Source organism: Bifidobacterium sp. UMB1197 (assembly GCF_030217745.1).
In the GTDB taxonomy this organism is placed as follows: domain Bacteria; phylum Actinomycetota; class Actinomycetes; order Actinomycetales; family Bifidobacteriaceae; genus Bifidobacterium; species Bifidobacterium vaginale_B.
In genome coordinates this window covers 57,672-152,185 of sequence record NZ_JASOOL010000004.1, presented here as the reverse complement: position 1 = coordinate 152,185, position 94,514 = coordinate 57,672, and the positions used below count along the sequence as shown (strand labels likewise).

Genomic DNA, 94,514 nt, shown 5'->3' with positions numbered 1-94,514 from the left:
TTTTGAACAACATTCTCGGGAAAAATCTCCCGACTTTGTAGCTAATTTTGCCATTTTGAACAACATTCTCGGGAAAAATCTCCCGACTTTGTAGCTAATTTTGCCATTTTGAACAACATTCTCGGGAAAATCGAAGTAGATTCGCGCGGCGAAGACGTGAGTACGGCGAACGAGGCTAAAGATTAGTCAGCTCTGCCATCATCTTATTAACGCCAACGTAAGTGTAGTTAACGTCTCCAGGCGGATTAACAACAACCGCAAAGGTTAGCGCGCCTCCCGACTTTCTAGAAACGTTGCCAACCATAGACGAAACATCGCCCAAATACCCCGTTTTAACGCGCATTAATCCCGCAGCAGACTTATCAGCAAGACGCTTTCTAGCCGAAGTACACCAAACGCCTGGCAAAGCCAAGCCTTCTGCGGCAGCCGCACCAAGCCCCTCCTTAAGATTCTGCGCTTGAACCTGAATCAAAGTAACCGCGCGAACAGAGGATTTAGGTGAAAGTCCCGAGCAATCCGACATGTGCAATCCGTTTATATCAATACCTAAATTGCGCAAAACTTCTTGCACAGCCAAAGTTGCACCCTTTGGAGAATTTGACTTGCGCATAGCGAGCGCAGTTAAGCGCCCAAACTCTTCGGCAAGGGAATTGTCGGAATGCCTAAGCATATACGCCATTATCTCGCCTAGCGGCGCGGAACAAACGCGCGCAATCGGGCTAAAATCGGCGGAAATCAGCGGTTTTTTGTAGCTAACATACATGGAATCTGCGCTAGACACCTTAGCTGCCTTAGTAATTTTTGCAGAATCACCATTCCATGCGCGAACATCAATGCCGGCCTTTTGCAGCAGATTTGCAAAAATCAAACCCGCGCTAACTGCTGGATGCCTGTCTAAAAGCGGATAGTCGTCGGTATCGTCTGCGTCGTTTCCGTACGAAACCCACGCCGCAAAATCGCGGTTGCGCCCCTCGTCTACCGCAACAGACGAAGTTGGAGCGTAGAATCTACCTTCTTCATCGTTCTCGTTAATAAGCTCAGGGTATCTTTTTGCACCAAACAGCGAATCGTCAACAGCAAACTGAACAATCTTAACGCCCCGCTTTTTAAGAGCTGCAGCCGTTTTATTTGCAAGAGTTTCTAAACCAGCTCTACCGTTTACGTGATTCGGATCGCTTTGCCCAGCCCCAAGCAGCATGTCTCCGCCGCCGCGCAAAACAATTCGTGCAAAACTCCCACTATCGTCGCAGCTTGCATAAACCAGCGTGTCTAGCGTTGAAGCCATGTCTAAAGTATGCGATGCAGCTAGTGCTGTAAGCGTTTTCATTGTAGACGCTGGCTGCAAAGCAAGGTCTGGGTTTTTGGCAGCAATAATTTTCCCGTTTGCATCCGCTATAACAGCCGCCACATTTGGCCCAAGAGCTGGGTAATCAAGGAATGTTTGCAAAACCTTTTCCGCAGCAGCTTTGTCAACTGGCTTGTTTTTATCTAATTGCTTTATTAAAGACGCGTAATGCGCTATTTTCTTAGGTTTTGGACTGCTTAGCTCTTGCAAAGATTTATTGTTTTTAATTGCCATTCGCGACTGAATAAAATCGCGATTTTGCAAAAGATCTTTGCTATCAAACAGAATATAACCGCACATTAAAGAGACAACGCTTGCAGCTGCGATTAAGCACACAACAGCGCGATTATGTGACTTTGGCGGCTTTTGCGCGCCTAAGCTAGACGTAAATCCAGCTTTTTCTCTTGATTCTTTAGACGTAAAAGCATCTTCGGGAATCTCGATTATATTATCTGGATTCTTAACGTTTTCATCGTCTTGCATGCGCACGCCGCCTGTTTTACCGATTAATTGCAACTCTGTATAACTATACAAGCCATGTAGACTATATAAGAACTACATAAAGGCTACATAAGCTATACGCTTGCACACATAAATCGCAGCTCTTACGTGCGCATTAATACTCAAGCAGTAATCGAGGCAAATCTGCGCAAGTTTTCTACAATACGAATCATGCGCTTATCCATCACTTTGCCACCAATAATTACGCCAACAACCAACACAACAAATCCGTTTACTACAAACAGAATGCATGCAATCCACAGCAGTTGCGGCGCAAGAATAATAAACGCAATCACAGCCGCAACCGAAGGAATCATGCAAACTACAGAAAGAAGCATAAAGCCAATAGCTGCAAAACTTCGCCCGCCAGCACTTCCTTGCGGCCTAGAGAATGGCTTTTCGATTGACGCTACAGGGTACATTGCAATGCACGAAGAAATTAAGCCAATGCCTATGGTCGCAAAAGCTATTCCGATTGGAGAAAGAGTTTGGAACATAACTGCATTCATATTTTGCTGAACATTTGCTACAAAGAAAAGGAAAGCGTAAACCCCTATTCCAAGAATTGCAAAGTACACAGCGCAAATCACGGACCAAACTATTGCGTGCGCTAAACGATCGTGCAAACCTTTTACGCCAATAATCGCATGCATAGTAAAAGCTGTTCCATCGTATGCAATATTGTTTCCAACAACCATTCCCATAAGCATCGCAGCATATATCATCCATCCAGAAACGCCTATGTCCTGTGCTATAGAACCAAATCCTTTAGCATTAAAACTAGTTCCTCCTGCAACTATCAGCATAAAAAGAGGCGCAATAAGCAAAAACAGTTGACGCATATCTCTTCTCATAACGCTAATAATTCGCGCAATAATTGCACCAACTATGTTGTCTGGAACTGCTGCAAAGAAGCCGATTCCCTTAGTTTTAACAACTGTTTTTTGCTCACCGCGAAGTAGCTTAGGCTCTAATTTTGCGCAAAATACAGAGATTGCAAAGCAAGCAGCAATCGTTACAACGCAAATAAGGAAGCGAATAACAAGCGCAAGCCAATTGCCATTAATGACGTCAAGAGGCAAAGCCATAGCAGCGCTTAATGGAGTAAAAGCGGAAACAGCGCAGAAACTTGTACCTAGCGAAATTACAATTGACGAGGGGCTATGCGTATTCATTGACGCAACAAAAAGCATATACGCCACAAAAATAACAAAGTAAAAAATGTTTCTTGAACGCTTGTTTATTAAAATAGTGTCCAAAAGCTCAATAAGCATTTTGCTTAAAGACACGATTGTGGCAACGTAAAGCGGAGCTGCAATTACGCTTACTAAAACCGGCACAATTCCAAAGTTTCTGTACGCTAAAGACCACAAAGCAAGCGCGATTGTGCAACTTACAGAAATCGCTCCAAAAAGGGAGCCAAGAAGCATGCCAGCTTGCTGCTTTACGTAAGGAATGCCGTAAAGCGCAAAACTACGCGATTTTAGTGTTGTGTCGCTGCCTAACATAAACAGGTTTATAAACAGCGTAAAAATTGACACAATCGACGCAATCATTATTGGAATCAATTGGAATTCCTGCCAATCTTTAGCGTCTGCAAGCATTCCTGGATTAAGATACTTTCCTGCTTCCCAGCCTGCAAAACCAAGAGCGCATATAATCGCAAGTCCAAAAACAATTGATATACCAAAGCCGATTTTTTGCCAAATTGACTTTCGCATAACAGAAAAAGTAAGCGCCCAGCGAAGGCGAACCATTGTAAAAATCATAGACATGATTACTTACCGCCTTTCGCTCACGCGTTGTGGTTGCTTGCGATTGGCGTTGCGTTATAAGACTCGCCGCCATTAAGCCAATCAATGCGCGCAGCAGAATGACGTCCACCAACAAGCTCCATAAAGCGATCTTCAAGATCTTTGCCTTGAGCAACTTCTTCAAGAGTGCCAGAAGCTGCAACATGACCTTCATTAATAATCGCCACGTGCGAGCACATTTTTTCAACCAATTCCATAACGTGCGAAGAAATAATCACAGTTCCGCCAGTGGAAACATACTCGGCTAAAATATCTTTCAAATTTGCGCTAGAAACAGGGTCCACCGCCTCAAAAGGCTCGTCCAACACAAGCACGCGCGGGCTGTGAATCATTGCTGTTGCAAGGCAAATCTTCTTAGTCATACCAGTTGAATAGTCCGAAACCATAGTGTTTGCAGCTTCTGTTAAGTCGAAAGCAGAAAGCAAGTCGTTTGCGCGCTTTACGGATTCCGCGCGACTCATATCGCGAAGCATGCCAGCGTAAGTTAAAAGCTGCAAACCAGTAATTGTCTTAAAAATCTCATCTGCTTGAGGCATTAAACCGATTGCGCGCTTAGCACTATTTACATCGCTCCAAACGTCGTTGCCAAAAATTGAAGCAGAACCAGCATCTGGCATAAGCAAGCCCGTAAGCATTTTAATCGTAGTGGTTTTGCCAGCACCATTAGGGCCTACTAATCCGTAGAAAGAGCCTGCTGGAATATCTAGCGAAAGATTATCTACAGCAACTTTCTTGCCAAAAGTCTTAACAAATCCGCGAATAGAAACCGCTGGAACTTCTGCATTGCCATCACTCGCATTGCTCGAATAAGCGTTTGCACCAAAGACTGGAACAGAATCCACCATAGAAACCTCGCAACATACAGATAAACGCACGTATTGCGCCACATTATGCGCAATCGCACGTTTACACCCAGAGCTCTATTATCTCATATCTTGCGTATAAACACACTACGAGATTACATAAATTACACCAAGCACTGTAGAGATTCGAGATTTTTCGCCCTGAATGAGATGAACCTCAGCATCTTTGATGGTGATTCATCGAATGAAGAAGAAAAATCGAGAATCTCGGTGATGAAAGCTACGCAAAAGTTCTAGATATCCAGAAGGTTTGATGTATTTCTCTACGAGCAATAAATAGCGCCATACTGAGGCCTTGGAATATTAACGTTCATAAGACCCCCATAAAGGGGCGCGTCACTTGCGAGGAGAGAAATACTCAAACCTCGCGCAACAGCAAGTAAGTGGTTTTCAGGCAGGTATATCGATTGCTCGCGCAGAACGCAGCAAAACTACCGCCCCGTGTGATGAATCGGCTTCCACTCGCTCTTAGAGAACACAGCCTGGAAGGCAATCGGTACATACGAAAGCATAAAAATCGGGAAGCTGAGCGCGTACGCAAAAAGCTCTTTGTTGGTGGCTCCAAGCTTATCGTGCTCTACAAGAATGGTAAGCGAAACAAACACCATCATGCCCAAAACGCTTGTAACAGTAGTGGTTATAAAGTTAAGCGTTGAATAAATCTGACTTGCCCACGTAACAAATCCAAATGCTGCAAAGATAAATCCAAGTATAAGGCGAATAATCGCAAGCACCATAAACGGGCAAAGCATAAGCGTAAAATCAACCGACGAAAAATCGCGCTCGCGAATTCCGTGGCGTATAAGAGCCGCCCCGTAATATCTAAACACTTGCAAGAAGCCCTTGCTCCAGCGCAGCCTTTGCCTCCAGCTTTGCCTAAACGAAACAGGCTGCTCGTCGTAAAGAACCGCCGACCCGCAATAACCCACTTTGTCGCCGTGCAAAATCGAGTCCATTGTAAACTCAAGATCTTCGGTAAGCAGATGGAACTTCCACCCACGATTTCTGTGCATAATTTCGCGCGAAAACATGAATCCCGTTCCGCCTGCGTGGCAGCTGGAGCCAAAAAGCATGCGCGAATTGTTGGTAAATCGCGATTCGCGTATAAACCACAATGCCGACCCCGAAGACACCCAATTATCCGATAGGTTAACGGAGTTTCTGTAGCTTGTTAAAATCTGGTACCCAGCATGGAATCCATTGTTCATCTCTTCAAAATAGTGCAAATCCAGCTTATTGTCTGCGTCAAAAACAAAGTACGCGTCGTAATCTTCGTCTTTTCCAAGCTCCATTATGTGGTCCAAAAGGTAGCTAAGCGCGTAGCCTTTGCCAATGTGCTGCTTATCGAAACGCTCTATAACATTGCACCCGTACTTTCTTCCAACTTGCGCCGTGCTATCCGTGCAATTATCGGCAACCAGCCAAATATCTATTAGCTGTTGGTTATAAGTTTGATGCTGTATGCACTCTATAAGATTCCCGATTACAGCTTCCTCGTTTCGTGCAGATATTAAAACCGCGTAATGCTTGTCCATTGGAGCATTCGGAAACACAACTGGCTTTGCAACAAGCGACGCAACTGCGCAAACGCCTTGGTAAATAACGCTGCTCACGCCGATTATGATTACTAAAACGTCGAAAATAGACAAAAGAATCATTTATTCCACCCGCTTCGTGGATTTGTGTTTGTGTTCGATTTTTTAATATCGCGATTAACCGCGTCTAGAACATCGCGCGAAATCGCCATTGTTTCAATGTATCCAGAATCTTCTTTAGAATTTTGACTTTCGCCAGAATCACTAGAAGAATCACTAGAAGCAGCACCAGAATCACTAGAAGAAACATAGGCCTGCTTATACCAGTACATAATATCTTCATTAATCGAGACCCTAGAAGACGAGCCCTTCATAACTCGAAGAACCTTGTCTTTAACAGGCTTTACAAAACTATTGCCAATTGCTTCAACACTTGTAACCATAATCGACTTGCGATTAGGCTTTGGATCGTTCATTAATGGAGAATCAACAAGCTTGTATTGCTTTGTACAAACCTTAAGAATGGCCTGCAAGCTGGCTGTAACAGGAAGCGCCAAAAATGCGCCGAGCGCCCCAAAAACAGCACCCATTACCAACACCGACAAAAATGCTACAGCAGGATTTAAATCCATTGTTTTTTCGGAAATCTTAGGAGAAATCACCATGTTTTCAATCTGCTGATAGATGGTAACAAAAATCAACACAGCTAATGCCGCCGCAAAACCGTTGGACCCCCAGGCAAACACGATTGGCAAAGCTCCGCCCAAATACGTACCAATCGTTGGCACAAATTGCGAAACAATTCCGCAGAACAGCGCAAGCGGAAGCCAGTACGGAACCTTCATAAATATTAGGAAAATCGCAGTACCCGTGGCGTTAATCGCAGCCAAAATTGTGCGCGAGAATAAGAAGCTCGATATCTGCTCTTGAACAACCGACCATATAAACAAAAATCGCCTTTGCGACTTAGGATTTAGCAAACGGCAAACACTTCTACGCATTGCAGGACCTGCAGCCGAAATATAATAAGTAACCATCAAAATGGTAAGCAAATCAAGCAAAGCAGCCATCAAACCCCAGGTTGTGTTAAGTGCAAAACCGCCAAAATCCACAACCCACGATGTTTGAATGTTGCGCAAAATCTCCATTCCAAGCTGCTCAATATTCGGCATCTTAAATCCAGTGGAATTTAGCACAAAATGCGCAAACTGATTGTATAAATCTGGCAAACCAAGAACCATGGAAACGGCCTGTTGCACAAAAAGATTGCCAAAAAGAACAAGCAGCAAAATAATAACCGCAAGCAGCCCAACCAAGCTTGCCAAAGACGCAAAAGCCCTACTCCAGCCGTGTTTTATAAGGCGCACAACAAGTGGCTCTATTGCCAACGCTATAAAAATGGAGATTACAACGTCAAAAACTATAAAGGCTATACTTCCCCAAGCAAACCAAACAAAAATCGCAACAAACGTTGCGATTACCGCATACATAAGCGCGCGGCTAAGCCAATCAGGAGGCCTGCGATTATCTCCCTTAGCTGGAAAAATCGAAGCTAAGTCGATTTTGGCGCTTGTGCCGTTGCTGTCCGTACGGCTTTCGTAGTTTTCTTTATTCGTCATAAACTCTATTGTACTTTACAAAGCGTGTAACACAATCAACAAAGCGTGTAACACAATCGTAACCAGATAGTCGAGTCGCTGAAATCCAAAATCATATACAACAATCTAAACTATTTACTGAGATTTTCATGAAAGGATTGTGGCATGACCACTTTGCAAACTAAAGAAGATGCCGAGGCTTTGATTAAGCAAGAAGGCATTGAGTACGTATCTGTTCGATTTACCGATTTGATTGGCGTTCAGCAGCATTTTACTGTGCCTGCAAGCGAGTTCTTAAACAGCGCGTTTACGGATGGAATGGCCTTCGACGGCTCTTCTATGCAAGGATTCCAGGCTATTAACGAATCCGACATGAAGCTTATTCCAGACGTAGACACCGCCTACATTGACCCATTCCGCAAGCACAAGACTTTGAACGTTGCTTTTTCGATTGTGGATCCTGTAACAGACGAGCCTTATTCTAGGGATCCTCGCCAAGTTGCGATTAAAGCCGAAGCCTACTTAAAGGCCACTGGCATTGCCGATACCGCAAGCTTTGCTCCAGAAGCCGAGTTCTTTATTTTCGACAAGGTGCGTTTTGCAAACGACATGCAGCGCTCCTTCTACGAGGTGGATTCTAACGAAGCTCCATGGAATTCTGGCATCGACACCGAAGACGATGGCAGCAACAACATTGGTTTTAAGAATCGCGTAAAGCACGGCTACTTCCCTGTTCCACCTGTTGACCACAACCAAGACTTGCGCGACGACATGGTTTACAATCTTCAAAAGGTTGGTTTGATTCTTGAGCGTTCCCACCACGAGGTTGGCGGCGCAGGCCAGCAGGAGATTAACTACCGTTACAATACCCTTGTTCACGCTGGCGACGACTTAATGAAGTACAAGTACGTTGTTCACGAGACTGCTGCTTTGGCTGGCAAGGCTGCAACGTTTATGCCAAAGCCAATTGCTGGAGATAACGGCACTGGTATGCACTGCCATCAGTCGCTTTGGAAGGATGGCAAGCCATTGTTCTATGCGGAAACTGGTTATGCTCAGCTTTCCGATATTGCGCGTTGGTATATTGGCGGTTTGATTAAGCACGCGTCTTCTGTGCTTGCTTTTACAAATCCTTCGCTTAACTCTTACCACCGCCTTGTTCCAGGATACGAGGCTCCAGTCAACTTGGTTTACTCGGCTCGTAACCGTTCTGCAGCTATTCGTATTCCTCTTGCTGGCGATGCTCCTTCTGCTAAGCGTATTGAGTTCCGCGCGCCAGATCCTTCGTGCAACCCGTTCTTGGCGTTCTCTGCTCAGCTTATGGCTGGCTTAGACGGCATTATGAACCACATTGAGCCTCCTGCTCCTGTTGACAAGGATTTGTACGAGCTTCCTCCAGAAGAGCACGACGGCATTAAGCAGGTTCCTTCTTCGCTTGGTGAAGCTTTGCAAGCTTTGGAAGAAGATCACGACTTCCTTATGCAAGGAGATGTTTTTACTAGCGATTTGATTGAAACTTGGCTTAATCTAAAGCACGAAGAGATGGATATGGCTCGTTTGGCTCCAACGCCACTTGAGTACGAGCTTTACTTCCATATCTGATATTTGTGATTAATAAAATCCCCCGCAAGAAAACTTGTGGGGGATTTTATTTTGCATTCGTCTTTTATTTTAAATCGCAAAGCCTAGTGTTCTAGCAGCGTTTACAGGAACTGCCTCATCTGCCCAATAATCCTCAAGATTTTCGTCGCTAGAAAGCGAGCGCATTTCTGCGCGATCAATGTAAAGCTCACCGCGTAAATGATCTGTCTCGTGCTGGAAGATTCGCGCTGGCCAACCGTGCAAACGCTGCGAATGCTGCTTTCCATCCTCGTCTTGCCAAGTGGCTTGAATGTCTAGCCAGCGCTGACGAACAGCTTGATACCCTGCAACGCTTAAGCAGCCCTCGTAGAAGCTGCGCGTTTGCGTGCCAATTGGCTCATAGTGTGGGTTAATAATCGCCCTAAATGGCAATTCTGCAATATCTCTAGGGTCGTCTTCGTCATCCCTAACGTGGTCTTCTACAACCGCAATCGCTAAGCCAAGCCCGATTTGCGGAGCGGCCAAACCAACCCCTGGAGCGTCTAGCATAGTGCTGTGCATAAGCGAAATAAGCTTGTTAAGCGTTGCGCGCGTAAGCTGACCATCGTAAGCAACCGTGCGCTGCCTTAAAACAGGCTCCCCTGCTTGAACAATCGACAAAACGCCATCTTCTGTAGCGGAATCCAAAAGGCGCTCTACTGCGCGGCTAAGCTTAGTGTCGACACTTGCGTGATGCGTAAACATAGGACTCCTTTACCAGGCGATTCTGCAAAACTCTAACTCTATAAGTCTAACTTTGACTATTGTTGATAAAACACGTACATCAACAACAATACCAAAAGAATCAGTATATCAAGATTATCCGCGTTTTGTAGCTGTAATCAGCGTGTCGAACAACATTCTCGGGAAAAACTGACGCATTTTGTACCAAATTCGACCCAAATCACGTACATTCTCGGGAAAAACTGACGCACTTTGTACCAAATTCGACCCAAATCACGTACAAAAAGCGGAAAAGATTGACGGATTTTGTACCAAATTCGACCCAAATCACGTACATTCTCGGGAAAAACTGACGCATTTTGTACCAAATTTGACCTAAATCACGTACAAAGTCGGTAAATCTACAACTTAAGATTATCCGTTACAACTTGTGCAAGTCGTGCGCAAACCTCATCTGCCTGCTCCTGCGTTGCAGCTTCGCACATAACGCGCACAAGTGGCTCCGTTCCGCTTGGTCTAAGAAGAACGCGACCCGTGTCTCCCAAAAGCGCGCTCTCTTTTTCTACGGCATTAAGAACGGCAGCATTTGTCTTAGCAGCCATCTTATCTACGTTTGGCACATTTACCAGGCATTGCGGAAGTTGCGGGAAGTCGGCAGCCATTTGCGAAAGCTTCTTGCCCTCTCGCACAACCTCTCGGCACAACGTAAGCGCTGTAAGAGTGCCGTCTCCCGTGGTTGCAAACTCGCGATTAATCACATGCCCAGACTGCTCGCCGCCAAGAGAATAATCGCCTCTAAGCATCTCTTCTAGAACGTAACGGTCTCCAACGCTTGTTTGAACGGTAGAAATGCCCATGTCTTTTAGCGCAAGCTTTAATCCAAGATTGCTCATTACAGTAACAACAAGAGTATTATGATTCAGCTTGCCTTCGGCCTTCTTAGAACGCGCAAGAATACCCATAATTTGGTCGCCATTAACCATGTTTCCATTTTCGTCTACGGCAAGGCAGCGATCCGCATCTCCGTCGAAAGCCACTCCTAAATCGGCCTTAGACGCCTTAACCATGGCTTGCAACTGCTCTGGATGCGTGGAACCCGCGTGATCGTTAATGTTGTAGCCGTCTGGAGACGCGTTAATAACAATCACTTCTGCGCCAGCCCTGCGCAATGCCTCTGGAGCCACTACAGACGTTGCACCGTTTGCGCAATCCGCCACTACTCTAAGGCCAGCAAGAGGCTTAGGGCGAGTAGAAGACTCACTACTTAAAGGCGCTACAGAAGAAACAAGATGATCAATATAAAGATTTGTAGCTGTAGTAGTATCGTGGCTGATTCGCCCAACACCGCTTCCCGTAGGACGCTGCCAATCCTTGCCTAAAACCGCCTCAATCTCGTCTTCTTTACTATCTGGAAGCTTAAAACCGCCGCGCGCAAAGAACTTGATTCCATTATCTGGCATTGGATTATGCGAGGCAGATATTACGGCACCCATTTCCACGTTGAGCACAGAAGTTAAAAAGGCCACGCCAGGAGTTGGGATTATGCCAGCGTCTATAACGTCAAAGCCGCCTGCACTCATGCCTGCCGCCAAAGCGGACGCTAGAAAATCGCCAGAAACGCGAGTATCGCGACCAACCAGCGCCCTTCGTCTAGCGTGCATCTTTTTCCCTGCATCTTCGCTATTTGACTCGCTGCTATGCGTTGCTTCTCCTAAAACACGAACGGCAGCATCGCCTAAATCTAACGCTAATTGCGCGGTTAAATCGCGATTGGCCAATCCCCTAACACCATCGGTACCGAACATATTTGGCATAATCAGCCTCTTTCGCTTAGATTTCTAAAAACACACTATTCTCTATTTTACTCTGCAATGCGCTAGACGCGCCACACTAGCAAACTACGACTTGCGCATAACAATTAAGCCCGCCTAAAAAGACGGGCTCAATGCTTAATGCTTATTAAATCGCCTAAATCAAATTTAAAGCGATAAAACTAAAATCAGGCTTCTACTGGAGCATTAACATCTGCTGGCAAAGCAGCCTTAGCAGCTTCAACGATTGCCTTAAAGGTCTCAACGTCGCTAACAGCAAGCTCGGCCAAAGCACGGCGATCCAATTCGATGCCAGCTAAGCGCAAGCCCTGAATAAAGCGATTGTAGGTGATTCCTTCTGCGCGAACAGCAGCGTTAATACGCTGAATCCACAACTTGCGGAAGTCGCCCTTGCGAGCCTTGCGGTCGCGGAAGTTATAAGTAAATGAGTGAAGCAGCTGTTCCTTTGCCTTGCGATAAAGGCGGGAGCGCTGGCCGCGATAACCCGAAGCCCTATCAAGAACAACGCGACGCTTCTTGTGAGCATTAACTGCGCGTTTTACTCGTGCCATAAGTATTCCTCAGCTTTCTTAAAAATTTTAATTGCGTCTTTGTTTTACTGCACTTACTTAGCCAGCAAGCCCTTTAAATTCTTGCTCTGAGCTGTAGCCAAAACCTTATCTGCAGACAAAGCACGACGCTTACGAGCAGACTTATGCTCCAAGTTGTGGCGCATTGCGCTTCCATCGTGCATTACCTTACCGGTGCCGGTGAGGCGAACGCGCTTGGACGCTGCGGAATTAGTTTTCATCTTCGGCATTGCTGCCCTCCTTATGATTCTGATCAGATTCTACAGAAGCTTTTGCGGACACATCGGCCGCTGCCTGAGCTCCTTGCTTTGCCGCAAGTCGCGCTGCCTGACGAGCTTGACGCTCTGCACGCGATTCAGCGCCTCTACGACGCTGCTCAGACTGAGTATGAATCTTTTTACCCTTAGGCGCGAGAGTCATTATTATGTTACGACCCTCTTGCTTAGGGGCAAACTCCACGGTTCCACTTTCGGAAACCTCATCTGCAAGCCTACGCAATAACTCAACTCCGCCTACAGGCCTCGACTGTTCGCGGCCGCGCAGCATAATGGTGACTTTTACTTTGTCTCCACCATTTAGGAATCGAAGAACATGACCCTTCTTAACGTCGAAATCGTGATCGTCAATCTTGAGTCGGAAACGAATTTCCTTAATCTCAGCTGTGCTTTGATTACGACGCGCTTCACGAGCCTTAATCTTCTCGTTGTACTTGTACTTACCGTAGTCAATAAGCTTGGCTACAGGAGGCTTAGCAGTAGGTGCCACCTCTACAAGATCGAGGTTCGCTTCCTTTGCAAGGTTCAACGCTACCGAGGTTGCAATAACCCCCACTTGCTCGCCTTTTGGACCGATAAGGCGCACTTGGGAGACGCGAATCTCTTCGTTAATGCGTGGTTCGTCGCTAATGATGACTCCAATCCTTGTTAAAACAGTGGAACAGCGCACCAAAAGGTCAAAGATAAATTCAAGTTCAAACATCAATCAAATGCGCTTAAGAACAGCGCTGTAGCAAGCATATTGCTACGTGACCGAAGTCATGAACCCGAAACCCTTTAGGCTTCCAGGTGGGATATACCACTTTCTTGATTACTCAAGCCAAACGTCTATTATACTTGGCGCCTTGACAATGCGTTATATCAAATTCCACATATTAAATTCCACGCGCGCGATATTATATGTTTATGGAGCCTTTAAAGCGCTGCGTTGTTTTAGCAGCTGGAGATTATTACGACCATACGCGCGAACATGTTCCTGATCGCGCTTTAACTATTGCAGCCGATGGCGGCTGGGATCATGCGTGCAAGCTTGGTTTGCACGTTGATGCGCTTATTGGCGACTTTGACTCTGTGCGATTAAAACTCCCAACAGACGCTGCGATTACGCGACTTCCCGCAGAAAAAGACGACCCCGATTTGCTTTCTGCACTTAAAGTTGGATGGGCTAAAGGCTCTAGAGAATTCCATATTTTTGGCGGCTTAGGCGGCCGCGTGGATCACACTATTTCCAATATTCAGCTTATGGTTCGACTTGCCATTAGAGGCGGAATTGGATTCTTGTATGGAGACGGCACGATTGTTACCGCAATTCACAACGGTTCCCTTGACTTTCCAGCGTCTAATGGCCCCGAAGGCCGCATGGTTTCCGTATTCTCGCACACGCCTGTTTCTAACGATGTAAACGAGATTGGGCTTAAATATCAACTTCAGCACGCAACTATGTACGGCGATGCTGTTCAAGGCCTAAGCAACGAGCTATTAAACAACACTCCTGCGCATATTGATGTTCACGAAGGCACTCTTGTAATCACATTCCCTATAGACGCTCCACTGCCGCAAGTTAGCTGGTTTAAGCGGCCAGTTGGCGATTTGGGAGAAGTAAACGCTAGCGTCTCTAGCGCTCTCGCCGTTTCGCCAAAGTAGCTTTTGGCTTACATTTTATTGGACTGCATCTCAATTCCAGGAATCATACTGCTGTTTTCCGATATGCTTTTGGCTAATTTTTCTACAGTATTTTCTAAAACGTGATTAATCTTATTGCTATTAACAGTTGTAATAGTTTTTATTAAATCGTTGTAAAAATCTTTATCTCCAGTAAAAGATTCCCAAAATTCTTGGCCAATTTTTACGGTATAACCTTCGGATTCAATCCTCTTATAATTCGCCGATAAATCTTCCCTAGAACCATACAAAATACCAACTACACAATCAGTTAATGGATTTATGTCTTTAGACCCATTCGTTTTAGCCAATCTTGCTAAATCTTTAAAATGGTCGCATATTGTTTTTACATCATCTTTATTAATTGTTTCTGGACCAGATTTTAGCTGACAATAAATATGACGATTTGTAAAACTATCTTTATATTCAATATCTATTCCAGATGTTGTAGACGCAAATCCACTCAAAACTTGAGAACTTAACTTTTGTATTGCAGAACCAAAAGATGTAGAAATAGAAGTTCCAAGAACTCTAGGATATAAAATTGCCTTAGCAATTGAACGCGGCGAGGCATCGCCAAAAGCAAATCTAGAAAGATATGCTATTAAGAATGGATTAAAGCTAATCTTTTTTATATCAACAAGTTTTTCGGTGTTTTTTATATGATTTTCTATTACTTGCTTATCAAAAAAAGATGAAATCTGGCTTAAAATATTCTCTCTTTCAATATCTGAAAACATAAAATCTCCCTTGACTATTCCTAAAACAAAAAGGCTAACATACCGAATTTTGTATTAGAGAATTATAACATAGATAAGGCCTGAGATTTTAATTCATCGGTAGTTATATTCGATAAATCAACAGGCTTAATATCTCTAAACAACTCTCTATTTTCGCCACTTAGCATAGCGATTATTGCTCTGCCAACATGATAAGCAAGATTGCAAGGAACAGCATTTCCTATCTGCTTGTATTTGCTTGCCATACTGCCTTCAAATTTCCAACTATCTGGAAAAGATTGAATGCGAGCATATTCTCTTACCGTTAATGGTCGAGTTTCTTCTGGATGACATCTTTCTGTTTGTCTTTGTGCTGGAGAACATGTGAGAGTTAGCGACGGCTCATTCCAAGAAAGTCGCCTTGCCATCCCAGTTTTTCCGCCTGGCAAATTAAACGAACCCTTCATGTAATCTTTTTGAACATCCAAAGGAAGATCACGCCAATAGCCTCCAGGAGGTACTAGGTCTAAAACCTTCTTCTTGCTTTCTGGATACGTTGCACCCTCGGATTTTGGGCACTCTCCTATTGCATCCCATAATGTAAGAACATCACTGTTTTCTTTAGGGAATAAAATCGGAATATCTAAATCTTTTCTAACTCCGATTATGACTAATCGTTCGCGCTTTTGAGCAACGTCAAGGAATTGAGCACGCAAAACTTTTAAAGCAACTTTATAGCCCAAGCTATCCAAAGTATTTAGCATAACCATAATGGTTTTTCCAGAATCGTGAGTAAGCAATCCTCGAACATTTTCCATCATCAATACTTTTGGCTTAACTTGTTTAATAGCCCGCGCAAACTCAAAGAAAAGTGTTCCTCTTGAATCTTCAAATCCTTTAGATAAACCTGCATACGAAAACGCTTGGCAAGGAACACCACCTTGCAACAAGTCAACTTTGCCGCTGTATTTAGAAAAATCAATATTGTGAATATCGTCTTCTACAACATTCCATTCAGGCTTATTTTGGCGCAAAGTCGCACACGCATATTTGTCTACCTCATTTAACATTAAATGATTAAAACCAGCATTACTCATTCCGAGTGCAGTTCCACCAGCGCCAGCAAATAATTCAATTGATGTAAACTGAGTTTTATTGTTTTTTAACACAAAAAAATGCGATTTTTTATTTTCAGCATGATTTTCGTAACGATTTTTAATACGTTCCAAATCTGAAATTTTGAAAAGTCGTTTGTTGTTTGAATCCCTAACACATATTAAAAGCCCCAATTTTGCCCAACGTCGTATAGTATCTATAGAAACTCCGATAATACGCGATGCTTGCCCAGCGGTTACATTTGAATCTTTGCTAGGGATAGTATTGGCAGTGACTTTAGCTTTATGCTCTAGACCTTCTAAAACTTGCGTACTTTTCTTCATAAAAACAGCATATCACAATTCTTGTAACCTTTGCATATGCAATGGTTATGATTCTATAAAATACAAAATACACATAGTTAGACACACATAAGTAGTTTAGAAACACAAAAAGGCAGCAAAGAAGGCCAAAATGCTACGCAAACGTAGTACAAAATGATGCACTAGCGTAGTACATACCGCACATTAAAATGGACACGTTAGTTTAATAACGAAGACCAAAAACGTATTGTTAAGAATCGCGAAAAATCGCAAAAACCGTGCGTTAAGGTTTCACTCAAGGGAGATCCCAAATGACAGTCAAGATTGGTATTAACGGCTTTGGACGTATCGGCCGTTTGGCATTCCGTCGTATTTTTGAGCTTCAGGCTCGTGGCGGTCAAGCTGGCGATATCGAAGTCGCAGCCATCAACGATTTGACCACTCCTTCAATGCTTGCTTACTTGCTTAAGTACGACAGCACTCATGGCACTTTCCGCCACGACGATGGCACTCCAGTCGAGGTTACCTCCACCGAAGACGCAATCGTTGTAGACGGCAAGACTTACAAGGTTTACGCCGAAAAAGACGCAAACAACATTCCATGGGTTAAGAACGATGGCGTTGAGTTCGTGCTCGAATGCACCGGCTTCTACACTTCTGCAGAAAAGTCCCAGGCTCACTTGAACGCTGGCGCTAAGAAGGTTCTTATCTCCGCTCCTGCTAAAGATGAAACCACTCCAACCGTTGTGTTCGGTGTAAACCAAGAGATCTTAAAGCCAACCGATAACATTGTTTCCGCTGGCTCCTGCACCACCAACTCCATGGCTGCAATGGTTAAGCTTTTGCAAGATAACTGGGGAATTAAGTCTGGCTTTATGACCACTATCCACGCTTACACTGGCACCCAGATGATTCTTGACGGCCCACGCGGCTCCAAGCCACGTAACAACCGTTCTGCTGCTTGCAACACAATCGAGCACTCCACTGGTGCTGCTAAGGCAATCGGCAAGGTTGTTCCAGAGGTTAACGGCAAGCTTCAGGGTCACGCTCAGCGTATTCAGGTTCCAGATGGATCTGTTACCGAGTTGACCACCGTTCTCGAGAAGCCAGCAACCACCGAAGAAATCAACGAAGCCTTTAAGAAGGCATTCGAAAACTGCGATTACTTTGGCTACAACGCCGATAGCATTGTGTCTTCCGACATTATTGGCGACACCCACGGTGGCGTTTTCGATCCAACTCAGACCGATGTTAACACTGTTGACGGCGTAACCTTGGCTCGTACCGTTACCTTCTACGACAACGAGTACGGCTTTACCGCTAACATGATTCGTACCTTGCTCTACTTTGCTGAAATTGCTGAGTAAAGTTAGCGAGATACAATAAAGCTAATAGCTAATAGCTAAATAAAGCGAAATAAGCCTAAAAGGCTACAAACCCCTTGCGGTGATTCATCGCAGGGGGTTTTCGCAAAGCATTTGCATAGGGGATTTAGATGAGTAAAAAGCATGCTGCAACAGGAAAAGCAACGCCAGCAATAGCACAGTTAGAAAACGCTGGAATCACATTCCGCGTTGTTGACTACGAGCACGATGCAGACCACATGGATGACGGCTACGGCATGGAAGCAGCGCAAAAATTAGGCGTAAACGCAGAGCAAGTTTGCAAAACGCTTATGGTAGACACAGGCGAAAAGCGCGTAGTTGGGATTGTGCCAGTAAATGGCCGCTTAAGCATGAAGGCAATTGCAAGCGCAGTAAATGCAAAGAAAGCCAGCATGACAAGCCCAGACGTAGCTCAACGCGAAAGCGGATACGTGGTTGGCGGAATCAGCCCATTTGGCCAGCGCACGCACCACGAAACCGTGCTAGATGTCAGCGTTATGCACTTTGATGAAATCCTTGTTTCTGGCGGAAAACGCGGTCTTGACGTTGTTTTAAATCCAAATGACCTTGTTAACTTGCTTAATGCAACTGTGGCAAACATTCTAGCCTAAAGCTAGTAAACGTCGCGGCAACGTGCGATAATCCCTAAGGTTGTTCATTTTAATTGTTAGGAGTTTATTATGGGTATGCGTGGACGCAAGCGCAAGGCTCGCCGCAAAAAGGCAGCAAATCACGGCAAAAGGCCAAATGCTTAATGCAGACGCTTAATGCGAACGCTTAATGCAAATGCTTAATACGTTTGATTTGCGTATAAATTTGTAACTAAAAACCCACGGATTTATTGCCGTGGGTTTTGTTTTATCAACACTTAAATAACATCAAATATAAATAACATCAAATAACTCTTAAGGGGTCTGCGCTGCATTCTAGGATTATTGCATGGCAAAGAACATAGATGAGTTGCTAGAAGCACTAGAAAAAGCACCGCAGCAAGATTCAAACACAACACTGTGCAAATCAATGCTGCTTGGTTTCGACACAGAAACAACGGGCGCGATTGTTGGCAGCGATTCGATCTGCTCCGCAACGCTTGTTCTTAGAGACCCAGCGCTCGGGCATAACAATGACGTTATTGCAACGTGGCTTGTAAACCCGCATAGGCCAATCAACCCTAAAGCAAGCGAGGTAAACGGCTTTACAGACGAGTTTTTGCAAGAAAACGGAGGAGATCCAACGCAAGAGATTGAGTTGCTTGGAAGTGCCATTAGCCTTGCGCAAAGCAAAAATATTCCACTTCTTGCATACAACGCTCCTTTTGACGTTAAAATGTTAAGTCATGATTTACAAAGATGGAGTCTTGAGCCTTTGCAAAATCGCCAAAAAAGCACGGTTAACGGCGGCGAAATGCTTGTTGTAGACCCGCTTGTTATAGACCGCGCTGTTTCTAAGCGCACAGGTAAACGCACTCTTACGTACACAACGCAGTTTTACGCAGTGGAGCCGATTGGCGATTTTCACGACGCTACAGCCGACACTGTTGCTGCCGTGGATCTAATTAAACCAATAAGCGAGCTGCACGAAAACGTTGCAAATCTTAAGCTATGCGAGATTATGGCCTGGCAGCGGGAAGCTTACGCAAAATGGAAAATAAGCTTTGATAACTGGCTTAAGTCTAAAGGAAGACCAGCTGGCGAAGGAAGCTGGCTGTAATTACTAGCGATACGCGACTAAACAACATCACTAAACAACACGGAAAATCAACACGGAAAATCAAAATGTCTTTACAAAAATTATCTCTAGACGAAGCATGCAATATTTTATTGAATCAAAATCTTTTGCGAGAAATAATACAAAATAAAAGCACACAAAAACATGACGATTTAACGCACGAACACGACCAAACTTGGTCAATAGATGCTAGAGATTTTGATAACCACACAAATCCGTACAGCCACATAACGTACGATTCGCGCGATATTAAGCCAAACACGCTGCTTTTTATTAAGGGCAATTTTAAGCCAGAATATCTTAAAGACGCGGATAAAAACGGCTTAACTGCTTATGTTTCACAAGATTGCTACTCGGATTACACCAATGCAGTTGGGCTGATTGTAACAGACGTTCGAAAAGCAATGAGCGTGCTTTCGGCAGCGTTCTTTGGCAACCCGCAAGAAAAGCTTACGACTATTGGAATTACGGGAACAAAAGGCAAAACAACCACAGCATACTTTACTCATGCTATTTTGAACGCACATTCTAATGGCAAAGCGGCGCTATTCTCTTCGGTAGATAATTGCTTAGACGGTAAAACATATGTTGAGTCGGACTTGACTACGCCAGAAAGCCTAGACGCGTTTAGAATGATGAGCCAGGCCGTAGAAAATGGCATGAAATACCTTGTTATGGAAGTTTCTTCGCAGGCGTACAAAGTGAACCGCATTTATGGACTACACTTTAATGTTGCGGCATTTTTGAACATTAGCCCAGACCACATAAGCCCAATCGAACACCCAACTTTTGAAGATTATTTGTATTGCAAGCGTCAAATCGTAAAAAATACGGATGCACTTGTGCTTAATGCGGATTGCGCACATGCGGATTTGATTATTCAAGATGCAGATCAAAATGGCGTAAAAGTCACAACTTTTTCAAGAATCCACAGAGAAGAAATAGACGAAAACACTTGCGATTGCCCAGAATGCAGCAATCATTGCGATATTCACCCTTACGAAAACAGCGCAAAGTACCCTGAGCTTGTTTTGCCAAAGTATATAGCGGTACCAGAATTGCAAGAATCGCAAGAATCGCAAGGTGCGCAAAGTACGTCAGAACATTGCATTGCGGTTTTGGGAGGCGATATTACCAATTTCAAAGATCAAGATATTCCTGAATACAACACAATAGACAGATTCAACCTAAAAATCGCAGGCGACTTTAACTACGAAAATGCACTTGCGGCAATTGCAATCGCACAAAACGCGCAACCAGATTTAATCAACAATGTTGAAGCTTTGCACGCGATTGAAAACGTTGAAATTCCAGGACGCATGGAGATTTTTGAGGATCCAAAATCCAACACAATCGCAATAGTTGACTACGCGCATAATTACGTTTCTGTAAAGGCGCTGCTGGACTTTGTTGAAGAAAAATACGCAAGCCAGAGTTTATACACTACTCTTGTTACGGGGTCTGCTGGAAACAAAGCGTACGATAGACGCAAAGAGATTGTTCAAGCTGCGCAAAATCGAATCGACGAGTTTGTGTTTACAATCGAAGACACAAACACCGAAGATCCAATGGATATTTGCAACGACATGAAATCTTGCATAACAAACCCAGGCGTTAAATCGCAAATAATAATCGATAGAACGCAGGCGATTGAGCACAGCGTAAACGAAGCTAGAAAGCGCGGCGAGCAAAGCAAACGCGATGAAGATAGCGATTTATTAAACGTAATCCTCATTATTGGAAAGGGCGATGAGCGCTGGATTAAGCACAACAACAAGCACGTTCCTTACGAAAGCGATTCGCTTGTTATTAAGCGCCTCTTTAGCTAACGCCTCTTTGGCTAAAGTCAATTTGTGCTAAAGTCAATCCGCAGCTAAAGTCTAAAGTCATTCCGCAAGATTTGGATGAATGTTAGCGCGTTGATCTTTTGGCTTCTTTAAGTCTGGATTAACGCGCTCAATCAGCATGGTGCGCGCATCTCCTGCGGTAACAAAGCTGCCGCAAATCAGCACTCCGTGACCATACCCCACTCCAAGCTCATCGTCTTCGTCAACAAGATTCACTGCCGTTTGAATAGCGTCTGGAAGATCGTCAACGCGAATCACGCGATCTTTACCAAACACGCCAATCGCAATCTTCTCTAGGTCTTTAGGGTCCATAACGCGGTCTCGCCAAGAGTTACGCGTAACAATAATCTTAGTTAAAATCGGCTCAAGCACACCCAAGTATTCTTCAACTTGCTTATCTGCCATCATTGCCACAACGCCAATAAGCTGCTCAAAATTATAGTTTTCTTCGATTGTTTTACGGAGCGACTCGGCAGCGTTAACATTGTGACCGCCGTCAATAATAATCGTTGGAGAAGTACGAACTTGCTCAATGCGGCCCGGAACCTTAACTTGACTCAAAGCCTCGGCAACCAAATCGCCGTCTAAAGCGCCATTTACAGGCAGAACAACCTCCGCAGCAGCAAGCGCCGCCAACGCATTATGCGACTGATGTACACCAAACTTGTCAATCGGAACATCCGTATAAACGCCATTTGGAGTTCGCAAAGTGGCCACTTGCCCGCCAACAGCTGGCATGCGCGAAACAACCTCTAACTCGCCACTACCGTCACTAAAGTCGCGTAAAAGCTTGGCATTATTGCGATTTGCCACCTCTTGAATAATCGGCAAAACTTGCGATTCGTGTGGCTGCGGCCCCAAAATCACAGTGCAATTTGGCTTAATAATACCCGCTTTTGTGCGCGCAATCTCTTCAACCGTGTTTCCAAGCCATTGCATGTGGTCCATGTCTACAGGGCCAATAATCGCAGCATCTGCGTTCATAACATTAGTTGCGTCCCATTCGCCACCCATGCCAACTTCCATCACGGCAACATCTACAGGAGCGTCAGCAAAAGCCCAAATCGCCATAGCCGTAAGCACTTCAAAAAAGCTCATGCGCGGCTTGCCATCGGCGTCCATGCGCGCATCAACCATGTTTATAATGTCTTTCATTTGATCAAACACATCAACAAACTGGTCATCGCTAATTTCTTGGCCGTCAATCATAATTCGCTCGTTTACGCGCTGCAAATGCGGCGAAGTGTAAAGACCTGTGCGCAAACCGTACGCGCGGCAAATCGCCTCCGCCATGCGCGCCGTGGAACCTTTGCCGTTAGTGCCAGTAATGTGAATCACATGCATCGACTGCTCTGGATGCCCCAAAATATCAAGGATTAAGCGCATTCTGTCTAAATCAAGATTCGTTTTATTATGCTCTGGAGCGCGGCTCATAATATCTCGCTCAACGTCAACAATTCGCTCATTGCTGCGATTTGGATGTTCCATCGACATTTTGGCTCCCCTATTTTTGATTTACGTTTTCGGATTTACGTTTTCGCTCATTTTTCCAACTATCTAGATTAATAACCGTAGTGTTTTGTACCTGATTTACGGCGTGTCGTGGTACAAAACGCGGAAAACAACTCCGCACTTTGTACCACATTCCACCCAAATCACGTACAAACTCGGGAAATATCGCTCGCGCGCTATGCTTCTCAAGCGAAAAGGCAGGTCGTCGCGTAAACATTGTTCACTTGCGTTGAATAATCGGTTTTATAGCGCGTTATAAATTTCTGCAATAGTCAAAAATGTTACAAATCACACAAAATTTGCGCAAAAAAGGCGTGTTTATGGCTCTTAGATGGTAAAGTACACGTTGGCGTTTCTGCCCAGGCTGCGTAGGTCGAGGAACGCTTAAAGAAATTACAATGCGCAGCAATCAACAGTTAGGAACACTAATGAGTGATATTCTAGACAACGAGTCCGAAAGCAATACAACAACCCCAATAACCGATAAGGCCCGCGAAAACGCGGATCCTGCCCCAACAACAATCGCAAGCCTTAAATGGCGCGTTGCAGACATATCTCTCGGCGCTGCTCTGGCTGCCTTGTTTGGCGTAATCTACTGGGGCTTTACAATCATATTCTTCTCTCAAATCTCCCCTATTTTGCGCACAATTTTGCCTGGTTTTGGCAGCATTTTGCACGGCGTTTGGTACCTTTCTGGCCCACTTGCACTGCTTTTAATCCGCAAGCCTGGTGCTGCGATTTACGTAAACGTTGTTGGCGCCGTGTTTGAGAACATTCTTGGCCAGCAATTCTCTGCGTTTATGGTTTTGGCTTCTGCTGCATTGCAAGCCGTGTTTAGCGAGATTCCTTTTGCCATCGCTCGCTACAAAAAGTACAATCTTACTTTAAGCGTAATTTCTGGCACACTTACCGCGCTGGAATATGGTATTTACCTAATGTTTGTGGTTTACCAGGGCAAGAGCGCAAACTATCTTACAATTCACATGATTTGCGAGCTTATAAGCGGCTTTGTGATTGCAGGCATTGTTCCTTGGCTTTTGTTCGTTGCTGTTCGTAAGACTGGAGTTTTGAGCAATTTTGCCTCTGGAAGAGACCAAGAAGTAGTGGCGTAAGTTTTGCTCTAAAGCTGCTTGCGACTTGCCTTGCATACACCCATGCACTTTGCGCGCTAAACATAGCACTAAACATCTAGCTAATCGTAGCGTGTTAAACGTTTATGGGTGTGTGCTAATCTGGTCGTTGCTAACTTTGTTAGCGTGGGGCTTTAGCTCAGTCGGTTAGAGCAACGGACTCATAATCCGTCGGTCCAGGGTTCAAGCCCCTGAGGCCCCACCAAATAATCGCCTTAATGGCGTATAAAAAAGCTTCAACTCGTTTGATTCTAGGAATTACCTAATTCATCTTACAAGTTGAAGCTTTTTGTTTATATTCTTACAGACTACAGTCCTGCTTTAGAAAGATAGTCTGGGATTTCGCTCGGGTACTCTGGCCACGCGCCCGCCTGAGTGCAAACGTACGCAGCAGTGTTGATTGCAGCACGATGCGCGTCTTTAAGCGAATCGCCAGCCAAAATCCTTGCAGCAAAAGTGCCAGAGAACGAATCGCCAGCGCCAACCGTGTCGTTAACTTCCACATGAGGAGTTGGGTAGGTAGAGCTTTCGCCATTCTTGGTAAAGATTGCGCTAAAAGTAGATCCGCCAGTCAAAATCACGTAATCCAAACCGTAGCGCGCCTGGAACCATTTGCAAGCCTCATTGTCGGAAGTTTCGCGAATATTAAACATATCTCTAAGAAGAAGCAGCTCGGAATCGTTAAGCTTAAAAACAGTTGCCTCTTTAAGAAGAGCGTCAATCAAATCCTTTGAATAATGATCGCTACGAATGTTAATATCGAAGAACTTCATGGCGTTTGGCTTGGTGTGCTTTAAAAGCTCCAAAACAGTATCGTGCGTTTCTTGCGATCTTAAGCTAAGCGTGCCAAAGCAAATGGCGTCTGCTTTGCTAACAAGGTCCACAAGTTCACGCGTATAAACAATATGATCCCACGCAATGTTTCGCACAATCGTGTACTCTGGAATGCCATTTCTAAGCGAAACATCTACCGTACTAGTTGGCCAAGCATTGCGCTGAATAACGTGCTCAATCCCTGCTTTTTCAACTTCTTCAACAAGTTCATTGCCAAGAGAATCTTCTCCAACAGCACTAATAACGTAGCTTTCTGCACCATTGCACTGCGCATGGTACGCAAAGTTTGCTGGAGCACCTCCAACTCGTTTTCCTTGGGGAAGCAAATCCCACAGTAGTTCTCCAAGTGAAAGAACGATTGGCTTAGTCATTGTATTCCTTTCGAGAGTATCGATGATTTTGGCTGCGACTCGTTAATCAACATCTTTATTGCAACAAGTCACATAAATGCATAAAACACATAAATGTATAAAACGCATGAAACATATAGAGCATATGTAGCACATAAGCCACATAAACCGCAATAAAGTAATGTTGTTATAACAACTAAGTGCTATAACAACATTATTGCGTAAAGATTAGATAATTAATTTAGATAGTCTTAGATGATTCTAAATAATCCTAAATAATCCGTTTAGATAGCAGCACACTACTTAGCAGCGCGCTGAGCCATCCAAGCTTCAACATCTTCGATTTGCTTAGGAATATCAATAGAAAGCCATTCAGGACCATTCTCCGTCATCAAAACATCGTCTTCAATGCGGATTCCAATTCCGCGCATTTCTGGCGGAAGCATAAGATCATTGGCAGCAAAGTACAAGCCAGGCTCGATTGTAAAAATCATTCCTGGAGTAATCTTCGCACCTTGATACGCCTCGTAGCGAGCTTGAGCGCAATCGTGAACATCTAGACCCAAGTGGTGAGCAACACCGCAAGCATGCCAACGGCGATGCTGCTGACCTTGCGGCGAAAGCGATTCCTCAACGCTAACCTTTAGAATGCCCCACTCGTGCAAATGCTCCGCAAGCACGCGCATGCAAGCGTGATGAATGTCGCTGTAAGTGGCGCCCGGCTTAGCCGCCTCAAAACCAGCCTGCTGAGCATCGAGAACGCACTGGTAAAGCTTCTTTTGCAAATCCGTAAACTTGCCATTGGTTGGGAAAGTTCGCGTAATATCTGCCGTGTAAAGGCTGTTGACTTCTACGCCTGCATCAATCAAAAGAAGATCACCGCTAGAAACCACGCCCGTGTTGCGCATCCAATGCAAAATTGGAGCGTGCTTGCCAGAAGCAACAATTGTATCGTAGCCAACTTCGTTGCCAACTTCACGCGCAACGGAATTAAAAGCGCCTTCAATCATGCGCTCAGAATGCTCCTTGCCCAAAGCTTGAGGCAAACGCGTGAGCATGCGGTCAAAGCCTAACTTTGTAGCAGCAATAGCCTTGCGCATTTCGCCAATCTCGTAAGCGTCTTTAAGCATTCGCGCTTCGGCGGCCACTTCGTGCAACTTATCGTCTGCAGCAATGTTTGCATCTTCGTCGCTAAATCCGCTTGCTTCCCTTAGCGCATCTACGCGCGCTGTTAAATCAGCATCCGACTCGCGCACAATTCGCACGCGCACGCTTTCGGCAGCGCTATTATCGTCGCTAACGTTTTTTGCAAGCGCGTCGTCAAGCTCCGCAATGTCTCGCGTTTCAATGCCAGTCATAGCCTTAAGCTCTTTAAGTCCTGCGCGAGGGCCAACCCAATATTCGCCGTAGTGCGGATCTTTGTAGAACGCAGCAGTGCTATTGTCTGCGCGAGGTGCCACAAAAAGCTGCGGAACATGTGTTTTGCCAGCCGCTTCCTCGTCGCTGCCTGGTTGCACTGGCTCAAGCACAAGCACCGCGCCAGCCTCGTAATCCTGGCCCAATCCAGTGCAATATGCGAAAGTCGTATCTGGCCTAAAAGCGTAGTCGCAATCGTTATTGCGCACTTTTGGCTGGCCTGCTGGAATAACAAGGCGTTCGCCTGGGAATCGCTTGCCAAGCGCCTCTAGACGCGCTGGTGTGTATTTTGAAGATTCAAGCGGTTCGATTTGAGGCTCCTGATTATCCCAGCCGCTAGTCATAAACTCTTTAAAGGAATCGCTGTTTGGACGCAAAGATCGATTGTTTACGCGGTCTTGCGCTTTTTGCGTGCCATCCGCGTTTAGTTGCTCACCATGTGTTGTTGGCGTTGATTGATGCATATCTTCTGCCATCTTGCGACTCCTTGATTTTAATCTTTAATCAACTTAATCTTAATCAACCTAGATTCAGTTTACATTTCCCTATTTTCTTATTAGGAATGTACATTAAAAATCGCTATTGAATTTCTACGCTGCACATGGTTTTAGTATTTTTTAAAATAAACACGCTGCATAAAAAATTAATCCATAGTTATTTGGTAAGATTGCTAAAAAACTTGATACCCCCCCCCCGTAGCAGATTATAATAATCCGAAGAAGCAAGGTTAAAGAGAAAATCGCAATGATAGCGAGACGCTTAATCGCAAAACATTGCGGTATTCAACAATTCTTGCAAACACTAAAAAACTGCGATTCACCACCAACAAGAGGAGAAGCTAATCATGAACGCTAAACTCGCAGCAGCAATATCTTTAGGCGCAAGTTCCCTTGCATTATTCGCAATGGCGGGCGTTGCAAACGCGCAAACCACTGAGACAACGCCAGCGCAGCCAACGACGACGCCTGTTGTGGCTCCAACTGGCAGTCAAGGCAGCGGCTCTACTGGCGGCCATGGCGGGACTGGTGATCAGGGCGGCGCTTCTCAGTCGACTCCAGCAGATGATAAGATTGACGACAGCAACTTCACCGATGAACAAAAAACTGCAAATAATAACGCTAAGCAAGAGCTTGAAAATGCTACTCAACAAGCTGACGAGGCAGATACAACTGTAAAAAAGGCTGGAGAAGGTGTAACCGAAGCAAAAGCGGAAGCAACAGAAGCGGAACAGGCTGCAACAGAAGCAAATAATGAGTATAAGAACGCTAAAGATAACGAACAGCAGGATCAAACCGCTAAAGACCAGGCAGATCAATACGTTAAAGACAAGGAAGGCGAACTAGATAAAGCCAACAAAGATGTTGAAAAAAAGCAAGCTGCTTTAGAAAAAGAACAAGCCGATAAGCAAGCTGCCGACGACGCCAAGGAGAAGGCCACAAACGATAAAACTCAGGCTGAGAAAGATAAAGCGGCTGCTCAAGGCGAAGTTGAAAAAGATAAGCAAACTCTAAAAGATGCCGAAAATAAAGTAAAAACAGAAACTGACAATCAAAAAGCCGCCGAAGAAAAGCTAAAAGCCAAACAGGGCAAGCTTGCACAAGCTGAGATTGATAAAAAACAGCTAGAAGAACAAGCAAAACAAGCCGAGCAGGCTCAGACACAGGCAAATGAAGCTGTACAAAAGAAGCAGGACGAAATAAAGCAAAAGGAAGCCGATAAAAAGGCTCTTGAACAACCAGGAACTGCTGCAACAAACAAGCAACTGCAGGCACTTAAAGAGGCTGCAACTAAGGCTAAAGATGCTGCAGATCAAGCCAAGATTGAGTCAGATAATGCAGCTGCTGAAGCTAGCTCCAAAAACACTGTTGCAACGAATAAGGAGAAGGCGTTAACAGCAGCAGAAGACGCTCTTCATAATAACGAGTCTTATAAAAAGAACATTAAATTGCTTGACGACGCTGCTGGAAACGCAAGCAGAAATTACGAGAAAGCACACACAGACGGACTCGACCCAGATGTTGAGAGGGGCTTTGAAGGCTTCTTGGAGTATGTAATTGAAACAGAAACCGCAAAAGGAAATGAAGGTAACGCCGACCTTATTGCAGACGCCAAGCGCGCTCAAGATATAATTAAGGGTAAAACTTTTACGCCTACAGAAATAACATTTAAAATCGGTAAGACGAAATATAGTTCAGGAACAGAACCAGCAAAGGCTCCTATTTGGGCGGCTTACTTAAAGAAGCTGCATCGAGTTGGTGGGCCTGATTCCTTGCAAAATCTTAAAGAAGCGGCTACATATTATGCAGCTCTTAATAGGGTTCGCTCAGAAGAAAATGCTGGTCTTCCTACTGTTGGAGTTCGCTTGAGCCTTATTGCAGAGAGCATAATTCACTCCTTCTATTCTTCTACGATTCAAGATCACGCGGCTAATTTTGATTGGGAGCATGGCGTAGACAAGAACTCTAAAGATCAGCTAAAGTCTCACGCATATTCTGATTCAGACGAGAATCTTGCGTGGGGCGAATTCGACGGAGATGATCCTAATAGAGCAAAAAATATTAACGGAAGCTTTTATTTCGATAGTAACGCAGATCCTAATAAACCAGTACACGCTACAAGTAAGTTTAACGCTATGGATGGCTGGTATGACAGGGAAAAGAAGATTTATGACGATGCTTTAAGTACTGGAAAGTGGTCTGATGGCAGCACTACTTACACTCTTACAAAAGCTGGTAAAACGTTCTTGCAGGAGCACAGGTATGATTTTACTAATTACACTAGCACTGGGAATGCTCCTCAATTATTCGAAAATGATTCTGCTAAAAAAGAGGCTCAGGATGCATTTGGCGAAGCAGTTGGGCATTATTTGAATTTTATTGCTAGAAACAATACGGCTGCAGGCTTTGCAGAAGCTGACACAGCCATAGATTATACAAAAGATGGAAAAGAGCTTATTTACGATGTTGCTGTGTGGCATGGCAACTCCGAAAAGAGCATTAGTGCAGATGACTATAACAAGCTTCTAACCGATTACATAGCTAAGGTTACGAATAATGGCGAAAAGAAACTGGAGCCAAGCAATGCTCGCGATTTAGCCGATTTAGCAGCCGCAGAGAACAAAGCAGATAAAGCTTTATTCCAAAAAACTTACGAGGTTATTACGGAAGAAAGCAAGGCTGATTCTCTTGCAGAAAACAGCGTAACCAAGTTAAGCCAAAAGGTTCTTAAAGCTCAGATGGAGTTTAACGATGCTAAAGATGAACTTCGAAAAGCAAACAAGACTAAGCATGAGGCTCTAGAAAAATACAATAAGTTAAAGGCCGAGGAGGATACAGCTGAGCAGAAGTACAATCAGGAGAACGCTAAGGTTCAGCAGGCACAGAGCCAGAGCGATGAACAAAAGCAAGCAAAGATTGCTCAGCTTAAGGGCGAGCTGAAGACACTTCAAACTGAGTTGACCGGTCTTAAGGATGCCGCGCAGAAGAAGCAGACCGAAGCTCAGCAGGCGCGCCAGAAGGTTACTGGGCAGCAAACCAAGATTGATGGTTTGACTGAGGCTGTTAATACTGCCCAAGGCAATGTAGATAAAGCACAGCAGGCGGTTAAAGATGCAGAAGCAGCTAAGAAACAAGCAGATGAAGCGCTTAAGGCTGCAAATCAGAAGGTTAAGGATTTGAACAAGCAAATCCAAACCTTGGATGCAACAATCAATTCTGAAGCTCAAAAGTCTAAAGATGCTCAAGGTAGGATTGACACTGCTCAAGGCAAGCTTGATAAGGCAATCGAAGAGCAGACCCAAATTAGCAATGCTCTTGACGCAGCTAATCAAACAGCATCTGAAAAGGCTACTGCATTAACTCAAGCTACTAATGCTGTTGCCAAGGCAAAAGATAAGGTTGTTGCAGCTAAAAAGACTGTTAAGGCTGCTCAGGATAGGGTTGTGCAAGCTCAGCAGACTCTTAAAGCCGCCAAAGCTAAGGTTGAAGCAGTACAAAAGACTGTTAAGGCTGCTGAAACTAAGTTTAAAGCAATAATCGATAAGCTGCCTGAAAAGGCTAAAGCAAAGTACACTGCTAAGTTTGCTGCTGCAATTGGGCAATTCACGCAGATGCAACAAGATTTGACGGACTACACTTCAAAGCTTGAAACGTTGACAACTACGTTGAACGATAACGCCAAGGCGCTCAATGATAACGTAAAAGACCCAGAACCTACGCCATCTCCAGAGCCACCTGCACCATCCCCTGTCCCATCCCCAAGCATCGAAGACATAACGCCTGGCTCTGGCTCTGCGTCTGTTGAAGAGCCTGGTGAAGAGCCTGGCGGCGATTATGCTGGAGGCTCTGGCTACAGCAGCAGCAACTGGTACAGCAAGTATCTTGCAGGATACGCAAACAACTTGTTCGGCAGCGAGCAACTCGGATTCCACGCTGCTGTTCCAGCCGCACAATCGCAGAGTGCAAACGGCGCAAACGGCGCTAACACTCAGGGCGCTAATGGTGTTGCAGCGAATAATGTTGCAGGCGCAGAGCACGCTAACACTCTTAGCGCATCCAGCGCCAATCGCATCGCAGCCGCACTAGTGGCTGGAGCTAAGGCTGCAGCCAAGAACGCTGCCAAGGCAGACGAGGCTAAGAAGGATGATGCTAAGAGCGAGTCCGCAAAAGATGCTGCTAAAGATTCTGCAAAGAGCAAGTCTAAGAGCGATTCCAAGAATGATTCCAAGAGCGAGTCTAAGGATGAGTCTAAGAACGCTCAGGCGGCAGGCGGCGCTCAAGACGGTGCGCAAAGCGCGTCCAACAGCACTACGCTTAAGGTTGTTGCAGCTCTAGCTGCTGTTGTTGCAGGAATCGCAGCAATCGGAGGCGGCACCTACTTAGCTCGCCATCGTCGCGCGTAATCAAAACTAAATAACAAATAAAAACCGCGGTTGACCAGTCTTCACCGACTCGTCTGCCGCGGTTTTTTGTTGCAGATTTTCCCGATTCGAACAACATTCTCGGTAAAATCGCTCGCGCGGATTAGCCGCGCTCACGTCTTCGCAGCGCAGAAGCAGTGCTTCTGCCTTGAGCTGCTCAGCGCTCCAAATTGCCTTCTCGCGCTACGCTTTAAGCTCGAAGGCAGGTCGTCGCGCCCGCGCATTTTGTACCAAATTACACCTAAATCACGTACAAAAAGCGGAACACAACTCCGCACTTTGTACCAAATTTGAGCCAAATCACGTACAAAACCCGTCAATCTTTTCCGCACTTTGTAGCTAAACACGACGATTAGAGCTACAAACGCGGCTAATCCGCGCGAACGCAGAATTACCCAGCCCTATAGCAACACCAAGCAAGGAAAACCGCTTGCGTTATATTTGTCTCATCAAAGATGCAAATGTAACGAAAATCAGCCAAAAACAACAAAAACCGCGGTAAGGCAAAATCCAAACCGCGGTTTTTAACTCTTTACTTCAAACAGTAACAAGCAAAAAACTAAAGCGAAGCGTTGTAATGCTGCACTTTAAGCGTGCGGCGAGAAGAATCCAGCTTGCCAAGCACCATGCGGCGCAAAGCCTGATCCGCATCCTTATGCTCATCAAGCCAGCGCTGCCCACTCTCAACCAACTCGTCTACATCTGCATAATTTGGATACAAGCCTTCAATCAAAGTTTCTGCCATGTGGAATGTGCGATTCTTCCAAATCCACTCAACTTCCGCAAAGTAGCGCTTAACGTAAGGCTTAACCAAATCGCCTTTAGCGGTGCTTGCAAATCCAGCAACAACAGCACCCATCTGCATATTAGTCAAATCGAGATTACGCAAAGCCTGTTCAAAAGCCCAATCCTTAGCTTCTGCAGTTGCACGAGCCGCGCGAGCCTGGTAAGCGTATTCGCGATTCTCGGTAGTGTCTCGCTTAGCGAGTTCCGCATCGATTCCAGCTTCGTCCAAAGCATTTACGCCTGCGAGCGCAATAAGAATGCTCCAACGCAAGTCGTTGTCGATTTCCAAGCCTTCTAAGCGCACAGAACCGTCAAGAAGTCCGTTAGCGATTTGCACAAACTCGCTATCTCCAACTTCGCCGTAACCAAGATAAGCCTTTAGCAGCTGGAACTGTTCGTCCGAGCCAGCGTTAGCCGCCAAAGCCAACTGCCAGAGTTCGTGAGCCACATGCTTTGCAACTTGCGCTTGGCGCTCAGGAACCACGTAGTGGCTTGCAGTCACCTTTACTTGACCAAGAGCATAGCGGAAAGTCGTAGATTCGCGCTCTGTTGCCAAGGCCTTAAGGCTAAGTTCCACAAAGCGTTCTGCTGGGAATTCTGCGTCGCGAGTCATGTCCCACAATGCAAGCCAAATAAGCGAGCGAGTCAAAGAATCCTTAAAGCGGTAAAGATTTTCGGCAGCAAACTCAAGCGACTTTGCGTCAAATCGCAGCTTTGTGTAGGTTAAATCGTCGTCGTTTACAAGAATAAGCGCAGGCATTTGCAATCCGCGCGCTTCCGCAACTTCCGTCACTTCGCCGTCAACATCAAGTTCGATTCGCTTTGTACGCACAATTTCGCCAGTTGCTTCGTCCACATTGTAGAAACCAACAGCCAAGCGATGTGCGCGCAAAACAGGATGCTCTTCTGGGGCGCTTTGACGCAAGCGCAAAGAAGCAATCGTACCAGTGCCGTCGCCAGCCTCTTCGACTTCTGTGCTAATCGTGTTAATTCCAGCTTTTTCAAGCCACTGAGCGCTCCAAGCCTTAAGATCGCGACCGCTTGTAAGCTCTAACTCGTGCAACAAATCGGCCAAAGTTGCGTTGCTATAAGCGTGCTTGCTCAAGTAGTTGTGAATTCCTTCAAAGAACTTTTCTCGGCCAACATACGCCACAAGTTGCTTCAAAACGGAAGCGCCCTTTGCGTAGGTAATGCCGTCGAAGTTGACGGAGGTGTCGTTCAAATCGTTGATTGGAGCCACGATTGGGTGCGTTGTTGGAAGCTGATCTTGATTAAGCGCCCAGCTTTTTTCGCCAGAGTTGAAAGTGCTCCAAGCGTCGTGCCATTCGGTTGCTTCAGCCGTTGCAAGCGTAGACGTAAACTCAGCAAAAGACTCGTTAAGCCACAAGTCGTTCCACCACTTCATGGTTACGTAGTCGCCAAACCACATGTGCGCAAGCTCGTGCAAAACTGTTACAACGCGGCGCTCAGCGTATGCGTCCGTAACTTTGGATTCAAACACGTACTGGTCTCGAATTGTAACCATACCAATGTTTTCCATAGCTCCAGCGTTGTATTCTGGCACGTAAATCTGATCGTACTTTGCGTACGGATATGGCACTCCCCAAGTCTTAGCGTAGAAGGCAAAACCCTTCTTTGTAATATCGAACAAGTAGTCAACGTCTTTTGCAAACGCGTCTTTAAGTGCCTGGCGGCAGTACATTGCCATTGGCACTACGCGGCCGTCTTCGTTGTTGTAAGACGTGTGCCACTCGGCGTAAGGGCCTGCGCAAATCGCAGTTAAGTAGGAGCTCATTTTTGGAGTTGACTCAAACACCCAGCGCTTCATGCCTTCTACAGCGCCATTTTCCAAAGTGCCATCTTCCGTCTTGCGGCCTTCAATCGCAGTTTCGCTGACTACTGGCATGTTGGAAGTTACAATCCAACTTTCTGGAGCGTCTACACTAAAGTCAAAAACAGCCTTCAAATCTGGCTGGTCAAACACTGCGTAAACACGGCGAGCATCTGGCACCTCAAATTGCGTGTAAAGGTAAACGTTGCCGTCGGAAGGATCCACGCTTCTGTGCAAGCCTTCGCCCGTGTTGGAATACTGGCAATTTGCTACGACTTCTACTGTGTTTTGCGCGTTTAAATTGGCAAGCTCGATGCGACTATCTGCAAAAACCTTAGAAACATCAAGAGATACGCCATTAAGCACCACGGATTCAACGCTGTTTGCAATCAAATCGAGGAAGCTTGTTCCACCAGCTTTTGCACCAAACTCAATCTTTGTGTGCGACTTAAAATCACGGCCGCCCTTGCCTAAATCAAGTGCAACAGTGTAGTGAATTGGCATTTGGATAGCGCTAAAACGCTCCGCAGCTTCTACGCGAGTCAGATTTGCTCCTGGCATATTAACTTCCTTAATCTTCTTATATTTTTTCTTATATTTTTTTATATTTTTTCTTATATTTTGACTATTTTGCTGATTCTTGATTAGTTTTGACTAATCGCAGACTAATCGCAGACTAATCGCAGACTAATCGCTTGACTAATCCTTTTGCGCAAGATCCGCAACAACTGGCACAATCATTGGCTTCCTACGCAGCGCACGCGCAATCCAGCTTCCAAGCGTTCTGCGCATAATCTGCTGAAGCTTGTGCGTGTCTTTCTCGCCGTGCATCATGGCATCTTGAAGCTGGAAAACAATCTGAGATCGAACTTTTTCAAAATCAGACTCGTCTTCTGCAACAGCATTCAAGTAAATCTTTGGCCCCGTTACAACGTCTGCGCTATCGGTATTTACCACTACAAAGCTAGACACAAAGCCTTCCGTGCCAAGGATTCTGCGCTTTTCCAGCTCTTCGTCGGTAAGCTCGCCAACAGAATCGCCGTCAACATACACGTATCCGCATGGAACAGAGCCAACAACAGCGGCATTTCCGTGGTACAAGTCCACAACATCGCCATCTTCTGCCAAAACAACATTCTTAGGGTCTACGCCCGTTTTAACAGCAATCAAACCGTTTGCAACAAGATGCCTGTGTTCACCGTGAATTGGCATAGCGCACTTTGGCTTAACAATGTTGTACAAGTAAAGCAACTCGCCCTCGTTGCAATGACCAGATACGTGAATAGCAGCATTGTCTTTGTTGATTACGCGAGCGCCCATCTGCACAAGCTTGTTAATAACCTTGTAAACCTCATGCTCATTTCCAGGTATTAGGGAGCTTGCAAGAATAACGGTATCAAACTCGTTTACCGTAATATCTTTGTGTATTCCGTCTGCGATTCGCCCAAGTGCTGCCATCGGCTCGCCTTGAGATCCTGTGCACATATACACAAGCTTGTCGTCTTGAATATCTTTTGCTTGCTTTAAATCTGCAACAGTATTTTCTGGAATATGCAAGTAGCCAAGATCGGCCGCAATAGACATATTCCTAACCATTGAGCGCCCAACAAACACCACTTTTCTGCCATACTTGTGTGCAGCATCCACCACTTGCTGAACGCGGTGAACGTGGCTGGAGAAGCTTGCTACGATTATCTTGCGAGATGCGTTAGCAAACGCCTGATCCAAAGCTGGGCCAATCGAAGTTTCTGGCTTAACAAAACCTGGAACCTCGGCGTTAGTAGAATCTGCCATTAATAGGTCAATCCCCTGCTCGCCAAGCTTTCCAAATTCAACCAAGTCTGTGATTCTATGGTCTAATGGAAGCTGATCTAGCTTAATATCTCCCGTGTCTATAATCGTTCCAGCTGGCGTTTTTACACACACTGCAAGAGCGTCTGGAATTGAGTGAGTTACGCTAATAAACTCCAGATTGTACGGGCCAACTTTTAGCTTTGCGCGGCCTTCTACCTGAATTGTTTTTGGCTTAATCTTGTGTTCTTCGCACTTTGCTTCAACAAACGCAAGAGTAAGCTTAGAGCCGATTAGCGGAATATCTGGGCGCATTTTAAGCAAATATGGCACGCCGCCAATGTGGTCTTCGTGGCCGTGAGTTAAAACTAGCGCATCTACTTTGTCTAGTCTGTTTTGAATGTAGTGGAAGTCTGGAAGAATCAGGTCTACGCCTGGCTGCTCTTCTTCTGGGAACAAAACACCACAATCTATAAGCAAAATATGACCATTATATTCAATAACGTTCATATTTCGGCCAATTTCGCCCAAACCACCAAGCGGAACGATTCGCATTGACCCCTTGCGATACTTTGGAGGCGCAACAAGCGCGCCCTCTCGCTGATCATTTACCACTGGCGGAAGCGCATTGTAAGTAGTCTTAGAACTTTTAACCGCTTTAAACCCCTTAGATGCCCTACTCACCTTATGCAATTCAGCGTCTTTAGTTTTTTTAGTTTTTGTATTTTTATTCGTAGTTTTATTTTCTTTTTTCACAGTTTTTGTTGACTTTTTATTGTTTATCTCTGCGGATTGAGGAATTTTTACAGAGTCTACAATCTCTGCAAGAATCTCATCCGTCAATTGCGTCGTTGTATCACTCATCTACTTTATTGTATCGTTAAGCCTCAACGGAATCACACAAAAACTGCGACTTGCGCGCGTGCAATAAAAATTTAATGACGAATAATTAACAGCTAATGTTTAACAGCAAACATTTATCTGTAACGGCAAATATTTATCTTTTATCTGCAAATATCTAACAGAAAATATCTAGCAGAAAGTGTCTAACAGAAAGTGCTAGTGAAAAATATTAGTGAAATATTAGTGGAAATATTAGGCTGATTTTAGTGCTTGCCGTATTTTTTCCAAATTTTAATTCCAAGACCAATAAGAACTACCACGATTGCAAAAATCAAGGAGCCGACTATTGCAGAACCAGATTGAATACTCGCCAATCCCGAAGCTGAATAAATAAGTGAACCAAACATTGATTTGCCTTCCCGTTTTATTTGAAATCTATAAATCAATTCTACAATACTTTTTGTCAAAAGATAATCACAATAATCGCGATAATCGCGAACGATTTTCCTGCGTTTGTTCCCAAAACCACCAAAAACGGAAACAAACACGGGCAAAAAGAAACAAACATACGAAAGTATTCCCGCGTTTGTTCCCTATTTGACCCAAAATGTAAACAAACACGGGCGAATCGACGATTTCGAGCTGCGTAATGCGCGAGAAATCACCTCGATTCGCTGAGCCGCTCAGGTGTAAAGTCCAGTGGACTTTACACGCGGCGAAGACGTGAGCGCGCTGTAACGCGCGAACGATGTGACGCACTTTGTACCAAATTTGACCTAATTTACGTACATTTCCGGGAAAAACAAAACAACATCGGCAAACTTTGACGCCATACTGTAAACTGGAAAGACACTCAAAAACAATCATATTAAAAACGTTAAACGGTATAAATTTTAAGGGAAGTGAATATGTCATCGCAATCGGCGCAGCCAAAGTCTTCGCCTATGTCAAACTACGTAAGATTGTTCTCATTTGAAGGAACACGAGCGTTTTGCATATCTGGAGCAATAGCAAGGCTGCCTATTTCGATGATGGGCCTAGGAATTGTTCTAGCTTTAAACCACATTTACAACAATTGGACGATTGCGGGCACAATGAGCGCCGCATACGTGCTATCGCAAGCAGCCGTAACGCCATTATACGCAAAGCTTTTTGACAGATTCGGCCAGCGAAAAGTGGGTGTAATCGCCCTAAGTGCGCAAGTTATATGCATGCTGTCTTTTGCAACCGCAGCGCTTTTTCACATACCACTGCCAATACTGTTTGCGCTTGCAATTTTAATGGGCGTTACGCAGTTTGCATTCGGCGCGCTTGTTAGAACACGCTGGGCATACACGCTTAAAAATCAAAGCGACGACACGCTGCTAAATGTTGCGTACGCGCTGGAATCTGGAATCGACGAGATTGTGTTTATTTTCGGGCCAATTCTTGCGGCATGGCTTGCCACTAGCGTTCACCCTGTATCGCAGCTTTTTGTGCCAGTTCTAGCAAGCGGACTAGGCGGAGCATGGTTCTTGTCGCTTAAAAACACACAACCTGCGGTTGTTAAAATTGTGCAAGTAGAAACAGCTCCCGCAAGCGATGAAGATGTGCAAAATGCAATAAGCAATCAAAGCGAAGATGTACAGAAAAGCAGTAACGCAACAAAGCTTATCGACAAACTTTCGCTAAAACAGCTAAGGAACACAAATCGCAAAAACAAGCCAAAAAACGTGCTTCTTTACCGCGGAATCATACCGCTTGTTATTATGTTCCTTGTTTTTAACATGAGTTTTAGCGCTTTTGACGTATCCGTTACGGCAGCAATGCGCGCGCAAGGATTAGACAAACTCATAGGCTTGCAACTTGCTCTGTTTGCGTGCGGGTCTTTAGTTGGAGCCGTGATTTTTGGCTCTCATAAATTCCGCGGATCTAACTGGTCGCACCTAATCGTGTTTCTAAGCCTGCTTACTGTTGGCTTTATTCTTATGAACATTAACATAGATAGACTTGTGCTTCTAAGCATTTTTGAGCTTTTGAGTGGATTGTGCGTTTCGCCGATTTTTGCAACTGGAAACCTTATTGTTAAAGACACAATTCCCGAGCATTCGCTTACCGAAGGATTATCTTGGCTGCCAACAGCATCAGCTACTGGCGCCTCTCTTGGATCCATGGTTGCGGGATTTGCGATTGACGCGTGGAGTTCGCATGGCGGAATGATGGTTCCGTGGATTTCTACGCTTGTGGCGATCCCGATTGCATCAATTGGGTGGATTATTGTAACGCGCAAGCGCAGTTAATAGCGCAAGCTAGGTAGAGATTCGAGATTTTTCGCAGCTATCGAAGCGAGCCTCAGCGTCGCTAGATGGTGACTCGCCGAGAGAGCAAGAAAAATCGAGAATCTCAGGCGACTAGCGATACGAAATTGTTCAAGCATGCAAGAGGGCTGGGTGATTCTTGGTCGAACAGTATAAGAGCGGCAGCCGATACCAAACAACCCAATGACACACGCCTACAAACAAACTTAAACCAAAAACAAAATCAAAGCCAAATCGGAACAACCGCAACAACAAACTACACGTAAGAGGCGAAGCGTTGTGAGACAAGAATTAGCCAGCCCTCCTACACACCAAGCAAGGAAATAGGAAATATCACTCGCGTGGTCTAAGCGCAGTTAATCAACGCGACTGATGCGTGCGTCTGGTGCGGTTTACAAACGGCTCGCCCGAGTATATGTACAAGTCCTCAACAAGGTCTTTTACGCGATCTGCATACTTTTCGTGATCTTTTTTAGCCCACGTAGCATCTCGCCTAAGCCCGTGATAATCGTAGAAACTAACATCGCAAGCTGTATCTGTGTGCAAAAAGTAGCGGTTCACTCCGCGGCTGCGCAAATGTTGCATTGTGCGCTTCCACAATCCGCCCCCAACTCCGTGCCCGCGAGCATCTGGAGAAACAATAAAAAGCTCCAACTCTGCCTGAGTTAAGTCGTTTATATGGCTCATCGCCTCTAACTTGCGCTCAATCTGGCCCATGCCAATCGCAGAATCCAACGCTTTTGCGTGCAAAGAATCGCCTTTGCTAGACATCTTTGCCTCTTGCTCTTCTAGCATCTTCTGCACTTGCTTAAACAGCACTTTATCTCCATGCACGCGCGCAAGCAGCAGCCCCATAAATTTGCCGTTTATTGTTGCAACAGTTCCAAACGTGGAAGGCTCCAAATAGTGAAGCACAAATCGCCTAGAAAGATTGCGCGAAGCGTCTGCTCCAACAGCATGCGCAATCCCCCATGTGCGCTCGTATTCTTCTACGATTGCGTCAATGTCGTTAATTTTAACTGGCCGAAACTCAACCGTCATTTTGTCCTTCTTTTACTTTTACCAATTACCAACTTAAATCGGCTATGTTCTACTTTTAGATTACCAAAAATGTTGATTTTAAAAAGACGCCTCACTCAAAATCTCGTCGCGCGTTTTACACAACGCGTGTATCTCGCGATTTTCCGCACGCGCCTCACTAACGTAGTAAAGAGTGGCATCAATGCAGCTTAAATCAACGTTTGTTGCGCGCGCAAGCAGCAGCCTATACCAGTCAAGCTGCTCCAATTTTAGCTGAATATCTTCCGCGCTTTTTGGCCGCTTGCCCGTCTTCCAATCAACGATTGTGTAGAGTTTCGATTCGTCGTTAGCGTCTAATCCTCCTGCAAAAACAGCATCCAAAGTTCCGTTGATTATTCTATTTTCAAACTGCGTATTATCGATATTATCGATATTATCGATTTGCATTAAAATCGGCATTTCTGCAGCCAATGGAACCCTACTCGCCCAACGCGATTCTATAAGCCGTTGCTTCCATTCATCTAGTTGAGCGTCTTGAGATTTAACCAAACCCTTAGCAAAGTCCGAATCTTTGCGACTTTGATTAAACTCGTAAAGCAAATCTTTGCGATCTTGAGGAACAAATTGCTCATCTAACAAAGTTCCGTTTTTTACAATTGACTGCCAATTAGCACACTCGGATGCACTAGAAGGTACTGCAGAGTCTACAAATTGTTGCGCCCAAGCGTGGAACATGGTTCCTAAGGATGCATCAATCGATTGCGTTGAAGGGATTGGGCGAATGCACGCCAATAGATTGTTGTAAACTCGATTGTTTGCGCTTGAATTTTGCTCAACTCTACTTATTTTTTGCAGAGACGTTACGTTAAGCCTAGATCCGTTGGAAATCTTTTCCACCTTTTTGGCCAAATCTTCTAGGGAATAATCGCCAGCGGTTTGCGCGGTTAAATCAGCATCTTGAACAAATGCTTTTGCGCGGTAGTAAAGGGATTTTTGATGTGATATTAATGAAGATTCGCCACTAAAATCGCCATTTAAATCGCCAGAATCACCTGCAAAATCGCCATTAAGCACTTCGCTTTCAACAAGTTTGGCAGATTCTCTAAGAGCGTTCTGCACATTTTCGCTCGAGGCACAAGGCCATTCAAGCACGGGTTCTTTAGCGCACGAATCGCCTGGAACGGCGACTTTTCCAAACTCCCCCGCAAAATCGCCTGCAAAATCGCCTGCAATAAAGCCAAAAGCGTCTTCATCAGAATCACCAGAATCCGCAGAATCCGCAGAATCACCAGCATTTTCCGCCTTGCATCTTTTAACTTCAATCGCACCGTTAAGAGACTTTACAGCCTCCATCGACTCCTTAAGAAACACCGAAGCCGCGCGCTTTCGCCCATTTTCGCCCGAATCTCCCGAAGTTGCCGAGCCAGTTAAAAGCGCTGCAAACTTTGCGCGCGTAAGAGCCACGTACATAAGGTGGCGCTCGTCCATGTGAAGCTGGATTCCGCGCTCCTCGCTTTGCGAAAACGGCATAGAATCAACGCTTTGCTGGGATTTATACGTATTATACACACGGCGCGTTTCTTCGCTCAAAAAATCGCCAGCATCCGCCTCTTGAACAGCCTGCGCAAAATCGCGCAAAGCCTTGATTCTATTGGGCTTAACCTCGTCAAAGATCTTTTGCACACTATCTAAATCTTGCATTGCTTTTGCTGGGTGCATTGCCTCGCCGCGCGTTACTGTATGCGGAAAATGCGGCAAAATGTTGGCATCCACGCGCAAAGCCGTAGGCACGCTTGCTGCAAACTCAATCGGTATGCGAGCGCTGGCCTGCCCATTATCATCAATCTTTAGCGAATCTCCTTGATTGCTTGGAAAAGCACCCTCGTTTAGCCCAACTACAGCAACGGCTGGCCACTGCAAACCCTTTGATTGATGAACCGTCATTAAAACAACTTGCGCGCTATCGGCATCCGCCCCCAATCCAGATGCTACAGAGCCAGAGCCCGCCTGCGAATCCAGATTTTTTGCCGAATCAATCCAGCTGATTAGTCCACGCAAGCTAACGTCTTGCCAGTCGCCCATTTCTTGCACATACGTTTCTACAATCGTGTTTAGCGAATCAAGTACGCTATGCATATCGTTAAGCATTGTTTGATTGCTAAAATCCTTGTATTTTAAGGCCGCACCAACAGCAGTGTCAATGTCTACGTTAAGAGCCTCCACAGCCGTTTGCATAACGCTTGTTAGCGAATTTCTTTGCACGCGATCAACTTTATTTAGGATTTTGCTAAGACGACTTACGGCGGCAAATGCGGGAGCGCTCAGCTTTTCGCGCATCTGACGAACCCAATAATCGCCAGAATCGCCAGCAGCCGAAGAATCGCCAGCAGCCGCGCCAGACGAATCGCCACTCGCGCCAAAATCGCGCATAATCAAATCCGCTAAATAAAATCCGCCATAAATATTTATAACCTGCCCAGATATTTCCCCACTATTTGCCTTGTTTCTAAGATTTCGAACGGCCAAATCCCACTGGCTTCTAGGCAATCCCGCCTCAACTAGACCAGCCGCCGCATAAACGTTGTAAAGATATTCCGTATTCGCACTATTTGCGATTGCTGCCAACGCGCCCAAATCCGCAGTAGATAGCGCAAAACGCGCAGTGGCAAGAAGGCGCATAAGCGAATTGGAATCACTGTGGTCTTGAACCACTCTTAGCAAGCTCAAAACATCTTTAACGGCAGGCTTTTCAATAAGCGAAGAGTAGCCCACTATGCTTGTGCGAATCCCTGCAGCCTCTAGTTTTTCCGCATATTTTGGCATGTTTGCTTTACTTCTAAACAGAATTGCAAGCTGCGGTTCGAGCGGATTTTCGCCATATTTTTCAACGATTTTTTTAGCAAATCGCACAACGGCGTCAATCTCTTCGCCCTGACTTGGCATAAACAAAGCCGCAACCGTGCCATTTGACGCATCATCTTTTGGCTTTAAAGTTTCCACTTGTACTTCGTGGTCGTCAATGCTGCTAAATCGCTGACTTGCGATTTGCGTTGAATTATCGCCATTTTCCGCACGCATCGGCTCAGTTAGCGCGTTTGCAACTTTTAGTATAAACAGCGAATTTCTGCGCGTAACAGTTAGCGAATACTTGTTTTGCGCGCTTATGTTAAAGTCTTGTTCAAACTTACAAAAAGCTCCAGTTGAAGCGCCTCTAAACGAGTAGATTGCTTGGAACGGGTCGCCCACTGCCATAACGCGCGTGCGCTTTGCCGCTATCGAAGCATCGCCATAAAACAGCGTATTTATAAGCATTGCTTGCGTTGTGGAAGTATCTTGATACTCGTCTAAAAGAACTTGCGAATATTGATTCCTGTATTGCGCGCAAATCGAAGGAAAATGCGTAACCAAATAGTAAGCTGCAATCGTAAAATCGCTAAATTGCGCCATGTTTACGCGCTTTTTTTCGGCGTCAAATTGCAAAACAAGGTCTAGCAGAATGTCTCGTTTTAGGCACGCGTTGTATAGATTTATGCAAAATTGCAAGCACGAATCATCCCAATATTTTTCGTAATTTTTACACGCAGTCTTAAACTTTTCCGCAGACGCTTTCAATGCATCTTCTTCGCTCATTGCAGCCGTTTTTTTGACTTTTTTGTATTTTGGAATCGCTGGAGCCTTTGCGCTTAATGGCGATTCTACTTTTCTATCTGCAATAACGTTTTTTAAGTGTTTTGCAAACTCGTTATTCCACTCGCGTATTTTTTGAACAGCTTGAGGCACGCTTGAGCACGTTGCGCCTTCGCTATCTACTCCAATCATCGAGCACGATATTTCGGCACAAAGATTAATAACATCAGCACACAAAGTGTCAAAATCATACAACTTGCTTAAATTTTTAGCGTGATTTTGAGGATTATCCAAATATTTTCCGATTATACTTTTTATGATTTCCATCGCGCCAGCGTCGCTTAATGGCATTGTGCTTTGATTAAAGCCAACCAAAAGCCCGTATCTTCTTACGATTGATTGAAAGAACGCGTCGTACGTCATAACTTCTGGCTTTAAGAATGACTTTGCACCGCTTGCGCCATTTGCGCCGCTTGCGCTAACCTCCGCCGAAACGCGACTTAGCAATTCCGCCGCAGCCTTGTTTGTAAAAGTTAATCCCAGTATGGATTCTGGCGGAACTTTGCTTTTAATTAAGTGTATTACGCGGCGAGTCATGGTGTATGTTTTGCCGCTGCCAGCACCCGCAACTATAAGCACGTCTTGATTAATCGGAGCTTCTATAACGTTTTTTTGCTCTAAACTTGGAGCGCTGCTAGACGCAGATTTTACGGCCGCTGTGTTCTTATTGCTCATTTTTACCCTCAATCATCTCGTAAACCGTATCAACCTTTCCAGCGCAGCCAGGGCAAATGTTTAAACACCTGCAATAGCTCTTATGATCCGCCTTTGGCTCAACAGCAAAACTGGTTGACTTAACAGCAGCTGCAGCAAAAAACACGCGTGAAATCATCATAAGTGACCATTTTGCACGCATTGGCAAGCTTACAAAATCCTCCCACGCAGACTGACTTACGCCTTGCGCAGGATTTTGAGCATCAATATTTGGAAGATCGTAAAGGCGATTATTGCTGGCATACTTGTAACGGCTTGTAATCTCACTAGCGCTTAGCGCCCCATTAGCTTCGAATAGCGAAGGCTGGCAAATGTTTTCCGCAACACCGTTATCTTGCGCAGGAGAATCCTTGTAAACAACGTGGAACAGCGCGCTTCGCGCGATTTTTGTGTGCTTAAACTTTAGAAGCTGCTTAACTTCTTCAGCGTTTTCGGAGCAAAAAACAATTCCAAGCTGATAGCAAATAAGCTGCAAATCATTAAAAACTTGCTGCGTTTTAGGAACTTTTCCTGTTTTATAGTCAATTAGGCGAATTTGTTGCGTGTTGTCGTTTAACTTTCTAACTTCCATTCGGTCGATTCGCCCCTGGATTCTAACGCGCAAATCGCATGAGCCGCCATTAGGCCATCCGCCTACCAAAAATCCCATTATTGAATAAAGATCTTCCATGCTTATTTGCGATTTAGACGCGCGATTGTAAGCATCTAGAATATCGCTAAAACCAAACGTGGCGTTTATTGGGCACTCGCAATAAGCTTCCTCGAGGCTTCCCAAATGAACGTCTGCAATAGTCGTCTTTGCCGTTTTTGACTTTTCTGGCGCAGGCAGAATCTTTGTTACAACACCATCTTCATTTTTTTGCGCCAAAATCGGGTAATTTTGGCCAGTCAGCGATCCTACAAAATATTGAGCAATCGTGTAAAGCGCGCGGCGAACATTTAGATCGTTTTTTATAAAACGATAGCGGTCTTTTACGCTAGAAATACTAGAGTCGCTTGGGCAAATCGAATAATAATGCTCAATCATCTTATCTGCAACGTCTTCAATCGCATTTTTTTGCAAAGCGCTAAAGGAGTCAAACGAAAAGTCAAAGTCCTTAAATTCCGCTGTGTGGGCGCTAGCAAATCCACTAACAAACGCCTGAAGCTGTGGGTATTTTTTGCGCAAATACTCGTTGTCTAGATGCTCATCTTGACTTGCCCATCTGGCGGTTTCGTGAATAAGCGTTCCAAATTTCGCCGCCGTGCTGCCTACGGTAGGGCCAGCAAATTTGCGTTCCAAAAGGCAGCATACTGGGCAGGACCAAAGGCTATCCACCATTGATGGAGATAGCGTTACAAGGTTTTGATTAGTGAGGTTTTGATTAGTGGAGGATTTTCTGGAAGATTGCGCGGTTGCTTGCGATTCGTCTGGCGATTCTTTGGTTGCTTGCGATTCGTCTGGCGAGGCTGAATCAGCCACAGAATCAGCCACAGAATCAGCCACAGAATCGTAATTTTTCCGCATAAAATCCCAATTATCTGGATTTGCTGCATCAACTCCGTTGCTTTTTAAAAGATTCAACGCCGCTAATGCATCTTTAACCGCAGGATTTTCCGCCAAATTACCGCTGTTTTGCAATCCGCACACAGCCTGAGCAAGCGTGATTCTAGATGCACAAACAAGACCTCTTGCGTCTGCATCAACCGCTGCAAAATCGCCAGAAGCCTCGCCAGCAGCCTCGCCACAAAAATCGGTGTAATCACAGCTTCCGTCTTGATTTCTCCAATAAATCTCTGGCAAATAATAGTACAAAAAGTCCGAAGGAACGCAATCTTCGCTATTCACCGCGCTAATGCAAAGATGCTTTCTAGCGCGCGTAATGGCCATTAACAGGCTTCGCTGTTCGCCAGCAAAAATCGCCTGCTTATCGCTTACGCAAATACCATTAGGATTTTTAGCAGAAGAATCTAAAACGTACGCTATATCGCTAATATCGCAGCTTTCAGATTTACCTCTGCTATCGCCAGCATCACCACTTCCGCTACTATCGCCACTTAGAATCCTGCTATTTAACACAATGTCAACCAGTGTTTCCGCACCAAACATAGTGCTTCTAGCGGCCGTATTTGGCCAAACTCGCTGCTGAACCGCAGGAATCCACACGTAATCCCAAAGTCTTCCAACCGAGCCAGAAGGTGTTGTAAGAGTAACGGCATCTGGAAGAGGAGCCACGCTTGCAAGCGAATCCGCTTCGATTTCCATTTGACGAACCTGATCAATAAACTCGGCAATCGTCGGAGCGGCCGAGACTCCATTAGGCGTCTGCTGGCCTTGCGCGCTTGTAGACAAAAACGAGTTCGCATACTCAAAAAGCCTCATTGCAGCATCTAGCCTATCGTTTGCAGCGCGGCCCTCGTCATTGTTGCTAAGCGCTTGAATTTGCCACTTTTTAGCGCAATTGCAAAGATTCCAAGCCTTGCCTAAAACGTAGCTAGCCTGATTTTCTCCACTATTTTTAACTTTTGCAAGGTTACGTTTTAGGTCTTTAGAAAGTCTTAGCACAATATTAAACACGCGCATCAACGCACGCATATGAACACTGTTTGGCGTCATTTTTTGCAAAACAGAAAAAATTTCTGCAGATTTTGCGACTTGATTCTCTTCGCTTTCTAAATCGCCAGAATCCGCAGAATCGCCAGAATCCGCACAGCAACCGTCAATAAGCGCCTTAAGAATCAAAATGTAGCACGACTCAACGCTAAATTGCGTACTGTTTGCGTTTGGTTGCGCGTTAAAAACGCGATTATCAACCGTAAAATCGGCTCCAGCCTTCCCAGCCTTTTCGCCGCTGGCACTTAAAAGTCGATTACTAAGTGCTTGCCACTGCTCTATAAGACCGCGTAATGGCGAATTTGCGCCATTTGCGTTTTCGCCTAAAATCACTTCACTAAGAGAGCAGATTGAGCGCATAAGAGAATCAATAGCCGCCAAATCCGCGCAATTGTAATCGCCAGAATCCACAAGCGGGCTTTCCATTACGGTTTTTATTCTAGAGCGAACAAAATGCGCAATCGAGTAAAGCGTATAATCCCCCAAAATCACGCTTTTTGCTAAGTCGTCAACGCTTTTTTGGCTAAATTGCGCCAACTCAATAATCGCAAATAGCGCTTTTACAAACGGCTCATCTCTAAGCGCGCGCGTAACGGATGAATATTTAACTGGCACGCCGTCTTTTCTAAGCCGCTCGCCAAATGCGCGAACTGTTGCGTTATCGTGCGCAATTACGGCCATATTTTTCCAAGGAATTTTGTTGTCTAGATGAGCGCGTTTTATTTGCCAAATAACGCAATCCATCTCTTGGCTAGGAGTTCTGTACAAATCGCCAGAAACCGAAGAATTTTCTGTTTTTTGCGAATTTAATTCGATTTTTTCTATAGGAAAAGCCCCTTGAATATTGGCCATTTTCCAAGCCCTGCGGGTCATTGGTGTTTGCGTTGGCATAAGCGAAGCAATCGAAAGCGAAACGCGTGCAGAAAAAAGATTTAGCGCAATTGAGCGATTAGAATGGTTTAGAAAATCAGGGAGATTGTGCGATTCTTGGCACTTTACATCTTGCGACGCCTGTTTTGCAAAATCTTCGCCAAATCCTTCGACTTTATAATCGCAAATTTTAGAAACAGCAGCTTGCATAACGCCATTTTGCGCTGATTCAACAACGTAATCTGGGTACGATCCGCGGAAGGATTGCACGGATTCGTCGGGATTTGCCGTTAGAACAATCCGCACGCCCAAGCGCGCTAGCGACTCAAGAAAAGCCAAGCCAGCAAGCGTTACGTCGTGAAAATCGTCAACAACCAGCATGTGCGGAAGGAAGAGTTTAAGAGCATAAAACTCAAGGGAAGAATCGCAAGCCGCCGAAGATTCATTAGCACTATTGCAATGTAAATTATTAAAAATATTGTTTAAAATTTGAACGCCACTTGCCAAAAGCCTAGAAGAATCAAGCCTAAAAGCGTTTGGATACTTTTTGTGTACACAATCGGCGTACTCGCGGCGAAGAGCAAAAGCCAAATTCCATTGAGTTCTAAGGCGGGCCACAATGCTGGAAGATACAAAATCCGACTGAACATTAAGACGCGAGTCCAAGCTGTTCAGCATATTTGATTCTGCAGAATCGCTTACAATGCCCATCTCGTCTAAGCGCGCAAGCATATCTCGAAGTTGGTGGATAAAAGCGCTATTTACCAAAAAATCGTTAGAATTAGGCGATTCCTCTCTATTTTGCGCGTCTTGTAATTTAGAAATTGTGTAAATCCAAGAATCTTTGGATGCAGAATCCAGTGAAGAATCTTTAGAAGAATCTCTAGATAGAGAATCTTTAGATAGCGAATCTTTAGAATAGTCGCTAGCAAAATACTCGCTAAAAAGAGCGCAAACTCGGCAATTGCCACTATCGCCTTGCAAAACGTGATTAACGTGTACACGCACAACTTCGCGAAGAAGCGCGTCTTGCTCAGCGCCATTAAGCAACTTAGGCAAAGGCATGCCAAAAAGCTTGTTCCGCGCGGAAATCAAACTAAACGCAAGCGCAGAAAGTGTGCCGACTGGGCGTGACTGATGCGAAACACCCAAGTTCTGAATCACGTAATCCGACATACGCGCGGCGGTGGTGCGATTTTGGGCGGCGGCAACGGCAAGATCACTGCGAATGGCGTTTTTTAGCAAAAGCTGCGCAGCGCGATTATTGAGCGAGCAAGGCGAACCGGCTGCCGCGCTCCAATCAAAACGCAAACCCAAAAGCAATGCGCTAAGCGCGAAGCTTGACTTGCCAGCGTTTGGCGCTCCAAAAACAAGCAAAACATTAGTGTTGCGTCCATGCGCGTTTTTAAGAGTGCCATTTAGCAACGACTGAACGGCAGCCAGCGCAGATTCTTCCGTACACATAAACACAATTCTATCAACTGGCGCGAGTTATTCCCGCGTTTGTTTATTTTTGCCCACGTTTGTTTCTTTTCCCCCGCATTTGTTCCCATTTCGGCCAATTTTGGGAACAAAAGCAAGAACACTCCCCCGAGTTTGTTTATTTTTGCCCACGTTTGTTTACGTTTTGGCCAATTTTGGGAACAAATGCGGGAACACTCCCCCGCGTTTGTTTATTTTTTCCCGCGTTTGTTTACGTTTTGGCCAATTTTGGGAACAAATGCGGGAAAGTCGTTCGCGCGTTACAGCGCGCTCATGATTGTTGATTGGAAAGTCGCTTAGCGCGAGCGTTTTTAATCGCAAGAAACGCCATTCCAATGCCAATAAAAATCAGCGTAAAAATCACAAGCAAATAAACAACACCCACTCCAAGCGTTGTGGAATTAAATGTGTTTGGCGCAAATCCAAACCACCCAGCAGGAGCCTTGTAATTCAAAAAGTTGTACGGCGCTGCCATAGCATGATCACCCCAACGCAATCCCAAAAACTCGCTTAGCGCAACAGCATACGCAACGTAGCTAAGCGGCGGAATCGTAGCAAAATAAACGTGCGCGCGGCTGGACTTGTACTTGTAATCAAAAAGAATAAAGTCAAAAATCGCAAGCAACGGCGTTATAAAATGCACGCATAAGCTTGAGCAGCCATTGTTCATGTATGCGCCAACAAATCCGAGCTTATTTGTAGGAGCCAAAAAGCAAAGATACAGCGTAAAAGTGACGGCAATCGAAATCGTCATCATAAACTTAAAAACGTACCATGCGTTTGGCTTTGAATCTACCCAGCCGCCAGTGCGCTCAGCATGCACACCCTGCTCATCGCTTTTAGACTTAAGAGCACTTCGCGTGTCTAAAATCAGCGAGCCAAGCAGCGCCGCACAAATCATCAAGTTAGAAAGATTCGTAAAATACGTTAGCGCCATTGAATCCCAAGACATTGCCATTCCGTAAATGGACGAAACTATTGCAATAACTCGAATTATGGTTCTTGTAACGTAATCTTTGCGCGTTAGGACTAGTGTTTCGCTCATTCTTATCTCGCTTTCAAATAAGTTGTAATTCTTATTTATGTTTTTCGATTATTTTTGTTTTTACATAAACACATTTCGTTTTACATAAATAAGATTTACTATACTTGACTCCGATCTAGGAATAGCAAAACGTGCAAAATTCAATGGCGATTTTTGTACATATTGTCAAACAATCTACTAATGTCAAACAATCTGCCGCCGCCAAACAATCTGCCGCATCGCAAGGATTCAGCCGAAACGTTGCAATGCTTGCTGTATGTTAGCTCGCCACTAAATCCGTTGCCGCTTAGCAAAGATGTTAGCCATCCGCGCCTGCCAAACGCGCCAGATGCTATAAACATTGCAAGTAGCACGCCGAACATAAACGTGTATATAACAGCAGCTTGTCCACCAGTAAATGGCAGAGGAATTGGCGACACGTTGATGCCAGTAATCTTTATGTAGCCGATGATTGCCGTCTTATCATCTTTTCCAGCATTATAGTGTTCGCTCTCATTGTCTGATTTATCTTTTGTCTGCGCGTATACTGCGTAAACAGCCGTATTGCCACGAGAGATAAGCATCTGCTGCAGTTTGTCAGCATCTACACTTGCGTTGCCGTTGGTATCGCGCTTCAAAATAGGCGTGCAATCTGTATCTTGAGGCATGTTATTGTTCATCCAACGCACGCATACTTGAAGATTCTTGTCAACTACATCTTTAGAATCAAAATCATCGCTAGCGTCTACTAACAGCTCTTTGCCTTTCACTTTACCGTTAGGGTCTGGATTACCCGTGAAAGTGAACTTAATATCGTTAGCAGTAACCTCGTAAGGCTTATCCATAGTCGAAGATTTAAGTGGACCTTTAGAGATCGCTTCAGGCTTCACATTATCTACAGGCACAACATACACTGGAATAATCGACTGCGCTCCAGCAATATCACTAAAGTCAGATTTTGCTTCATACCCGTATAAGTCCACTAAACTGTTTCTAGCGTATTTATTGGAAAGCGAAAGTACGTAACGCGGCGAAGAATGATTTGTATCGTTTACAAATTTTATTCCATCAACACCACCCAAAGCATTATCGATCGTAAATGCAGATGAGTACACATTTTTATTACCCCATTTTTCAAACTCTGCTGGTTTAGGAGCCATTTTTGCATACTTATCTCCAAGCACAGTACTACTCATTCCATTACCTGTGTAGCCTATTTGCCTGCTATTTCCACCACCATAATTTCCGTTTGCTGCAACCAAATCTGGCACATTCGTAAACTCATCTTTTAGAGTAAAACAATCAGAAAGCTTAAAATCATTTCTTCTACTTTCTGCATCTTCCTTATCTGTACCCTTAATTTCGCGCAACGTTGGCTGCTTTTCGCGGAAAGCCTTTTCCACAGCAGCAAGACTTTCTCCGCTCTTGTTTTTAGACTCTTTTTTAAGATCTACTGGAACAAAACTTAAAGCATTTTGCAAAGCTCCAAGCCCAATTGTTCCCTTGCTGCTAGCATTGTATCGGTACACAAGCGATTGATGACCAGGCTCGCCAACAAGCGCAAATCCTGGGTCGTCTTTTCTATTAAGAACGTATGGCTTAGCTGTATCCCATGTAATCTCGTAGTCCGCTTTAACGTCAATACTCTTACCAGCTTTATTCTTGGCTTTAGCTTCACGAAGAGCAGCAAACCTTGTTACATGATAATACCTTGGAGCTGGAGTTACTTTTCGGCTTCTCCATCCTCGCGTTAGAACAAACGAATCCTGCTTATTCCCCGCTTTGTAATCAGGTTTTTTATCTTCTGGATTTGCACTAGAAAGATATGCAGATCTAATCCACGTAACTTTGGCTTGATTGTAGCCCAATCGTTCTAGATTGTCTTCGTTTGAAACATCCTCATCTTGCTGCGTTCTGGCGAACAAAACATTATTTTCTTCCGACTCTATGGAATCTTCGCTGCTAGACTCGTCGTTCCATATTGGTATAGAGTTTGCTTCGCGAAGAACTTTTCGCACAGCACTTTTTTCTGGATTTGTTAGCAAAAGTGGATGTGCTTGCACTACCTTGCGATTAACGTTTACTGAGAAGAATACGCAATCCGAAGGAGCGTTCCTTCTTGTGTCTCCGCTCTTTTCACCGCATACAGTAGAACGATCAACTTTTGGATCACTGATTACAGAAATAACGTTTTGCAAGTCGTCTTCTTTTAATACATCAGCTTCTGTTTTTGCACTTGGACTAATCGCATTAGCAGCCTGCGCGCCATTTTTTACAAAATATTTTCCAAATTCAGTGTCTTTATCTTCTGGGAAGCTATCAAAATCAAACTCTTTATTGTTATTTTGACTATTATTATTTTGACTATTATTTGCAGATCCACCAGAATTTCCGCCATTACTAGCCGCACCACGATTAGATCTAAATGAAGCATCTACGTTAATAATTCCAGGCATAGTAGTCCACTCGCCATACTTGTAACGACTGCGAGCGCGAACCACACTTCCCGGCGCTAATTGATTCTGCTTAAATTTAACTTCACCTGTTTTAGCGTCTATTTTTTCAACTTCTTTAGGCAAATTGGAATTACGCTCACCCGATTCGTAGCCTTCACAAACCTTCCACGATCCATTATTTTTTCCACCTGCACTCTTGCATATAGCAAAAACATGACCGAACTGCTTAACTTTTGCGTTAGGCTTTAAATCATCTAAAGTATTGTAGTAAATTGCAGTACGAGACGCGGATGGATCCGTTTTAACAACAACCGAATTATTGTAATTATTGTTAGAATCTGTAACCGCGCTCGCGCTATCGTGCAGCCACACGTTTTCACCAGATACTCTATTTTCATGATTTCCGTCGTATGCTATAACTTTCGGAGCTACAGCAGGCTGCCATTTAATCTTAAAGCAGCCCACAGCAGTTTCGTCACTTTTATTACCAGACTCGTCTTCGATTTGCGCAATCAGTTTAAATGTTGTTGCAGTCGCAGCATTTTTGCCACGATACTTTTGAATAAATTGCATAAGTAAGTTATTCTTAACAACGCCATTTTTTACAAACTGCGCACGAATTGGCTTATTATTACTATCTTTTAGCCCTTCTGCCTCAACATATATAGACAGTGTTCTTTTAAGAACATCGTTGTTTTCGCCGTTAGACTTATTAAAATCGTCGTCAAACTTCAACAATTCAGCAATATTAAATAAGCCATTACTATTTTTAAAATCTTTACCATCTTCATCGAGTGTTACTGGATTAGCGCATGAAGAGCCATTGCATTTACCAAGCCACGTTTTGTTAGACTTTGGTGAAATGGTTGGCTTATTCAAATCCACTGGTACGAAGATAACGTTAATAACGTTTCGAGTGTTGTTTTTATCACCCTCGCCACGTATTTCAAGATCCTTGTTGATTTCGCCATTTACAACGTATATCTGCGATTCAAATGGGTATTGAATATACTTATTATCTTTAGTTTTACTTACGATTCCAGAATAGTGCTTCTTCTTATCTAAGCTAATGTTTACATCTTCTCCAGCTATTCGATCATTATATCCTTCGCCGCCAGCAATAAGATAAGACTGTTTTTGCACAGAATAATCTTTACTTGTAATTGGTTCATCTGGCGAAACTCGCTGTCCACCGCCTAAATCAACTAAACGAACAAGATCTGCTATATTTACCCATTCGCCATTTTTTAGCTTATATCCTTTGCCATCTCCACGATTAGGCAAACTACCGTAGCCACCATTATCGCGTTCTACGTTAGTCTTCAAAATCGCTTCTTGCCCTAAATTATTGCCTAATGGTCTAATAGAAGGCTGCGGATTATTGGCATCTACACCTTTTGGCTTTCCTTGCAATAAGTCAAGAGCCTTATTTAAATGAACATTTTGATTATTAGCAGAATTAATATTCCAACGATAAACAAAATATTGATTTCCTTGTTCAGCACTGCCTCGCATTTCGAAACCAGGATCCATATTTCTGTCTTGTAGCTTATTACTAGACCACTTCCAGTCATAATCCCTACGTATATCTACAAAACGCGTAATTTTCTTCTGTTTAGGGTCTAGTACTGTTGTAAGCGTTTGATCATCACTTGTATCTGCACCAGTTCCTGTTTTCTTTATGGCTGTAAGCTGTTTTTCTGTGCTCTTTCCATCCGCGTTATTTTTTCCATACGGATTTAGAGTTAAGCAAATCTTGTATTGCTTGTCTGAATCTTGATTGCAAGAATATTTGCCATTAGGGTCGTTTTTGCCATCCGTATAGCCATTATTCTTACCATCATTTACGAAACCAATCTCATCGCCTCGCCACTTTAAACGCTCATTTGCCAAGCGAATCCTTTGTACTAAAGCATGACGTTCGGAAGGATTAAGCTCATACGGGTTTGCTTGCACCAATCCATTTGGCCATTTTATTTCTAATGGCAGAGGGTCTGATTTTGTTCCATCTTGCGTTAAAGAACCCGTTGAGGAGCCATTTGCAATATCAACATATATTCTTGAGCCGATTTCCGCCAAATTTTCTGGTATTGTTATTTCCAAACCGCCATTCTTTTCTTCAAAACTTATGCCGCTTAATGGCGCAATCATATTTTTAAAGAATGGATTCCCATCGTTATTAACTTGCTTCCATAATTTACCTTTAGCATCTGGAACATCATTTTTAGCTAAAATAATGCCGTTGCAGAATCCAGATGTTGGGCATTTTGTATTAATGGCACTGTACTTATTGCCACTATCGTCAACAGGCTTTTTATCTCCGCGCTTCCAAATGCGCACAAACACCATCTTTACGCTTTTTGCAGAAGGCAAAAGCCTGACTTTACCATCATAGTGACCATTATCTTGTTTTTGCCACCAAACAGTTGGTTTATCGAAGCCGTCTCGAGTAACCTTTAGTTTAATTGTTTTTGACACTTCATTACCAGCATCATCCCAAGCATGGAATGTAAATTCGGGAGTTTTGCCAACGTCAGCAAGCCCTAAAGTTGCGTTTGCAGGCGTTGTATTTATATAACCCGACTGATCTGTGCGAGTGTTTTTATGATTTGTTTGGTCAAAATCACTGCTAAAGCTTATTGTTGTAAAAGCTTTGTTTAATTCTGCTATATCGTCATATTTACTACCTATACGGCCGTTTTGCTTTTTAACACCCAAAGAAACATGACGATCATCGTGACCTTGTACAAAAAACTTAATATTGCTTCCAAAAGGAACGTTTAATCCTTTTTCTGGAACGCTTTGCGCGCTACCATTGTCAATACTAACCTTAACGTCAATAGTTGGCTTTTCATCATCAATCCTAGTAAAAACAACTGGCATTAATGCTTTAGAATCATCGTAATAGATTATTTTCGCGTATTTAACGCCAACAACCATAGGCAAAACTTGAATACTATTTTCTCCACCCCTTTGAAGCATCATATACTCAACGTTGTGGTCTCCCTTACGTTCAAACGTCTTATAGCGTACAATTCCGTTTGACACAGAATCAACATAGTCATTTTTTGCTCGTTGCAAAAATCGGCTTTTTTCAACCTCTGTTAAATCGTCACCAATTCGTTTGCTATTAGAAGGAACATCGTAGAATCGCCATATATATCGCTCTGTTCCTTCAACTGGGTACGAAGAACATAGATTACTGCTATTCCCATTATTATTACTATTACTATTTCTAGTGTTCTTGCTTTTACGATCATGATTACAAGCGTTGTATGCGTCTACAACTGGCAATCTAACAGCGATTTTTGCTACAGCATCTCGCAATGTTTTAGAAGCAACGCTACCATCTTCTTTTGCCCAAGAAACATCGTATATTGCTCTAGTTTTAATGTCGTTATTAACAGCACCATTATTATCTTTAAACTTCTCAGACAATGGGTAGTAATTGTTTTTTACAGAACCATAGTCTTTTTTATTTGGGTCTGGCATCCACAATCGCGGAAAACGAGCTTTAGCTTGCTTATAAATAATGGACTTTTTGTCTGGAAAATTCACAAAATCAAAAGCTTTAAACTCTTTGCTAGTGGAATAATATTTATCAACTTGATTTGGCTGCCACTCTTGTGTTTCAAGAGGCTTAAAAACGTCTGACTGACCAATAATCTGGTAAGGAACAGGAACAGACTGACCCATTTGAAGCTTATTATTAAAATATTCCAAATTAGCGGATTGATCACCAAAAGCCGAATCTTCTGTATTAACTTTGTCTAAACCTTGATTATTGCGCCACCATAAGTTACCACGCTTATTACCGCCATTTTTGCCAATCGCAGGAGTAATAGACAGCTCAGTTCTAGCATGTATATTTGAATCAGTAGGACAATCTGTATTGTGATATTCAGAACACACTTTTTGCTCAATTGGATTTAGCAACAAGCTTCTAACTCGCAAACCATTTTTAGCTAATTCTTGACCATTATCACTGTTGAATGGGCCAGTTCCAGTTCCACGTAAGAATGAATATTTTGTCATGAACATATCAATAATGTTCGAAACGCCATACCACTGGTTGTTTAACATTCGATATCTTCGAATACCTCTAACATTTAGATTTGTTTTGTTGTATGGATCCGCTGGGCTAGCTTGGCCAGAATTATAACGATTGCCAAAATATGATCCTGCTCCATAAAATGGGTTTTTATTTTCTGAATTAGTCACATTAGATGTTGTAAAGTGAATATGATACCCGTATGGAATTCGCGTATTGCTATACACATTGTTATAAAAAGCAAATATAAGACTAGATCTATCTCTTACGGAATTTTTAAGATTGTTTATTAAAAGTGCATACGCATTATTTATACCTGGAACATCAAAATTAGGTATTTGAGGGCCATTAGTACGCTGAAAATCATTAAGAGCGCCCCATCTTGTGCTATTAACGCAATCAAAACCGTACTCTCCAGAGCAACTCGCAAAATTAATATTAGATCTTGTTTGCGCACCACCCTTATATACGCCTGTATACGAATCTCGTCCTAAGAAAAACCCTTTATCTCTTTTTGCAAAGCTAGACCACTCATTTTCAAGAGTTTGACCATCACTAATAGATCTAGTTTCAACGTTTGCACAGAAACCATTAGGATTAACCCAATCAGCTTTGCAACCTTTTATACTTTTATCATTAAATTGATAACGTCTTATATATTGATTGTATTCTCCAGTAACGGGATCTTTTTTAGAAACATCGAGTTTTTGCGTATCTGGTACCGTAAAGTAATTCCAAGCGTCTGCAGCGCCATGAATTCTAGCACCCATATTAAAAAGAACATCCCAGATGTATCCACTTCCATCTGGCTTTGGTTCTTTGCGCATAAAAACATAATCATGAACTTCGTCTACAGGAAGCGTATTAGGGCTTTGACCTTTGGCACCTACCCAGCTTCCGTTATAAGTTCCGTGGATTAAACCATCCATTGAACGCATTAAATAAGTGCCTTTAGGGTAGGGAGTAAAGTTATTGTTGTTTTCGTAATTGCCTTTAGGAACGTTCCAACGTGAAGTAATATGCCATGCGTTTTGCACATCCATATCGTAATCGTGACCAGATGATGCGCGATGACCTTGTAAATCTCCAGGAGCTGTAAAACATTCTGTACGCGCTTTATCTGCATAGCAGCCTGGACGAAATTCGCGCTTATTGCCAAATCTAGAATCATTGTTTGACGAACGGTAAGAAGGCTTTACAGAATCACGCAATGATATATTTTGTGCAGAAGAATCTTGCGCAGAAGCATATTGTGCAGATCGCAATAAATTGTTATTCAACATTTTATCCGCAATATCTTTTGCACTATTAGTAAGAATATCGTCCAAAATGTTACTAGAACGCTTGTTTAATGCAGAATGTGAGCGCGCATTTATTGAATTACGCGCAAAATCACCAATATTGTTAATCCTAGAAAACACATTGCTAGAACCGTCAACATAGTGAACGTTAGAAGAAAATGGATGCGTAAAAGACGAATCAGATGAATTAGATGAAGATGAATTAGATGAAGATAATGCTTTTGGAGCACGATTAGAATCTAAATCAGAATCATGCTTATTCTTTAATGCGCGAGGTGTGGAATTGTGCGCAGGCGTTTCCTGAGCTGCAGCAGTATTAGCTGTTAAAAGCGTTGTAAGAACAATTGATGCAGTAAGAATAAACACTAGTACGCTTTTTACAAAAGATTTAAGAGTACTACTAAACGTACTACTATCGCTAATAACTTTCATTTTCCACCTACTCGCGCACTAACGGAAGTTGCGAAGCTTTAACTTAAAATGCCCCAATTCAAAGCCAATTCCGTTAACACTATTCCTATAAATCAAATCTTTTTAAAGTTGAATCTTTTTCTTTTTCTTTTTAACTGGCAAACCAGCCCACCAGATGTAGCAAGCAACTAAGCACAAGCTAACTATGGCCCCAACTACCCACCACGGAAATCGCGGAACATCTGGCTTTTTGCCTTTAAGTGCCTGATCTGCAATTGGTGTTGGCACAATCCTTTGCCCTGTAACAAGAATTCTTTGTGTGTTTATACCTAACGGAGTGCAAGTAATCAAAGTAACAAGATCTTTGCCTGGCACAGCCGCAATCTTCTTCGTCTCATCGGGATTAACAACAATTTTTTCTATAACCTTGTAAGTAAAAATCTCACCAAAAACTTCAAAAGTAAAAGTGTCGCCTTTGTTGATTTCGTCTAGCCTAGTGAACATCTCTGCACTAGCCAAGCCACGATGACCCGTAACAACGGACCTTGTTCCAGGACCGCCAACTGGAAGAGACGTTCCGCGCAAATGACCAAGACCTTTAAGAAGCGTAGAATCCTCAGTGCCGTGGTACACAGGCAAATCTAGATCTATCTTCTTTATTCGCAAGCGAGCCATAAGCCCATCATTATTTGCTTTTAGCTGCTGCCAATAATCTTGCCTATTATCTGAAGTATCTCCATGAGACGTTGGAATATTAGTATTCGCTTCGTAAATTGCACCCACCGAAAGCTTGCGATTATAGTCGCGAGCGCGTGCAAGCTGCTCGTGTGGAGCTGGCACGGCGTTGGTTATTAGCTTTGCATATTGCGCAGCCACTTCCGACATGTGGTATTGGCTTAGCCACATTGCAGCATGCGGATATAAAAGCGAAGCAAACGACGCGGTTAGCAAAATAGATGGAATTATAGAAGCTCTTGAAAACTTCCATCCGCGCTTATCTCGCCGCTTGTGCTTAATTGCAATAATGCGATTTACGAATAAAACACTAGACATATATTGTTTGTAAGTCGGTTATAAGTTGTTTGTAAGTTGTTTAGACAAATCTGCAAATCCGTAAAGATGTGAATCTGCTAATCTGCACTAATTAAAAATAATCGAGATTTAACAAGATTAGTGCAAGCATTCACAAACTATGCGATTTAACTCACGTAATTCGTGAATACTTACACGATTAATCACAAAAACAAAGACAAATCTAGGATTTATGCCTCTTCTTGCTCCTTGCGGCGGCGAGTGATGATGTAGAACATCGTGCCACCCAAGCCAACAATGCCGCAAGCTGTAAGAAGAACCAGGCCGCGAGCACCGGTCATTGGCAGTGCGCCTATAATCTGGTCGAGACCTGTTGCCTTTGCGTTTGTAATTTCCTTAGTGTTATTAGTATCTGCTTGATCTGCGGTATCCGCTTTTAAAGCAACACATTGAGGAGTTGAATTAAGCAAATAACCAGCAGGAGCCTCAGTTTCAACTAAGCAATAAAGCTTAGTAGTTACAGCCTTATTGGTTTCGTTAGAATTGTAAACAAACAATCTTACTGAATCGGAACCATGTGAATTTCCACTGGTCTTTGTTTCCAAAGTTGAATTAATCTTTGTGCTGGCAATTTCTGTATTGCCATCGCCCTTAAGCGTAAATATGCCATTGTCTTTTTTCTCAGCAGACTTAATATCGTCAACATTTTTGTTGTCTGCCGTAACCTCATACACATCAAACTTAGCGTTATTCAACGGTTTCTTATTGGCACCTTGGCCATCAGAGAACTTTTTAACTGTTAAAGTACCAAAATGGGCAGTATCTTTAGTCTTATTAGTTTGGCACTCAGGGCGTTGATCTGTTGAAGTACATGGGTTATTATCGTCACCTTTACCAGTTGTCGAATCGTCAACAAAAGTATTAGCAACATTAGTTATATCTTTAACATCTTTTGCAACTTTTGTCTTAAGCTTGACCTCAAGTTTAACAATCTTTTTATCAGTTAGATGCTTACTATACTCAGCATAAGCCTTAGCAAGGCCACCAGTTGTTTCAGTATCTGTTAGCTTAAAATAAACCAATCCATCATTATGCGTTTCGGTATAGTGAGTGTTTAAATCTAATTTAACGTCTGTAACAGTAGTGTCTTTTTGGCCATTATCTTTATAAGTTACGAGATTTGCACTTTCAATACTATCGTATGTCAAACCAGTTTCTAGCTTATCTTTAAAACCAATCTTTTCATACTTACCGCCATTCTTAGGAGCGGAAAGAGGAATCGAAATAGTCCAAGTAATAGTTGTGTTATCTGTTAAATCATTAGTACTTGGCTTGCTGGCTGTTTTAGTTGGAAGTTCATTGCTCGTATCATTCTTTGGATATACATTCACATTATAAATCCAAGAATTATCAGATTCTTTAGGAAGAGGTGTTGTTACAAAGAATGGAGCAACACGCTTGGTAATGGAAACTTTTTGATTTTCAACAGTTGCACCATTTACATCAGTTTCTTCAATGTAGTAAAGACCCATTTGGAGGTTCTCAAACTTTGCCTCGCCCTGGTCGCTGGTAGTTTTTTCTTGTTTAGTAGTTTCATCTACCTCAAACTTTTTATTACTGCCGCTTATAAATTCAGAAGCTGTATGTTTATCGCCAGCAGAAACATCACTAAGTTTCTCAAGATCTTTAATCTTTAACCAATCTTCTGGTTTTGTAAGATCAATCTCTTTTGCAGCGCCACCATCAGCAGCCTTTTGCTTTACTCTCCATAGAGTAAACTTAACGCCTTTAATAGGCTTTCTTCCTTGAAGATCAGCTACTTTTTCACCATTGCCACGCGTAGTACCTGCAGGATTATTTTCATACTTGTGAATAGTAATAGACGTTTTACCATTTTCATTAGTATCAATATTCGCAGTATTGGCTCCATCATTCTGCGCCCATGCCGCCGTGCCTGCTACGCAACAAGCACCGAGTGTGCATACAGCAGCAAACACTGCTACAGTGCGTTTTAACGAGTTCGTATTTAAACGCATACTATTCCTCTCTTTTAAAGACAATATTCCATTGCCTTTTACTGGTATGTATTGTTTATAAAAGCGAGTCACAAGTGTGTGTCGTAGCAAACCGCATACAACGCTCTACAAAATCCACAACACTTAGCTTTTAGCGCACACCAACGCGCACCAAAACCTTAAACGCTCAGATGATATTACCATAGAAAATATTGCTAAAAGTTCACTTTTTATCTAATGAAAAGCTTAATACACTAAACTCCTGATACCCCCCCCAGGTATTAAAGCAATATCAACGTTTTTATATATTAAGATTTTTAATGCATGAAATTTTTTGTTAAAAATATCACAAAAAATTATTTATAAATCGGCGTGTCATACCCTACCTGTGTACCCTATTTTTCCTTGGAATAGAGCCTAAAAAAAAATAAGATTGGGCAAAAATAAACAAACGCAGGCAAATCAAATCAAATCGCATTTTGATAGCAAAAATGTCGATTTTGCAAAGAATCATCAAAATAAAATTGTCGATTTTGCAAAGAATGGCGGAATTCTTGTAATTTGCTCACGTCTTCGCTGTGGCGCTCAGGCAGGTAATCGTTCGCGCGCTACGCTATTCCTCACGGCTATTAGTAGCCGCTCGGCTGATTTGGCACATAAAGTCCACTGGACTTTACATTTGAGCGGCTCAGCGATCCGAATTACCTTTTCGTGCTACGCTTTAAGCGAAAAGTCAGGTCGTCGCGCCCGCGTTTGTTCCCTTTCACCCACGTTTGTTCCCAAAATCGTCAAATACGTAAACAAACACGGGCAAAAATAAACAAACACAAGAAAGTATTCCCGCGTTTGTTCCCTTTCACCCACGTTTGTTCCCAAAATTGGCAAAAACGTAAACAAACACGGGCAAAAATAAACAAACGCAGGCAAATCGAGAATAAACACCAAGCCAAATAAAGCCAAATAAATCAAAATTACATCCACACAAAATCAATTTTGTCAAGTCATATAAAAGAATGTGCATAAAGCATAGGCTTTAACCACATTGTAAAAAATATCTTGCAATAATAATTTCATAAAAATAACATCGTCAGCATGAATAACAGTAAATTATTATCTGACATTTTAAATGCTGAAAGTCACAACTCATGCTTGATGGCTTCATACACCAAGTGTCGTAAAAGTTTAAGAACATACTTAAAGTCCAACGATTTAGTTGAACCATATCGCGGACTTTATGCTCTAAGCAACTATTGGCAGCGACTCTCATACAAGGACAAGGTTATGCACATAGCCATCCCACTCACTCAAAAAATAAAGATTAAAGAATGGAAGTTCACTGGAGAAACTGCCGCCGCACTAAAGGGGTTTGAAGTCATCAAGCTATATAACAATCAGCCAAAGTCAATAAGCATACACGTATCTTGTGCATATGCTGACAAAAATTTGACCAATACTAGCGAAAAGTCTGCAAAAAAGATAGCTAGACGGCAGCTCAAACGCATACATCTTCCAGATATTGTTGAGGATGAGAATGGCATTAGGCTTGAAGAATGTTACAAAAGATGCAAGAAACAAAATTCACCAAAGACTTGTGATTTAAATGTAAAAACGTGCAAGCACACAAATGAAAGGAAAACCTCCACGTTCGGTCACATTAAAACAATGGAGGAAGACGCAATGTCCCATGTCGCGAGTATTTACAACACGCTATTTGTTGAAGCATGGACTAAGCCATTTAGAATCGCACTACCAACCTTTGATTCCGCTTCTCAAAAAGGCGAGAATCTAGAGAAAATTTACAACGTATGTAGTGAGTTTTACGGCTTTGCGCGCTATCAGTGTAATGCGTCACAATTGCAAGACGACCCGTATCTTAGAAAAATCTACAACCCTTATTTTTCAAACATTGATTACACTGACGCCTTATCTCGATTGAAACTTTTATGCAATTTTGCATCAGATAAAAGCGAAAATGCAGGCGAATCTTTGGCTCGAGCAACAATTATTGAACTTGGGTTTATTGTGCCTCAAATCCAATATGAATTCCCGAACAATAAAAACCCAAATTACCCATTACGCGCAGATTTTGCATGGAATGTCAATGGAAATCTTATAGTCGGAGAATTTGATGGTACCGATAAGTATTTGATTGAATGTGGGAAAAGTTCTGTTTGCAATATTAGTCAAGAATCTTCTAAAAATACTATTATCACTGACCTTCATGAAAAAAATATGCTGCTTCAATACGACCGCGATGCCGTACGAAAAGAACGCGATAGGGAGAGATACCTATATGACTGCGGAGTAAGCAAAATCGTTCGATTCGACTTTGCGGAAGTCATTAATCCACAAAAACTCGAGCAGAAGCTAGCTTCGGCAGGAATTCCCAAGGCTTATAAATAAGATAAATAAGATAAATAAGATAAATAAGATAAATAAGATAAATAAGATAAATAAGATAAATAAGAGTGTACTTGCGCAGTAACCGTTTTAAGCGCTACTGCAAATCAATTCCCCGCGTTTGTTCCCTTTTACCCACGTTTGTTCCCAAAATAGGCCAAAACGTAAACAAACACGGGCAAAAATAAACAAACACAGGAAAGTATTCCCACGTTTGTTTACCAAAACACCAAAAATGGGAACAAACACGGGCAAAAATAAACAAACACAGGAAAGTAAAACGTACTCAAAAACAAAAAGCCGCTGCAAGATGCGTAAAACAACTTGCAACGGCTAATCGAAGCGGATTTGCTTAATTAAGCAATCACATGATTACTCAATCACCCGATTACTCAATGTCATCGTCGTAATCACTCTGACCACCCTGATCATCAAGGTAATCATCTGGGTTAAATTCATCGCCGAGCTTCATATCTCCAAAATCAATGTTGGAGAAGTCAACATCCGCCATGTCGCTTTCACCGAAGTTCGATGGAGTGCTATTTGCCCCAGTCATAGCCAGGTTTGGATACATAGCGTCACGAACTTCTGGATCCGCAAACACGTCCGCATTACGGTAACGAGCCAAACCAGTACCAGCTGGAATGAGCTTACCAATAATCACGTTCTCCTTTAGACCCTTAAGATCATCTTCCTTCTGGCTCAAGGCGGCCTCAGTAAGAACTCGAGTGGTCTCCTGGAAGGATGCGGCAGAAAGCCAAGAATCCGTAGCCAAAGAAGCCTTGGTAATACCCATAAGCTCTGGTCGGCCAGCAGCAGGCTTACCGCCATTCTTAACGGCAGCCAAGTTTGCTTCGCGGAACTTTGCCTGATCCACAAGCTCGCCTGGAAGAAGCTCAGTGTCTCCAGAATCAATCACCGTAATACGGCGAAGCATCTGGTGAACAATAACCTCAATGTGCTTGTCGTGAATATCAACGCCCTGAGAGCGGTAAACGTTGTGAACTTCTTCCACAATATTCACCTGAGCAGCACGCGGACCAAGGATTCGCAAAATCTTCTTAGGATCCACAGAACCCTCAATCAGCTGCGTGCCAACCTCAACGTGGTCGCCATCTTTAACAAGCATTGGAGCGCGGCGAGTTACTGGATAAACGATTGGATCCACGGTTGTATCGTCTGGAGTCAAAGTGACCTGACGGCCGTGATCCGTATCTTCTACCTTTACAACGCCTGGGAACTCTGCGATTGGAGCCTCGCCCTTAGGTGTACGAGCCTCAAAAAGCTCGGTAACACGAGGAAGACCCTGCGTAATATCGCTTGCAGAAGCAACGCCACCAGAGTGGAAGGAACGAAGCGTAAGCTGCGTACCAGGCTCACCAATGGACTGTGCTGCAACAATACCAACAGCCTCACCAACATCCACGAGTCGGCTTGTAGCCAAAGACCAGCCATAGCACTTTGCGCAAACGCCGCGCTTAGATTCGCAAGTAAGCACGGAGCGAGCCTTAACTTCTTCAACGCCGTGCGCAACCAAGCTACGCAAAACGTCCATAGAAAGCGCGTCTCCACACTTTGCCAAAACGGTAGTGCCGTCTGCTGGATCCAGCACGTCTGCGGCAAGCAATCGCGAGTATGGGCCACCATCGGCAGCCTTAACAAGCGTCAAATTGCCATTTTCGTCGCGGTCTGCAATCTTCATAACAAGGCCACGCTTAGTGCCGCAATCTTCTTCGCGAACAATAACTTCCTGCGAAACGTCCACAAGACGACGAGTCAAGTAACCAGATTCTGCTGTACGAAGTGCGGTATCCGCCAAACCCTTACGAGCGCCGTGCTGCGAGATGAAGTACTCCAACACGGAAAGGCCATCGCGGTAGTTTGACTTAACAGGACGAGGAATAATCTCACCCTTAGGATTTGCCACCAAGCCTCGCATACCAGCAATCTGACGAATCTGCATCCAGTTACCACGCGCGCCAGACTGAACCATAATGTTCACGTTGTTGTCGTCGTGGAAGTTCTCGCGCATTGCGTCTGCAACCTTATCGGTGCATTCGGTCCACAAGTTAATCAACTCTTGACGACGCTCTTCGTCTGTAAGAAGACCCATATCGTACTGGGAGTTGATCTTTGCAGCCTGATCTTCGTAATCTTGCGCAATCTGCTCGCGATTTGGAGGAAGCACAATATCCGAGAATGCCATTGTAACGCCCGACCAAGGTGCGCGCGTAAAGCCAAGATCCTTCAAAGCATCGAGGCTTGCGGCAACCTGAGCGGTGGAATAGCGCGTAGCAATGTCGTCAACAATCTTAGAAAGAACACCCTTTGGAACCTGCTGGTTTACAAACGGATAATCCTCTGGAAGAGTGCTATTAAACAGCACGCGACCGCAAGACGTTGCAAACAGAACAGTTCCATCCTTAAAGCGCTCTTCACGCACAACATCTGGGCTGCCTGGCTCTGGGTCTACAACCTTAAGATCGCTAGGCTGCCAATCCTTTGGCAAAACAAAGTCTTCTGGCACGCGGATTAACACCTTTGCCTGCATGTCAATCTCATGCTTGTCCAGCGCCATTTGCGCCTCGGCAAGCGAGGAGAAGATTCGGCCTTGACCCTTTGCGCCGTCAATTACGGTAGACAAGTAGTACAAGCCCAAAATCATATCCTGAGATGGCATTGTAACGGTGTGACCATCTGCTGGCTTTAGGATGTTGTCGGATGCCATCATCAAGCTGCGAGCTTCTGCCTGAGCTTCGGCGGAAAGTGGCAGATGCACTGCCATCTGGTCACCATCGAAGTCGGCGTTAAACGCGGCGCAAGCAAGTGGCGGCAAATGAATTGCCTTACCTTCAACCAAAATTGGCTCAAATGCCTGAATACCCAAGCGGTGAAGCGTAGGTGCGCGGTTAAGAAGAACAGGATGCTCGGAAATGACTTCCTCGAGCACGCCCCAAACCTCGGAATCTCCGCGATCCACAAGGCGCTTGGCGCTCTTCATATTCTGCGCAAATCCCTGATCCACCAAACGCTTAATAACGAATGGCTTAAACAGCTCCAACGCCATTGGCTTAGGCAAACCGCACTGATGCATGCGAAGGCTTGGACCAACAACGATTACGGAACGGCCAGAATAATCAACTCGCTTACCGAGCAAGTTCTGGCGGAATCGACCCTGCTTACCCTTAAGCATGTCGGAAAGCGACTTTAATGGCCTGTTGGATGCGCCAGTTACTGGGCGGCCACGGCGACCGTTGTCGAAGAGCGAATCAACAGCTTCCTGAAGCATGCGCTTTTCGTTATTAAGCATGATTTCAGGAGCGCCAAGCTCAATCAACCTCTTCAAACGATTGTTACGGTTGATTACGCGGCGATACAAATCGTTTAAATCGGATGTTGCAAAGCGGCCACCATCAAGCTGAACCATTGGTCGCAAGTCTGGTGGAATTACTGGAATAACGTCCAAAACCATTGCTTCTGGCTTGTTTCCAGTAGTCAAGAACGCGTTCACAACCTTAAGTCGCTTCAAAGCGCGCGCCTTGCGCTGACCAGTACCATTGTCGATTTCTTCGCGAAGTTCTACAGCAGCAGACTTAAGATCGAAGTCTTGCAAGCGCTTCTTAATTGCTTCTGCGCCCATGCAGCCTTCAAAGTAGTCGCCATAGCGATCTTCCATCTCTCGCCAAAGATCAACGTCGCCTTCCATATCTCCTGCGCGCAAGCTCTTAAAGCGATCGAACACTGCGTTCAAACGCTGAATCTGCTCATCGTAGCGGGTGCGGATAGCGGCCATTTCGCGCTCAGCTCCAGCACGCAACTTAGACTTTGCGTTGCCCTTTGCCTCGCCCGATTCTTCTAGCTCGTGAAGATCTTCTTCTACCTTCTTTGCGCGCGCATCAATCTCGTTGTCGCGGCGCTTGCGAAGATTGCCGATTTCAGTATCGAACTCGTCTTGCAAGTCTGGAAGATCCTGGTGACGCTGCTCTTCATCTACCTTAGTAACCATGTAGGCTGCAAAGTAAATAACCTTTTCCAAGTCTTTTGGAGCAATGTCGAGCAAATATCCCAAGCGGCTTGGCACACCCTTGAAGAACCAAATGTGTGTTACAGGAGCCGCAAGCTCAATATGACCCATGCGTTCGCGGCGAACGCGGCTGCGTGTAACTTCCACGCCGCATCGCTCGCACACGATTCCCTTAAAGCGCACGCGCTTATACTTGCCGCACGCACACTCCCAATCGCGAGTAGGACCAAAAATCTGCTCACCGAACAGACCATCCTTCTCTGGCTTAAGGGTACGGTAATTAATGGTTTCTGGCTTCTTAACTTCGCCGTGGCTCCAGCTACGGATGTCTTCGGCGGTGGCCAGTCCAATCCTCAGTTTGTCAAATGCGTTGACGTCCAGCACTATTATCGTCCTGTCTCATGAAATTGTTTTTCTAAGTTTCTTAAAGTGATTAGTGATTAAGTGATTTCTAATCACTTGTATCACTGGTATTCAGGTTCTTGAATAACTTGGTCTTCTTTGGCAGACGAATCTGGTCGCGCACCAATATTAAAGCCCAAATTTTCAGAAGACGACACCGGATCATCATCTTCATCCTTCATGTCGATTGCCACTCCTTCGGAGTTAAGCACCTCAACATTTAAGGAGAGCGACTGCATTTCCTTGAGCAACACCTTAAAGGACTCAGGAATACCAGCAGGTGGAAGATTATCGCCCTTAACAATAGCGCCATACACGCGCACGCGACCGTCAACGTCATCAGACTTTGTGGTCATCATTTCGTGCAATGTGTACGCAGCACCATAAGCCTCAAGGGCCCACACTTCCATCTCACCAAAGCGCTGGCCGCCGAACTGAGCCTTACCACCCAACGGCTGCTGGGTAATCATGGAGTAAGGACCAGTGGAACGAGCGTGAATCTTATCATCAACCAAGTGATGCAGCTTCAAGATGTACATGTAGCCAACGGAAATTGGCTTAGGGAATGGCTCACCAGTGCGGCCGTCAAACAGCGTTGCCTTACCGTCGGAACCAACAAGCTTGTTGCCGTCGCGGTCTGCAAGCGTAGTGCTCAAAAGACCCTTCAAGGTTTCTGGGCGCACGCCGTCGAACACTGGGGTTGCAACAGGAGTGCATGGATCGCCGTGCTCGGCGCCTTGCGGCACGTACTTCTTCCAAGCGGCCTCAAGGTCTGGATCCAAATTAATATCCCAACCAGCGTGAGCAATCCAACCCAAGTGAAGCTCGAGCACCTGGCCCAAGTTCATTCGAGAAGGCACACCCAACGGGTTAAGCATAATGTCTACTGGAGTACCATCAGCCAAGAATGGCATATCTTCTTCTGGCAAAATGCGGGAAATAACACCCTTGTTGCCGTGACGACCAGAAAGCTTATCGCCCTGCGTAATCTTGCGATGCTGAGCAATGTACACGCGAATCATCTGGTTTACGCCGTTTGGAAGCTCATCGCCATCGTCTTCAGCGTCTTCACGAGTGATTTCCTTAACAGCAATCACGGTACCAGTTTCGCCGTGAGGCACACGAAGCGAAGTGTCTCGAACTTCGCGGCTCTTTTCGCCAAAGATTGCACGAAGCAAGCGCTCTTCTGGAGTAAGCTCGGTCTCACCCTTAGGTGTTACCTTACCAACCAAAATGTCGCCAGCTTCTACCTCGGCACCAATGCGAATAATACCGCGCTCGTCGAGGTTTGCAATAGCGTCTTCACCAACGTTTGGAAGGTCGCGAGTAATCTCTTCGGCACCAAGCTTGGTCTCTCGTGCATCAATCTCGTACTCTTCAATGTGAATCGAAGAAAGAGTATCGTCTTGCACGAGTCGCTGAGAGATAATCACAGCATCCTCGTAGTTGTAGCCGTTCCAAGGCATAAACGCAACGAGCAAATTCTTGCCGAGTGCAAGCTCACCCTTGTCTGTTGCAGGGCCATCAGCCAAAACAGTTCCTGCTTCCACGCGCTCACCATCTTTAATAAGCGGCACCTGGTTGTAGCAAGTAGTCTGGTTGGAACGCTGGAACTTAGAAAGCTTGTAGCTAGACTGAGTTCCGTCATCGTTCATAACGCGAATAATATCCGCAGAAACGTAGGTTGCAACGCCTGGCTTTTCGGAAAGAATCACGTCTCCAGAATCAACTGCAGCACGCCATTCGGAACCCGTACCAACAAGTGGACGCTCCGACTTAATAAGAGGCACGGCCTGGCGCTGCATGTTGGTACCCATCAAAGCACGGTGGCCTTCATCGTGCTCCAAGAATGGAATCAAGCTTGCGCCAAGGGAAACCATCTGACGTGGGGAAACATCCATGTAGTCAACAGTGCTAACAGGCACATCGACTGCTTCTTCTTCGTCAACACGAGCAAGAGCCTGAGTGCCAACAAAGTTGCCATTTTCGTCGAGTTCCTGGTTTGCCTGAGCAATAACGTGCTCGGCTTCGCGATCTGCAGTCATGTATTCGACTTCGTTAGTCACATGACCATTAACAACCTTGCGATAAGGCGTTTCAATAAAGCCGAATGGGTTGATGCGACCAAAGGTTGCAAGCGAACCGATAAGACCAATGTTTGGACCTTCTGGGGATTCGATTGGGCACATACGACCAAAGTGGGATGGGTGCACGTCTCGAACTTCCATAGATGCGCGGTCTCTAGAAAGACCACCAGGACCAAGAGCCGAAAGACGACGCTTGTTTGTAACGCCTGCCAAAGGATTGTTTTGATCCATAAACTGGCTAAGCTGGGAAGTTCCGAAGAACTCCTTAATCGTAGCGTTAACTGGTCGAATGTTAATCAACGACTGTGGTGTAATCGCCTCAGCGTCTTGCGTTGTCATGCGCTCACGCACAACGCGCTCCATGCGGCTTAAGCCAGTACGAATCTGATTCTGTACAAGCTCGCCAACCTGGCGGATTCGGCGGTTTCCAAAGTGATCAATATCGTCCACGTCTACACGCAACTGCACATCTTCACCATCGCGCTTGCCTGGGAAGGTCTTCTCTCCCGAGTGCAAAGTGACCAAATACTTGATTGTGGCGATAATATCTTCGCGATTCAAGCTGCGATCGTTGTAATCCGCTTCCAAACCAAGCTTGCGATTAATCTTGTAGCGACCAACGCGTGCCAAATCGTAGCGCTTTGTGTTGAAGTAGAAGGATTCAAGCAAATTGCGACCCGCGTCGGCAGTTGCGGTATCTGCTGGACGAATCTTTCTGTACAAATCTGTAAGAGCATCGTCTTGAGTATCGATTGGCTCTTTTTCTAGAGCGTCGAGAACAAGAGGATATCCCTGGAATGCTTCGGCAATTTCTGGCTTAGTCATGCCGATTGCCATTAAGAATACGATTGCAGACTGCTTGCGCTTGCGATCTACGCGCACGCCAAGAACATCGCGCTTATCAATCTCGAACTCAAGCCACGCGCCGCGACTTGGAATGATTTTTGCGCCAAAAACGTCTTTATCGGAAGTGCGATCTTGCGTGCGATCGAAGTACACGCCTGGGGAACGCACAAGCTGAGACACGATTACGCGCTCAGTGCCGCCAATAATGAATGTGCCGTGCGGGGTTTGCAGCGGAAAATCACCCATAAAAACAGTCTGGCTCTTAATCTCGCCAGTTTCGCCGTTTTCAAACTCTGCATTTACATACAAAGGAGCGGAATATGTGTAATCCTTCTCTTTGCACTCAAGCACAGTGTGACGTGGCTCTTCAAAATATGGATCCGAGAATGTGAGGCTCATTGTCTCAGCAAAATTCTCGATTGGAGAAATCTCTTGGAACACTTCTTCTAGACCAGAGACGTGTGGCACAGTGTGAGTGCCATTTGCCTCATCTTCTTCGACGCGCTTCTTCCAACGCTCGGAGCCGATCAGCCAGTCAAAGCTGTCGGTTTGCACACCGAGGAGGTATGGCACATCGATTGGCTCACAAATGGAGCCGAAATTCACACGATCCGACGCTTTGTGCAACTTAATGCTGTGCTCGTCGGCACGTGCGATGACTTTGGTGGTGTTCGTCGTAGCTTGTTCAGCAGCCAATGGACGTTCCTTTATCGCTAGCTAGTTTTCTTAATCCTTGGGAGCTTTAGAAAATCGCGGCAAACGCGCTTAAAATCAACGATTTTGTGTTTGCGGGCGCCTTCTTCGGTTCCTTGAGTATGCCCGCTATATGACACACCGTGTACAAAGAGTTAATTTTACCCCTCTGCTTCGACTTTTTAACGCCATTTGCGCGAGCGATTTTTCCCGATTTTGTAGCTCGACACGCCGATTTGAACAACATTCTCGGGAAGTTTTTCCCGATTTTGTTGTTAATTTTGCCGTTTTGAGCAACATTTTCGGGAAAATTTTACGCCATTTATGCAGGCACTAGCGAACAGAAATAACCACGGGATTGCTTTGCAACCCTGCTACATCTTCATGCTCGATTTGCGCAACATACGTTCCGCGCGAAACCTTAGGCAAATCGGCATCATCTAGGCAATTTTGGCCAGTAGGAGTGCCAATCGTAGCGTTAGCGTTCCAAATAAACTTTTTATCGTACGAATCGCCTTTTGCCATCAGTAACGGCTTGAGCGGTATTTCGCACACGTCTGAACGCCATTGCGGATCCACTTTTTGAGGCGGCTTTTTTTCATTAGACTTATTTGACTTATCCGACTTATCTGTCTTCTCCGACTTATCCGACTTTTTGTCGCCAGAAGAATGGCCATTTTGCGCAACATCGCGCGCAGCACTATCTCCAATGGTCAACACCATTCTTCCACTCGAAGCGTCAATCCTGCACGAATCGTCGCCTTCGTAAACAACGTGAGCGTTAAACTCTAAAGTTCCACCCATAGGAACCGCCTGAGATGCAGCAGATAGCTCAATTCTAACGTCTTTTGCGCTGCATTTTTTTATGATTCCAACAGGCCTTGGATCTGGCACAAGTTGTTTAGATAGCGTAACGTCTGAATGCTTGTTTATAGCGGTTCCGATTGCGCTGATGCCTTTAAAAATGCTGACTATACAAAAGATGCAGAATGCTAAAACAGCCAGCAACCCCACGCAAACTACGATTCTACGGCGAATGTACATGCGGCGTCGCGCAGCACTAATCCTCCGCTTCGGTTTACGTTTTAACACAGGCATATTAACCATTGTAATGCATGAGTAGTTTTAAGACTATTTTTGGCTATTTTTTGCCATTTTTGTCTACTTTTGACTACTTTTGACTACTTTCCGCCCTCAAATCCAAGCTGACGCCACGCCTCATAAATGGCGATTGACGCGCAATTTGTAAGATTTAGGCTTCTAAGCGAAGGTCGCATTGGCAAGCGAACCTGTTCCGCCACATGCGGTCCTGCCATAATATCCATTGGATCTGGAATATCTCCTGGCTCTGGCCCAAAAAGCAGAATATCGTTCGGCTTATACTCAATATCTGTGTAAAGTTTTGTGGCGTTTGCAGTAAACGCGATTATGCGAGAATTTGGCATTGACTCAACAAGGCTTTCAAAATTCGGGTGCATAACAACGTGTGCCATATCGTGATAATCAAGACCTGCGCGGCGAAGCTTTGTATCTTGAAGATTAAATCCAAGCGGCTCTACAAGATGCAAAATGGTGCCCGTTACCGCGCAAAGGCGAATCGCAGAGCCTGTGTTTCCTGGGATTCTAGGCGAATAGAAGCACAAGTGCGGAGTTTGAGTTTGCGCAGTGCTTGCATCTTGCGCGCTTAGCATGGCATCCATAACGCTGATTGGATTTCCGTGCGCGTCTGTTACAAGCTCGTCTGGGCCGTAGTTTGACTTTCGGTAGCCGTACTCATACATCTGCTCTACGCGATTGACTGGGTTTTGTGAATCTGGGTTTTGTGCATCTTGCATACTTTTATCTTCTTTACTTGCATCTTGCATATTCGTCATAATCACCTCAATAAAATCATCATAATAAAAATAAGCGCAAATCCTGCAAAATCAGCCCACGAGAACACAGCTCCCGTAAACACAACAGCCGTGATTGCAGCCATAACAGGCTCGCTCGCGCCCAAAAGTGTTCCGCGCACAGATCCAACTCGCATAACGCCAGCTAGAAACATCCAATACGCTCCAAAGGTGCCGCCAACAATCGTAAAAGTAAACAGCAAATACGCGCGCAAATCCAAAGGCGGCATGGTTTGCCATGGCTTCACAAATGGCAGCATAATAAGACCTGCGATTATAAACGTGATTCCGTTTACAGTAAGATTTCCCCATTTTGCAATCAATTTGACTGGCATAATCGCAAGCGCCGCCGTACTTGCAGCATCTGCCAATCCCCACAAAAGTCCCATCAAAGGCAGTGAAAGCGAGCTAAAATTGCCCCCCGTTGCCATAAGCGCGGTTCCTGCAAATGCAAGCAAAACACCAATGTTTTCGCGCAAAGTCGGAGTTCTTTTTGACCGCAAACACACGTAAACGAGCACAAAAAGTAGATTGAGGCTTTGAAGAACTGTAGCTGTTCCAGAGTTAGTCCAGTCGATTGTAAAAAGATAGGCCACTTGCGTTAAAAGTACACACACAATACCTGTTACGACTAGCATTGGCCATGATTTTTTTGTGCTTAATGCGCCAACGAGTTGCTTGCGATTAACCATTGCAGCAACGATTACAAAAAGCACGCCTGCAGCAAGCTGACGAACGCACGCGATTTGCAATGGGCTTACAAGGTATTGCGACATTAGAATCTTAGAAACAGTGGCATTTGTGCCCCAAAGCGCGCCGCCCAGTATTGTGAGGATTATGCCAATCATCATTGTGCGCGGGCTATGATCAACCGCAGGATTTGGTTTTTTAGGTTTTATTTTTTGGATATTCTTTACAAAACCAACATCCATGCTAAACACCTTCTAATAATCCCGTATTCGCTATAATCCCATATTTGCGCGCAACTGCAGCAATTTACGCAAATCAACATGCGTAAATCAACATGCGTAAATCGCTTCCCATATGAAAAATCTACACTATCACATAATCAACAACACGCACATAATCAACAACACGCAATTGCAAAAACGTTACAAATGTCGCTCGCGCACTACGCTTCTCAAGCGAAAAGGCAGATCGGAGCGCACGCGTTTGTTCCCTTTATCCCGCGTTTGTTCCCTTTTACCCGCGTTTGTTCCCTTTTTGGCCAATTTGGGAAACAAAAGCAAGAAAAAAGAAACAAAAGCAAGGAGATTGCTCGCGCGCTACGCTTTAAGCGAAAAGGCAGATCGGAGCGCACGCGTTTGTTCCCTTTATCCCACGTTTGTTCCCTTTTCAGCCAATTTGGGAAACAAAAGCAAGAAAAAAGAAACAAAAGCAAGAAAGACATTCGTTCATCATCCTGCGTTTGTTCCCTTTATCCCACGTTTGTTCCCTTTTTGGTCAATTTGGGAAACAAAAGCAAGAAAAAAGAAACAAAAGCAAGAACGCCGCCCACGCACTACGCTTCTCAAGCGAAAAGGCAGGTCCTATCGTTCGCGCGGTATAAGCGCGCTAACGTCTTCGCCGCACGTAAAGTCCACTGGACTTTACGTTTGAGCGGCTCAGCGAATCGAGGTGTATCGCTCGCGCGTTACAGCGCGCTCACGTCCTCGCTTGCGTTGAAAGCACACTGTGCTTTCAACCTTAAGCAAGCTCAGCGCTCCGAATTGCCTTTTCGCGCTACGCTTTAAGCGAAAAGGCAGGTCGTCGCGCAACGCGCGATTTTGCATTATCCGCACACTATGTTATCTTATTTAAGTTGTCTTTCGTTATGCGCTTTAGCACAATGATTGACGTGGAGAATTCGCCTAGTGGTCTATGGCGCACGCTTGGAAAGCGTGTTGGTGTAACAGCCTCACGAGTTCGAATCTCGTATTCTCCGCAAGTAGGGTTTCTAGCCAATCGCTAGAAGCCCTTTTTTCATGCCGATTACCCGATTACCCCGCATCTCAATGCCCAGAAGCGGCGTAATGCTGCTCAACCTGGTTTTTTATTGGCTCCCACAAATCAACGTTTGCAGCATACCAGTCAATTGTCTCTTGTAAATTCTGCCGCATATCTAAATGCTTAGCGCTCCACCCAAGTTGCGTGCGTATTTTAGATGCATCAAGCGCATAACGCTTATCTTCCCCAGGTCGCTCATTAACATTCATTATGCACAACTCAGTCTTACCCATTATTGTTAGCAACATTTTTAACAGATTTATATTATTCATCTCGCACTGCGCTCCAATAATGTATGTTTCACAAATTGTTCCACGAACCAGCACTTGCCAAATCGCATCGCAATTATCTTCAACATAAATCCAATCTCGCACAGAATCGCCTTTACCATAAAGTTTTACAGGCATATTGCAGATTATGTTTGTAATTTGACGAGGAATAAACTTTTCAATATGCTGACGAGGGCCATAATTATTGCCACTGTTAGAAATAGTTGCTCTCAATCCATACGTTCTGCACCATGCGCGAACTAAATGATCACTAGCTGCTTTACTTGCAGAATATGGGCTTGATGGCCTGTACGGACTATTTTCGTTAAAACGCTCGCGACTATTTAGCGGCAAATCTCCATACACTTCGTCTGTGCTTACATGATGAAAACGAATATCATATTTTCGAGCAGAATTAAGCAACACGTATGTGCCATAAATGTTTGTACTCATAAAAGGATCAAAGTATTCAATCGCATTATCGTTGTGTGATTCTGCAGCAAAATGCACAATCGCATCTATTGCAGGCAAAGCATTACCTGAATCAGTTTTATGCAAAGAACAAGGATTAAGCAATTGATCAACTAAATTAGAATCACGAACATCGCCATGAATAAAAGCATAACGATTGTTTTTAAAATCACTAGGCAGCTCGCGCAAATTATTTATATTGCCAGCATATGTAAGTGAATCAAGCACGCTAACAGCAACATCTGGATGATATTTTGCAATATAATGCACAAAATTTGATCCTATAAATCCAGCACCGCCTGTAACCAGTATGTGCGACGGGCAAAATTCATTATGCTCTTTACTGTTGGCACACATTTCCACAACACCTTTTGACCAAATTTAAACTTTAAATCAACAATAAGCCTAATAAAATCACCTTTTATTATTACAGTAAATACACCACGCAGCTAAAGTAATCCCATCGTCGATTTTGCAACAGTTACTGTTAATTGGCAGAAGAATCAAGCAAAGGCGCAACTTGCGATTCGTAAGCGTTTAACGCCATGTCAATTACGTTGTGCATGTCGTAGTAGCTGTACGTACCAAGCCTTCCGCCAAAAACAGTGCGCGTCTCCGCCGCCGCAAGCTGTGCATAGCGCGCATACAAGGCTTTATCTTCCTCGGTGTTTACAGGATAATAAGGCTCATCCTCGCGAGTTGCAGCGCGCGAATACTCCTGCCAAACAACAGTTTCCCCAGCTTTAACGCTTTTGCCTGGCACAAAATCAGCTTCACCACTAGTCTCGCCAGCATCGCAGCCAGCATCGCAGCCAACTTCCCCACGCTCTGGATTAAAGTTCTTAAACTCAATCGCGCGCGTAAACGGAACATCTGCATCTGAATAATTCATAACTGGGCAGCCAAAGTGGTCGTTCTCTTTATAACGCACTTCTTTAAAATCAACGGTACGCCACTTTAACTCGCCAAGCGCGTAGTCAAAATACCTATCAACCGGCCCCGTATAAACCACTGGTACTCCAGCTTCGGCCAGCGCGCGCTTGTTAAACGGCTGCGATTCGTTGAAAAAGTCCACGCCAAGCGAAACATGAATTAGCGGATTATCAATCATTCGCTGCATCCAAGCTGTATATCCGTCCGCTGGTAATCCTTCCCAAGTGTCTTTAAAATAGCGATTATTGTAGTTAAATCGCACAGGCAAGCGCTTAATAATTCCAGCAGGCAGCTTAGAAGGATCCGTTTGCCACTGTTTTGCCGTGTAATTCTTAATAAACGCCTCGTAAAGCGGACGCCCAATTAGGCTAATACCCTTATCGTTTAGATTTTGCGGGTCTTTGCCAGCCAGCTCACCCGCCTGGCTTTCAATAAGCGCCTTTGCTTCTTCTGGCGTGTAGTGCGCGTGGAAGAACTGATTAATTGTACCTAAGTTGATTGGCAGCGGGTAAACTTCGCCGTCATGCGTTGCATAAACGCGATGCACGTAGTTAGTAAAAGACGTAAAACGATTCACATAATCCCACACGCGCTTGTTGCTGGTGTGGAAAAGATGCGCGCCGTACTTGTGAATTTCAATTCCCGTGCTCTTGTCAAAATACGAGTAAGCGTTGCCGCCAATGTGATTACGCACGTCAATAATTTCAACGCGAGCGCCAGCGTGTTCTGCTGCCTGCTGCGCCACGGTTAGGCCAAATAAGCCTGCACCAACCACCACTAAATCTGGGTATTCTTGCGACTTTGCATTAGACTTTGCATTATTATTTTCGCTCATTTTGCTTTCCTGTACGTTGCTTTCCTGTACGTTGCTTTCCTGTACGTTGCTTTCCTGTAATACGTTTTACTTGGCTTGTTTATTTTGCGGGAAATCCACTTTTGGATTAAAACTGATTGCTTTAAGCATTTGCTTAATCATTCTAATCTTAAGATTGCGCTCTACACGGCCACGCCTCATTTGCCTAATCACATTTGCACAGAACAGCAAATACTTTGCTTTGCCTTCGTGGTGAAGCCTGTAAGACGCCTGATTTCGCACTCCGTATGCAAATTTCCACGCGTTTTTTTGATCAATCATGGTAAAGTTTACGCCTTTGTTTGCTCCCATATCGTGTACAATCACGCTATCTAGCACTTGCACGCCTGGGCATACGCGAGTTATACGCAAAGTATATTCCGCATCATCAAACCAAATAAAATACTCTTTAAATGGCAATCCATACTTTTCCATAACCCAACGAGGTATAAGAACGGAAACAAACGAGCAACTTGTTACCATAACAAGATTATTAAAGCCCTTAGCAATAAGCCTACCCCAATCCCAAGTTGGAACAGGATTGTTCATTTCGCAGATTGACCCATCCACAAACTTAACCATTGAGCAGGCGTATGGAACATCTGGGCCAAGCTGATCAACCGCACTGTTAAAGCCATTAAGTAAATTCTCTAGAGCCTTAGGCTGCGGGTAGCCATCATCGTCAAAAATCCAAACAAAATCGGCGCCCAACTCATAGCCCTTGCGCATTCCTGCAGAAAATCCACCCGCTCCGCCAACGTTTTCTGGCAGAGTAACAACATTAAGATTAATCCTATCTTTCATAGAAAAATCGCGAGCAAATTCTTCCAGATATTTTGCAGTTCCGTCTGTAGAAGCATTGTTAACAATAATCAACTGATCTGGAACACGCGTTTGGGACTGCAACGACTCTAATACCGTTTTTAATTTTTCTAACCTGTTAAAAGTCACTACAACAGCCGCAACATTAATGCTATCTTTTGTTTTGCTGGCGTCCAACATTACTTGCTCCATTCTTCAAATAACTTAGTGAATAACGTTTCGGCAGATTTGAGTTTTGCAAACAGACTCAAATTATTAACTTCTTCCTTCCACAATAGTGAACGATACGAATCGTCTTCTAGTATTTTGCACAATTCTTTTACAGATGCTTTAACAAAACTAGACGTCATTCTTGGCAATAGAGCACAAGGCGGAATAACGGTTTTTTGCGAGCCAACGTCTGTTGAAAGAACTGGAACTCCGCAAGACAAAGCCTCAATGGTTGTAAGAGTAATTCCTTCGTTTACCGAACTTATTAAAAGCACGTCGGCATCATCGTAAGTTTTTTGCGCTGGAATACTCATAGACCTACGCTCAATAACATTTTCAAGATGATATCTAGATATAAGCTCTGTTACAAAAGTATCTAAATCGCCATCTCCATGCAAAATAAAGTGGAATTTTCCTGGATACTTTTTGTTTAAAGCTTTTGCAACAAGAACGAATGCCTCAGGGCGCTTTTGCCTTGCGACTCTTCCCACAAACGCAACGTTTATAATATTCTTATTTTTTCTAGACGATACGCAACTGCAGCTCTTGCTTGTAGTAAGACCAATAAGAGGAGCGTCTATAATCTTGGACGATTCAATTCCATGCACATTATGCAGCCAATTTTCTAGCTGCGGAGAAATAACATGATGCAAGTCAATCCAATTATCGTGAGTTAAAGCCTCATGTGGATAACCACCTCTATTTATGTATTCAACAATATGAAGCGAATCAACAATATGCGTATTTGGGAAGAACTTTTTAACCCACCAAATGTGGTCATAAAGCCACTGGCAATGGTGGATTGCAATACCCCTAATATCAAATTGTTCAAATAATGATCTTAAAAGCGGAACATCTCCCCAACATTCTTTAGCAGGAGGAGTAAGCGGCAAAACAAGAGCATCATCACAAAAATCTTTTGTAATCCACGGCTGGTGACTATCTCGATCAGCAATAACAATCGGCAAAAAACCAGCTTTTTTGGCTATTCTTATTGTTTCTACAGCCCATCTTTCTGCTCCTCCAGCCTGAAGCCAGTGCACGCCAATAATAATAGCCTTTCTAGCACCTTCAACTCTTTTAGAAGGCGAAACACACTCTAGCAAATTAGGAACACCGTTGGTTTTGCTAGCATTCTTTAGATTTTTAGAGCAAACCTTTCCACTCTTAGCAGCATTTCGCTGACTACTATTTGCAATTCCTTCAAACAGCTTTTGATTCCAAGGATTGTACGCTAAAACAGGCTTTTTTGAATCATACTCACGCTTTCTTCGCAGCACTTCTCTAACAATGTCAAAGGCTGAAGGCGCGTAAAGCTCACACTCTTTATAAATCCTCTGCTTTAAAGTATCGGATTTGCAATAATTCATAACGTCGTCGTCTGTTGCATCATCTGGAGTTAGCAAAAGATACCTAATGTCATTGTCTTGTATAAGTTTTCCTTCATTCCAGATTTCTTTTGTATATTCGCTTTGCGTTGTAACAGTTGACTGAGCGCTAAAAGTAAAAATCGGCTTTAATCCAGCGCTTTTTGTGCAAACGCCATTAAAAACTGAAAAATCAGCCAATCGCGGATACTGCCATTTTTGACCCATGTAAACTTGATATTGCAAAGTTCTAGACGGTGCAGTTAGTGAATGATAGTTTATAGCGCCCACAATAAGCCTGCGTTGACGCTCGCTTAAAGAGTCTATAAACTGCTTTGCTTTTTCATCTACTTTAAAAAGATTCATTCCCAAATACCCTTAATTTTAGCTTGTTTTTTGTTATAAGTCTTTGTTAAACACGTGTAAGCTAACTACAAATAAGGCTAACATTTATAATGCTTTAAGCAAGTGAAAGTCATAGCATTGTCATTTAAGAGCGCATACTCACGGTTTCGACTATCTCTTACAGCAAACATGCACGAATTATTGTCGTTAGTAAACGCAATCATGTCTGTGTCGTCTGGATCCGTCGCGCTCCTTGTGCGCAAGGAGGCTACGAGCTTAAATTCGCCATTATTTAAGATTTTAAGCGGCACTTCAAATTCAGCACTCTGACGACCTTCACCTTCTAACTCAATGGTGTCTCCACCAGTGTCATACGCAATTCCACCACGCTTTATGTCATGCATTGCCACAGCTATAAAGTATTTTCCAGGTTCGTTGAACTCGTATTCTACAGCAAAACGGAATGTTTCATTACAGTTGAGCAGCTGCTTGCTAATTGGCACAATGCGCATAAACGGTACACGCTTGTTTAAGCCGATAGGATATCCGTCAGCACTATTGTTGTTCTTTTTGTTGGAAAGATTTTCCAGAGTATAACGATTTGCAACGTCGTCTTTATCTCCGCTAACAATAACTTCGCCATCTTTAATAAGAACTGCTTTATTGCAATATTTCTTTACAGCATTCATATCGTGAGTAACAAGAATAACTGTTTTGTTAGCATCTTTTTTGACTTTTGCAAAATACGCATCGCACTTGCGCTGGAAAGCCTCATCTCCAACTGCAAGAACTTCGTCTAGAACAAGAATATCTCCCTGAGCTTGAATTGCTACAGAGAAAGCTAAACGCACCTGCATGCCCGAAGAATAGTTTTTAAGCTTTTGATCCATAAACTCTTCGAGTTCTGCAAAACGAACAATATCGTCATACATGTTTTCAATTTGCGCGCTTGTAAATCCCAGCAATGCGCCGTTTAAAAACACGTTTTCGCGACCAGTTAATTCTGGATTAAACCCCACTCCAAGCTCAATAAATGGCACTAATTTGCCATTTACGCTTATTCTGCCAGAATCTGGAACGTAGATTCCAGAAATAAGCTTAAGCAAAGTGGACTTTCCACTTCCATTGCGGCCAACTATGCCAAAGAAGTCGCCTTTGCGCACTTTAAAATTAATATCGCGCAGAACATGCTGTTCTTTGTATCCTTTAATTCCGCGCGTCCAATTAATAAACGCCTGCTTTAGTCCACTTGCCTGCTCGGTTGGTAGTTTAAAATATTTGCCTACGTGTTCTACTGAAAGTACGACTGGTTGTAACTCTTCTTTTTCAATATTTGTCAACTCAATCTCGCTCATTACATCACCTCAGCAAACTTACGATTGCACTTGCGGAACGTGTATACGCCAAGTACGCACAAAAGCACAGTTAGCACTACTGGAACCATCATTAATAGCGGGGATCCAACAAGACTCCAAACAGTAGGCTGAGTTAAAGGAGCTACAAGATTGTGGCGCAAATCTTGAATACATTGTGCAATAGGGTTAAGTAATTGCACTTTTGCAATAACCGTTCCCCACTTTCCTAAAGAATTATTACCAATCACCATGCTTAGAGGGTAAATAATTGGCATTGAGTAAAACAGTACTTGTTGAACAACATCCCACAAATGTGCAATATCTCTAAAATACACGTACATTGTAGAAAGAAGCAGGGTTATTCCTAGCGCAAGCACGTAAAGTTGAATACAATTAAGCGGCACTAGCAGCAGCCACCATGTAAATTGCACACCCGAGCATATTGCAAAAATAATAACAACAACAAGATTTATTGCAAAACTTATTAATGCTCCAACGGTTGCCGAAACCACCACAATGTAGTTAGGAAAATGGATTTTACGCAGCAAATCTCCACGGTCTACCACCGCACGCAAACCAATCGAAGTGGCCTCGCCAAAGAACTGCCATGCGCTAATGCCAAGCAAAAGCACAACTGGATAGGTTGGCGTGCCATCCGACATTCGCAAAAACTTTGCAAACACTGCATACATTACGCAAAACAGCATGAGTGGGCGCAAAACCGACCACGCAACGCCCAAGAAGGAGCCTTGGTAGCGCAACTTAAAGTCTGTTTTTACTAATTCTTTAAGAACCACCCACGAATAGTGGTATCTTGCGCGCAACTTATCTACAATGTTTTTCACAAGATATATATTTTATCAGTTAGTTACTCCATTTTGGATTGCGAATCCGTTTTGTACACAGAACATACGCAATTGGCGACATGCTCCAACGTTAGCGCAATTCTGTTAGAAAGCGGTTTAATAACAAGATCTATTACAACTGCCACAACTGAAAGTGCTGCATACGTACAAATTAAAGTAATCGCGTAAAGTAGCACTATGAGTGCGCTTGAGGAAGTTGTAGGAAGCATCCACGCCACAAACGTCCACAACGCTACAAAAATAAACATGTGCTCGTGAAGAAGGTATACTCCGAAAGTTGCTTTGGAAACGCGCAAAATTACGGTTCTTGCTACTCCTTTAATTCGCAGCATATTTATTCGGTGTACGAGAATGAAAATACACATTGCAATAATCATTGGCAGTATTCCAATGCCGCCGTGGACCTGCTGATTCCACGTAAGAACTCGCACAAACTTATTCCCGGACGAAGCAATGTAGTCGAAAGCAAGCATAAGAACAGTAGATATTGCTACGCACGCACAAAGTCGCTTTGTAGTAAGTTTTTTTATTCCGCTACCGTACTGCGCAATAAAAGCTCCGGCTAAATATCCAAAAATTGCGTAAATAATGTCATTCCAAGTATAATTTTTGCCAAAATATAGCGGAATAAGTGAGATTGACGCAAGAAGTACCAGCAACATAGCATGATCGCGCTGAGTCATATGACTTATAAGAATGTTGATAAAAGGCATGAACATAAGCATGATTAAGTATGCGCTCATGAACCAGTAGCTTCGATAGGTAAATGGCGTCACATTCCACAATAGCGTGTAGGCAAGTTCTTTTCCGTGAAGTAAGTTGCTTAAATTTTCTGGAAGTAAGCCAAAGCAGTCCGCTATGAAGGTTACCGCCAGCACGATAATGCAGTATAAGAACATTTGCGCCCACGCTGCAAAAACGCGTCGGTAGCGGAAGGTTTTGCGACATAAAAAGTAGCCGGAAATAATAAAGAAGATTGAGACACCAACTTGACCATATTGTACGACTAAGAATTTAAGTGCTGAACGCAAGCCTGGAGCTGGCAAAAGTTCCATATTGAAACTGTGCGCGCGAATGTTCAAATGTATGATCATGTGACAGGCCACAATCATAAGCATTGCAATAATTCGCAAAACTTCAACTTGCAGGTCTTTTTGCAAGCCATTTTGCGCGCCATTTTGCAGATTTTTGCTAGATTGTAATGCCTCTTGAGCTTGCGTTTCCGCTTGAGCTTGTGCAGAAGACGCTACTTCTTGCACTGGTTGTTTTTGTTCTACTACCATATTTTCTTCTTCAAAATTTTCTTCTTCAAATTATTTGAATTGTAATTTACCAATAATAACCAAATTGCAACTTATTCGTTTTTTACATAAGTGGCGAGAACCAGGATTCAATACTTCTGTATATGCTCGGCCTAGTGCCTTGAAGGTCCGAGTATCGTCCATTGGCAAGTAGGTTTAATGAACACAAGCCAACGCTGGAAATCACCAGAATAATCAATACTTTATGCATTAATTTAAAGTTGGTTTGCGAAGTAAACTCCTCGTCTGGTTCGTCGACACAACCAGAAGGAATGTCAACCATGTGTACGCAATACGAAACTTTGTCTACAAGACTTGCAATCACCATAATTGCGCACAACGCTAGCAGCCATCCAAAATCACTAAAGTACCTGCTTGAAATTCCTACTACTTCCGCGTCTAATACCATAAGCAGTATCGCTAACGTTAAGCCGAGCGTAAAGAATCCTGCAAGCTGCTTTTTACGTAATTGTTGCTTTACTGCTGGGTACAACACTACGGCTGCACATACAGGAGAGTAAGCAAGTAACCCACCAAAGAATGGCTCCATAATTATTTGCCCGTGGAACATTGATGGCAGCACGGATTGTTCCATAAACGGAAATACTGGCGTAATAGTAATCGGTTGGAACAGATACATCCATACTCCCCATGGGATTCGCGCCCAAGAGTAGGAACGGTGAACCATGTCAAAACCAGTGAGATTGTAGGTTGCACCAAAATCTAGTGGAGAGCCGAAACGCGCGTAGTTATACCAGCAGGCGACTAAGCCTATAAGAATCATTGGTGCTATTACGCATATAGTATTGATTACACTACTTCGTTTGAAAGCAAAAAATAGACGATACTTTACGATTTCTTCCTTAAAAATTACGAAAGCAAACAGCGACGACAGAATAAATTGCGGCCTACACCCTAGGTTTAGTGCAATACATACTGCTCCCAGAATGAGTAGTGACTTTCGTAAGTACGGTGTTTCAGATTGGGCACTTTGCACAGTTCGCGCTTGTAGCCACAATCCCAGTCCTAAGCAGGTGAAACACAATGATGAGAGCATAGGAAGCGAATAGATTTGCGGCAGATACGCCTGAATTAGAACTCCGCTGGACATGAGCATAATGAGATGCGACAGCACTAGGAAGCCGAAAGATCGCTTTGGGAAGAAGCGTCGAAGTAGCTGCACCATAAGATACAGTGAAGCAATTGCGAAAGCTACAGCAAAAAAGGCGACGGCATAATCTGTGCGCAAATCGTGGCCAGTAAGCACTTTGAACGGCACAAAAAGTAACAATGCCGGAAGTGCGCCGAAGTAAGTAAAGTAGTGGCTTCCGTGGAACGCATAGTCCCAGTAGGTTGGTTGACCAGTTTTTATCGACATAGCATAGCGCGCGCCTGCGTCGTAAGGGTTGCTCATATTTGGCAGCCAGTCAGGAACTGGCAGATCCAAGTAAAGGTGACCTTTGATCAGGCTGTTGGCGAGGTGATTGTATTGGTTGGCATCACATATAAAGCCTCCGTTATTACACACACCCGCAGTAAACATGTGTTGAGTACCAGTAATTTTCGTTACTACAACAAGTATTGCGCACTGCACTAGCACTAACGCAACAAGCCACAACTGCTGTTTGCGCACGCGCAAATCAAGCGCTTCTTTATAAATGCGCGAACGCGGAGCCAACACATATATAACGTAAGCGATTAGCAACAAAATCACTACGCGAACAAGTGAAATATGTAACGGTCTACGCTGATTCAACGCAAGGTTAGCAATTGTAAAAGAATCACCTTTTTGAAGCTTCGTGCTCAAACGCAAACCCGCAACTTTATCAACCGCATGCACTCGCACATACTTCGTATCGTTCACATTAGACGTAACTGGTTGAGACGCAACTTGAATATAGGAAGCACTGTTGCCGCCATCCAACACGTACACAGCAATATCGAGCGTGCGAGTATGAGGCGAGCGCATATCGACGTAAATGTTATTTATTTGAGAAGGCTGAGCGTAATGCAATTGTATGTATTGATCGTTTTTGCCAGTAACTGTGTACACGTCGCCATGACGAATCAAACCAGCACCGGTTGAAACGCTCTGAACAGGAGTTGAGTTGAATCGTGCCGATTCGATTGCTGGAAAGTTGAACCATACAAGCTCCAGTAGAAGCACAATAATAAGCGGTATAATTAGCGATATACGTCGTAAAATGGAACGCGCAGCTCGAGCAAAATCGCAACCGTACTGTAGTGCACTGCTTATTACACCACTTATTGTGCTACTTACTGCACTACCAGCCATCGTTACGTTTCTTTCTGCCGTTACACTATTTGCAGAAGTTGCATTACCGTTACTATTGCTTGTATCGCCCATATGCACACCTGTTAATTCCTTCGTACTATTGCCATTCTTAACGTTACCATTTTGTAGTGTTACATAACTCACTCAAGTCTGCCACAATCGACAACATACGGATTTGAACAAATATCCTGCTTGATTACATCGTCAATATGACTGTTATGCAATGATTCACAGTCAACATGACGGAAGTGCGTAATAATATCCGACGGCAGCTGATAAATATCACCATACACGCGTTCCAGAATATTTTCCGACAACTGCGGTATAGCAACAGAAAAATCTTCAAAAGTTGCCATTTTTACTGGAAACATTTCGGCACATTGTGCAATATACAAATTCTCAGCATCAACATTATCCAAACCGTACACCACGTTGCGCGCGCAAGAATTACTCACAACAAGCCCCTGGTTTACAGCCTTCTTTTGGAAACTCTGAAAAATCTGTTCAATCTCAGCAGTGTATTCGCCGCCCTGTTCAACATAACCGCGGTCAAGCCATGTGTTGAAAAAAGTCTGCGAACGCAACTCTTGCTGCAAATCCTTACGCAAAGACACAAAACTCTGCTGCTGTTCAGACGTCAAATCAGGCGCGTAATCGTAGAAGAAAATATCCAAAAAACAAGGATTACTATTATTCGCGTAACGGAACCGCAACTGACGGCAGCACACGTACGGATCGTACACGAGCACCGCACGGTAGCGCGCGCGCAACGCAGCATCCTCGCGCAACATTGTCAGCAGCTTATCGATATCCTCTCGCATCATACCCAAGTCAACATCGTCATCCCAAGGAATAAACCCACGATGACGCACGCAACCGAGTAGCGTACCAAAATCAGCCCAATACTGAAGATTATGCTGCTGCGCAATCTGCGCAAACTCGCTCAGCAGCGACGCACAACCCCGTTGTATAACGCGCATAGAACCTGTAGCTTTCGGCAAACTAAGGAAGAAACGCTTATGCGCATCCACACTACTTTCGCCATCTTTCCTATAGTTTGACCAAGCCATAATCGAAGACTGCTCGCGATTCGTCAAAATCTCCGTGCGCAACGACTTCTCAACATTACGCTGCTCAACTTCAAGATGAGCGCAGCGAGCGTCGACACATTCTTGCAATCGAGAAATTTGCGTTTGAATAGCGCTCAGCTGCTCGCGCACTTCCACAATAGAGCGTTTTGACGAAGGGAGTCTGCCTATTATCCAACTCACTATGCGACGTAACGGCGAAACCATAAGTTCACTACTCCCTCATTATTTAAAAACATACTTGCTATAGCGTACTGCTATAAACTGTTGCCACAATGCAATACAGGTTTATCATACTCCGTTGCGATTATTTTTCGGAAGCCACCACTACCGTACCCGCAATTATCACCACGCAACAAGCCCACGCAATAAGCGGAGGAATCGTTTGAGAAAGCAACGCTGCCGCAATCATGCTCCACACCGCGTACGTAATATTTCCAGCCATAGCGCGCGTCGCACCAACCTGAGCAATACCACGGTAGTAGCACAAGTAGGAAGCAGTACCAAGTAACGCTATAAATATAGCTAACGCAATAAAGCCTGCTGATTGCATAATCTTTACGCTAAAAACCGGCAGTATCGTACACAACGGCACAATGAGCAAGGCATACGACAACGCGGAAACAGTTTCGCGCACGTGCAGCATCACTTCGTCGTCCACGCTTTGCTTTCTGGTAGCCCACGCGCAAGCAACGGCTTCACTCCCCCAACCGATAACGCTAAAAACAGCCGCAATCAAACCTAAGACTATACTGCCCACAGAGGCGACAGTTGCGGTTGAAGATTCCGCACAAGAACAGTAGCCAAGCACTCCTACCGCAATAAGTGTTACAGCAAAAGCACAGTATTTCAACGCACTTAAGCGTTCTCGTAACACAATAGAAGAAAGTACTATGCCAAAAGCTGGATACAATGCGGAAATCGCAGCAGCGTAACCAGCGCCAATATTACTTGCCGCAATAGCATAACCAGTCATACCTATTGGGCCTCCAAGAAGCGAACTCAAAACAATAGGCACAATCAATTTCACGCGCTTACAAAGAGCAACAGTTTCGCGCAACTTTGAACGACAAGCCATATAAATCCACAATATTACAGCACACACAACGTCGTGAACGCAAGCACCAACAACACCCACATACCATACTGCAGAAGGCGTTAAGCCGTGTACGGATAACGCAACCAATACCGCAAGCAAAGCAGTATCAAGTCCCCAAAACAGTCCGCTTATTAAGGAATATTTCATAAAATCACACCTTTTCTACAGAGCCTGAGGATTCGGCAGAACTGGCAAATCTGGCACCGTATTCGCTCGAAGCGCGATTAATGTAACGTTTCGCATAACGGTAATACAAATAACGACAGTCACCTACGGGCTCCCCCTCAGCCTCTTTTACCAGCGACCACAAATACCAACACCACCCCGCAAAACCAACGTATGCTATGCAATGACGACGCTCATCGCAAGTAGGATTGCGCCCAAAATACTCCACTAAAACCGCGTCAAACTCCTGCTCATTAAGTTCGTCAGACACGCACAACGTACCCAAATCCTGCGCATAATCCGACATCCCCGCATACTCCCAATCAATCAGATGGTAGCATCCAGCAACATCCACAAGCACATTCGCACCCAACACATCGTTGTGTGCCAAGCAAATTTTTTGACAAGCATCTTTACTCACACACTCATACAACCAATTGACCTTATTAAGCAAGGCGTCAGCACCCTCGGGCAATGCAACACTACGAGCGCACAAATCGCGCAAATAACGCTGAGACTCCTTATAAAAATCGAACCGTCTACTCACCGTAGCGCCACTGTTGTGAAGCTTACGAATCAGACGCATACCTTCGCGCAAATCGCCAGAATCGTGAAAATCAGCAATACGACAGTCTTTCAAAAAATGCGAGATTTTCCAACCACACTTCGGATCAGCCGCAACCAACGTACCATCCAAACCGAGGCGCTGCGCCGCATGCAAAGCCTCATACTCAGCCTTGCGATTCACCAACACATCCGTACCAACCCCTGGATGACGGTACACATACTCGCTAGAGCCAACCGTAAAATGACAAGAAAGATTCGTCAAACCATTTTTCAACGGGTACACGTCGCGAATATCCGTCTTCTTACAACCAAGCACCTTAACGATGCGATCAAAAACTTCACTGTCAACATTTTCCAAAAACAGCGGATCAAACTCGCGAAGCTCATCTAACGAATCGAACTCGTGAATAATCGGCGGATCGTAGCGGCGCATGCGCATATCAAGCTCATCTAAATGCTCAATCAAAATGTCTTCCCACAGCTTGCCAGCAGTCTGCGGCAAATCATATTCCGCACGCAAAATTCGCACAAACTTAGCCGAAAATTCGCTGTCAAAATACACGTGACCAATCATGTACCACGCATCGCTGCCACCAATAGTTACCGAAGTAATGCGATCGTGCGCGCCAACACTCATACACCACTCTTTAGTGCGGCCCTGCTGATATTGCGCAGAATAGTAAGCCTTCCACACGTATGGTTCAAAAGGATTTTCGTCGAAATAATTGTCGGAAGAACAAATATACGTGTTACTTAAAAGATGAGCAACAGCCATGATTGAACTGTTGTTGTTGCGCTCACGATATTCCTTATTTGGCACGATTTTTACGCAAAAATCGCCTTTAGTAAACTTGTCTTCCAAATAGAAGAAACGTTCCTGCTTGTAGCCAACCACCACGCTAATATCTTTAATTCCCACCGCTTGCAATTGGCGAATTTGACGCTCAATAAGCACCTCCCCACGCACGGTAATAAGACCTTTGGGAAGCTCGTACGAAATCGGAGAAAAACGTGATGAAAGCCCTGCTGCCATAATAACAGCATTGTGTACACGATATGGTTCAAGTACTGTAAGACCTTTTGCTGTAACTTCACCATTAACAACGAACCCATGCTGAATAGCATCGCGTAACGCACTATTGACTGTGCCTAATGAAAGCTTCGTATGCTCAGCTATAGTACGTTGATTACTTCCTGGCAAACGTTGCAATGCTGATATTACAGCAAATTCATTATGAGTTAATGCTGAATATGCTTCCATAACAGTGTCTCCATGCACTAGTCGAGGTGCATACTGATGGCTCTATACATTTTGTTGCATTGGTATAGCATGCACAAAGGTGTTCAAAAATAATTATTATTAGTTTATTTTGAACATTTGACACTTTTTGCAGCATGCAACTTTTGTAAACAAGCGCACAATCCACAATAATGAGTAAAATAACATTGACGTGCCAGTAACTAAAAAGGTCGTTTAAAACCCAAAGCACACGCCATTTACCGTTATGAAGGGATATATTATGACTTCTGTCGCAGTGTTGCTGCCGTGCTATAACGAGGCAATCACCATTGAAAAAGTTGTTAAAGACTTTAAGGCGGCACTTCCAGAAGCAACAATATACGTATACGACAATAATTCAACAGACGAAACTGCTAGCATTGCCACAAAAGCAGGAGCGGTGGTTCGTAAAGAGCCAAGACAAGGCAAAGGCAATGTTATACGCGCAATGTTCCAAGACATAGACGCAGACGTATACGTAATGGCAGATGGCGACGACACATACCCAGCAGAAGCTGCTCCAAAAATGGTTGCAAAAATCGTTGAAGGCTACGATATGGTTATTGGAGACCGCTTAAGCTCAACATATTTTCAAGAAAACAAGCGACCATTCCACAACTTTGGAAATCGCCTAGTGCGCGGCGCAATAAACACACTTTTTAGCGCAAAAGTCACGGATATAATGACGGGATATCGCGCTTTTTCATTTACATTTGTAAAAACATATCCAGTGCTTTCGCGCGGATTTGAAGTTGAAACAGAAATGACAATTCATTCTCTTAACAACAATCTAAAGCTGTACGAAATGCCAATCCAATATAGGGATCGCCCGCAAGGCTCGGTTAGCAAATTAGATACTGTTGGAGACGGAATCCGCGTACTTTCTACAATCTTCCACATGATTCGCGAATACAAACCAATGCCATTTTTTGGCACTCTAGGCGTGCTAATCACATTATGCGGATTAGGGGCATGCATGCTGCCATTTATAGAGTTTTGGCGCACACATTTAGTAACACGCTTCCCTACGCTAATTGGCGCCGTAATGCTGATTATAGCTGGATTGCTTCTGTTTATTGCAGGAATAATATTAGATATTCTTGCTAAGAATGATCGCAAGCAATTTATTGAGCAAGTTAACCTATTTGATTATCTAAAAAGAAATAAAAAATAAATAGAAAATAAATAGAAAGTAATAAGAGTGCAAAGCTTTATAGATAGCAATCCTAAGCTAAAAAATTATTTTCCATATATAGTGTGTTTTATTGTAAGCGGGCTAATAACGTTAGCATTCTTTAGCAATATATTCCAAGCTTATGGCCCAGGGTTTAAAACACAAAATATAAGCTTAAGCACGGTAAAAACAGCAAAAGCGGAAAGTACAAACCAATCGCTTGAACGCGCAAAATACAATAAAGACGGCATACACATACCTAAAAGTGGCGCAGACATAGAATTTACAAACCTAAATGCGCATAGCAAAACATTAGAGATTTCGCTACAACAGACAAAACCAGTTTATTACGTAACTGGAAGCGTAGAATTAGAAGACTTTGGTATAGCTCCTGGATACGCTTTGGCAAGCCGATTCAAAATAACAACTGGAAAATTTAACACCACTCAAGTGCGCTTAGAAAGTCACGGAAAACTAAATAAAATAAAGCTACACTTTAATGGAACTCCAAGCGGAATCGTAGTTCAAAAAATAACAATCAACCCAAAGTACAATCTGCATGTCAATTACGCAAAATGGGCAATATTGTTTATATTTGGATCCGCAATAATAACAATACGTAAGAAAAAATGGCATAAAATAGCCTACAATCAAAGCAATAGAGTTCAAAACATAATCTTTTGGATTGTATGTGCAATAGTAACTGGATTCTCCCTTTATATTTGGCTTCGCTTAAACACTTATAATCGAATACGTGTTCCATTCGCCTACAATACATACGATTTTATAGACGGAAACCCATATACAGAGCAGCTAAAAGCCTGGAAACAAAACTCACTCTCTTTGCTACAAGACCCACCAAAGGGATTATTGCATTCAGCAAACCCATTTAGCATTGGCAAAAGAATGCAATTAGTGCGCGAGGGAACTCCTGCAATATGGGATATTGTGCTGCATAATGGCAAATATTATTGCTACTTTGGAATAGTACCGTTTATTTTAACTTATTTGCCGTTTAACGCTTTGTTCCCAGCTTGGATGCCGAGCGCAATAATGGTAACAACATTATTTGCAGCAATTACAATACCAGTACTGTTTGCATTGTGGAAAGAAATAATAACATTCTTTGAAATACAAATAAACTACTGCTCAATGCTGCTTATAGGAGCAGCCTTACCATTTGGGTGCCTTGTTTTTTATCTGCAAGCATCTGCATCGATTTACTACATGCCTATGGTAAGCGCAATGCTATTTGGAGCATTATTTGTGTATGCATCACTAAAAGCTGTAAGACTTAAAAACAGCGTTGCACAATACGCCCTATTTGCTTTAGCTGGATTAAGCTTAGCTTTGCAATGCGGGTCTAGACCAAATTCTTGCATTTCCACAGTTGCGTTTATAGCCCCACTGTTTATTGCACTACTATTTAACAACTCTAGAAGCATAATCAATAGAGCTGGCGCCGCAATAAGCTTCTTAACGCCTGCAATAGCTGGATTTACTGGAATCTTAGTATATAACTACTTGCGTTTTGGTTCATTCTTTAACTTTGGTAACGAAGAACAATTAACAAACTTTGACTTGCGATTTAATCGTATAACCTTTGACCCTCTAAAAATCAAAGACATGTTAATAAACTTCTTTATAAAGCCACCAAGCGTAGATACGGACTTCCCGTATATTACAATAACCAACTCAAACATTTCGGATTATGGAAATAGTTTCTTTAATCACATGACACTTGGTCTGCTATCAATACCACTTATTTGGGGCATTTTCTTAATAAGACGCAAGTACATGCAAAAAATCGAATACATAATGTGCTTAAGCGGAATAACATTCTCGATTATGTTAATCTACGTAAACTACTGCTTAGGCGGTAGTCTTTACCGTTATTATTGCGATTCAATAATAATTCTTATGCTTATTGCTTCGATTGGGTTT

At 44.0% G+C, this 94,514-nt stretch carries 55 protein-coding genes, 2 tRNA genes and 1 pseudogene (1 of these 58 only partly in view); 17 read left to right on the top strand and 41 right to left on the bottom strand.

From position 1 onward, the window contains the following. Positions 1 to 175: 175 nt before the first annotated feature. The 5 genes from QP420_RS03850 to QP420_RS03830 form a co-directional block, all read right to left on the bottom strand. Positions 176 to 1,828 (bottom strand): D-alanyl-D-alanine carboxypeptidase/D-alanyl-D-alanine-endopeptidase, encoded by a 1,653-nt coding sequence (locus tag QP420_RS03850; RefSeq protein ID WP_481616593.1) that lies wholly within the window; start codon positions 1,826 to 1,828, stop codon positions 176 to 178. 140 nt (positions 1,829 to 1,968) lie between these two features. Beyond that, the gene (locus tag QP420_RS03845; RefSeq protein ID WP_481616592.1) at positions 1,969 to 3,621 is read right to left on the bottom strand and encodes a hypothetical protein; all 1,653 of its coding nucleotides are present in this window, start codon (positions 3,619 to 3,621) and stop codon (positions 1,969 to 1,971) included. A gap of 20 nt (positions 3,622 to 3,641) precedes the next feature. Then, the gene (locus QP420_RS03840; protein WP_481616591.1) at positions 3,642 to 4,505 is read right to left on the bottom strand and encodes an ABC transporter ATP-binding protein; all 864 of its coding nucleotides are present in this window, start codon (positions 4,503 to 4,505) and stop codon (positions 3,642 to 3,644) included. Between the two features lie 449 nt (positions 4,506 to 4,954). Then, a complete protein-coding gene (locus QP420_RS03835) occupies positions 4,955 to 6,181 on the bottom strand; it encodes a glycosyltransferase family 2 protein (RefSeq protein WP_481616590.1) in 1,227 nt (408 codons plus the stop codon). Next, positions 6,178 to 7,677: an AI-2E family transporter gene (locus tag QP420_RS03830; protein ID WP_481616589.1), complete on the bottom strand. Its 1,500-nt coding sequence runs from the start codon at positions 7,675 to 7,677 to the stop codon at positions 6,178 to 6,180. The genes QP420_RS03835 and QP420_RS03830 overlap by 4 nt, the downstream gene beginning before the upstream one ends. Before the next feature lie 144 nt (positions 7,678 to 7,821). Here QP420_RS03830 and glnA point away from each other — a divergent pair, with 144 nt between their 5' ends. Next, entirely contained in the window at positions 7,822 to 9,258 is a 1,437-nt protein-coding gene (gene glnA / locus QP420_RS03825; protein WP_481616588.1) for a type I glutamate--ammonia ligase, read from the top strand. Between the two features lie 69 nt (positions 9,259 to 9,327). On the opposite strand, the gene QP420_RS03820 is transcribed toward glnA, so the two are convergent. The 5 genes from QP420_RS03820 to infC all read right to left on the bottom strand — a co-directional run bounded on the left by QP420_RS03820 (position 9,328) and on the right by infC (position 13,339). Beyond that, positions 9,328 to 9,981, bottom strand: coding sequence for a peptide deformylase (locus tag QP420_RS03820; protein ID WP_004130015.1), 654 nt, complete (start codon positions 9,979 to 9,981; stop codon positions 9,328 to 9,330). A 380-nt stretch (positions 9,982 to 10,361) separates the two neighbouring features. Continuing rightward, a complete protein-coding gene (gene glmM / locus QP420_RS03815) occupies positions 10,362 to 11,774 on the bottom strand; it encodes a phosphoglucosamine mutase (RefSeq protein ID WP_481616587.1) in 1,413 nt (470 codons plus the stop codon). Between the two features lie 185 nt (positions 11,775 to 11,959). Further along, entirely contained in the window at positions 11,960 to 12,343 is a 384-nt protein-coding gene (gene rplT, locus QP420_RS03810) for a 50S ribosomal protein L20 (RefSeq protein WP_004114536.1), read from the bottom strand. A gap of 53 nt (positions 12,344 to 12,396) precedes the next feature. Further along, the gene (gene rpmI, locus QP420_RS03805) at positions 12,397 to 12,591 is read right to left on the bottom strand and encodes a 50S ribosomal protein L35 (protein ID WP_004112988.1); all 195 of its coding nucleotides are present in this window, start codon (positions 12,589 to 12,591) and stop codon (positions 12,397 to 12,399) included. After that, positions 12,572 to 13,339: a translation initiation factor IF-3 gene (gene infC / locus QP420_RS03800; protein ID WP_016636400.1), complete on the bottom strand. Its 768-nt coding sequence runs from the start codon at positions 13,337 to 13,339 to the stop codon at positions 12,572 to 12,574. The genes rpmI and infC overlap by 20 nt, the downstream gene beginning before the upstream one ends. Before the next feature lie 203 nt (positions 13,340 to 13,542). On the opposite strand from infC, the gene QP420_RS03795 reads away from it, so the two are divergent. Further along, complete coding sequence (locus tag QP420_RS03795; protein ID WP_481616597.1) at positions 13,543 to 14,280, top strand: thiamine diphosphokinase; 738 nt, start codon at positions 13,543 to 13,545, stop codon at positions 14,278 to 14,280. A gap of 8 nt (positions 14,281 to 14,288) precedes the next feature. Here QP420_RS03795 and QP420_RS03790 read toward each other — a convergent pair whose 3' ends face one another. Both QP420_RS03790 and dcm read right to left on the bottom strand, forming a co-directional pair. Beyond that, positions 14,289 to 15,038 (bottom strand): PmeII family type II restriction endonuclease, encoded by a 750-nt coding sequence (locus QP420_RS03790; RefSeq protein WP_481616586.1) that lies wholly within the window; start codon positions 15,036 to 15,038, stop codon positions 14,289 to 14,291. Between the two features lie 62 nt (positions 15,039 to 15,100). Continuing rightward, positions 15,101 to 16,456: a DNA (cytosine-5-)-methyltransferase gene (dcm, locus tag QP420_RS03785; protein ID WP_481616585.1), complete on the bottom strand. Its 1,356-nt coding sequence runs from the start codon at positions 16,454 to 16,456 to the stop codon at positions 15,101 to 15,103. Between the two features lie 290 nt (positions 16,457 to 16,746). On the opposite strand from dcm, the gene gap reads away from it, so the two are divergent. From gap to QP420_RS03760, 5 genes are all read left to right on the top strand, one after another. Then, the gene (gene gap, locus QP420_RS03780; protein ID WP_016636398.1) at positions 16,747 to 17,802 is read left to right on the top strand and encodes a type I glyceraldehyde-3-phosphate dehydrogenase; all 1,056 of its coding nucleotides are present in this window, start codon (positions 16,747 to 16,749) and stop codon (positions 17,800 to 17,802) included. 128 nt (positions 17,803 to 17,930) lie between these two features. Then, positions 17,931 to 18,431, top strand: a complete 501-nt coding sequence (gene ybaK / locus QP420_RS03775) for a Cys-tRNA(Pro) deacylase (RefSeq protein ID WP_481616584.1) — start codon at positions 17,931 to 17,933, stop codon at positions 18,429 to 18,431. Between the two features lie 69 nt (positions 18,432 to 18,500). Beyond that, positions 18,501 to 18,575 (top strand): 50S ribosomal protein bL37, encoded by a 75-nt coding sequence (locus QP420_RS03770; protein ID WP_369803150.1) that lies wholly within the window; start codon positions 18,501 to 18,503, stop codon positions 18,573 to 18,575. Positions 18,576 to 18,759: 184 nt separating this feature from the next. After that, positions 18,760 to 19,530: an exonuclease domain-containing protein gene (locus QP420_RS03765; RefSeq protein ID WP_481616583.1), complete on the top strand. Its 771-nt coding sequence runs from the start codon at positions 18,760 to 18,762 to the stop codon at positions 19,528 to 19,530. Positions 19,531 to 19,595: 65 nt separating this feature from the next. Next, a complete protein-coding gene (locus tag QP420_RS03760) occupies positions 19,596 to 21,377 on the top strand; it encodes a UDP-N-acetylmuramoyl-L-alanyl-D-glutamate--2,6-diaminopimelate ligase (RefSeq protein WP_481616582.1) in 1,782 nt (593 codons plus the stop codon). Positions 21,378 to 21,434: 57 nt separating this feature from the next. Here the strand turns inward: QP420_RS03760 and QP420_RS03755 are convergent, their stop codons facing one another. Beyond that, positions 21,435 to 22,889, bottom strand: coding sequence for a bifunctional folylpolyglutamate synthase/dihydrofolate synthase (locus tag QP420_RS03755; RefSeq protein WP_481616581.1), 1,455 nt, complete (start codon positions 22,887 to 22,889; stop codon positions 21,435 to 21,437). 446 nt (positions 22,890 to 23,335) lie between these two features. On the opposite strand from QP420_RS03755, the gene QP420_RS03750 reads away from it, so the two are divergent. Together QP420_RS03750 and QP420_RS03745 are read left to right on the top strand one after the other, a co-directional pair. After that, on the top strand, positions 23,336 to 24,019 hold the full coding sequence (locus QP420_RS03750; protein ID WP_060787184.1) for an ECF transporter S component: 684 nt from the start codon (positions 23,336 to 23,338) through the stop codon (positions 24,017 to 24,019). Positions 24,020 to 24,165: 146 nt separating this feature from the next. Then, a tRNA-Ile gene (locus QP420_RS03745) sits at positions 24,166 to 24,242 on the top strand. A 103-nt stretch (positions 24,243 to 24,345) separates the two neighbouring features. Here QP420_RS03745 and QP420_RS03740 read toward each other — a convergent pair. Both QP420_RS03740 and QP420_RS03735 read right to left on the bottom strand, forming a co-directional pair. Then, positions 24,346 to 25,242 (bottom strand): carbohydrate kinase family protein, encoded by an 897-nt coding sequence (locus QP420_RS03740; protein ID WP_415689389.1) that lies wholly within the window; start codon positions 25,240 to 25,242, stop codon positions 24,346 to 24,348. 278 nt (positions 25,243 to 25,520) lie between these two features. Next, a complete protein-coding gene (locus QP420_RS03735) occupies positions 25,521 to 27,101 on the bottom strand; it encodes an aminopeptidase P family protein (RefSeq protein ID WP_481616596.1) in 1,581 nt (526 codons plus the stop codon). 380 nt (positions 27,102 to 27,481) lie between these two features. On the opposite strand from QP420_RS03735, the gene QP420_RS03730 reads away from it, so the two are divergent. Further along, positions 27,482 to 31,537: a hypothetical protein gene (locus QP420_RS03730; protein ID WP_481616580.1), complete on the top strand. Its 4,056-nt coding sequence runs from the start codon at positions 27,482 to 27,484 to the stop codon at positions 31,535 to 31,537. Positions 31,538 to 32,114: 577 nt separating this feature from the next. On the opposite strand, the gene pepN is transcribed toward QP420_RS03730, so the two are convergent. The 3 genes from pepN to QP420_RS03715 form a co-directional block, all read right to left on the bottom strand. Then, positions 32,115 to 34,733, bottom strand: coding sequence for an aminopeptidase N (gene pepN, locus QP420_RS03725; protein WP_481616579.1), 2,619 nt, complete (start codon positions 34,731 to 34,733; stop codon positions 32,115 to 32,117). 138 nt (positions 34,734 to 34,871) lie between these two features. Beyond that, positions 34,872 to 36,827 (bottom strand): ribonuclease J, encoded by a 1,956-nt coding sequence (locus QP420_RS03720; protein ID WP_481616578.1) that lies wholly within the window; start codon positions 36,825 to 36,827, stop codon positions 34,872 to 34,874. Between the two features lie 242 nt (positions 36,828 to 37,069). Beyond that, positions 37,070 to 37,213, bottom strand: coding sequence for a hypothetical protein (locus QP420_RS03715; protein ID WP_081090992.1), 144 nt, complete (start codon positions 37,211 to 37,213; stop codon positions 37,070 to 37,072). Positions 37,214 to 37,714: 501 nt separating this feature from the next. Between QP420_RS03715 and QP420_RS03710 the strand changes: the two genes are divergently transcribed. Then, a complete protein-coding gene (locus tag QP420_RS03710; protein WP_481616577.1) occupies positions 37,715 to 39,085 on the top strand; it encodes an MFS transporter in 1,371 nt (456 codons plus the stop codon). Positions 39,086 to 39,463: 378 nt separating this feature from the next. On the opposite strand, the gene QP420_RS03705 is transcribed toward QP420_RS03710, so the two are convergent. From QP420_RS03705 to QP420_RS03675, 7 genes and pseudogenes are all read right to left on the bottom strand, one after another. Beyond that, positions 39,464 to 40,144, bottom strand: a complete 681-nt coding sequence (locus tag QP420_RS03705; RefSeq protein WP_060786549.1) for a GNAT family N-acetyltransferase — start codon at positions 40,142 to 40,144, stop codon at positions 39,464 to 39,466. A 78-nt stretch (positions 40,145 to 40,222) separates the two neighbouring features. Then, positions 40,223 to 44,485 carry an ATP-dependent DNA helicase gene (locus QP420_RS03700; RefSeq protein ID WP_481616576.1) on the bottom strand — a complete coding sequence of 1,421 codons (4,263 nt, stop codon included), beginning with the start codon at positions 44,483 to 44,485 and terminating at the stop codon, positions 40,223 to 40,225. Beyond that, complete coding sequence (locus QP420_RS03695) at positions 44,475 to 49,451, bottom strand: PD-(D/E)XK nuclease family protein (RefSeq protein WP_481616575.1); 4,977 nt, start codon at positions 49,449 to 49,451, stop codon at positions 44,475 to 44,477. The genes QP420_RS03700 and QP420_RS03695 overlap by 11 nt, the downstream gene beginning before the upstream one ends. Before the next feature lie 289 nt (positions 49,452 to 49,740). Then, positions 49,741 to 50,514, bottom strand: coding sequence for a hypothetical protein (locus QP420_RS03690; protein WP_481616574.1), 774 nt, complete (start codon positions 50,512 to 50,514; stop codon positions 49,741 to 49,743). Between the two features lie 140 nt (positions 50,515 to 50,654). Continuing rightward, on the bottom strand, positions 50,655 to 58,733 hold the full coding sequence (locus tag QP420_RS03685) for a cell wall-binding protein (protein WP_481616573.1): 8,079 nt from the start codon (positions 58,731 to 58,733) through the stop codon (positions 50,655 to 50,657). A gap of 114 nt (positions 58,734 to 58,847) precedes the next feature. Beyond that, positions 58,848 to 59,765: pseudogene (locus QP420_RS03680) on the bottom strand (class C sortase); the annotation flags it as partial. A gap of 209 nt (positions 59,766 to 59,974) precedes the next feature. Continuing rightward, positions 59,975 to 61,780 (bottom strand): SpaH/EbpB family LPXTG-anchored major pilin, encoded by a 1,806-nt coding sequence (locus tag QP420_RS03675; RefSeq protein ID WP_060786554.1) that lies wholly within the window; start codon positions 61,778 to 61,780, stop codon positions 59,975 to 59,977. Between the two features lie 412 nt (positions 61,781 to 62,192). On the opposite strand from QP420_RS03675, the gene QP420_RS03670 reads away from it, so the two are divergent. Further along, positions 62,193 to 62,579: a hypothetical protein gene (locus QP420_RS03670; protein WP_481616572.1), complete on the top strand. Its 387-nt coding sequence runs from the start codon at positions 62,193 to 62,195 to the stop codon at positions 62,577 to 62,579. 332 nt (positions 62,580 to 62,911) lie between these two features. Beyond that, positions 62,912 to 64,162 (top strand): hypothetical protein, encoded by a 1,251-nt coding sequence (locus QP420_RS03665; RefSeq protein WP_481616571.1) that lies wholly within the window; start codon positions 62,912 to 62,914, stop codon positions 64,160 to 64,162. Positions 64,163 to 64,547: 385 nt separating this feature from the next. Here QP420_RS03665 and QP420_RS03660 read toward each other — a convergent pair whose 3' ends face one another. The 5 genes from QP420_RS03660 to QP420_RS03640 all read right to left on the bottom strand — a co-directional run bounded on the left by QP420_RS03660 (position 64,548) and on the right by QP420_RS03640 (position 75,035). Next, entirely contained in the window at positions 64,548 to 68,567 is a 4,020-nt protein-coding gene (locus QP420_RS03660; RefSeq protein WP_060786555.1) for a DNA-directed RNA polymerase subunit beta', read from the bottom strand. 80 nt (positions 68,568 to 68,647) lie between these two features. After that, complete coding sequence (rpoB, locus tag QP420_RS03655; protein WP_481616570.1) at positions 68,648 to 72,214, bottom strand: DNA-directed RNA polymerase subunit beta; 3,567 nt, start codon at positions 72,212 to 72,214, stop codon at positions 68,648 to 68,650. A gap of 330 nt (positions 72,215 to 72,544) precedes the next feature. Continuing rightward, positions 72,545 to 73,318: a peptide ABC transporter permease gene (locus QP420_RS03650; protein WP_481616569.1), complete on the bottom strand. Its 774-nt coding sequence runs from the start codon at positions 73,316 to 73,318 to the stop codon at positions 72,545 to 72,547. A gap of 74 nt (positions 73,319 to 73,392) precedes the next feature. After that, positions 73,393 to 74,046 carry a tRNA (cytidine(34)-2'-O)-methyltransferase gene (locus tag QP420_RS03645; RefSeq protein WP_415696054.1) on the bottom strand — a complete coding sequence of 218 codons (654 nt, stop codon included), beginning with the start codon at positions 74,044 to 74,046 and terminating at the stop codon, positions 73,393 to 73,395. Positions 74,047 to 74,087: 41 nt separating this feature from the next. Beyond that, a complete protein-coding gene (locus QP420_RS03640) occupies positions 74,088 to 75,035 on the bottom strand; it encodes a DMT family transporter (protein ID WP_481616568.1) in 948 nt (315 codons plus the stop codon). A gap of 78 nt (positions 75,036 to 75,113) precedes the next feature. Here QP420_RS03640 and QP420_RS03635 point away from each other — a divergent pair, with 78 nt between their 5' ends. Continuing rightward, positions 75,114 to 75,857 carry a hypothetical protein gene (locus QP420_RS03635; RefSeq protein WP_481616598.1) on the top strand — a complete coding sequence of 248 codons (744 nt, stop codon included), beginning with the start codon at positions 75,114 to 75,116 and terminating at the stop codon, positions 75,855 to 75,857. A gap of 106 nt (positions 75,858 to 75,963) precedes the next feature. After that, positions 75,964 to 76,048: transfer RNA gene (locus QP420_RS03630), tRNA-Ser, on the top strand. 67 nt (positions 76,049 to 76,115) lie between these two features. Here QP420_RS03630 and rfbB read toward each other — a convergent pair. From rfbB to QP420_RS03575, 11 genes are all read right to left on the bottom strand, one after another. Beyond that, complete coding sequence (gene rfbB / locus QP420_RS03625) at positions 76,116 to 77,207, bottom strand: dTDP-glucose 4,6-dehydratase (RefSeq protein WP_481616567.1); 1,092 nt, start codon at positions 77,205 to 77,207, stop codon at positions 76,116 to 76,118. 130 nt (positions 77,208 to 77,337) lie between these two features. Next, positions 77,338 to 78,618: a UDP-galactopyranose/dTDP-fucopyranose mutase family protein gene (locus QP420_RS03620; RefSeq protein ID WP_481616566.1), complete on the bottom strand. Its 1,281-nt coding sequence runs from the start codon at positions 78,616 to 78,618 to the stop codon at positions 77,338 to 77,340. A gap of 66 nt (positions 78,619 to 78,684) precedes the next feature. Then, positions 78,685 to 79,650: a glycosyltransferase family 2 protein gene (locus QP420_RS03615; protein WP_060786564.1), complete on the bottom strand. Its 966-nt coding sequence runs from the start codon at positions 79,648 to 79,650 to the stop codon at positions 78,685 to 78,687. Further along, complete coding sequence (locus QP420_RS03610; protein ID WP_481616565.1) at positions 79,638 to 81,401, bottom strand: glycosyltransferase; 1,764 nt, start codon at positions 81,399 to 81,401, stop codon at positions 79,638 to 79,640. Before QP420_RS03610 ends, QP420_RS03615 begins: the two co-directional genes overlap by 13 nt. A gap of 77 nt (positions 81,402 to 81,478) precedes the next feature. Further along, entirely contained in the window at positions 81,479 to 82,735 is a 1,257-nt protein-coding gene (locus QP420_RS03605; protein ID WP_481616564.1) for an ABC transporter ATP-binding protein, read from the bottom strand. After that, positions 82,735 to 83,580: an ABC transporter permease gene (locus QP420_RS03600; protein ID WP_060786567.1), complete on the bottom strand. Its 846-nt coding sequence runs from the start codon at positions 83,578 to 83,580 to the stop codon at positions 82,735 to 82,737. Before QP420_RS03600 ends, QP420_RS03605 begins: the two co-directional genes overlap by 1 nt. Before the next feature lie 23 nt (positions 83,581 to 83,603). Then, positions 83,604 to 84,884 carry an acyltransferase family protein gene (locus QP420_RS03595; protein ID WP_481616563.1) on the bottom strand — a complete coding sequence of 427 codons (1,281 nt, stop codon included), beginning with the start codon at positions 84,882 to 84,884 and terminating at the stop codon, positions 83,604 to 83,606. An 82-nt stretch (positions 84,885 to 84,966) separates the two neighbouring features. After that, a complete protein-coding gene (locus tag QP420_RS03590; RefSeq protein ID WP_481616562.1) occupies positions 84,967 to 87,342 on the bottom strand; it encodes a hypothetical protein in 2,376 nt (791 codons plus the stop codon). Beyond that, positions 87,339 to 88,493 carry a LicD family protein gene (locus tag QP420_RS03585; RefSeq protein WP_060786570.1) on the bottom strand — a complete coding sequence of 385 codons (1,155 nt, stop codon included), beginning with the start codon at positions 88,491 to 88,493 and terminating at the stop codon, positions 87,339 to 87,341. The genes QP420_RS03590 and QP420_RS03585 overlap by 4 nt, the downstream gene beginning before the upstream one ends. A gap of 100 nt (positions 88,494 to 88,593) precedes the next feature. Further along, a complete protein-coding gene (locus QP420_RS03580; RefSeq protein WP_060786571.1) occupies positions 88,594 to 89,532 on the bottom strand; it encodes a DMT family transporter in 939 nt (312 codons plus the stop codon). Between the two features lie 4 nt (positions 89,533 to 89,536). Continuing rightward, positions 89,537 to 91,378 carry a phosphotransferase gene (locus QP420_RS03575; protein WP_481616561.1) on the bottom strand — a complete coding sequence of 614 codons (1,842 nt, stop codon included), beginning with the start codon at positions 91,376 to 91,378 and terminating at the stop codon, positions 89,537 to 89,539. A 259-nt stretch (positions 91,379 to 91,637) separates the two neighbouring features. On the opposite strand from QP420_RS03575, the gene QP420_RS03570 reads away from it, so the two are divergent. After that, positions 91,638 to 92,570: a glycosyltransferase family 2 protein gene (locus tag QP420_RS03570; RefSeq protein ID WP_060786573.1), complete on the top strand. Its 933-nt coding sequence runs from the start codon at positions 91,638 to 91,640 to the stop codon at positions 92,568 to 92,570. A gap of 27 nt (positions 92,571 to 92,597) precedes the next feature. After that, positions 92,598 to 94,514 carry the 5' portion of a hypothetical protein gene (locus QP420_RS03565; RefSeq protein ID WP_481616560.1) on the top strand. It continues 243 nt past the right edge of the window, so the window shows 1,917 of its 2,160 coding nt (coding positions 1-1,917); its start codon is at positions 92,598 to 92,600; its stop codon lies beyond the right edge, outside the window.

Excerpts from the sequence above, each read along its gene's own strand:
- QP420_RS03850 (WP_481616593.1), bottom strand. The coding sequence starts at position 1,828 with ATGCAAGACGATGAAAACGTTAAGAATCCAGATAATATAATCGAGATT.
- QP420_RS03845 (WP_481616592.1), bottom strand. The coding sequence starts at position 3,621 with ATGTCTATGATTTTTACAATGGTTCGCCTTCGCTGGGCGCTTACTTTT.
- QP420_RS03840 (WP_481616591.1), bottom strand. The coding sequence starts at position 4,505 with ATGGTGGATTCTGTTCCAGTCTTTGGTGCAAACGCTTATTCGAGCAAT.
- QP420_RS03835 (WP_481616590.1), bottom strand. The coding sequence starts at position 6,181 with ATGATTCTTTTGTCTATTTTCGACGTTTTAGTAATCATAATCGGCGTG.
- QP420_RS03830 (WP_481616589.1), bottom strand. The coding sequence starts at position 7,677 with ATGACGAATAAAGAAAACTACGAAAGCCGTACGGACAGCAACGGCACA.
- glnA (WP_481616588.1), top strand. The coding sequence starts at position 7,822 with ATGACCACTTTGCAAACTAAAGAAGATGCCGAGGCTTTGATTAAGCAA.
- QP420_RS03820 (WP_004130015.1), bottom strand. The coding sequence starts at position 9,981 with ATGTTTACGCATCACGCAAGTGTCGACACTAAGCTTAGCCGCGCAGTA.
- glmM (WP_481616587.1), bottom strand. The coding sequence starts at position 11,774 with ATGCCAAATATGTTCGGTACCGATGGTGTTAGGGGATTGGCCAATCGC.
- rplT (WP_004114536.1), bottom strand. The coding sequence starts at position 12,343 with ATGGCACGAGTAAAACGCGCAGTTAATGCTCACAAGAAGCGTCGCGTT.
- rpmI (WP_004112988.1), bottom strand. The coding sequence starts at position 12,591 with ATGCCGAAGATGAAAACTAATTCCGCAGCGTCCAAGCGCGTTCGCCTC.
- infC (WP_016636400.1), bottom strand. The coding sequence starts at position 13,339 with ATGTTTGAACTTGAATTTATCTTTGACCTTTTGGTGCGCTGTTCCACT.
- QP420_RS03795 (WP_481616597.1), top strand. The coding sequence starts at position 13,543 with ATGGAGCCTTTAAAGCGCTGCGTTGTTTTAGCAGCTGGAGATTATTAC.
- QP420_RS03790 (WP_481616586.1), bottom strand. The coding sequence starts at position 15,038 with ATGTTTTCAGATATTGAAAGAGAGAATATTTTAAGCCAGATTTCATCT.
- dcm (WP_481616585.1), bottom strand. The coding sequence starts at position 16,456 with ATGAAGAAAAGTACGCAAGTTTTAGAAGGTCTAGAGCATAAAGCTAAA.
- gap (WP_016636398.1), top strand. The coding sequence starts at position 16,747 with ATGACAGTCAAGATTGGTATTAACGGCTTTGGACGTATCGGCCGTTTG.
- ybaK (WP_481616584.1), top strand. The coding sequence starts at position 17,931 with ATGAGTAAAAAGCATGCTGCAACAGGAAAAGCAACGCCAGCAATAGCA.
- QP420_RS03765 (WP_481616583.1), top strand. The coding sequence starts at position 18,760 with ATGGCAAAGAACATAGATGAGTTGCTAGAAGCACTAGAAAAAGCACCG.
- QP420_RS03760 (WP_481616582.1), top strand. The coding sequence starts at position 19,596 with ATGTCTTTACAAAAATTATCTCTAGACGAAGCATGCAATATTTTATTG.
- QP420_RS03755 (WP_481616581.1), bottom strand. The coding sequence starts at position 22,889 with ATGTCGATGGAACATCCAAATCGCAGCAATGAGCGAATTGTTGACGTT.
- QP420_RS03750 (WP_060787184.1), top strand. The coding sequence starts at position 23,336 with ATGAGTGATATTCTAGACAACGAGTCCGAAAGCAATACAACAACCCCA.
- QP420_RS03740 (WP_415689389.1), bottom strand. The coding sequence starts at position 25,242 with ATGACTAAGCCAATCGTTCTTTCACTTGGAGAACTACTGTGGGATTTG.
- QP420_RS03735 (WP_481616596.1), bottom strand. The coding sequence starts at position 27,101 with ATGCATCAATCAACGCCAACAACACATGGTGAGCAACTAAACGCGGAT.
- QP420_RS03730 (WP_481616580.1), top strand. The coding sequence starts at position 27,482 with ATGAACGCTAAACTCGCAGCAGCAATATCTTTAGGCGCAAGTTCCCTT.
- pepN (WP_481616579.1), bottom strand. The coding sequence starts at position 34,733 with ATGCCAGGAGCAAATCTGACTCGCGTAGAAGCTGCGGAGCGTTTTAGC.
- QP420_RS03720 (WP_481616578.1), bottom strand. The coding sequence starts at position 36,827 with ATGAGTGATACAACGACGCAATTGACGGATGAGATTCTTGCAGAGATT.
- QP420_RS03715 (WP_081090992.1), bottom strand. The coding sequence starts at position 37,213 with ATGTTTGGTTCACTTATTTATTCAGCTTCGGGATTGGCGAGTATTCAA.
- QP420_RS03710 (WP_481616577.1), top strand. The coding sequence starts at position 37,715 with ATGTCATCGCAATCGGCGCAGCCAAAGTCTTCGCCTATGTCAAACTAC.
- QP420_RS03705 (WP_060786549.1), bottom strand. The coding sequence starts at position 40,144 with ATGACGGTTGAGTTTCGGCCAGTTAAAATTAACGACATTGACGCAATC.
- QP420_RS03700 (WP_481616576.1), bottom strand. The coding sequence starts at position 44,485 with ATGAGCAATAAGAACACAGCGGCCGTAAAATCTGCGTCTAGCAGCGCT.
- QP420_RS03695 (WP_481616575.1), bottom strand. The coding sequence starts at position 49,451 with ATGTGTACGGAAGAATCTGCGCTGGCTGCCGTTCAGTCGTTGCTAAAT.
- QP420_RS03690 (WP_481616574.1), bottom strand. The coding sequence starts at position 50,514 with ATGAGCGAAACACTAGTCCTAACGCGCAAAGATTACGTTACAAGAACC.
- QP420_RS03685 (WP_481616573.1), bottom strand. The coding sequence starts at position 58,733 with ATGAAAGTTATTAGCGATAGTAGTACGTTTAGTAGTACTCTTAAATCT.
- QP420_RS03675 (WP_060786554.1), bottom strand. The coding sequence starts at position 61,780 with ATGCGTTTAAATACGAACTCGTTAAAACGCACTGTAGCAGTGTTTGCT.
- QP420_RS03665 (WP_481616571.1), top strand. The coding sequence starts at position 62,912 with ATGGCTTCATACACCAAGTGTCGTAAAAGTTTAAGAACATACTTAAAG.
- QP420_RS03650 (WP_481616569.1), bottom strand. The coding sequence starts at position 73,318 with ATGGTTAATATGCCTGTGTTAAAACGTAAACCGAAGCGGAGGATTAGT.
- QP420_RS03645 (WP_415696054.1), bottom strand. The coding sequence starts at position 74,046 with ATGCAAGATGCACAAAACCCAGATTCACAAAACCCAGTCAATCGCGTA.
- QP420_RS03640 (WP_481616568.1), bottom strand. The coding sequence starts at position 75,035 with ATGGATGTTGGTTTTGTAAAGAATATCCAAAAAATAAAACCTAAAAAA.
- QP420_RS03635 (WP_481616598.1), top strand. The coding sequence starts at position 75,114 with ATGCGTAAATCAACATGCGTAAATCGCTTCCCATATGAAAAATCTACA.
- rfbB (WP_481616567.1), bottom strand. The coding sequence starts at position 77,207 with ATGTGTGCCAACAGTAAAGAGCATAATGAATTTTGCCCGTCGCACATA.
- QP420_RS03620 (WP_481616566.1), bottom strand. The coding sequence starts at position 78,618 with ATGAGCGAAAATAATAATGCAAAGTCTAATGCAAAGTCGCAAGAATAC.
- QP420_RS03615 (WP_060786564.1), bottom strand. The coding sequence starts at position 79,650 with ATGGAGCAAGTAATGTTGGACGCCAGCAAAACAAAAGATAGCATTAAT.
- QP420_RS03610 (WP_481616565.1), bottom strand. The coding sequence starts at position 81,401 with ATGAATCTTTTTAAAGTAGATGAAAAAGCAAAGCAGTTTATAGACTCT.
- QP420_RS03605 (WP_481616564.1), bottom strand. The coding sequence starts at position 82,735 with ATGAGCGAGATTGAGTTGACAAATATTGAAAAAGAAGAGTTACAACCA.
- QP420_RS03595 (WP_481616563.1), bottom strand. The coding sequence starts at position 84,884 with ATGGTAGTAGAACAAAAACAACCAGTGCAAGAAGTAGCGTCTTCTGCA.
- QP420_RS03585 (WP_060786570.1), bottom strand. The coding sequence starts at position 88,493 with ATGGTTTCGCCGTTACGTCGCATAGTGAGTTGGATAATAGGCAGACTC.
- QP420_RS03580 (WP_060786571.1), bottom strand. The coding sequence starts at position 89,532 with ATGAAATATTCCTTAATAAGCGGACTGTTTTGGGGACTTGATACTGCT.
- QP420_RS03575 (WP_481616561.1), bottom strand. The coding sequence starts at position 91,378 with ATGGAAGCATATTCAGCATTAACTCATAATGAATTTGCTGTAATATCA.
- QP420_RS03570 (WP_060786573.1), top strand. The coding sequence starts at position 91,638 with ATGACTTCTGTCGCAGTGTTGCTGCCGTGCTATAACGAGGCAATCACC.